At 65.2% G+C, this 111,879-nt stretch carries 106 protein-coding genes, 2 tRNA genes, 1 other RNA gene and 6 pseudogenes (1 of these 115 running past the window's edge); 55 read left to right on the top strand and 60 right to left on the bottom strand.

What is annotated here, in order from left to right:
* On the bottom strand, positions 1-751 hold the 5' portion of the coding sequence (locus RX327_RS06100; protein WP_317249765.1) for a LysR family transcriptional regulator. 167 nt of this gene lie to the left of the window's left edge; only the first 751 of its 918 coding nucleotides appear in the window; it begins with the start codon at positions 749-751; its stop codon lies off the left edge, out of view.
* A gap of 278 nt (positions 752-1,029) precedes the next feature.
* Here RX327_RS06100 and RX327_RS06095 point away from each other — a divergent pair, with 278 nt between their 5' ends.
* The 3 genes from RX327_RS06095 to RX327_RS06085 all read left to right on the top strand — a co-directional run bounded on the left by RX327_RS06095 (position 1,030) and on the right by RX327_RS06085 (position 4,442).
* Entirely contained in the window at positions 1,030-2,343 is a 1,314-nt protein-coding gene (locus RX327_RS06095; protein ID WP_317249764.1) for an MFS transporter, read from the top strand.
* A 17-nt stretch (positions 2,344-2,360) separates the two neighbouring features.
* Positions 2,361-3,434 carry a tartrate dehydrogenase gene (locus RX327_RS06090; protein ID WP_317249763.1) on the top strand — a complete coding sequence of 358 codons (1,074 nt, stop codon included), beginning with the start codon at positions 2,361-2,363 and terminating at the stop codon, positions 3,432-3,434.
* A 249-nt stretch (positions 3,435-3,683) separates the two neighbouring features.
* A complete protein-coding gene (locus RX327_RS06085; protein WP_244482184.1) occupies positions 3,684-4,442 on the top strand; it encodes a haloacid dehalogenase type II in 759 nt (252 codons plus the stop codon).
* Positions 4,443-4,476: 34 nt separating this feature from the next.
* On the opposite strand, the gene RX327_RS06080 is transcribed toward RX327_RS06085, so the two are convergent.
* From RX327_RS06080 to RX327_RS06045, 8 genes are all read right to left on the bottom strand, one after another.
* Complete coding sequence (locus tag RX327_RS06080; RefSeq protein ID WP_050385229.1) at positions 4,477-5,241, bottom strand: serine O-acetyltransferase; 765 nt, start codon at positions 5,239-5,241, stop codon at positions 4,477-4,479.
* A gap of 153 nt (positions 5,242-5,394) precedes the next feature.
* Entirely contained in the window at positions 5,395-5,877 is a 483-nt protein-coding gene (locus RX327_RS06075; protein ID WP_317249762.1) for a DUF2852 domain-containing protein, read from the bottom strand.
* A 132-nt stretch (positions 5,878-6,009) separates the two neighbouring features.
* On the bottom strand, positions 6,010-6,723 hold the full coding sequence (locus RX327_RS06070; protein WP_317249761.1) for a TetR/AcrR family transcriptional regulator: 714 nt from the start codon (positions 6,721-6,723) through the stop codon (positions 6,010-6,012).
* A gap of 278 nt (positions 6,724-7,001) precedes the next feature.
* Positions 7,002-7,367, bottom strand: a complete 366-nt coding sequence (locus tag RX327_RS06065) for a YciI family protein (protein WP_050385231.1) — start codon at positions 7,365-7,367, stop codon at positions 7,002-7,004.
* 87 nt (positions 7,368-7,454) lie between these two features.
* Positions 7,455-7,880, bottom strand: a complete 426-nt coding sequence (locus RX327_RS06060) for a YciI family protein (protein ID WP_317249760.1) — start codon at positions 7,878-7,880, stop codon at positions 7,455-7,457.
* A gap of 218 nt (positions 7,881-8,098) precedes the next feature.
* Positions 8,099-8,515: a YciI family protein gene (locus RX327_RS06055; RefSeq protein ID WP_317249759.1), complete on the bottom strand. Its 417-nt coding sequence runs from the start codon at positions 8,513-8,515 to the stop codon at positions 8,099-8,101.
* Between the two features lie 134 nt (positions 8,516-8,649).
* Complete coding sequence (locus RX327_RS06050; RefSeq protein ID WP_050385233.1) at positions 8,650-9,021, bottom strand: nuclear transport factor 2 family protein; 372 nt, start codon at positions 9,019-9,021, stop codon at positions 8,650-8,652.
* Positions 9,022-9,165: 144 nt separating this feature from the next.
* Positions 9,166-9,819, bottom strand: coding sequence for a glutathione S-transferase family protein (locus tag RX327_RS06045; RefSeq protein ID WP_050385234.1), 654 nt, complete (start codon positions 9,817-9,819; stop codon positions 9,166-9,168).
* Positions 9,820-10,339: 520 nt separating this feature from the next.
* On the opposite strand from RX327_RS06045, the gene RX327_RS06040 reads away from it, so the two are divergent.
* Together RX327_RS06040 and RX327_RS06035 are read left to right on the top strand one after the other, a co-directional pair.
* On the top strand, positions 10,340-12,010 hold the full coding sequence (locus tag RX327_RS06040; RefSeq protein WP_317249758.1) for a PAS domain-containing methyl-accepting chemotaxis protein: 1,671 nt from the start codon (positions 10,340-10,342) through the stop codon (positions 12,008-12,010).
* Positions 12,011-12,326: 316 nt separating this feature from the next.
* On the top strand, positions 12,327-13,115 hold the full coding sequence (locus tag RX327_RS06035; protein WP_317249757.1) for an SDR family oxidoreductase: 789 nt from the start codon (positions 12,327-12,329) through the stop codon (positions 13,113-13,115).
* A gap of 234 nt (positions 13,116-13,349) precedes the next feature.
* Here the strand turns inward: RX327_RS06035 and RX327_RS06030 are convergent, their stop codons facing one another.
* Both RX327_RS06030 and cobS read right to left on the bottom strand, forming a co-directional pair.
* On the bottom strand, positions 13,350-13,916 hold the full coding sequence (locus RX327_RS06030; RefSeq protein ID WP_050385235.1) for a histidine phosphatase family protein: 567 nt from the start codon (positions 13,914-13,916) through the stop codon (positions 13,350-13,352).
* 70 nt (positions 13,917-13,986) lie between these two features.
* The gene (gene cobS / locus RX327_RS06025) at positions 13,987-14,739 is read right to left on the bottom strand and encodes an adenosylcobinamide-GDP ribazoletransferase (RefSeq protein WP_050385236.1); all 753 of its coding nucleotides are present in this window, start codon (positions 14,737-14,739) and stop codon (positions 13,987-13,989) included.
* Positions 14,740-14,917: 178 nt separating this feature from the next.
* On the opposite strand from cobS, the gene cobT reads away from it, so the two are divergent.
* From cobT to RX327_RS06010, 3 genes are all read left to right on the top strand, one after another.
* Entirely contained in the window at positions 14,918-15,931 is a 1,014-nt protein-coding gene (cobT, locus tag RX327_RS06020) for a nicotinate-nucleotide--dimethylbenzimidazole phosphoribosyltransferase (protein ID WP_050385237.1), read from the top strand.
* 231 nt (positions 15,932-16,162) lie between these two features.
* Entirely contained in the window at positions 16,163-16,393 is a 231-nt protein-coding gene (locus RX327_RS06015; protein WP_410712141.1) for a hypothetical protein, read from the top strand.
* A 114-nt stretch (positions 16,394-16,507) separates the two neighbouring features.
* Positions 16,508-16,930, top strand: coding sequence for a hypothetical protein (locus tag RX327_RS06010; RefSeq protein ID WP_050385238.1), 423 nt, complete (start codon positions 16,508-16,510; stop codon positions 16,928-16,930).
* Positions 16,931-17,131: 201 nt separating this feature from the next.
* Here the strand turns inward: RX327_RS06010 and RX327_RS06005 are convergent, their stop codons facing one another.
* From RX327_RS06005 to RX327_RS05980, 6 genes are all read right to left on the bottom strand, one after another.
* Entirely contained in the window at positions 17,132-17,542 is a 411-nt protein-coding gene (locus tag RX327_RS06005; protein WP_317249756.1) for a VOC family protein, read from the bottom strand.
* A 118-nt stretch (positions 17,543-17,660) separates the two neighbouring features.
* Complete coding sequence (locus tag RX327_RS06000) at positions 17,661-18,197, bottom strand: SRPBCC family protein (RefSeq protein ID WP_050385239.1); 537 nt, start codon at positions 18,195-18,197, stop codon at positions 17,661-17,663.
* Between the two features lie 33 nt (positions 18,198-18,230).
* Positions 18,231-18,641, bottom strand: a complete 411-nt coding sequence (locus tag RX327_RS05995) for a DoxX family protein (RefSeq protein ID WP_050385240.1) — start codon at positions 18,639-18,641, stop codon at positions 18,231-18,233.
* Positions 18,642-18,833: 192 nt separating this feature from the next.
* Positions 18,834-20,351 (bottom strand): arylsulfatase B, encoded by a 1,518-nt coding sequence (locus RX327_RS05990; RefSeq protein WP_050385241.1) that lies wholly within the window; start codon positions 20,349-20,351, stop codon positions 18,834-18,836.
* A gap of 199 nt (positions 20,352-20,550) precedes the next feature.
* Entirely contained in the window at positions 20,551-21,831 is a 1,281-nt protein-coding gene (locus RX327_RS05985; protein WP_317249755.1) for an RNA polymerase sigma factor, read from the bottom strand.
* The gene (locus RX327_RS05980) at positions 21,828-22,196 is read right to left on the bottom strand and encodes a YciI family protein (RefSeq protein ID WP_317249754.1); all 369 of its coding nucleotides are present in this window, start codon (positions 22,194-22,196) and stop codon (positions 21,828-21,830) included. Before RX327_RS05980 ends, RX327_RS05985 begins: the two co-directional genes overlap by 4 nt.
* 530 nt (positions 22,197-22,726) lie before the next feature.
* Between RX327_RS05980 and RX327_RS05975 the strand changes: the two genes are divergently transcribed.
* Complete coding sequence (locus RX327_RS05975; protein ID WP_317249753.1) at positions 22,727-23,692, top strand: glyoxylate/hydroxypyruvate reductase A; 966 nt, start codon at positions 22,727-22,729, stop codon at positions 23,690-23,692.
* Positions 23,693-23,896: 204 nt separating this feature from the next.
* Here the strand turns inward: RX327_RS05975 and RX327_RS05970 are convergent, their stop codons facing one another.
* Entirely contained in the window at positions 23,897-24,550 is a 654-nt protein-coding gene (locus RX327_RS05970; protein WP_050385242.1) for a dihydrofolate reductase family protein, read from the bottom strand.
* 89 nt (positions 24,551-24,639) lie between these two features.
* Positions 24,640-25,299 (bottom strand): TetR/AcrR family transcriptional regulator, encoded by a 660-nt coding sequence (locus tag RX327_RS05965; RefSeq protein ID WP_317249752.1) that lies wholly within the window; start codon positions 25,297-25,299, stop codon positions 24,640-24,642.
* A gap of 93 nt (positions 25,300-25,392) precedes the next feature.
* Here RX327_RS05965 and RX327_RS05960 point away from each other — a divergent pair, with 93 nt between their 5' ends.
* Complete coding sequence (locus RX327_RS05960) at positions 25,393-26,037, top strand: glutathione binding-like protein (protein WP_317249751.1); 645 nt, start codon at positions 25,393-25,395, stop codon at positions 26,035-26,037.
* Positions 26,038-26,124: 87 nt separating this feature from the next.
* Here RX327_RS05960 and RX327_RS05955 read toward each other — a convergent pair whose 3' ends face one another.
* From RX327_RS05955 to RX327_RS05920, 8 genes and pseudogenes are all read right to left on the bottom strand, one after another.
* Positions 26,125-26,409 (bottom strand): hypothetical protein, encoded by a 285-nt coding sequence (locus RX327_RS05955; protein ID WP_152977666.1) that lies wholly within the window; start codon positions 26,407-26,409, stop codon positions 26,125-26,127.
* Between the two features lie 392 nt (positions 26,410-26,801).
* The gene (locus RX327_RS05950) at positions 26,802-27,269 is read right to left on the bottom strand and encodes a nuclear transport factor 2 family protein (RefSeq protein ID WP_317249750.1); all 468 of its coding nucleotides are present in this window, start codon (positions 27,267-27,269) and stop codon (positions 26,802-26,804) included.
* Positions 27,270-27,450: 181 nt separating this feature from the next.
* The gene (gene ybgC / locus RX327_RS05945; protein ID WP_317249749.1) at positions 27,451-27,900 is read right to left on the bottom strand and encodes a tol-pal system-associated acyl-CoA thioesterase; all 450 of its coding nucleotides are present in this window, start codon (positions 27,898-27,900) and stop codon (positions 27,451-27,453) included.
* Between the two features lie 74 nt (positions 27,901-27,974).
* Positions 27,975-28,892 carry a metallophosphoesterase gene (locus tag RX327_RS05940; protein WP_317249748.1) on the bottom strand — a complete coding sequence of 306 codons (918 nt, stop codon included), beginning with the start codon at positions 28,890-28,892 and terminating at the stop codon, positions 27,975-27,977.
* Positions 28,893-29,121: 229 nt separating this feature from the next.
* Entirely contained in the window at positions 29,122-30,171 is a 1,050-nt protein-coding gene (gene ruvB / locus RX327_RS05935; RefSeq protein ID WP_317249747.1) for a Holliday junction branch migration DNA helicase RuvB, read from the bottom strand.
* Entirely contained in the window at positions 30,168-30,785 is a 618-nt protein-coding gene (gene ruvA, locus RX327_RS05930; protein WP_237863022.1) for a Holliday junction branch migration protein RuvA, read from the bottom strand. Before ruvA ends, ruvB begins: the two co-directional genes overlap by 4 nt.
* Positions 30,782-31,309 (bottom strand): crossover junction endodeoxyribonuclease RuvC, encoded by a 528-nt coding sequence (gene ruvC, locus RX327_RS05925; RefSeq protein WP_317249745.1) that lies wholly within the window; start codon positions 31,307-31,309, stop codon positions 30,782-30,784. The genes ruvA and ruvC overlap by 4 nt, the downstream gene beginning before the upstream one ends.
* A 214-nt stretch (positions 31,310-31,523) precedes the next feature.
* A pseudogene (locus tag RX327_RS05920) lies at positions 31,524-32,266 on the bottom strand (YebC/PmpR family DNA-binding transcriptional regulator).
* A 213-nt stretch (positions 32,267-32,479) separates the two neighbouring features.
* Between RX327_RS05920 and RX327_RS05915 the strand changes: the two are divergent.
* Both RX327_RS05915 and RX327_RS05910 read left to right on the top strand, forming a co-directional pair.
* A complete protein-coding gene (locus RX327_RS05915) occupies positions 32,480-34,246 on the top strand; it encodes a methyl-accepting chemotaxis protein (protein WP_317249744.1) in 1,767 nt (588 codons plus the stop codon).
* Positions 34,247-34,443: 197 nt separating this feature from the next.
* Entirely contained in the window at positions 34,444-35,868 is a 1,425-nt protein-coding gene (locus tag RX327_RS05910; protein ID WP_317249743.1) for a methyl-accepting chemotaxis protein, read from the top strand.
* 50 nt (positions 35,869-35,918) lie between these two features.
* Here RX327_RS05910 and RX327_RS05905 read toward each other — a convergent pair whose 3' ends face one another.
* The 5 genes from RX327_RS05905 to RX327_RS05885 form a co-directional block, all read right to left on the bottom strand.
* Positions 35,919-36,743 carry a TIGR00282 family metallophosphoesterase gene (locus RX327_RS05905; RefSeq protein WP_317249742.1) on the bottom strand — a complete coding sequence of 275 codons (825 nt, stop codon included), beginning with the start codon at positions 36,741-36,743 and terminating at the stop codon, positions 35,919-35,921.
* A gap of 2 nt (positions 36,744-36,745) precedes the next feature.
* Positions 36,746-37,324 (bottom strand): 5-formyltetrahydrofolate cyclo-ligase, encoded by a 579-nt coding sequence (locus RX327_RS05900; protein WP_317249741.1) that lies wholly within the window; start codon positions 37,322-37,324, stop codon positions 36,746-36,748.
* Positions 37,325-37,492: 168 nt separating this feature from the next.
* Positions 37,493-37,653, bottom strand: a non-coding RNA gene (gene ssrS, locus RX327_RS05895) — 6S RNA.
* Positions 37,654-37,920: 267 nt separating this feature from the next.
* Entirely contained in the window at positions 37,921-38,304 is a 384-nt protein-coding gene (locus tag RX327_RS05890; RefSeq protein ID WP_317249740.1) for a cell division protein ZapA, read from the bottom strand.
* Positions 38,301-38,621, bottom strand: a complete 321-nt coding sequence (locus RX327_RS05885; protein ID WP_018269681.1) for a DUF4164 domain-containing protein — start codon at positions 38,619-38,621, stop codon at positions 38,301-38,303. The genes RX327_RS05890 and RX327_RS05885 overlap by 4 nt, the downstream gene beginning before the upstream one ends.
* Before the next feature lie 335 nt (positions 38,622-38,956).
* Here RX327_RS05885 and tkt point away from each other — a divergent pair, with 335 nt between their 5' ends.
* The 8 genes from tkt (at position 38,957) to RX327_RS05845 (ending at position 48,577) form a co-directional block, all read left to right on the top strand.
* Positions 38,957-40,939: a transketolase gene (tkt, locus tag RX327_RS05880; RefSeq protein WP_317249739.1), complete on the top strand. Its 1,983-nt coding sequence runs from the start codon at positions 38,957-38,959 to the stop codon at positions 40,937-40,939.
* 160 nt (positions 40,940-41,099) lie between these two features.
* A complete protein-coding gene (gene gap / locus RX327_RS05875) occupies positions 41,100-42,107 on the top strand; it encodes a type I glyceraldehyde-3-phosphate dehydrogenase (protein ID WP_317249738.1) in 1,008 nt (335 codons plus the stop codon).
* A gap of 143 nt (positions 42,108-42,250) precedes the next feature.
* The gene (locus RX327_RS05870; protein WP_317249737.1) at positions 42,251-43,447 is read left to right on the top strand and encodes a phosphoglycerate kinase; all 1,197 of its coding nucleotides are present in this window, start codon (positions 42,251-42,253) and stop codon (positions 43,445-43,447) included.
* A 42-nt stretch (positions 43,448-43,489) separates the two neighbouring features.
* A complete protein-coding gene (gene fba / locus RX327_RS05865; RefSeq protein WP_317249735.1) occupies positions 43,490-44,557 on the top strand; it encodes a class II fructose-bisphosphate aldolase in 1,068 nt (355 codons plus the stop codon).
* Positions 44,558-44,747: 190 nt separating this feature from the next.
* Positions 44,748-45,773, top strand: a complete 1,026-nt coding sequence (locus tag RX327_RS05860) for a class I fructose-bisphosphate aldolase (protein WP_317249734.1) — start codon at positions 44,748-44,750, stop codon at positions 45,771-45,773.
* Positions 45,774-46,475 (top strand): thiamine phosphate synthase, encoded by a 702-nt coding sequence (locus RX327_RS05855; RefSeq protein ID WP_317249733.1) that lies wholly within the window; start codon positions 45,774-45,776, stop codon positions 46,473-46,475. It begins immediately after the preceding gene.
* Positions 46,472-47,554, top strand: a complete 1,083-nt coding sequence (locus RX327_RS05850) for an HcpA family protein (protein WP_317249732.1) — start codon at positions 46,472-46,474, stop codon at positions 47,552-47,554. Before RX327_RS05855 ends, RX327_RS05850 begins: the two co-directional genes overlap by 4 nt.
* A 228-nt stretch (positions 47,555-47,782) precedes the next feature.
* The gene (locus RX327_RS05845) at positions 47,783-48,577 is read left to right on the top strand and encodes an inositol monophosphatase family protein (protein WP_317249731.1); all 795 of its coding nucleotides are present in this window, start codon (positions 47,783-47,785) and stop codon (positions 48,575-48,577) included.
* A gap of 14 nt (positions 48,578-48,591) precedes the next feature.
* Here the strand turns inward: RX327_RS05845 and RX327_RS05840 are convergent, their stop codons facing one another.
* From RX327_RS05840 to RX327_RS05830, 3 genes are all read right to left on the bottom strand, one after another.
* Positions 48,592-49,743 carry an AAA family ATPase gene (locus RX327_RS05840; protein ID WP_050385259.1) on the bottom strand — a complete coding sequence of 384 codons (1,152 nt, stop codon included), beginning with the start codon at positions 49,741-49,743 and terminating at the stop codon, positions 48,592-48,594.
* Positions 49,744-49,850: 107 nt separating this feature from the next.
* Positions 49,851-53,006 (bottom strand): multidrug efflux RND transporter permease subunit, encoded by a 3,156-nt coding sequence (locus RX327_RS05835; protein WP_317249730.1) that lies wholly within the window; start codon positions 53,004-53,006, stop codon positions 49,851-49,853.
* 6 nt (positions 53,007-53,012) lie between these two features.
* Positions 53,013-54,215 (bottom strand): efflux RND transporter periplasmic adaptor subunit, encoded by a 1,203-nt coding sequence (locus RX327_RS05830; RefSeq protein WP_317249729.1) that lies wholly within the window; start codon positions 54,213-54,215, stop codon positions 53,013-53,015.
* Between the two features lie 544 nt (positions 54,216-54,759).
* Here RX327_RS05830 and RX327_RS05825 point away from each other — a divergent pair.
* The 5 genes and pseudogenes from RX327_RS05825 to RX327_RS05805 all read left to right on the top strand — a co-directional run bounded on the left by RX327_RS05825 (position 54,760) and on the right by RX327_RS05805 (position 59,648).
* Positions 54,760-55,746 carry a flagellar motor protein MotA gene (locus tag RX327_RS05825; protein ID WP_317249728.1) on the top strand — a complete coding sequence of 329 codons (987 nt, stop codon included), beginning with the start codon at positions 54,760-54,762 and terminating at the stop codon, positions 55,744-55,746.
* A gap of 27 nt (positions 55,747-55,773) precedes the next feature.
* Positions 55,774-56,802 carry a peptidoglycan -binding protein gene (locus RX327_RS05820; protein WP_317249727.1) on the top strand — a complete coding sequence of 343 codons (1,029 nt, stop codon included), beginning with the start codon at positions 55,774-55,776 and terminating at the stop codon, positions 56,800-56,802.
* A 467-nt stretch (positions 56,803-57,269) separates the two neighbouring features.
* Positions 57,270-58,130, top strand: a pseudogene (locus RX327_RS05815) (IS30 family transposase); the annotation flags it as partial.
* A 190-nt stretch (positions 58,131-58,320) separates the two neighbouring features.
* Positions 58,321-59,127, top strand: a pseudogene (locus RX327_RS05810) (LysR family transcriptional regulator); the annotation flags it as partial.
* 245 nt (positions 59,128-59,372) lie between these two features.
* Positions 59,373-59,648 carry a hypothetical protein gene (locus RX327_RS05805; RefSeq protein ID WP_028333521.1) on the top strand — a complete coding sequence of 92 codons (276 nt, stop codon included), beginning with the start codon at positions 59,373-59,375 and terminating at the stop codon, positions 59,646-59,648.
* Positions 59,649-59,762: 114 nt separating this feature from the next.
* Here RX327_RS05805 and RX327_RS05800 read toward each other — a convergent pair whose 3' ends face one another.
* Positions 59,763-60,083: a PilZ domain-containing protein gene (locus tag RX327_RS05800; RefSeq protein ID WP_050385612.1), complete on the bottom strand. Its 321-nt coding sequence runs from the start codon at positions 60,081-60,083 to the stop codon at positions 59,763-59,765.
* A gap of 321 nt (positions 60,084-60,404) precedes the next feature.
* Here RX327_RS05800 and RX327_RS05795 point away from each other — a divergent pair, with 321 nt between their 5' ends.
* From RX327_RS05795 to RX327_RS05785, 3 genes are all read left to right on the top strand, one after another.
* Entirely contained in the window at positions 60,405-61,922 is a 1,518-nt protein-coding gene (locus RX327_RS05795) for an AMP-binding protein (protein WP_317249726.1), read from the top strand.
* A 145-nt stretch (positions 61,923-62,067) separates the two neighbouring features.
* Positions 62,068-63,039 (top strand): S1C family serine protease, encoded by a 972-nt coding sequence (locus tag RX327_RS05790; protein WP_317249725.1) that lies wholly within the window; start codon positions 62,068-62,070, stop codon positions 63,037-63,039.
* A gap of 19 nt (positions 63,040-63,058) precedes the next feature.
* A complete protein-coding gene (locus RX327_RS05785) occupies positions 63,059-64,141 on the top strand; it encodes a phospholipase (protein WP_317249724.1) in 1,083 nt (360 codons plus the stop codon).
* Between the two features lie 117 nt (positions 64,142-64,258).
* Here the strand turns inward: RX327_RS05785 and RX327_RS05780 are convergent, their stop codons facing one another.
* Both RX327_RS05780 and RX327_RS05775 read right to left on the bottom strand, forming a co-directional pair.
* Entirely contained in the window at positions 64,259-65,158 is a 900-nt protein-coding gene (locus RX327_RS05780; RefSeq protein WP_050385616.1) for an SDR family oxidoreductase, read from the bottom strand.
* A gap of 57 nt (positions 65,159-65,215) precedes the next feature.
* A complete protein-coding gene (locus RX327_RS05775; protein WP_317249723.1) occupies positions 65,216-65,956 on the bottom strand; it encodes an SDR family oxidoreductase in 741 nt (246 codons plus the stop codon).
* A 122-nt stretch (positions 65,957-66,078) separates the two neighbouring features.
* Between RX327_RS05775 and RX327_RS05770 the strand changes: the two genes are divergently transcribed.
* Together RX327_RS05770 and RX327_RS05765 are read left to right on the top strand one after the other, a co-directional pair.
* A complete protein-coding gene (locus tag RX327_RS05770) occupies positions 66,079-66,966 on the top strand; it encodes a LysR family transcriptional regulator (protein ID WP_317249722.1) in 888 nt (295 codons plus the stop codon).
* 63 nt (positions 66,967-67,029) lie between these two features.
* The gene (locus RX327_RS05765) at positions 67,030-67,236 is read left to right on the top strand and encodes a hypothetical protein (protein ID WP_016841536.1); all 207 of its coding nucleotides are present in this window, start codon (positions 67,030-67,032) and stop codon (positions 67,234-67,236) included.
* Between the two features lie 192 nt (positions 67,237-67,428).
* On the opposite strand, the gene RX327_RS05760 is transcribed toward RX327_RS05765, so the two are convergent.
* The 6 genes from RX327_RS05760 to RX327_RS05735 form a co-directional block, all read right to left on the bottom strand.
* Positions 67,429-68,106, bottom strand: coding sequence for a DsbA family protein (locus tag RX327_RS05760; RefSeq protein WP_317249721.1), 678 nt, complete (start codon positions 68,104-68,106; stop codon positions 67,429-67,431).
* Positions 68,107-68,142: 36 nt separating this feature from the next.
* On the bottom strand, positions 68,143-68,880 hold the full coding sequence (locus RX327_RS05755; RefSeq protein WP_317249720.1) for a sulfite exporter TauE/SafE family protein: 738 nt from the start codon (positions 68,878-68,880) through the stop codon (positions 68,143-68,145).
* 136 nt (positions 68,881-69,016) lie between these two features.
* Complete coding sequence (locus tag RX327_RS05750; protein ID WP_317249719.1) at positions 69,017-69,739, bottom strand: LrgB family protein; 723 nt, start codon at positions 69,737-69,739, stop codon at positions 69,017-69,019.
* Positions 69,736-70,122: a CidA/LrgA family protein gene (locus RX327_RS05745; RefSeq protein WP_050385620.1), complete on the bottom strand. Its 387-nt coding sequence runs from the start codon at positions 70,120-70,122 to the stop codon at positions 69,736-69,738. The genes RX327_RS05750 and RX327_RS05745 overlap by 4 nt, the downstream gene beginning before the upstream one ends.
* A 481-nt stretch (positions 70,123-70,603) precedes the next feature.
* On the bottom strand, positions 70,604-71,083 hold the full coding sequence (locus RX327_RS05740) for a PaaI family thioesterase (protein ID WP_317249718.1): 480 nt from the start codon (positions 71,081-71,083) through the stop codon (positions 70,604-70,606).
* A 5-nt stretch (positions 71,084-71,088) separates the two neighbouring features.
* Positions 71,089-71,523, bottom strand: coding sequence for an acyl-CoA thioesterase (locus tag RX327_RS05735; RefSeq protein WP_317249717.1), 435 nt, complete (start codon positions 71,521-71,523; stop codon positions 71,089-71,091).
* Positions 71,524-71,704: 181 nt separating this feature from the next.
* On the opposite strand from RX327_RS05735, the gene RX327_RS05730 reads away from it, so the two are divergent.
* Positions 71,705-72,259: a TetR/AcrR family transcriptional regulator gene (locus RX327_RS05730; protein WP_317249716.1), complete on the top strand. Its 555-nt coding sequence runs from the start codon at positions 71,705-71,707 to the stop codon at positions 72,257-72,259.
* Positions 72,260-72,342: 83 nt separating this feature from the next.
* On the opposite strand, the gene RX327_RS05725 is transcribed toward RX327_RS05730, so the two are convergent.
* Entirely contained in the window at positions 72,343-72,828 is a 486-nt protein-coding gene (locus RX327_RS05725) for a hypothetical protein (RefSeq protein ID WP_317249715.1), read from the bottom strand.
* A gap of 207 nt (positions 72,829-73,035) precedes the next feature.
* On the opposite strand from RX327_RS05725, the gene RX327_RS05720 reads away from it, so the two are divergent.
* Positions 73,036-73,317: a PsiF family protein gene (locus tag RX327_RS05720; protein WP_028333536.1), complete on the top strand. Its 282-nt coding sequence runs from the start codon at positions 73,036-73,038 to the stop codon at positions 73,315-73,317.
* 326 nt (positions 73,318-73,643) lie between these two features.
* The gene (locus RX327_RS05715; RefSeq protein WP_410712140.1) at positions 73,644-74,729 is read left to right on the top strand and encodes an AbrB family transcriptional regulator; all 1,086 of its coding nucleotides are present in this window, start codon (positions 73,644-73,646) and stop codon (positions 74,727-74,729) included.
* Positions 74,730-74,868: 139 nt separating this feature from the next.
* Here the strand turns inward: RX327_RS05715 and RX327_RS05710 are convergent, their stop codons facing one another.
* The 3 genes from RX327_RS05710 to RX327_RS05700 form a co-directional block, all read right to left on the bottom strand.
* Positions 74,869-75,438 carry a disulfide bond formation protein B gene (locus RX327_RS05710; RefSeq protein WP_317249714.1) on the bottom strand — a complete coding sequence of 190 codons (570 nt, stop codon included), beginning with the start codon at positions 75,436-75,438 and terminating at the stop codon, positions 74,869-74,871.
* Positions 75,439-75,551: 113 nt separating this feature from the next.
* Positions 75,552-75,995, bottom strand: a complete 444-nt coding sequence (locus RX327_RS05705) for an imm11 family protein (protein WP_028333539.1) — start codon at positions 75,993-75,995, stop codon at positions 75,552-75,554.
* Complete coding sequence (locus RX327_RS05700) at positions 75,953-76,225, bottom strand: hypothetical protein (protein ID WP_050385622.1); 273 nt, start codon at positions 76,223-76,225, stop codon at positions 75,953-75,955. The genes RX327_RS05705 and RX327_RS05700 overlap by 43 nt, the downstream gene beginning before the upstream one ends.
* A gap of 327 nt (positions 76,226-76,552) precedes the next feature.
* On the opposite strand from RX327_RS05700, the gene RX327_RS05695 reads away from it, so the two are divergent.
* From RX327_RS05695 to RX327_RS05685, 3 genes are all read left to right on the top strand, one after another.
* Positions 76,553-76,637: transfer RNA gene (locus RX327_RS05695), tRNA-Leu, on the top strand.
* 211 nt (positions 76,638-76,848) lie between these two features.
* Entirely contained in the window at positions 76,849-77,916 is a 1,068-nt protein-coding gene (locus RX327_RS05690) for a tyrosine-type recombinase/integrase (RefSeq protein WP_317249713.1), read from the top strand.
* Between the two features lie 152 nt (positions 77,917-78,068).
* Complete coding sequence (locus RX327_RS05685) at positions 78,069-78,248, top strand: hypothetical protein (protein WP_028333541.1); 180 nt, start codon at positions 78,069-78,071, stop codon at positions 78,246-78,248.
* A 4-nt stretch (positions 78,249-78,252) separates the two neighbouring features.
* Here the strand turns inward: RX327_RS05685 and RX327_RS05680 are convergent, their stop codons facing one another.
* From RX327_RS05680 to RX327_RS05670, 3 genes are all read right to left on the bottom strand, one after another.
* A complete protein-coding gene (locus RX327_RS05680; protein ID WP_050385623.1) occupies positions 78,253-79,563 on the bottom strand; it encodes an HlyD family type I secretion periplasmic adaptor subunit in 1,311 nt (436 codons plus the stop codon).
* Positions 79,560-81,476, bottom strand: a complete 1,917-nt coding sequence (locus RX327_RS05675) for a type I secretion system permease/ATPase (protein ID WP_152977719.1) — start codon at positions 81,474-81,476, stop codon at positions 79,560-79,562. Before RX327_RS05675 ends, RX327_RS05680 begins: the two co-directional genes overlap by 4 nt.
* A gap of 111 nt (positions 81,477-81,587) precedes the next feature.
* Positions 81,588-84,596: a DUF5801 repeats-in-toxin domain-containing protein gene (locus RX327_RS05670; protein ID WP_317249712.1), complete on the bottom strand. Its 3,009-nt coding sequence runs from the start codon at positions 84,594-84,596 to the stop codon at positions 81,588-81,590.
* 665 nt (positions 84,597-85,261) lie between these two features.
* Between RX327_RS05670 and RX327_RS39205 the strand changes: the two are divergent.
* Together RX327_RS39205 and RX327_RS05655 are read left to right on the top strand one after the other, a co-directional pair.
* Positions 85,262-85,715, top strand: a pseudogene (locus RX327_RS39205) (IS110 family transposase); the annotation flags it as partial.
* Between the two features lie 24 nt (positions 85,716-85,739).
* Positions 85,740-86,231, top strand: coding sequence for a transposase (locus RX327_RS05655; RefSeq protein WP_317249709.1), 492 nt, complete (start codon positions 85,740-85,742; stop codon positions 86,229-86,231).
* A gap of 54 nt (positions 86,232-86,285) precedes the next feature.
* On the opposite strand, the pseudogene RX327_RS05650 reads toward RX327_RS05655, so the two are convergent.
* Together RX327_RS05650 and RX327_RS05645 are read right to left on the bottom strand one after the other, a co-directional pair.
* Positions 86,286-86,339, bottom strand: a pseudogene (locus RX327_RS05650) (hypothetical protein); the annotation flags it as partial.
* Between the two features lie 519 nt (positions 86,340-86,858).
* Positions 86,859-86,935 (bottom strand) — tRNA-Met (locus RX327_RS05645).
* Between the two features lie 317 nt (positions 86,936-87,252).
* Between RX327_RS05645 and RX327_RS05640 the strand changes: the two genes are divergently transcribed.
* Both RX327_RS05640 and RX327_RS05635 read left to right on the top strand, forming a co-directional pair.
* Entirely contained in the window at positions 87,253-88,686 is a 1,434-nt protein-coding gene (locus RX327_RS05640) for a coniferyl aldehyde dehydrogenase (RefSeq protein ID WP_317249708.1), read from the top strand.
* Between the two features lie 96 nt (positions 88,687-88,782).
* Positions 88,783-90,387: a GMC family oxidoreductase gene (locus RX327_RS05635; protein ID WP_317249707.1), complete on the top strand. Its 1,605-nt coding sequence runs from the start codon at positions 88,783-88,785 to the stop codon at positions 90,385-90,387.
* 319 nt (positions 90,388-90,706) lie between these two features.
* On the opposite strand, the gene RX327_RS05630 is transcribed toward RX327_RS05635, so the two are convergent.
* Entirely contained in the window at positions 90,707-91,468 is a 762-nt protein-coding gene (locus RX327_RS05630) for an SDR family NAD(P)-dependent oxidoreductase (protein WP_317249706.1), read from the bottom strand.
* Positions 91,469-91,577: 109 nt separating this feature from the next.
* Here RX327_RS05630 and RX327_RS05625 point away from each other — a divergent pair, with 109 nt between their 5' ends.
* The 3 genes from RX327_RS05625 (at position 91,578) to RX327_RS05615 (ending at position 94,181) form a co-directional block, all read left to right on the top strand.
* Positions 91,578-92,093, top strand: coding sequence for a CvpA family protein (locus tag RX327_RS05625; protein ID WP_317249705.1), 516 nt, complete (start codon positions 91,578-91,580; stop codon positions 92,091-92,093).
* A 149-nt stretch (positions 92,094-92,242) separates the two neighbouring features.
* Positions 92,243-93,025 carry an SDR family oxidoreductase gene (locus RX327_RS05620; protein WP_317249704.1) on the top strand — a complete coding sequence of 261 codons (783 nt, stop codon included), beginning with the start codon at positions 92,243-92,245 and terminating at the stop codon, positions 93,023-93,025.
* Positions 93,026-93,191: 166 nt separating this feature from the next.
* Positions 93,192-94,181, top strand: a complete 990-nt coding sequence (locus tag RX327_RS05615; RefSeq protein WP_050385631.1) for an NADPH:quinone reductase — start codon at positions 93,192-93,194, stop codon at positions 94,179-94,181.
* A 238-nt stretch (positions 94,182-94,419) separates the two neighbouring features.
* On the opposite strand, the gene RX327_RS05610 is transcribed toward RX327_RS05615, so the two are convergent.
* Positions 94,420-94,833: a DUF3775 domain-containing protein gene (locus RX327_RS05610; RefSeq protein WP_317249703.1), complete on the bottom strand. Its 414-nt coding sequence runs from the start codon at positions 94,831-94,833 to the stop codon at positions 94,420-94,422.
* Positions 94,834-94,951: 118 nt separating this feature from the next.
* On the opposite strand from RX327_RS05610, the gene RX327_RS05605 reads away from it, so the two are divergent.
* From RX327_RS05605 to RX327_RS05585, 5 genes are all read left to right on the top strand, one after another.
* Positions 94,952-95,800 (top strand): MBL fold metallo-hydrolase, encoded by an 849-nt coding sequence (locus RX327_RS05605; protein WP_317249702.1) that lies wholly within the window; start codon positions 94,952-94,954, stop codon positions 95,798-95,800.
* Between the two features lie 140 nt (positions 95,801-95,940).
* Positions 95,941-96,783, top strand: coding sequence for a fumarylacetoacetate hydrolase family protein (locus tag RX327_RS05600; RefSeq protein ID WP_317249701.1), 843 nt, complete (start codon positions 95,941-95,943; stop codon positions 96,781-96,783).
* A gap of 142 nt (positions 96,784-96,925) precedes the next feature.
* Positions 96,926-97,540, top strand: a complete 615-nt coding sequence (locus RX327_RS05595; protein ID WP_317249700.1) for a glutathione S-transferase family protein — start codon at positions 96,926-96,928, stop codon at positions 97,538-97,540.
* A 21-nt stretch (positions 97,541-97,561) separates the two neighbouring features.
* Entirely contained in the window at positions 97,562-98,752 is a 1,191-nt protein-coding gene (locus tag RX327_RS05590) for a serine hydrolase domain-containing protein (RefSeq protein WP_050385634.1), read from the top strand.
* Between the two features lie 72 nt (positions 98,753-98,824).
* The gene (locus RX327_RS05585) at positions 98,825-99,694 is read left to right on the top strand and encodes an MBL fold metallo-hydrolase (RefSeq protein ID WP_317249699.1); all 870 of its coding nucleotides are present in this window, start codon (positions 98,825-98,827) and stop codon (positions 99,692-99,694) included.
* A gap of 209 nt (positions 99,695-99,903) precedes the next feature.
* Here RX327_RS05585 and RX327_RS05580 read toward each other — a convergent pair whose 3' ends face one another.
* Positions 99,904-100,446, bottom strand: a complete 543-nt coding sequence (locus tag RX327_RS05580) for a methylated-DNA--[protein]-cysteine S-methyltransferase (RefSeq protein ID WP_317249698.1) — start codon at positions 100,444-100,446, stop codon at positions 99,904-99,906.
* Positions 100,447-100,590: 144 nt separating this feature from the next.
* On the opposite strand from RX327_RS05580, the gene RX327_RS05575 reads away from it, so the two are divergent.
* Entirely contained in the window at positions 100,591-101,400 is an 810-nt protein-coding gene (locus RX327_RS05575) for an alpha/beta fold hydrolase (RefSeq protein WP_050385637.1), read from the top strand.
* 47 nt (positions 101,401-101,447) lie between these two features.
* Here the strand turns inward: RX327_RS05575 and RX327_RS05570 are convergent, their stop codons facing one another.
* The gene (locus RX327_RS05570) at positions 101,448-101,903 is read right to left on the bottom strand and encodes a carboxymuconolactone decarboxylase family protein (protein ID WP_050385679.1); all 456 of its coding nucleotides are present in this window, start codon (positions 101,901-101,903) and stop codon (positions 101,448-101,450) included.
* Positions 101,904-102,013: 110 nt separating this feature from the next.
* On the opposite strand from RX327_RS05570, the gene RX327_RS05565 reads away from it, so the two are divergent.
* From RX327_RS05565 to RX327_RS05545, 5 genes are all read left to right on the top strand, one after another.
* Positions 102,014-102,880, top strand: coding sequence for a sigma-70 family RNA polymerase sigma factor (locus RX327_RS05565; RefSeq protein WP_050385638.1), 867 nt, complete (start codon positions 102,014-102,016; stop codon positions 102,878-102,880).
* A gap of 64 nt (positions 102,881-102,944) precedes the next feature.
* On the top strand, positions 102,945-104,195 hold the full coding sequence (locus RX327_RS05560; protein ID WP_050385639.1) for a M20/M25/M40 family metallo-hydrolase: 1,251 nt from the start codon (positions 102,945-102,947) through the stop codon (positions 104,193-104,195).
* A gap of 244 nt (positions 104,196-104,439) precedes the next feature.
* Positions 104,440-105,114 carry a GntR family transcriptional regulator gene (locus RX327_RS05555; protein WP_317249697.1) on the top strand — a complete coding sequence of 225 codons (675 nt, stop codon included), beginning with the start codon at positions 104,440-104,442 and terminating at the stop codon, positions 105,112-105,114.
* Between the two features lie 132 nt (positions 105,115-105,246).
* Positions 105,247-106,047: a phytanoyl-CoA dioxygenase family protein gene (locus tag RX327_RS05550; protein WP_317249696.1), complete on the top strand. Its 801-nt coding sequence runs from the start codon at positions 105,247-105,249 to the stop codon at positions 106,045-106,047.
* A gap of 130 nt (positions 106,048-106,177) precedes the next feature.
* Positions 106,178-107,485 carry an NAD(P)H-dependent oxidoreductase gene (locus RX327_RS05545; protein WP_317249695.1) on the top strand — a complete coding sequence of 436 codons (1,308 nt, stop codon included), beginning with the start codon at positions 106,178-106,180 and terminating at the stop codon, positions 107,483-107,485.
* Positions 107,486-107,717: 232 nt separating this feature from the next.
* Here the strand turns inward: RX327_RS05545 and RX327_RS05540 are convergent, their stop codons facing one another.
* Entirely contained in the window at positions 107,718-108,803 is a 1,086-nt protein-coding gene (locus RX327_RS05540) for an NAD-dependent epimerase/dehydratase family protein (protein WP_050385642.1), read from the bottom strand.
* Positions 108,804-109,111: 308 nt separating this feature from the next.
* Between RX327_RS05540 and RX327_RS05535 the strand changes: the two are divergent.
* Positions 109,112-110,200, top strand: a pseudogene (locus RX327_RS05535) (TRAP transporter substrate-binding protein).
* Between the two features lie 263 nt (positions 110,201-110,463).
* Here RX327_RS05535 and RX327_RS05530 read toward each other — a convergent pair.
* Positions 110,464-111,093 carry a hypothetical protein gene (locus RX327_RS05530; RefSeq protein ID WP_317249694.1) on the bottom strand — a complete coding sequence of 210 codons (630 nt, stop codon included), beginning with the start codon at positions 111,091-111,093 and terminating at the stop codon, positions 110,464-110,466.
* A gap of 214 nt (positions 111,094-111,307) precedes the next feature.
* Positions 111,308-111,877, bottom strand: a complete 570-nt coding sequence (locus tag RX327_RS05525; RefSeq protein ID WP_050385645.1) for a hypothetical protein — start codon at positions 111,875-111,877, stop codon at positions 111,308-111,310.
* Positions 111,878-111,879: the final 2 nt, after the last annotated feature.

The following is a 111,879-nucleotide window of genomic DNA, read 5'->3' as shown; positions in this document are numbered from 1 at the left end:
TCCGCGCGGTCCAGCGCGGCACGATGGCAACGCCAAGCCGCGCTGCGACCATGTTGACGATGGTCTGCTTCTCGTCGGCGATCTCCTGGATGCGCGGCGTCAGCCCGGCCTCGTCGAACAGTTTTGTCGTCAGATCGTGGCTGTGCGGCCGCGAGCGGCGCTCCGGCACGATCAGGGGCTGATCCGCGATGTCGGGCAGCACGATCTGCTTGCGCCGCGCCAGCGCATGCTTGTGCGACAGCGCCACCACGGCGGTCTCCTGCAGCAGCGGGACAAACTCGATGCGGCGGTCGGGCCGCTCCGGCGGGCGCACGAAGGCGAGGTCGAGCGCGCCCGACAATAGCTTCGGCAGCAGCCGGATGGTCTTCTCCTCGAGCAGCTGCACCGCGACGTCGGGATGGGCGGCGCGGACGTCGCGCAGCAGCGGCGGCAGCAGGCCGGCCGCCGCGCTGTCGATCGCGCCGATCCGGAAGCGCCGCGCCTGTGGCTTGCGCAGCCGGCGGCGAAAGCCGTTCTCGATCGCCTCGGCGCGGCCGAGCAGCGCGCGGCCCTCGCGCAGCAGCACGGAGCCGTCCTCGGTCAACAACACCGCGCGCGTGGTGCGCGCGAACAGCCGGACCCCGAGATCCTCCTCCAGCAGCTTGATGTGGCGGCCGAGCGCCGACGGCATCATCTGCAGGCGCTGCGCCGCGCGGCCGAAATGCAGTTCCTCGGCAGCCGCGACGAAGCAGCGAAGCTGGTGCAGTTCCAAGACGTAGGGGTTCCTTTCACCCGCCGTCATTGCGAGGAGCGAAGCGACGAAGCAATCCAGCGTTCCACATACGCGGTTGCAATGGATCGCTTCGCGGAGCCTGTCATCCGGCGGCGCTTCGCGCCGACCGGGTGGCTCGCAATGACGGCGCCGGGATTATATCATTTTTTTGTATAAACCGGCGCGGATTGAAGCGAAAGGGCGCGACCTTCTAGGCTTCCCGATGGCGCGCGACAGGCGCCGTCCCAACAAACAAGACGAACCCGGGGAAGAAGCCCATGGAAAGCCAGCTTGGCGCGCGCGTATTGCGCAAGATCTCACTGCGCATCGTGCCGTTCATCATGCTGCTGTACTTCGTGGCGTTCATCGACCGCGTCAATATCGGCTTCGCCTCGCTGACCATGAACAAGGACATCGGCCTGTCGCCGACCGTCTATGGCTTCGGCGCCGGTATCTTCTTCTGGGGCTACTTCCTGTTCGAAGTGCCCTCCAACATCATCCTGCACAAGATCGGCGCGCGGATCTGGATCGCGCGGGTGATGATCACCTGGGGCCTGGTCTCGGCGGCGATGGCGCTGGTGCAGGGCGTGACGAGCTTCTACGTCCTGCGCTTCCTGCTCGGCGTCGCCGAGGCCGGCTTCTTCCCCGGCATCATCCTCTATCTCACCTACTGGTATCCGGCGCGGCAGCGCGCCGCCGTCACCGCGCTGTTCATGGCCGCGGCGCCGCTCTCGACCGTGCTCGGCTCGCCGCTCTCGGGTGCGCTGCTGGAGATGGACGGAATGCTCGGCTTCAAGGGCTGGCAATGGCTGTTCGTGCTGGAGGCCGTGCCCGCTGTGCTGCTCGGCTTCGTCGTGCTGGGCTTCCTGACCGACCGGCCGGAGCAGGCCGGATGGCTTGCCGACGACGAGCGCGCCTGGCTGGTCAAGACCATGAAGGCCGAGAACGACGGCAAGGCCACGACCGCAAGCCACAGCATCTGGCGCGGCCTCGCCGACCCGCGGGTGCTGGCGCTGGCGCTGGTCTATTTCGGCACCTCGGCCGGGCTCTACACACTTGGGGTGTGGGCGCCGCAGATCATCAAGGCGTTCGGCCTGTCGTCGATCCAGGTCGGCTTCCTCAACGCGGTACCGGCGACCATTGCCGTCATCGCGATGGTGCTATGGGCGCGGCATTCCGACCGCACCGGCGAGCGCACCTGGCACGTGGTGCTGGCCTGCCTGATGGCCGCGGCGGGACTTGCGCTTGCCGGGCTGTGGACCGGCCTTGCCGCCGTGATCGCGGCGCTGACGCTGGTCAATATCGGTATCTCCTCGTCGAAGCCGCCGCTTTGGAGCATGCCGACACTGTTCCTGGCCGGTCCGGCCGCGGCGAGCGGCATCGCAACCATCAACTCCATCGGCAATCTCGGCGGCTTCGTCGGTCCGGCCATGATCGGATGGATCAAGGACCTCACCGGCAGCTTCGAGGGCGGGCTCTATTTCGTCGCCGGCCTCCTGGTGCTCTCGGCCGCGCTCACGCTGCTGCTGTCGCGTGCGCAGAGCGCGCCCGCGCAATCCGAACCGCAACCCAATCCCGTGCGAACTCACTAATGATCCGGAGACAACCCATGCGCACCCATTCGATCGCAGCCATCCCCGCCGACGGCATCGGGCCGGAGGTGATCTCGGCCGGTGTCCGCGTGCTGGAGGCTCTGGCAAAGCGCAGCGGCGATCTCGCCTTCAACGTCACGACGTTCGACTGGGGCTCGGACTATTACAAGAAGCACGGCGTGATGATGCCGGCCGACGGCCTCACCGAGCTGAAGAAGTTCGATGCGATCTATTTCGGCGCGGTCGGCGCCCCTGACGTGCCCGACCACATCACGCTGTGGGGCCTGCGGCTGCCGATCTGCCAGGGCTTCGACCAATACGCCAATGTGCGGCCGACAAAAATCCTGCCGGGCGTGGCCTCGCCGCTGCGCAATGTCGGCGTCGGCGATCTCGACTGGGTGATCGTGCGCGAGAACTCGGAAGGCGAATATGCCGGCATGGGCGGCCGCGCCCACAGGGGCCTGCCGGAGGAGGTCGGCACGGAAGTGGCGGTCTTCACCCGCGTCGGCGTGACGCGGATCATGCGCTACGCGTTCCAGCTCGCGCAGTCGCGTCCGCGCAAGCTGCTGACCGTCGTGACCAAGTCGAACGCGCAGCGCCATGGCATGGTGATGTGGGACGAGATCGCGGCCGAGGTTGCCGGTGAATTCCCCGACGTCAGCTGGGACAAGATGCTGGTCGACGCCATGACTGTGCGCATGACGCTGCATCCGAAGAGCCTCGACACCATCGTGGCGACCAATCTCCACGCCGACATCCTCTCCGATCTCGCCGGTGCGCTGGCCGGAAGCCTCGGCGTCGCGCCGACCGGCAACATCGATCCTCAGCGCCGCTTCCCCTCGATGTTCGAGCCGATCCACGGCTCGGCCTTCGACATCACCGGCAAGGGCATCGCCAACCCGGTCGCGACGTTCTGGACCGGCGCGCAGATGCTCGAGCATCTCGGCGAGAAGGATGCCGCCTCGAGGCTGATGGCGGCCGTCGAACGCGTCTGCGCGGCCGGCGTGCTGACGCCGGATGTCGGCGGCAAGGCCACCACCAAGGAAGTGACCGATGCCGTGATCGACGCGATCAATGGATCGAATGTGTAGGGTGCGTTAGCTTTCCGCGAACTCCGTCCGCCTCTCCCGCTTGCGGCGGATGGGGGCTCTCTCCACAGCGTGACTCGCGGAGAGAGCCCCACCCCAACCCTCCCCCGCACGCGAGAGAGGAAGCCTGAGCAGAGTGCTCACCTCACGAAGGACCTGGTGCACCTGCTTCCGATACCCGCAACCGGGGAATAAACCGTGCTACCCGATCTGACCAGACGAAGCTTCGTGACCGCTGGAGGAATGTCGATCATGGCCGCGATGACGGGGATACAGCCGGCAGGCGCCGCGACATGGCGCAATGAGATCCGCGCCATCACGTTCGACGTCCAGGGGACCTGCGTCGACTTCTATCAGCCGATCCTGCGTGCGGGGCAGGCCGTCAACGCCGCGAAGGGGCTCGCGCTCGACTGGGCCAAGCTCTCGAGCGAATGGCGCGATCTTTATCGTGCCGCGCTCGACGAAGTGATCGGGGGCAAGCGCCCGTGGATTCGGGTCGACCGCATCTATCGCGAGGCGCTGGATGTGCTGCTGGATCGCCACGGTCTCTCGGAGGCCTTGTCGAGGGACGAGCGCGACGAATTGAACACGGTGTGGACCAAGCTCGACGCATGGCCCGACAGCGTCGAAGGACTTGGGCGTCTGCGCGGTCGGTTCGTGACCTCGACATTGTCGAATGCCGGCATGGCCGCGGTGGTGGCGGTGGTCAAGCACGCCAAATTGCCCTTCGACGCCGTGCTGACCGCAGAGCTTGCACGCAGCTACAAGCCGTCACCCGCGGTGTATCAACTCGCCGTCGACTACCTCGGCTATCCCGCCGACAAGATCCTGATGGTCGCCTGCCACAAATACGACCTGAAGGCGGCCCGCGCCTTTGGCATGCGCACGGCGTTCATCGCCCGTCCGCTCGAGTTCGGGCCGGCGGCGAAACTCGACGTGGCGCCGGAATCCTGGATCGACCTCCACGCGGACAGTTTTACGCAACTCGCCGATATGCTCGTGCCGGCGTAGCGACGCAAGGGGCGACCCGGTCGGTGTGCTCACCTCACGAAAGCGTGCCCGCCTCCGCGCAATTGGTCAGCCGCGCAGGCACGCCGACGGCGGTGCAGCCGGCGGGCACATCCGTCGTCACCAGCGCGCCGGCGCCGATCCTGGCGAAATCGCCGATCGAGAGATGTCCGATCACGGTGGCGCCGGCGCTGAGCAGCACGCCGCGGCCGATCTTTGGCGCGCGGCGCGGATCATCCTGATGCCGCGCGATGGTGACGTTCTGCAAAATCGTGACCTCGTCGCCGACCGAGGCCAGCGCGCCAATGATGATGCCGGTGCCGTGATCGAGGAAAACCGCGGTTCCGATCCGGGCCGACGGGTGAATGCTGATCTGCAACTGGTCTGCCGCCGCGCTTTGCATCATCAGCGCAAGGTCGGGGCGGTCCTCGCGCCATAGCCAATTCGACACCCGCCAGGCCTGCAGCGCGACAAAGCCCTTGAAGTTGAGCAGCGGCGGCAGGAAGCCCGTGATCGCGGGATCACGGCGAACGATGGCCGTGAGGTCGGTGGCCGCGGCATCGACCAGCACGGGCTCGGCCGCATAGGCTTCGCGGGCGATCCGCGCGAACTGCGCGCGATCCTCTTCCGCGCGGCTGATATGCCGACCGATCAAAAAAGCGAGCACACCGCCGAGGTCGCCCTGATCTAGGATGAAGGCGGCCGACGCCTCGAGGAACGGATCGGCCGCGATCGCCGCCTCCGCCTCGCGCCGGATCGCAAGCCAGAGCTCGCCGGCCGTCACTGTCGCTGATCCCGCCATGGTCTTCACCTCATCGTCCGGATCCCAAACGATAGAGTGGGCGTCACCATCCCAAAATGCAAACCGCCCGCTTGCTCATCGCAAACGGGCGGCTCAGGGCCATCAGGTTCTATGGGGGCACATCGCCTGAAGGCCAGCTATTGCCTCGCGCGATCAACCCTGCGGCGGCTGGTCGGTCGGCGGGGTCGGACGCGTCTTGTGCTGCGCCATGAACTGGTCGAACTCTTCCTTGTCCTTGGCGTGACGCAGACGGTCGAGGAAGTTCCTGAACTCGACCTGCTCTTCCTCAAGCCGGCGCAGCGTTTCAGAGCGGTACTCGTCGAAGGCACGGTTGCCGGAGGACGGCGGGCCGAAGCCAAAGCCGAAGCCACTGCGCTCCATGCGGCCGCGCATGCGGTCCATCTTGTACTGCATCCGCTCCATCTTGTTCTGCCAGCGATCCTGGCTGCTCCAGCACGACATTCTTCTGCTCCCGAGTGTGAAAAAGAGAAGGGCAAGTCCGATCGGCCACCAGATGATGAAGCCGAGGATGATCCCGGCGATCTTCAGGGGATGCCACGGCGTCGCGTAGAAGTAGGGACGGTAGGGCTCTTCGACAGGGCCGCGCCATCGATTGACATCAGCGGTGTAGGCCATTTCCCATCTCCATCACGGCACCTGCGCCGTTGTGAATGTAAATAACATTTACATAGGTAGCCGATCCCTTGGGAAAGTCAAGCAGCGCGGATGACGCACCCCTCGGATTATTTTTGGCTTGGCCGTTGAACCTTATTTCGGCTTCCCCCAGGGACCAGACCTTTCGCCGGCCGGCTTGTCGTCGGCGGCCGCGGTTCCAGGCCGGCGGTCGATCGGGAAGCCGAGCCCGCGCAGATAGATCAGCACCTCGGCCTCTAACAGCTCGTCCGGCGACATCGGCAATTTGCGACGCGCGGCATCGCCGCGGGAGAACAGCGAAGCGACGCCGTGCGACATCGACCAGATGTGCAGCGCCATCATCATCGCCGGCGGACGGGGCGTGCCGGGCGGCGTCAGCGCCGCGAGACGCTCGGCGGCGGCACGGATGACGCCGAATGCGCGTTCGCCCGCTGCCATCAACGCAGGATTGGCATCGACCGGCAGGCCCGATTCGAACATCGCGTTGTAGAAGGCCGGCTCCTCGCGGGCGAAGGCGAGATAGGCCCTGCCGACGCGCTCGAACGCCGTGACCGTGTCGGGGCGTCCGTCGTCCCAGGCCTGCGTCAGCAGCGATTCGAACTGCTCGAAGCCGCGCTGCGCGATGCTGGCGATCAGTTCGTCGCGGTCGCGGAAATGCCGATAGGGCGCCGCGGCGCTGACGCCGGCCATGCGCGCGGCATCGGCGAAGGTGAAGCCGGCCGCACCCTTCTCGGCGATCAGCCCGAGAGCGGCCTGCAACAAGGCTTCCTTCAGATTGCCGTGGTGATAGCCGCGCTCGGCGCGGCGCTGCTCCTTGCGCCAGCTCATGTGAACGACCTTTACATGAGCCGGGCGCGAAGGTCACTAGCGGGGCAGCGTCGCGTCAATCAAGATTAACGGACCGCTTCGGTGATTACCGACGCCGAGCATCGATGGCGGCCCGAGAGAAACTGCGCTCTCTCTCTCCCGCGCGTGGGGTCCGAGGTGAGTGAGGCTCGAGGTTGGGCTGGGGGCTCTCGCATCGTGGAAAGAGCCCCCCGCCGCGCTCTTCGAGCGCAGCGACCTCCCCCGCAAGCGGTAGAGGTTCAGGGAGCCTGCGGCCCGCCTTAGCGCCCCGGGATCGGCAGCACCGGCATGATCTCGACGGCTTCGCCGGGGAAGATCGAAAAATGCGGGTGGTTCTCGAACAGCTTTGCCGCTGCTTCATGCGAGGGCGCGCGCACCACGGTGAAGCCGGTCATCAGATTGGCGATGTCGGTGACGCCGCCCTGCCCGACCTTCTTGGTCTTGCCGAGCGGTCCGCCCATCTCGACGATCACGTCTTGGTGCTTCTCGACCCATGCGCCCCAGGCCGCCATGCCCTGCTGCTCCTTGGCGCGGCGTTCGGCCTCGGGCAGCGCGTTCCAGGCTTCCATCCGCGAGCCGGTCTTGCCGCCGCCGAGATAGACGGCGAGGAAGGTGTTGGTGCTCATGTTTCGTCTCCGTTGTGGTTGTTGCTGGTGGACGATGGTTCGGTGATGCGATGACGCTTTGAAGCGGCATCGCTTCTCGGTGAAGGTTCAGCGCAGCGCCTTGCCCCAGCCGCCCTGCGGATGCTCGAAGGTGGCGGCGGCCTGCTGCACCTCTTCGGAGAAATCGGCCACCTCCTGCACCTGCCGAATCTCGATGATTTCGTTGGCCGAGGCCGGGCACTTCTTCGCCCAGGCGATCGCCTCCTCGCGCGAGGCGACCTCGATCATCCAGTAGCCGCCCAGCACCTCCTTGGCTTCAGTGAAGGGGCCGTCGATCACGACCGGCACGCCGGTGTCGAACTTGACGCGCGCGCCGGCAGCCGGCGGATGCAGGCCGTCGAGCGTGATCAGCACGCCGGCATCCTTCAGCGCCTCGTTGTAGCGCATCATCGCCGCGACACGTTCGGGATCGAGTTGAACGTCCGGCGGTGCCGCCTCGTAGCCGAGCGGGATCATCAGCATCATGAATCGCATGGGTCGGATTTCCTTGCCTGTTGAATCACTCGCAATCTTCACCCTCGTCATGCCGGGAAGCCCCACGCCGAACTTGGGTTTACCCGAGTTCGGCCCTAGGTATTTGTCCAAGTCGGCAACAGCCGACCTGGTGCGCCGGCCCGGAATCCACGACTTGCGCCGGGGATCATGTATTCCGGGCGGATCGCCGGCGCGACATCGCGGAATGACGTCGGGTGTCATTTCCTGCCCACCTGCGCGCGCAGGCGCTCTCCCCGCTCGCGCAGCTCCGGCGTCAGCGCCTCGCCGAAATCCTCCGCGGCAAACACCTGGCGGATTTCGATCTCGGAGCCGCCGTCGAACGGCGCGCGCTTCATCCAGTCGATCGCTTCATCGAGCGACTTGGTCTCGATCAGCCAGAAGCCGGCGACCAGATCGCCGCTGAGGCCGAACGGGCCGCGCGACACCGTGCTCTGCCCACCGGCATATTTGACGCGGGCACCCTTGCTGGTCGGATGCAGGCCCTCGCCGGCTTCGATGACGCCGGCCTTGGCCATTTCCTCGTTGAACTTGCCCATCGCGGCCAGCATCTCCGTGGTCGGCATCTTGCCGGCCTCGGTATCCTGGCTTGCCTTGACGATCACCATGAAACGCATCGACCTGCTCCGTTGTCTTGTTCAGCTGCTTTGCCGGTATCTCCGGTGCTCGTCTCAAGGACGACGCGGGGCTTGCCACGCCGACAGGCCAAGCGAAATTATTTCAGAGGTCATTGCATCGCGCGCCACACCCCTTAGCGGTCCTGCCTGACAAGTTCGCCGTCCTGGTGCGACGGGCCGAAATAGACGTCGATGCGCGACACCTTGTCGCCGTCGAACACGAAGAACTCGGTGTTGCGAAAGCTCTTGCCGTCGCGGGCGACGCAGCGGTAGGTGACGAAGGCCTCGACGCCGTCGACCATGATGCGCTCGATCTCGTGGCGGCCGATCCAGCCGGAGTCGCGCCAGCACTCGGCGAAATAGGTCGGCTTGTCGATGTTCTCGCCATATGGCGTCGAGAAGCGGAAATCCTCAGCGAACGCCGCCTCGACTCTCGCGCGGTCATTAGAGAGGTAGGCGGCGAAGAGGGAGCGGATGATCTCCGCCCTGTTGCCAGCTGCAGCCATGTCGTCTCCCACAGGTATCGCCCGGGCCTCCGGAGCGACCAGCGCTCCGGAAACCCGGGCCTCAAGGAGATGACGAACAAGGCGGCGCGAAAGCGACATCCCGCCACGATTTATTTTTGGAACCGGATCGGAGGCCGGCTTGCGTCAGGCTTCCCGCGGGAACATGCCGAAATAGGGCTCGGCCTCCTTCAGGACGCGCGCGAAGGACGGCCGCGCCATCAGCCGCTCGAGATAGGCGGCCAGATGCCGATGGCCATCTCCGAACGGCTCGACCTTGTTGCCGTAGAACATCGTCGGCGCGGCCGCGCAATCGGCCAATGAGAAATGCCCGCCCATCATCCAGCCGCCATGATCGAGCTGCTGATCCAGGATCGCATAGGAGGTGCGGAGTTGCGCCCGCGCCTCGGCGACGCCATGCGGATCCTTGCTGTCCGCAGGCCGCAGCCGGTCGCCGACGACCTTCTGAATCGGCAGGTGGACATAGAGATCGAGGAAACGATCACGCAGCCGGGTCTGCAGCGCGAGGTCCGGATCCTCGGGGATCAGCCTGACGGCACCGGGATAATGCCGGTCGAGATATTCGATGACGATGCTCGATTCCGGCACCGTCTCGTCCCGCGTCTCGTCGCGGAGCACCGGAAAACGGCCGATCGGCGACAGCGCGAGCAGCGCCGCGCGCTCGGCGGGATCGCCGAGATTGACCATGTTCGGCGTGAAGGGCGTGCCGTTCTCATAGAGCGCAATCAGCGCCTTCCAGCAGAACGAGGACAGCGGGTGGTAATGCAGGGTAAGCGACATCGGAACTCCATCATGGAATGAGTGACCGGAGGACGAGGCCGGGACCGCCCTTCCGACATCCCGTGCGGCGATATTTTTTTCGTATGGAGATACTTTATTGGGTTCGGCGGGCGTGGAGACCCAAGCATCGAACGCGATCGCACATTCATCGAGGACGCGAATCAAGTCGCTGCATCGATCGGTGAAAAGCGGCCGGCGATATCAGGCTTCGTAATAGACCCATCATCATCGCTGAAGCAGACGCGCTTCATCACCCCGCATCAGACGAAAGTCATCATCGATTTTCGTCCGTATGATTACGGTGAACATCGCGTGCTGCTTGTGGATGATAACGTGCATTCTGAAAAAAACCTTTGCGAATTGAGACGGATGCATGTGTGGAACTTGGCGTTATGCAGTTCGTGCCAAGCGCGCGCGAGCAACAGGCTTTACGGATGCTAAACGGCTCGCTGCAACCTTTCCGTGAGTTGCCGCGATCCGCTTTCCCCATCCCTTTTATTTGAACCTTCACGGAGCCCTGATGTTCAGTTTCAGCAACAAGGCCAAGATCGAGAATGCGCTGGCGCAGACTGCCGCGATCGGCAAGTCGCAGGCGGTGATCGAGTTCAAGCTCGACGGCACCATCGTCGACGCCAACGAGAACTTCCTCAATGCGATGGGCTACACGCTCGACGAGATCAAGGGCAAGCACCACAGCATGTTCGTCGATCCGGCCACGCGCGACAGCCAGGACTATCGCGCGTTCTGGGCCGACCTGAACCGCGGCGAATTCCAGGCCGCGCAATACAAGCGCATCGCCAAGGGCGACCGCGAGATCTGGATCCAGGCCTCCTACAACCCGATCCTTGACAAGGGTGGCAAGCCGGTCGGCGTGATCAAGTTCGCCACCGACATCACCGCGCAGAAGATCCACAGCATGGAGGATGCCGGCAAGATCGCCGCGATCGGCCGGGCGCAGGCGGTGATCGAGTTCGACATGGACGGCACCATCGTCAAGGCCAACGAGAACTTCCTCGGCGCTATGGGCTATTCGCTCGCCGAGATCCAGGGCAAGCACCACAGCATGTTCGTGCCGCCCGCCGACCGCGACAGCGTGGCCTATCGCGATTTCTGGGCGCGGCTGAACCGGGGCGCGTTCGAGGCCGGCGAATTCAAGCGGCTCGGCAAGGGCGGCAAGGAAATCTGGATCCTCGCCACCTACAACCCGATCCTCGACGACCGCGGCAAGCCGTTCAAGGTCGTCAAGTTCGCCACCGACGTCACGCAGCAGAAGGTGAAAACCGCCGACAATGATGGCCAGATCGATGCGATCGACAAGGCCCAGGCCGTGATCGAGTTCAACATGGACGGCACGATCGTCACCGCCAATGCCAACTTCCTCGGCGCGCTCGGCTATTCGCTGGCCGAGATCAAGGGCAAGCATCACAGCATGTTCGTCGATCCCAGCGAGCGCGATGGCGCCGGCTATCGCGAGTTCTGGGCCGCGCTCAACCGCGGCGAATACCAGGCCGCCGAATACAAGCGCATCGGCAAGGGCGGCAAGGAGGTCTGGATCCAGGCCTCCTACAACCCGATCCTCGATCTCAACGGCAAGCCGTTCAAGGTGGTGAAATACGCCACCGACACCACCGCGCAGGCGATCGGCCGCAAGAAGGCCGACAGCGCGCGCGGCCTGATCGAGGCGGTCGCCGCCGGCAGCGAGGAGATGAGCGCCTCGATCCGCGAGATCTCGGAAACCATGACCAAGTCGAAGCAGAACGCCGCGGTCGCCACCGGCCGGGTGGAGGCTGCCGACGGGCAAGCGCAGAAGCTCAATGCCGCTGCGCAGGCGATGAGCGGCATCGTCGAGATGATCAACAACATCACCGGGCAGATCAACCTGCTCGCGCTCAACGCCACGATCGAGTCGGCGCGCGCCGGCGAAGCCGGCCGCGGCTTCGCGGTGGTCGCCTCCGAGGTGAAGAGCCTCGCCAACCAGGCCAAGCAGGCGACCGACAAGATCGCCTCGGAAATCGACGCGCTGAACTCGATCGCCGCCGAAGTGGTGAGCTCGCTGTCCGAGATCAAGGCGGCGATCGCCGGCGTCAACGAATACATCGCCTCGACCGCCGCCGCGGTCGAGGAGCAGAGCATCGTGACGCAGGACATGTCCACCAACATGCAGCGCGCCTCTGCCGAACTCGCAGCGTAAGCCACGGTGCGATCCTCGAAGGATGGGCGGCCCGGGCTGGGGGCCGTGCATCCTTCGAGACGCGCCTTCCTCCCGTGTTGAAAGAGTATAGAACGGCCGTCGCACCCATGTCATTGCGAGCCAACGGGTCGCGCGAAAGCGGCCCGATGACAGGCTCCGCGAAGCAATCCACCTCGCCACACGGGAAGAATGGATTGCTTCGTCGCTATCGCTCCTCGCAATGACGGCCGAGCCAGTTGAGCGCCTCTCAGGTTGACATCACCAGGTAAAGGTCGCAGACGGTCGGGATTTCCTGCCCGAACCGATGGACCATCCGATGAATTCCGCTTCCCTCAAAGTCGCACTCGTGACCGGCGCCGCGCGTGGCATCGGGCTTGCCGCGGCGAAACGCTTTCTCGCCGACGGCTGGCGCGTCGCGCTGCTCGACATCGAGGGTGAATTGCTGCGCGCGGCAGTCGCGGCGCTGAAGCAGCCCGACGACACGCTGGCGCTGACCTGCGACGTATCGGACACCGCTGGCGTGGCAGCCGCGATCTCTGCGATCACGGACCGGTTCGGCCGGCTCGACGCGCTGGTCAACAATGCCGGCATTGCTGTGTTCACGCCGGTGCTGGAGACCTCGGACGCCGACTGGAGCCGGATCATGGCGGTCAACCTCACCGGACCGTTCCTCTGCGCCAAGGCGGCGGTGCCCTTGATGCGCGACGGCAATGGCGGCGCCATCGTCAACATCACCTCGATCTCGGCGGTGCGCGCCTCGACGCTGCGCTCGGCCTACGGCACCAGCAAGGCGGGCCTTGCGCACCTCACCAAGCAGCTCGCGGTCGAGCTCGCCTCCCTCAATATTCGTGTCAACGCGGTCGCGCCGGGACCGGTCGACACCGCGATGGCAAAGCAGGTTCACACCAAGGAGATCCGCGCGGACTATCACGACGCCATTCCGCTGAACCGCTACGGCCTGGAAGAGGAGCTGGCGGAAGCGATCTTCTTCCTGTGCTCGGATCGCGCCAGCTACATCACCGGCCAGATCCTCGCCGTCGACGGCGGATTCGACGCCGCCGGCATCGGCCTGCCGACTCTGCGCGGCGCGCGGCGGAATGGGTAACGGTTGATCGGACGAACTAATGTCACCGCCGCGACGGGACTGCGCTCCCTCGCCCCGTTCTTACGGGGTCGAGACGAACGAAGCTCGCTCTTAGAGGGTCGGGGTGAGGGGCCCTCTCCCCGCGCTCAGTATCAGTTAGTCTCGCGGAGACTCCCCCTCACCCGGAACGCATCTGTCGATGCGTTCCGACCTCTCCCCGCATGCGGGGCGAGGTAAAGCAGAGTCACTGCGCTATCAGAGCTCGTTCACCGCGACCACGCGCCAGGCATTCGGCAGCCGGTCGATCCGCGTCAATGACAGCGGATCGATGACGAAGCGCAGCGCGAGCTCCGGCGCAAGCTCGAGCGCGATCGCAAGGATCGCGCGGATGGTGCCGGAATGCACGACCAGCACGACGTCGCCGGCCGGCAAGCGCGCGAGCCCTGCCCGTGCCCGCGCGATCTGATCGGCAAAGCTTTCGCCGCGCGGCGGCCGGTTGCTGCCCGGCGATTGCCAGAACGCGCGATAGGCCGCGCCGAGCTCGGCTTCGATCTCGCTGTGACGCCGGCCGGTCCAATCGCCAAAATCCTGCTCGCGAAAAGCGTCGTCCTCCGTTGCAGTCAGGCCGAGCTTTCCTGCGGTCTCGCGGGTGCGCCGCGCCGGACTGCAGACCGCGCGAGCGTGAGCCGGCAACCGCGCCTGCAACGACGCGAATGCCGCGGCATCGCTGAGGTCGGCGGGCGCATCCGGCGCGTGGATCACGCCGCGCGGACCGTCCACCGGCGCGTGACGGATCAGCCAGAGACGCGTTTCGCGATCCATGTTCCGCTCACACTTTCATTTCGACGCGTTTTCTTCACGCGAACCGGTCTCCACTTCGCTCGAACATGCTCTAACCTAGCCGCGCCGCGAGCAGCACCAGGATCGCGGTCTCCGCGACCTGCTCGACGCCGCCAAGCACATCGCCGGTCTGGCCGCCGATCTGCCGCTTTGCCACGAGCGCCATGACCAGCGCGCTCACAGCGGCCGCGATCGCCGCCAGCAGCGCGCTGCCGAACGGCAAGGCGAGGATTGCGATCAGCAGCGCGATGCCGGCCGCGACCACGGCAATTGTCCCATCAGGCCTTCCAGCATTGGCGGCGAGCCCGTCCTTGCGGGCGTAAGGCAGGCTGATCGCGATCCATGGCAGCACGCCGCGGCCCAGCGCGTGCGCCGCGATCAGGCTCTGCACCACGAGACCATTCGGAATTGCCGCGAGAGCCGCGAGCTTAGTGGCAAAGCTCACCACCAGCGCCAGCGCGCCGTAAGTGCCGAGCCGGCTGTCGCGCATGATCTCGAGCTTGGCCGCGACATCGCGGCCGCCGCCGAACCCGTCGGCGACATCGGCGAGCCCGTCCTCATGCAGCGCGCCGGTGAGCAGCGCACCGCCACCGAGCGCGAGCGCCGCGGCGGCGAGATCCGGCACACCGATCGCCCGCAGCAGCAGGCAAAACAGGCCGATCGCCGCCCCGATGGCGGCCCCGACCAGGGGAAACAGCCGCTGCGCCCGCGCAAAGCTCTCCGTCCGCGCGCCGTCTGGATGCGGCATCGGCAGGCGGGTCAGGAAGGCGGTCGCGGTCCGGAGATCGTCGAGCCATTGATTCATGGTGAAGGCCTGGAAATTGGGCTAAAGCGCGACGAGATCGGGCTCGATCTGATCGCGCTTCAGCTTCTTGTTAGGGCATGATCTCCGCGCAAATGCTACGCATTTGTCGCGAGGGAAAACCGCTTCACACGTTTCCGGATCATGCATTAGCTTGCGGCCCGCTCGACGAGGGAATCGCATGCAGTTCAGTACTCTAGACGACATCCGCGGCTTTTGTCGCGACCTGCCTCAGGGCGACGAGGCCAGTGCCGCGGCCGCCGCGCAGCGCCAGCAGAACCTGACCAAGCCGCCGGGAAGCCTCGGCCGCCTGGAGGAGGTTGCGATCTGGCTGGCGCGCTGGCAGCGATGTGAGATGCCCCGGCTCGACCACGTCACGATCGCCGTGTTCGCCGGCAATCACGGCATCGCCGAGCGCGGCGTTTCAGCCTATCCCTCCGAGGTCACCGCGCAGATGGTGGCGAACTTCGCCGCCGGCGGCGCAGCAATCAACCAGATCGCCAAGCTTGCCGGTGCGGAGCTGCGCGTCGAGCCGCTCGAGCTGGCGCGCCCGACCCGCGATTTCACGACCGGGCCGGCGATGGACGCCGCCGATTTCCTCGTCGCGCTTGATACCGGTTGGCGCACGGTGCCCGAGCAATGCGATTTGCTCGTGGTCGGCGAGATGGGCATCGCCAACACCACGGTCGCCGCGACGCTGTGCGCGGCATTGATGGGCGGGCGCGGCGTACGCTGGGCCGGCCGCGGCACCGGCGTCGACGATGCCGGGCTGATACGCAAGCGCACCACGATCGATGCGGCGCTCAAGCTGCATCGCGGCGTGATCGACGATCCGCTCGTCACCGCGATGTCGCTCGGCGGACGCGAGCTCGCGGCGATCGCGGGGGCTGTGCTGGCAGCGCGCGCACGCTGCATTCCGGTACTGCTCGACGGCTTCGTGGCGACAGCGGCGGTGCTGCCGCTGGCGCGGCTTGCGCCCGATAGCCTCGCGCATTGCCGCGCCGGGCATGTGTCGGCCGAGCTCGGCCACCGCGAATTGCTGCGCGAGCTCGAACTCGCCCCCTTGCTCGACCTTAACATGCGGCTCGGCGAAGGCTCCGGCGCGGGGGTTGCGATCCTGCTGTTGCGCGCGGCGCTCGCCTGTCATGGCGGCATGGCGACCTTTGCCGAGGCCGGCGTCTCCGGCGCGGGCTGAAGCCCTCGGGGTCGCCCGGCGGTTCCCTCAAAAAGCCGGTGCATACCGTCGGCACGAGCCGCAATCTTCGCGTGCGCAGCATGATCTTTGCGCTCTGGAGGTCTAACCTTGTCGGTGAAGCGCCGGCCGGCGCCTCAGCCGCGTTGCACCAGATACCGAGGAGAAATCACGTCATGTCGGGCGTCCTCATCAATCTGATCATTCAAGTCATCAGCGGAGCCGTTGGCGGCAATGTCGCTGCCGGAGCAGCCAAGCATCGATCTCGGCACGCTCGGAAACACCATCGCAGGCGCCATCGGTGGCGGCGCGGGCGGACAGCTTCTGGGCATGCTGATCCCGCTACTCGCCAATTCCGGCGCTGCGCCTGACATCGGCAGCATCATCGGTCAGGTCGCCGGCGGCGGCGTTGCCGGCGCAGTGCTCACTGCGATCGTTGGCGCGCTCAAGAATCGGGCGGCCTGAGCCACCTGCTGTCGCGACCGGGTCATCGGTCTTGACGATGCCCCATTCCGGCGCGAGCCTTGCGACTTCAGATGCGACAGCACCTCGGTCGCATCGTGGGCAGGGATTGCGCGCATGAAAATACTTGTCGCGGCGGTAGCTCTCTGCGCAACCGTCAGCTGCGCGCAGGCCGACGTTCGTATCCTCGCCAGCCCCGGCGGGCAGGTCGGCCCGTTCATCGAACTGTTCGACAAGGTGCGCGAATCGGGCGAACGCGTCGTGATCGACGGGCCCTGCCTGTCGGCCTGCACGCTGGTGCTCTCGATGGTGCCGAGCGACCGCATCTGCGTGACGCGGCGCGCCGTGCTCGGCTTTCACGCCGCCCGCTCGATCGACCGGCGCGGCCACACTTATGCCGAGCCGGAAGCGTCCGTGGCGGTGCTGCAAGCCTATCCGGCACCGGTGCGCGGCTGGATCGTCCGCCGCGGCGGCCTGACCTCGCGCCTGCTGCTGCTGCGCGGCCGCGAGCTCGCGGCGATCTATCCGCGGTGTAGGTAGCGGCGCCTTGACCAAACAACTGACGTAGTCCGACCCGTCATCCTGAGGTGCGAGCCCGCGGTGCACTTGCACCGCTGGGCGAGCCACGAAGGATGAACGGCCACAGCCGGGCCGTCGCCCTTCGAGGGCCGCTGAAGAAGCGGCCACCTCAGCGACAACGGCGGAGCCGTTGCGCGGGGATGACTGTCCAACTACCGCGGCCTACATCCCCTGCGGGCAGTTCACCATCCAGGGAATGCCGAACTTGTCGACGCACATGCCAAAGCCCTTGGCCCAGAACGTCTTGCTGAAGGGCATGGTGACCGAGCCGCCGTCGGCCAGCGCCTTGAAGCGGCGTTCCGCCTCCGCGGGATCCTCGACCTGCAACGCGACGTGGAAGCCCTGCGGCTTCTGGAAGTGGCCGGGCGGGGCGTCGGAGGCCATGATGATCTCGCCGTCGATCGTGAGGCGGGCGTGCATGATCTTGTCCTTCCAGCCGGGCGGCGTCTGCATCTCCGCACTGCCCTCGCCGTAGGGGAAGGTTTCCTCGATCCGGGCGCCGAGAACCTTCTCGTAGAATTTCAGCGCGGCGCCGCAATTGCCGTCGTAGGAGAGATAGGGGTTGACCTGCATCGCATGCTCCCTTGGGTCATTCGAGCCTCGTCCCGATCATATCGGAACGAGGGCTCCGGATTGTTATCTTGACGCGTTTTCCTGACACGAACCGGTAACCACCTCGTTCGAAAACGCGCTACTTTTCAGTCAGTTTCTTCAGATTGGCGAGACCGACCTCGAAATCCCTGCCGATCATGCGATCCAGGTTCATGAACACCTGCATCACCTTCGACATGAAGACGGCCGAACCATACATGGTCCATGTGACGGTGGTCGCATTTCCCTGCGGCAGCATTGTGAACTCGGCGGTGTTGTGGCCTTCGAACGGCTTGATGAAGTCGAGCTTGATGACGATCTTCGACGGCGCGGAGGATTGCAGGATCTCCATGCGGCCGGCGCCGACATTCTTGTTGCCGTTCCAGGCATAGGCCGCTCCCTGCCCGCGCCCGGCGCCGCCATAGATGCGCTTCATGGCCGGATCCCGGTTCTCGTAGGGCGACCAGAGCGTCCACTGATGGAGATCGTCGATCAACGGAAATATCCGCTCGGCCGGCGCGTTGACGCTGATCGCACGCGTGACGCGGAGCGTGCCCGGCTTGGTCGCCGCGAGGATGAGGATGACGGCGATCGCGACGCCGAGGACAATCGCGATGATGGCAACGATCTCCAACATGACAGTCTCCACAAGGATGAATTGAACAATAGTTCACCGGCGAAATGGAAGCATTGCGCGCAGATTGCCGTCGCGCAGATAGAGCCCGCCCCACAGCATCAGGCCGAGATAGAGCCCGAACAACGTGTGGGTGAACAGCGGGTTGCCGATCCGCACATGCGATGCGATCGCGCCGCCGAGATAGCCGGTGAGCAGGATGGCGCCGAGGATCGAGGTCGGCGGCACGGAGTAGAGCAGCGTGCAGACGATGGTGATGATGCCGAGGCTGCGCGCCAGCGCATCGCTCGCGCCGAAGCCCATCCTGTCCATGGTCTCGGTGACGACCGACAGCGGCACCAGCTTGACCGCGCCGTCGAACAGCAGGAACAGGACGACCACGCCGCTCATGACGCGGCCGGTGATGCGGGCGGGCTTTGAGACTTCGGTGTCGACGACCGTCGGCATGACAGGCTCCGTAACGCTTGGTGATGCTCTGCCATCAAGACGAACGGCGGAATGCGAGGCCGACAACCCCGGTGAAGATTTTTGGACGTCGTCGCGATGCACGGTCGAAGCTCCCGGTACGGGAGCTTGAATCACGGGCATCCGGCCAGATCCAATGAGGTTCGCCCCTTCAACGGGGCGGCCCCCGCGCCCTCAATCACCTTGCGTGAAGAAGGCATCCTCGCTGGGCAGCGACGGCGGTCCGTATGAAGCCCCCTTGACCGCCGCGAACGCATCGATAAGGAACAGGGACTTGGCGCTTTCCCTCGCGAGCTGCGTGATGCGGGACTGCAACTCCGCGACCTTCTGGGGATTGCTTTCGGCCAGATTGGTTTTTTCCGACGGGTCTTGCGGGATATTGTACAGCTCGATCGCCGAAGGAAGCGGCGTCCGCCAGATCAGCTTCCAGTCACCTGCGCGCACACCGCCGCGGAACGGCTCGATGTTGTACACCACCTCTTGCCGGGGCGAGGGGGCGCCTTTGCTGACGGTGGCCCAGACGTCCAGCCCATCGAGCGGCTTTCCCTTGCTTCCCTTGGCGAGGTCGGCGCCGGCGAGACCGGCGAGCGTCGGGAACATGTCGACGACGTGCATCATCTCCCTCACCTCGCCAGCTCTGATCTGCCCGGGCCAGTTCGCGAATGCGGCGACGCGCGTCCCGCCTTCGTACAACGCGCCCTTTCCGCCGCGGTAAGGACCGTTGTCGGCTGGCAGCTTCAGCTTCGACACGTCGGCATCCCCGGCAAGGAGCGCGGTCTGGTTGCCGCCGTTGTCGCTCATGAAGACGATCAAGGTGTTCTCGCGCATCCTCTTCCGTTCGAGCGCGGAGACCAGCTTGCCGATCTCGTCGTCCATGCACGTGATCATGGCGGCGTAGGTGCGCCTCGTTGGATCTTCGATATGCCGGTACCTGTCGATATATTCTTTGGGAGCCTGGTAAGGCGAGTGCGGAGCGGTAAAGGCCAAATAGAGAAACAACGGTGTCTTTGGATCATGGGCGTCGATTTGCGCGACTGCATCCGCACCCCACAATTGAGTGACGTAGCCCGGCTCATTCACCGGCTTGTCGTTGCGATACCAGTCGCGCACATTTGCCGATGAATGGGTGAAGTAATCGACCTCGCCCACCATCGATCCATAGTGGTAGTCGAACCCGCGTTGACGCGGCCAGAACTTGCGGTCGGCGTGCCCAAGGTGCCACTTTCCGACCATGGCCGTCCTGTAGCCTGCTTCCTTCAGCGCCTGCGGCAGCAGCCATTCATCTGTCGGCAATCCGTACTTGGCGGGCGTCGGAATGACCAGGGTTTGCAGGCCGTAGCGGCACGGATAACGGCCGGTCATCAATGCTGCCCGGGTGGGGGTGCACATCGGCTGGACGTAAAATTGCTCGAGCCGGGCCCCGTCCTGCGCAAGCTTGTCGATATTTGGGGTCTTGATGTCGGAGCCGTGAAATCCGACGTCCTTCCATCCGAGGTCGTCCGCGACGATGTAAACGATGTGCGGGCGCGGCGCGGTCGATTGCGCGGCGGCAGACCTGGGGTTCGCAGGCGCAATCGAGGCCAACGCAAGCATGGCCAGAACCGAGCTGCCGTTCAGCAGGAGATCGCGGCGATTCATTTGGCGATTGCCTTGCGCTGAATGCACCGATTCATCGAGCGGGCGATCAATCATTTCATTCTCCGAGCAATAGTTTTGTGTGCAATTCACGCAGGCTACTGCGGAGGCGCGCCGCAGGGAAGCAGACAATGGCGGCAGCCGGCGTCGTTTCGACGCCGGGCGGCAATCGGGGCTTCGAGGGAAGCGTCGCGTTCGAGGAGGAAGCGATACCGGCTCAGGGCCGCGCATGACGGCCGCGCGACGACTTGGACGATTATTTCCCCGCCTTCGCGCTGCGCGGCTGGCTGTCCCGGATCAGGCGATCGAGATGCATGCGGATGTGGGCGGCTTCGGCCGACGTGTTGGCGAGCGCGATGGCGCGGTCGAAGGCGACGCGGGCCTCGTCGTTGCGGCCGAGCTGCATCAGGAAGGCGCCGCGCACGCCGTAGAAATGGAAATAGTTGGCGAGCTTCGGCGCCAGCGGCTCGATCAGATCGAGCGCAGCCTGCGGCCCGCGCACCTTGGAGACCGCGACCGCGCGATTGAGCGTGATCACCGGCGACGGCTGCATGACCTCGAGCGCGCCGTACAGCAGATCGATCTGGGTCCAGTCGGTATCCTCGGGCTTTTCCGCGCGCGCATGCAGTGCGGCGATCGCGGCCTGGATCTGATAAGGACCGCTGCGGTGGTGACGCATCGCCTTGTCGATCAGCGCGAGACCCTCGGCGATCTGCTTCTGGTTCCACAGGCTGCGATCCTGGTCGTCGAGCAGGATCACCTCGCCGTCAGCATCGAAGCGCGCCTCGGCGCGGGCGTGCTGCAACAACAGCAGCGCCGTCAGGCCCATGATCTCCGGCTCGCTCTGAAACAGCCGCAGCAGCAGCCGCGCCAGCCGGATCGCCTCTTCGCAAAGCGGCTTCCTGATCTCCGCAGTGTCTCCACTCGCCGAATAGCCTTCGTTGAAGATCAGGTAGATCATGGCGGCGACGCCGGCGAGCCGCTCGGAACGCTCGACCGCGCCGGGCGCCTCGAAGGGCACGCCCGCGTCGGCGACCTTTGCCTTGGCCCGCGTGATGCGCTGCTCCATCGCGGCTTCCGAGACCAGGAAGGCGCGTGCGATCTGCTTCACGGTGAGGCCCGAGACGATGCGCAACGCCAACGCGATCTGCTGCGTCGCCGGCAGCTGGGGATGGCAGCAGATGAACATCAGCCGCAGGATGTCGTCGCGATAGTGCGAGCCGTCGAGCCGCTCGGCCACCGCCCCCTCGGCATCATCGAGATCGGAGATGGCCTGGTCGTCCTCCGGCAGCGGCTGCTGCTTGCGGGCGCGGCGCACCTCGTCGATCGCGACGTTGCGGCCGACCATGATCAGCCAGGCCGCCGGATCGCGCGGCGGCCCGTTCTGCGGCCAGGACTTGAGTGCGCGCAGGCAGGCGTTCTGGAAAGCCTCCTCTGCGGTGTCGAGATCGCGGAAATAGCGCAGCAGCGCGCCCACCGCCTGGGGTCGCGCCGAGGTCAGCGCAGTCTCGATCCAGGCGGTGTCGGTCTCGCTCAAGCCTTGGTACCTCCCTGATTGAAGTAGCCGACCGGGCGGATCTCATAGGTGCCGCCGGGATTGGCCTCGCCGAGGTCGCGCGCGATGTCGAGCACCTCGTCGAGATTCTTGCAGTCGACGATGTAGAAGCCGAGCAGCTGCTCCTTGGTCTCGGCATAGGGGCCGTCGAGCACCAGTGGCGGGTCCTCCTTGCGCAGGGTCGCCGCCGCGGTCGTCGGCAACAGCCGCGCCACCGGTCCGAGCCGGCCCTGCCTGGTGAGCTTCTCCTGCACCACGGCGAGCTTCTTCATCACGGCCTCGTCCTGCTCCTTGCTCCAGGAGCCGACCATGTCTTCGTCATGATAGCAGAGGATGGCGTACAGCATCGAAAAGGCATCTCCGTTCATTGCAAGAACGAACGATTATGCCCGCTGCCGACAGGGGGCGCGAAAGAAATTTAGGTTCCGGGTGCCGACGGTGGATTTTGATCGGGACTTCATGGCGAGCTTCGACGAACGGGACGTTTGTCGCGGCGACGATGAACGTGCGGTTACCAATAGACGCCGTAGCGGGCGGCGATCCGGCGTGCCTTGGCTTCATCGCTCTCTCGATGGCGGATGTGGCTCCTCCCCACCGAACGGGACGCCTGCCGCCGCGGAGACTCCACGGGTTGCGCCTGAGCCTGCGATGAGGCCGGTTGGGCCTCGTTCTGCGTTGGAGCAACGGCCGGTTGAGCCTGAGCCGGCGTGTCAGCGTTTGCGAGCACGGGCGTGGACCGTGGCGACGGCGGAGCGGATGAAAGCCGACACCAGGATCAGTTTGCGCATGGAAGTTCTCCCCTGTTGATGGCAGGAGATAAGGAAGCGGGTCGGACCCGTTATGTGACTTAAATCACATAGACGTTGGAGGTATCGGGATGGGTAAGGGCGCGCTCGCGCTGCTGATCAATGGCGGCTCGGAAAACTGGTCGTCGGAGCGCTGGAAGGCCCGGTTCGAAGCGGTCTGCGGGGACCGCCGCGTGGTGCTGCTGCCGGATGCCGGGCTCGACCCGGCGGAGGTGCACTATGCCGCGGTGTGGAAGCCGGTGCCGGGCGATCTCGGTGCGTTCCCCAATCTCCGCGCGATCTTCAACCTCGGCGCCGGCGTCGACGCGCTGATGGCCGACAACAGCCTGCCCGATGTGCCGCTGGTGCGCGTCGCCGTGCCCGATCTCACCAATCGCATGACCGAATATGTCGTGCTGCACGTGCTGATGCATCACCGCCAGGAGCTTTATTTGCGCGAGTCGCAACGGGTGAAGCGCTGGGCGCCGGACTACCAGTGGGCGGCGAGCGCGATCACCGTCGGCGTCATGGGGCTCGGCACGCTCGGCGCCGCCTCGGCGCAGGCGCTGCGCGCGCTCGGCTTTCGCGTCGTCGGCTGGAGCCGCAGCGAGAAGCGCATCGACGGCATCGCCTGCTATCACAGCGCGGACGGGCTCGACGCCTTCCTGCGCGCGACCGACATCCTGGTCTGCCTGCTGCCGCTGACGCCTGACACAAACGGCATCCTCAACCGCGACGTCTTCACAAAGCTCAACCGCAACAGCCCGCTCGGCGCGCCCGTGCTGATCAATGCCGGCCGCGGCGGCCTTCAGAACGAAGCCGATATCCTGGCCTGCCTCGACGACGGCACGCTGGGCGCCGCCTCGCTCGACGTCTTCGAGACCGAACCGCTGCCCGAGGCGAGTCCGTTCTGGAGCCACCCGAAGGTGGTGCTGACGCCGCACAACGCCGCCGACACCGACGCCGACGAGATCTCGAAATATGTCGCACAGCAGATCGCGCGCTTCGAGGCCGGCGGCGCGCTGGAGAACCTGGTCGACCGCAAGCGGGGGTATTGACACCTGCGTGTAGCCCGGATGCAGCGAAGCGAAATCCGGGGTTCTTTGCGCCGGACAAACCGCTCCCGGATTGCGCTGCGCTTCATCCGGGCTACGAAACCGGCGATGCGGAATCGCGCTTGAACGTCATTGCGAGGAGCGCAGCGACGAAGCAATCCATCCTACCGCGTATCGCTCGCAATGACGGACAAGATGCACGGCTGACTAAGACGCCTTGCGCGCGAAGGTAACGTGGGTCGCGTGCGGGCTCGCGACATGCGAGACGACGGCATAGCCGAGGGCAGGCAGATCAAGGCCCGCGAACAAACTCTCGCCGGCGCCGAGCACGACCGGCGGCAGCACCAGTTGCAGCTCGTCGAGCAGACGCGCCTGCAGGAATTGCCGCACCACCGAGACGCCGCCGCCGACGCGGATATCCTTGTCACCGGCAACGGCGCGCGCCCGCTCGAGCGCCGCGAGCATGCCGTCGGTCACGAAGTGAAACGTCGTGCCGCCTTCCATCGCGATGTCGGGCCGCGCGTGATGGGTCAGCACGAACACCGGCGTGTGGTACGGCGGATTGTCGCCCCACCAGCCCTTCCAGGCATGATCCGGCCACGGCCCGCGGATCGGGCCAAACATGTTGCGGCCCAGGATCCAGGCGCCGATCCCCTCCATCGACTTGCGCGCGATCTCGTCGTCGAGCCCGGTGGTGCCGCCGTCCTGGCCGGTCATCGCGCGAAAGGTTCGCGTCTCGAAGAACCAGGCGGCGGGCAGCGCCAGGCCGCCGACGCCGAATGGATGTTCGAGGCTCTGATTCAGCGCCGCGCCAAATCCGTCGATCGAGACCGTGAATACTGAAGTCCTGACTTTTCCCATGATGTTCCGCTTCCGTGAGTGGGAGACCTTACGGAAGACGGGCGGGAAAGCCAGCGCCCGACATTTGCTGCGCAAGAAAGTTGCGGCGGCTATTTCGCCCCGCACAGCACGTCGATCGCACCCTTCACGATCGCCTCGAGCTCCTTACGCGGCACCCGGGCGCGGGCGCGGATCGCGATGGTGTGGATGGTGGCGGAAGCCAGATGCGCCAGCGACGCCGGATCGGTCCCCTCAGGCAGTTCCCCGCGTTCCTTGGCGTGGCGGAAGCAGATGCCGAAAGCCTTGTCGAGCTCGGTGAGTCCGTCGAGCACCATGGCGCGGATCTCGGGATCGCTCACCGCCTCGGACGCCGCCGTCACCACCGTGAAGCAGCCGCGCGGGCCGGTCTCGCCGGAGAGATAGATGTTCAGCGCGATGCGATAGATGCGCTCGAGTCGCTCGCGCAGCGGCGCGTCGGCGCGGAAGATGTCGACCATCGCGGCGCGCGCGTCGTCGCGGTAGCGCTGGTAGCTCTTGATGTAGAGCTCACGCTTGTCGCCGAAGGCGCCGTAGAGGCTCGGGCGATTCATGCCGGTGGCCTCGCTGAGATCGTCGAGCGAGGTCGCCGCAAAGCCCTGCCTGCGGAACAGGTCGAGCGCCTTGCCGAGCGCGACATCGGGCTCGTAGGCGCGCGGACGGCCGCGGCGCTTGGGGGTGACCGGCGCCGCGATTTTGGCAACAGACGGCGGCTTGTTATTTTTTTGTACCATTTCGCATTTAATTCCTTGACGCCATCAATATTATCCAAGACAGTACAAAAATCAACAACGGCCGGACACCCGCGCCAGACACTGGAGGCACCCATGGATCTCTATTTCTCGCCGCTCGCCTGCTCGATGGCGACACGCATCGCGCTCTACGAAGCCGGCGAGCCGGCCAACTATCTCGAGGTCGACCCGAAGACCAAGGCGGTGCGCACCGACGGCTCCGACTTCAACAAGGTCAACCCGCTCGGCCTCGTGCCGACGCTGCGCACCGATGAGGGCGTGGTGCTGACCGAGAACGCCGCGATCCTGCAATATGTGGCCGACCGCTTTCCGCGCGCCGGCATCGGCTCGGCGTCGAACGCCGAGCGTTCAAGGCTGCATCAATGGCTCTGCTTCATCGGCACCGAGCTGCACAAGGGCCTGTTCCTTCCCCTGCTCGACCGCAAGGCGCCGCAGGAGGCCAAGACCTATGCCGTGGAGAAATACGTCTCACGGCTCGACTATCTCGACAACTATCTGAAGGGTCGCGATTTCCTGCTCGACCATTTCAGCGTGGCGGATGCCTATCTCGTCACGGTCATCAACTGGACCATGGCGACGCCGCCGATCGAGCTTGCGAAATGGCCGAACGTGAAGGCCTACTACGAACGCCTGCGCCAGCGCCCGTCGATCGCCAGGGCGATCGCGGAGGAGTTCGAGTTGTACAAGGCCGAGCTCGCGCGGAAGAAGGCCGCGGCGTAGGGCTCTCTCCGCTCCCTCTCCCCGTTTTTCACGGGGAGAGGGCTGGGGTGAGGGGATGCGTCCGCAAATGCGCCGTTTGGTGTTGCGTCAGCATCCTCGGCAAATTGAAAGCTTGCGAGTATCAAGCTCCCCACCGGTAGGCTTCCCTGCGCGATCGAGTGGCGTATCAGTAAAGACCGGCATGAACTTCTTCCACTGATGGTAGTATTCCGCCGGCAAGGTGTAAGGTTGGCAGTCAGCAATCGCTCTGAGCGCGCTCTGTTGATAGGCCCGAGCCGACTCTGATGTTGCTGAACTGTTCCCCGAAGACAGGATAGGTTGGCCATCCAGCTTGCCCTCTTGCGTCAGCTCGATCACGAACTCGGTCTTCATGCTCCCGGTGTCGTTTTCGACGCGTACGGGTTTCCGCCAACACCTCTCGACCTGATGCCTGAAGATCGGTCCCCATGTCTCGGGCCCGTGCATTTTACCTTTCGCTGCACTTGGCTGGATAGGAACGGCTATGAAGACGGTCGCGAGGAGGAAGCCTGCGAGCGCAACGGCGGCAGAACGTTTGATAGGCATGTAATGGAGTCCGGTAGACGCGGTGAGGTTGCAACGCGAACCAGAATAAACCGCCCCTCATCGAGACTTCGCAATCGTTTTCGATGAGCCGCCACAAACGCGCCGTAGCCCCGGTTGGAGCGCAGCGCAATCCGGGAACGGTATTACCGCAGGCGAGACTACCCCGGATTTCGCTTCGCTCCATCCGGGCTACGAGCCGATCAGAACGGCTCCGGCCCCAAGCCCGGCACGTCGGCCGGACGCGGACCCGGAGCCGGCCAGTGAAACCGGCGATCCTTCTCCGCGATCGCGATGTCGTTGATCGAGGCCTCGCGCCGCTTCATCAGGCCGTGCTCGTCGAACTCCCACTGCTCGTTGCCATAGGAGCGATACCACTGGCCGCCGGCATCGTGCCATTCGTACTGGAAGCGCACCGCGATACGGTTGCCGTCGAAGGCCCAGAGGTCCTTGATCAGCCGGTAGTCCAGCTCCTTCTCCCATTTGCGGGTGAGAAACGCGACGATGGCCTCGCGGCCCTGAAGGACTTCGGAACGATTGCGCCAGCGGCTGTCCTCGGTATAGGCGAGCGACACGCGGACCGGATCGCGTGAATTCCAGGCGTCCTCGGCCATGCGGGCCTTTTGCGCAGCGGTCTCGCGAGTGAAGGGTGGAAGCGGCGGGCGCGACATCGGCGATCCCTCGTTGTTCGAGACGCAAATCTAGCGCCGCGCCGCCGAGAGTCGATGGGGCGTTTCCTATCGGCCAATAGCTAGAGCCTATTCCGTTCCGATTATACCGGAACGGGCTCTAGCCTCTTATTTTGACGCGCTTTCTTCACGCGAACCGCTACCCACTTCGCTCGAAAACGCTCTAAGCCAGATCGGCCTTCATCAGCGCGCGAATAGCCTTCGGAATCGGCTGTGCCCGTCCCTGGCTGATGAAGGCAACGCGGACCTCGGCCTTCACCAGCACGTCGTGGCCGCGCCGCACCTCCTGCGCCAGCATGATGGACGCACCCTTCACCGCGACCGGCCAGGTCACGACGTCGAGCACGTCGTCCATTCGTGCGGGCTTGAGGAAGTCGAGCGTCATCGAGCGCACGACAAAGGCGAAGCCGCCAGTCTCTTCCTGCGCCTCCTCGAACAGCGCGTTCTGTTCGGCGCCCATCAGACGGAGATGATTGGTGCGGCCGCGCTCCATGAAGCGCAGGTAGTTGGCGTGGTAGACGATGCCGGAAAAATCGGTATCTTCGTAATAGACACGGACCTGCATATGGTGGCGGCCATCGCGGATCACGCCGTCGATATGGGGTAAGGTCAATTGCGGCCCCTCGATTGCCCTCGGAACGGGAACAACAATCGTGTTGCGCAAATTCCTCGATCACGCAAGCGCGCTCAGGACACCACCGGCCCCTTTGCGCCGAGCGTGACCTGCACGATCTCGGGCGGCACGCCGAGGCGGAGCGGCATGATGCTGCAACCGAGCCCACCGGAGATGATGACGTCGCATTTCAGCCTGACATGACCATAGGCGAGGCGGACGCCGTCCTGCGGCGGCACCGCGGGGGACCAGCCGAGCAGGCGGACCTGGCCGCCATGGGTGTGGCCGGACAGTTGCAGCGCGACACGCACCGGCACGCGCGGCGCGATGTTGGGCTCATGCGCGAGCAGGATGATGGGCGCATCGTCCGTGACCTTGGCGAGCGTCGCACTGAGATCGTCGGCGCCGATGCGCGTGACCTGGCGATAGGGGCGCGCCGGCAGGAACGCGAGTTGATCGCCGAGACCGGCGAGCCAGAACGGGCGGCCGTCCTTGGTGAGGCGCACGACGTCGTTCTCATAGACGGGGATCCCCGCTCCCTCCAGCGCGCGGCGCGCCAGCGGGATGCCGCGCCCCAAGCGCTGTACCGCCTTGTCTTCCCAGTAGTCGTGGTTGCCGAGCACGGCGTGCACGCCGAGCGGCGCCTTCAGGCCCTTCAGCACCGCGGCCCAGTCGGAGGCCGGAATGAAGCGGGTGACGTGGCGCAGCCCCGCGACATAGTCGCCGAGCAGCACGACGATGTCGGGGTTCAGGGCGTTCGTCCGCTCCACGATCTCTGCGATGCGATCGAGCGGCATCCAGGGATCGCAGGCATGGAGATCGGCGATGACGGCGATCTTCAACGGAAGATCCGCCGGCCATTGCCGCGGCGACAGATCGTAGCGCGTGAGCGCGAGGCGGACGACCGGCTCGCTCAAGCCATAGGCCGCGGTCGAAGCGGTGGCGGCGGTCAACCCGCCGAACCCGCGCAGAAAATGACGACGTGAAATCATGGACGTGTGATCGGTGATGCCTGGCGCTTGTCGAAAACACTTTGGGTTATCATAGGCCCTTTGATTGGAGCGAAATTGGGCCGCGTTTGTGCAGACGGCCTGTAGAGATGCCGTCAGCGGCCAAGGTTACCGGCAAGTGCGACGCGCTGCATCAACACGTCTCTTCACGACTTCGGGAGCGGAGGCCTTTGAGCATGAAGAACCGCTTCGCCCTTTTCCGGATCACGCGTCAGTCCTCGTCGCCGTTGCTGCCGAACAGGCCGAACTGAGACGGATCGCGGCTGGGCTCGGCGAGACCGAGATGGCGGAAGGCGTGCGAGGTGAGCAGCCGGCCGCGCGGAGTGCGCTGCAGATAGCCGCACTGGATCAGATAGGGCTCGATGATGTCCTCGATCGCATCGCGCGGCTCGGACAACGCTGCGGCCATGGTCTCGACACCGACCGGGCCGCCGCCATAGTTGAGCGCGATGGTCGTGAGATAGCGGCGGTCCATGGCGTCGAGCCCGGCGGCGTCGACCTCGAGCGCGCTCAGCGCGTGGTCGGCGATTTTGCGGTCGATCGTGGCGGCATCGGCCGCCGAGGCGAAATCGCGGACGCGCCGGAGCAAGCGGCCGGCGATGCGGGGCGTGCCACGAGCCCGGCGCGCGATCTCGTTGGCGCCGTCCGCGCTCATGCCGACGTTGAGCACGCGCGCGCCGCGGCTGACGATGCTCTCCAATTCCTCGATAGTGTAGAAATTCAGCCGCACCGGAATGCCGAAGCGATCGCGCAACGGATTGGTGAGCAACCCCGCACGCGTCGTCGCGCCGACCAGCGTGAATTTCGACAGCTCGATCTTCACCGAGCGCGCCGCCGGGCCCTCGCCGATGATGAGGTCGAGCTGAAAGTCCTCCATCGCAGGATAGAGCACCTCTTCCACCGCCGGACTGAGGCGATGGATCTCGTCGATGAAGAGCACGTCGCGCTCTTCGAGATTGGTGAGGAGCGCTGCGAGATCGCCGGCCTTGGCGATCACCGGCCCTGATGTGGCGCGGAAGCCGACGCCAAGTTCCTTCGCCACGATCTGCGCCAGCGTGGTCTTGCCGAGGCCGGGCGGCCCGACGAACAGCACGTGATCCAGCGCCTCGCCGCGCTTGCGCGCCGCCTCGATGAAGATCGACAGGTTCTTGCGCGCCTGCTGCTGGCCGACGAAATCGGACAGCGATTGCGGACGCAGCGCGGTATCGCCGACATCGTCGCTGCGGCGCTCGGGAGTGACCATGCGCGAGGGCGTGTTCACTTCGACAATTCCTTCAGGCCAAGACGAATGAGCTGCGCGGTCTCGGCATTCTCGCCTGCGCTACGCGAGGCCGAGGCAATCGCCGCGGCGGCCTGCGGCTGGCCATAGCCGAGATTGACCAGCGCGGAGATCGCATCCGCCACCGGGCGCGGCGCGCGCTGGTCGTCGACGGCGCCGGCGAGATGAACCACGGCCGGGTCGACATTGGCAAAGGCCGGCGCCTTGTCCTTCAACTCGGTGACGATGCGCTCGGCGACCTTGGGGCCGACGCCGGGCGTGCGTGCCACCGCGGCCTTGTCGCGCAGCGCAATGGCATTGGCGAGGTCGGCCGGCGCCAGCGTGCCGAGCACGGCGAGCGCGACCTTGGCGCCGACGCCCTGCACGGTCTGGAGCAGGCGAAACCATTCGCGCTCCTGGTCGGTGCGGAAGCCGAACAGCTTGATCTGATCCTCGCGGACATAGGTCTCGATCGACAGCACGGCGGCTTCGCCGGGCGAGGGCAGATGCTGCAGCGTGCGCGAGGAGCAGTGCACCTGATAACCGACGCCGCCGACGTCGAGGATGACGAAATCCTCGCCGTAGGAATCGATCAGGCCCTTGAGCTTGCCGATCATAGGTTCGCCACCTTCAGCCGCAGCGCCGTGCTCTGGCGGTGATGGGCGTGGGTGATGGCGATGGCGAGCGCGTCGGCGGCGTCGGCCGACGGCGGCTCGGCCTTGGGCAGCAAAATCTTCAGCATCATCGCGATCTGTTGCTTGTCGGCATGACCGGCGCCGACCACCGTCTTCTTGACCTGGTTCGGCGCATATTCGGCGACAGAGATGCCGAACATTGCGGGCGCGAGCATGGCGACGCCGCGGGCCTGGCCGAGTTTCAGCGTGGCAACGCCGTCCTTGTTGACGAAGGTCTGCTCGACCGCCGCTTCCATCGGCTGGTGGCTGGAGAGAACGGCCGCGAGCCCTTCATGGATCGCGAGCAGGCGGCTCGACAGCGGCAAATCGTCCGGCGGCTCCACCGAACCGCAGGCGATATAGGCGAGACGATTGCCTTCGGTCTCGATCACCCCCCAGCCGGTGCGGCGGAGACCCGGATCGATACCGATGATGCGGACGGGAGAGCGAATCGGCTGGGATGTCATGAGGTAGTGATACCGCCTGCACCGGGAGAACGAAACACAAACGGAGGCTCATCCCCGCCTCCGTCGCGGTCGGCTCGGCCCATCGCCCAGCCTCGGCTCGTCATCCCCCGCGAAGGCGGGGGATCCAGTACGCCGCGGCCTCGCGGATCAAATGAAGGTCTCTGGAATGCTGGATCGCCCGGTCGAGCCGGGCGATGACAGCGGAGCAAATGGATCAACCGCCCATCTTCGCGACCAGCGCGTCCGATATCTCGAAATTGGCGTAGACCTGCTGCACGTCGTCATGCTCGTTGAGCAGGTCCATCAGCTTGAGCAGCTTCTCGCCGGTCTCGTCATCGACAGTGACCGTGTTCTGCGGCTTCCAGATCAGCGCGGCCTTGCGCGGCTCGCCGAACTTGGCTTCCAGCGCCTTGGCGACGTCGCGGTAGCCTTCGAGGCGTAGATCTCATGACCGCCTTCGCCGGAGACGACGTCGTCGGCGCCGGCCTCGATCGCGGCATCGAGCACGGCGTCGTCGGAAGCGACGCTGCGGTCGTATTCGATGACACCCGTGCGGTCGAACATGAAGGACACCGAGCCGGTTTCGCCGAGATTGCCGCCGGATTTGGTGAAGAAGGAACGGATGTCGGAAGCGGCGCGGTTGCGGTTGTCGGTCAGCGCCTCGACGATGACGGCGACGCCGCCCGGGCCGTAGCCCTCGTAGCGGATCTCGTCATAGTTTTCGCCATCGCTGCCGAGCGCCTTCTTGATGGCGCGCTCGATGTTGTCCTTCGGCATATTCTCCTGGCGCGCGGCGATCACGGCGGCGCGCAGGCGCGGGTTCATGGCAGGGTCGGGCGTGCCGAGCTTGGCCGCGACGGTGATTTCCCGCGCCAGCTTGCCGAACAGTTTCGACTTCTGGGCATCCTGCCGCCCCTTGCGGTGCATGATGTTCTTGAATTGGGAATGTCCGGCCATGCGTGGTCTCTTCGGAGCTTAGGGTCTGAACAGGGATGGAAAACGCGGCCTTATAGGCCCCTCACGGTCAAAATCAAAGGATCGGCGGGGCCCTACGGCGGAGGAATACTACCGCAAGCCGGAATATGAGGCACTTGTTAACCATGACTTCACGCCCGGATGCGAGGATCGCCCCGTCCCGCCGCAACTTTCCACAGCCCCTAAAGAGCCCACATGGCGTTCGGTTTGTTTCGAAAGCAAGTGCCGGAGCCGGCTGCGCCGGCCGTCGCGCCGCAGGTTCCAACCGCGGCCGCCACCCCTCAGGTCTCGACCGAGACTGATTCGGCCAAGGATTCGTCCAAGGAAATCCTGGAATTGCTGGAACTCGAGCTCGGGGCGATGATCCGCCAGCTCGAGCGCGCCGCGAGCTCGGTCGCCGACGGCGCCGAGGCGACGGCAGCCAAGCTCGCCACCATTCGCGCCCGCACCGATGCGCTGACCGGCCGCAGCAGCGATGCGCAGAGCACCGCGACGACGTTCTCGCAAGCCGCCGACCGTTTCACCCACTCCGCCGAGGGCATCGGCGCGCAGGTGCGCAGCGCGAGCCAGCTCGCCGACGACGCCGCGGCCGCGGCGCGCGAGGCCACCGACAATGTCGATCGCCTGCGCGAGTCTTCGGCCGCGATCGGCAACGTCGTCAATCTGATCGCGCAGATCGCGCGGCAGACCACGCTGCTCGCGCTGAACTCGACGATCGAGGCGGCGCGCGCCGGTGCCGCCGGCAAGGGCTTTGCGGTGGTCGCAACTGAGGTCAAGGCGCTGGCAGTGCAGACCCAGAGCGCGACCGAGGAGATCACCCGCAAGATCGAGGCATTGCAGAAGGACGCCACCGGATCGGCGGACGCGGTCCACCGCATCTCCCAGGCGATCGAAAAGATCCGCCCGGTGTTCGAGAACGTCAACGGCGCGGTTGCCGAGCAGAATGAAATCACCGGTGAGATGGGCCAGAATGCCGCCTCCGCTTCGCACTTCATCGTCTCGGTCGGCACCAGCGCCGGCGAGATCGACTCGGCAACACGCGAAGCCGCCGCGCATGGCGACAATGTCGCCAAGGCCGGCAAGACGGTGACCGCATTCGCGCAGAAGCTGAAAGCGCGCTGCGCGGTGCTGTTGCGCCAGGACGAGCGCGGCGATCCGCGCAAGAACGAGCGCCTGCCCTGCAGCCTCAAGATCGAGATCACGACCGCGCGCGGCCTCGTCACCGCGCCGGTCTACGAGATCGCGATGGACGGCATTCTGATCGGCGGACCCGATGCCGGGAAGCTGCCGGTGCAGGAGACCCTGAACGGGACATTGCAGGAGGTCGGCGCGTGCCGGATCCGGATCGGCGAGCGCTCCAAGGCAGGCAGCCAGGCCCGCTTCGAGGCGGCAACCGCCGAGCTGCGCGAAAAAATCGAAGACCGGATGTGGGCGATCCACGAGGAGAACGCCGAACTCGTCACCCGCGCGATCGAAGCCGGCAGCGCGCTGAGCAAGATGTTCGAGAACGGGCTGGCAAGCGGCGCGATCGCGATATCTGACATGTTCGACACCGATTATGTCGAGATCGCAGGCACCAACCCGGTGCAGTACCGCACCAAAATGCTGGATTGGGCCGAGCGCACGCTGCCGGCGTTCCAGGAGGCATTCCTCGCCAGGGACAAGCGGATGGCGTTCTGTGTGATGATCGACCAGAACGGCTACCTGCCGGTCCATAATAAGCTCTACTCGCAGCCGCAGCGGCCGGGCGACGTGACATACAACACGGCCAACAGCCGCAACCGGCGGATGTTCAACGATCCGGCGGGGCTCGCTGCCGCGCGCAACCTGCGCTCGTACCTGGTCCAGAGCTATGCGCGCGACATGGGCAACGGCAACACCGTGATGATGCGCGAGATCGACGTCCCGATCCGCGTGCAGGGCCGGCACTGGGGCGGATTTCGCACTGCCTACAAGCTGTGAACGCTTCGTAGCCCGGATGCGGCGAAGTGTAATCCGGGATGCGTGTTTGCACGGACAGGAGCCCCGGATTTCGCTGCGCTGCATCCGGGCTACACAGTGCGCGCTCAGGCAAGACCGGCAGCGCGAATCACGCTTTAGGATCGAAATGGGGAATGCTGCGGCGGCCGACGGGCCGCTGTAACGGAGGAAGCGTCGACATGTCGGCCGCGCAGCTTGCAGTTCTGGATACGTCATCGGACCGAACGCTCGCCGAGCGGCTGATCGACCAGCTCGCCGACCGCATCGGCGGCCTCGGCGTGGAACTCGCCGACATCGCCGGCAACGTCCAGGAGGTCGCAAGCCGCGTCGCGAGCCAGTCGGAACGCTTCCACCACCTGCAGAAGACGGCCGAGACGATGGTCTCGGCCAACCACGACATCGCCAACGCATCGCAGGCCGTGCAGACGACCGCATCCGCCGCGGTCGGCCAGATCGCGGAGTCCCGCCATGTGGTCGAGACGGCGGTCAGCCATATCGCAGAGCTCGTCGCGGCGGTCGGACGGATCGAGGCGCGGCTCGCCGCGGTCGGCTCCGCGCTGAGCCAGGTTGCGAAGGTCTCCGGCTCGATCGAGGCGATCGCGAAGCAGACCAATCTGCTGGCGCTCAACGCCACCATCGAGGCGGCGCGCGCCGGCAATGCCGGCCGCGGCTTCGCGGTGGTCGCGAGCGAGGTCAAGAATCTCGCGGAAGCCACCCGCCAGGCCACGCACCAGATCTCCGACACCGTGCGCGATCTCGACGGCCAGATCGAAGGCCTGATCGGCGAGAGCAGCGACGCTTCGCAGCGCGCCAAGACCGCCGGCGAAGGCGCCCAGCAGATTTCGGGCATCATCATGCGCGTGCAGGAAGGCTTTTCATCCGTCGGCGCCGAGATCGGCAGCGTGGCGCGCGCCGCGACCTCCAATCTCGGCCATTGCGACAGCGTGATCGCGGAGCTGAACGAGCTGGCCAAGGGTGTCGACCTCTCCTCGCGCGACCTCAAGCATGCCGACAGCCGCGTCGCGAAACTGCTCGAGCTCTCCGAGAGCCTGATCGTGACCATCGCCGACAGCGGCGTGGAGACCAGTGATACGCCACTGATCCGCGTCGTGATCGACACCGCAAGGCGGATCTCCGAGCTGTTCGAGAATGCCGTCGCGCGCGGCGAGATCACGCTCGTGCAATTGATGGACGAGAATTATCGCAAGATCGCCGGCACCAATCCGAAGCAATACCTCACCGACTACGTCGAGTTCACCGATCGCGTGCTGCCCGCGATCCAGGACCCGATCCAGAAATCCGATCCCCGCATCGTGTTCTGCGTCGCCTGGGCGAGGGGCGGCTATCTGCCGACCCACAATCCGAACTACCGGCTGCCGCAGGGCAAGGACCCGGTCTGGAACAACGCCAATTGCCGCAACCGCCGCCTGTTCACCGACCGCACGGTGAAGAAGGTCGCAGGCAACACGAAGCCGTTCCTGCTGCAGACCTACCGCCGCGACATGGGCGGCGGGCAGTTCGTGCTGATGAAGGATCTGTCCTCGCCGATCGTGGTAAACGGCCGCCACTGGGGCGCATTCCGGATGGGTTTTAGGCAGAGTTGACGGCAGCTCCGTAGCCCGGATGGAGCGAAGCGTAATCCGGGCTACGAGGGCTACGTCCAAAACCCCGGCACCGCAGGCTCGAGCCGCCCGCCGGCGCGCACCGGCGCGACCTTCACCGCAAGCCCGGTCGCATCGTCGGTCTCGACCGCGATGCCGCTCAGCGTTGCCACACCGCCCGCCGGCTCGAAGCGACCGGAGGGAATGCCGGTGAGGAAGCGCTGCAGCGGTTCTTCCTTCTGCATGCCGATGATGGAGTCGTAATCGCCGGTCATGCCGGCGTCGGTCATGTAGGCGGTGCCGCCTGCGAGGATCTGGTGGTCGGCGGTCGGCACATGGGTGTGCGTGCCGACGACGAGGCTGGCGCGGCCGTCGCAGAAGAAGCCGATGCCCTGCTTCTCGCTGCTCGCCTCGCAATGGAAATCGACGACTATGGCGTCACAGCCCTCGCGCAGCGGACAGGCCTCGAGCTCGCGCTCGATGGCGCTGAACGGATCGTTCGAGGACGGCTCCATGAAGACGCGGCCGATCGCATTGAGGACCAGCGCGCGCTTGCCGCTCCTGGTATCGACCAGCGTGGCGCCGCGGCCGGGCGAATGTCGCGGGAAATTCAGCGGGCGGATCAGGCGCGGCGCGCGCTCGATGAAGACCAACGCCTCCTTCTGATTCCAGGCGTGGTTGCCGAGCGTCACCGCATCGGCGCCGGCCTCGAGGAATTCCTGGTAGATCGCTTCCGTGATGCCGAAGCCGCCGGCGGAATTCTCGCCGTTGACGACGACGAAATCGAGCGACCAGTCCTTGACCATGCCGGGAAGGTGGTCGGCGATGGCGGTGCGACCGGTCCTGCCGACGACGTCACCAACGAAGAGAATTCGCAAGGCTAGCTACTCCGGAAATCGAACGTCTTGCGCTCCGTTAGCACAAAATCGAGCGGGACGTCGTGCGACAGCGCCGGAATCGCCTTGGTTTCCTGTGCAGCAAAGGCAAGTCCGACCCCGATCACATGCTTGGCCTTGCGCAGATGCGCGAAGGTATAGTCGTAATAGCCGGCGCCGTAGCCGATGCGGTGACCGAGCTTGTCGAATGCCGCGAGCGGCACCAGCATCACGTCCGGATGCACCTCGGCGGCTGCCGGCGACGGCTCGGGAATGCCGAGCGGACCGAGCATCAGGCGGTCGTTCGGATGGAAGATGCGGAAGATCAGCGACTGGCCACGCGCGGTGACGCAAGGCAGCGCCAGCTTCGCGCCCTGCTCGGCGAGCTTCCGCATCAACGGCGCCGGATCGAGCTCGCTGCGGATCGGCGCATAGCCCGAGACGATCATGCCCCGCGCGATCTCGAACGGCGCGCCGCGCTTGGCGAGCGCTTCGGCAGCCGTCGCGCGCTGCTCGTCGCTCAGCGCATCGCGCTTGGCGAGGGCAAGTGCCCGGAGCTCGGCCTTCGATGGAGATGCGTGCATGATCCATCTTCCGCTGTCGTCGTCCGCGACAACGGACGATCCATCATTCCAGAGACGCTAGCTTTCGTTAAGGCCAGGCCGCGGCGCGCTGGACGCCCCGTATCGCGGGGCACAACACTAGACAATTCAACCGCCGCAGCGCGACGACAAGCCAACAGCAAAAAACAGTACGAAGCCGCGAACGCCGTTGAAGCACTCGATCCCGGAGTTCCCTACGAAAGTAGGTGGGCACCATATGTCCGGGCCCACGGGCCCGGCCAGGGACAGTTCCCTAAAGGATCGATAAGGCCCCGGGGATATATGGCTCCTGACGCACGTCGCAGCCTCGCGGGGGCTAATCTAGCCATCGTTGCCCCAATCCGCCAGCGGTAAGGAAGACGCAGCCGAGACTCATGCACTTCTTCCACCCTCCCTCCCTTGAAGGGGGAGGGAGGGTAAGCATGAAGCGTAGCGGAATGCGAACCGGGTGGGGTGATCTCTCAACGCGGGCACTGCACGCGCGGAAAAGACTGTCACCCCACCTCGCCGCTCATTTCATGAGCGTCGATCCTCCTCCTCCAGGGGAGGATAAGATCACCCGATGCCGGAAAATATAATCACCCGATCGCGATGCCGCCGCCGATGGTGCGGTTGAGCACCTGCGTGGTGCGCTCGATCCGCTCCGCGGCGGCGTTGAGCGCGTTGGAGACCGCGGTCTGGGTCGCGCGGGCGCGGTCGATGGCGGCGACGCGCGCATTGCGCAGCTGCTCGACCTCCTCCTCGAGGCTGCGGATGCGTGCGCTGGCGTCGATCAACTCGTCGCACACGGTGAGCGCCGCCATCACCGTGAGGCGCGCATCGCCGATCTCGCCGAATTTTCCGCGCAGCGACTGGATGCGTGTCTCCAGGCTCTCGGCGAGCTTGAGCAGCCGCACCTCCTGGCCCTCCTCGCAGGCCATGCGGTATTGCCGGCCGTTGATGGTGACGTTGATGTGGCTCATCTGCTGTCTCCGCCGTCGAGCACGGCGCGAATGCTGCCGATTGCCGCGTCGAGTTTTTCCGCGATCTCGCGATTGGCGCGCTCGAGCTTGCGCGTCTTCACCAGCGATCCGTCGAGCTCATCGGCGAGCCTGGAGCGATCGGCGCCGAGGGCCTGGATTCGGCTCGCCAATTCGTTCTCGTCGCGGTCGGCCTCGCGGCGGCGCTCCACCGAGCTCTCCAGCGCATCAAGCGCTGCCATCAGCCGCTTGGTCGCAGCATCGATATCGGCAAGCGGTGCCTCGGTATTGCCAGACCCGTTGGCGAGACGATCACTCATGACACGCGGCGTGGACCTTTCAAGTCGGTTGGCTTGGTGGCCTGCGGAAGACAGGCCTGCCGCACGGCAAAACTGGCGGTTCGGCAAGCGTTTACGGGACGAAATTTACGTGGCAAGCGAGCCCAGCGCAACGGCGGCGCAGAACTATGCACCGTTGAATGAAATAGGGCGATTTCGGGCCACTTTTCCCCGTTTTGAGGCGTTTCATCGCCTTGGACTTGCGGAATTGAGGTGCTAATCCACCCCCAACCCGTAAGGCCATCCACGCGCGTATCGCGGCTGCCCGCCCCGATCCGTCCAGCAATCAGCTCCTCATTTTAGGCGGACTTTTCATCATGACGCAGGTCGATCACACCCGTATGGCCAACGCGATCCGCGGCCTTTCGATGGACGCTGTCGAGAAGGCCAAATCGGGCCATCCCGGCCTGCCGATGGGTGCCGCCGACATCGCCACGGTGCTGTTCACGCAGTTCCTGAAATTCGACGCCGCAGCGCCCGCCTGGCCGGACCGCGACCGCTTCGTGCTCTCGGCCGGCCACGGCTCGATGCTGCTCTACTCGCTGCTGTACCTCACCGGCAATGCCGAGATGACGCTGGACCAGATCAAGCAGTTCCGCCAGGTCGATTCGCTCACCCCAGGGCACCCCGAGAATTTCCGCACCAAGGGCATCGAGACCACCACCGGCCCGCTCGGCCAGGGCATCTCGACCGCAGTCGGCATGGCGCTCGCCGAGAAGATGCTGGCCGCCGAGTTCGGCAAGAAGATCGTCGACCACCACACCTATGTGCTCGTCTCCGACGGCGATCTGATGGAAGGCGTGTCGCAGGAAGCGATCGCGATGGCCGGGCACTGGAAGCTCAACAAGCTGATCGTGCTGTACGACGACAACGGCATCTCGATCGACGGCCCGACCTCGATCTCCGATTCCGTCGACCAGGTGAAGCGGTTCAAGTCGGCGGGCTGGGCCGCCGAGAAGATCGACGGCCAGGATCAGGCCGCCATCGCCGCCGCCATCACCCGCGCGCAAAAATCGAACAAGCCGACGCTGATCGCCTGCCGCACCACCATCGGCTTCGGGGCGCCGCACAAGGCCGGCACCTCGAAGGTGCATGGCGAGGCGCTCGGCGCCGACGAGCTCAAGGCCGCCAAGGAAAATCTCGGCATCTCGCTCGAGCCGTTCTCGGTGCCCGACGACGTGCTGAAGGCGTGGCGCGCGGCCGGCAGCCGCGGCGCCGCGGAGCACAAGGCCTGGGACGAGCAGTTCGCGCAGCTCGGCAGCCGCAAGCGCGCCGAGTTCGAGCGCCGCCTGCGCCATGAGCGGCCGCAGTCGCTCGCCAAGGGGCTGCGCGCCTTCAAGAAGGGGCTCTTGGAAAATCCGCTTAACGTCGCGACGCGCAAATCGTCGGAGGCTGCGATCGAGGTGATCGCCGCCGCGATGCCAATGGAATTCCTGGCCGGCTCCGCCGATCTCACCGGCTCCAACAACAACAAGGCGAAGTCGGCGACCGCGTTCTCGGCCAAGACGCCGAAGGGCCGCTTCATCCATTACGGCATCCGCGAGCACGGCATGTGCGCCGCGATGAACGGCATCTTCCTGCATGGCGGCTTCGCGCCGAACGGCGCGACCTTCCTGGTGTTCACCGATTACGCACGTCCCGCGATGCGCCTTGCCGCGCTGATGGGCACCGGCGTCGTCTATGTGATGACGCACGACTCCATCGGCCTCGGCGAGGACGGCCCGACGCACCAGCCGGTCGAGCATCTCGCCGCGCTTCGCGCCATTCCCAACATGCGCGTGTTCCGCCCCTGCGATTCCATCGAGGTCGCAGAATGCTGGGAGCTCGCGCTCAACCGTATCGACGGTCCGACCGTGCTGGCGCTGACACGGCAGAACCTGCCGCAGCTGCGGACCACCGCACCGAACGACAATCCCTGCGCAGCCGGCGCCTATGAGCTGGTCGCGGCCCAGGGTGACGCAAAAGTGTCATTGTTCGCGTCGGGTTCCGAGGTCCAGATCGCGGTCGAGGCGCAGAAGCAGCTCGCCGGACGCGGCATCGCGACGCGGGTGGTCTCGGTCCCGTCGCTGGAATTGCTGCTGGCACAGCCCGCCGAGCGGCAAAATGCCATTATCGGCAACGCCCCGGTCAAGATCGCGATCGAGGCCGCGGTGCGCTGGGGCTGGGATGCCGTGATCGGCCATGACGGCGAATTCATCGGCATGCACGGATTTGGCGCCAGCGCGCCGGCGAAGGACCTTTTCCGGCATTTCGGCATTACTGCTGAAGCCGTCGTTAACGCTGCCACCAAGCGCGTCTGACGCTGGCCTGACACCCGTCGGCCAAGGTTGAGCTTGTCGCAAAAAAGGATTACCTAAGCTCCATCTTTTCCGTACGCGCCCGGCCGAACCGGGCGTTCCGCCGTAAAAACCTCGTGGGAGCACTCCCGCGGGGCTGACGACAGCATTAGAGGAGACGAACATGGCAGTCCGCGTCGGAATCAACGGTTTTGGCCGCATCGGCCGCAACGTCCTGCGGGCTATCGCCGAGTCAGGCCGCAAGGACATCGAGGTCGTGGGCATCAACGATCTCGGCCCGGTCGAGACCAACGCCCATCTGCTCCGTTTCGACAGCGTCCATGGCCGCTTCCCCGGCACTGTCACCGTCGATGGCGACTCCATCAGCTTCGGCAACGGCAAGATCAAGGTGACCGCCGAGCGCGATCCCTCGAAGCTGCCCTGGAAGGATCTCGGCGTCGACATCGCGCTGGAATGCACCGGCATCTTCACCTCGAAGGACAAGGCCTCCGCCCATCTGACCGCCGGCGCCAAGCGCGTGCTGGTCTCCGCGCCCGCCGACGGCGCCGATGCCACCATCGTCTACGGCGTCAACCACGACACCCTGACCAAGGATCATCTGGTCGTCTCGAACGGCTCCTGCACCACCAATTGCCTCGCGCCGGTCGCCAAGGTGCTGAACGATCTCGTCGGCATCGAGACCGGCTTCATGACCACGATCCACGCCTATACCGGCGACCAGCCGACGCTGGACACGCTGCACAAGGATCTCTACCGCGGCCGCGCCGCTGCGATGTCGATGATCCCGACCTCGACCGGTGCTGCGAAAGCGATCGGTCTCGTGCTGCCCGAGCTGAAGGGCAAGCTCGACGGCGTCGCGATCCGCGTGCCGACCCCGAACGTCTCGGTGGTCGACCTCAAGATCGTCGCCAAGCGCGCCACCGACGCCAAGGAGATCAACGCGGCGATGAAGCGCGCCAGCGAGCAGCAGCTCAAGGGCATCCTCGGCTACACCAGTGCGCCGAACGTCTCGATCGACTTCAACCACGATCCGCACTCCTCGACCTTCCATGAGGACCAGACCAAGGTGCAGAACGGCACGCTGGTGCGCGTGATGTCCTGGTACGACAACGAGTGGGGCTTCTCGAACCGCATGGCGGACACCGCCGTCGCGATCGGCAAGCTGGTTTAAGTTCGACTGTTCGTGATGCCCGGCTCACCGCCGGGCATCTGCGTGTTTGCCCCCTGCGTTCGCGACCTCAACGGCCGCGACATCGGCAAGCGAAAGCGACGCCGTCCGTCGGACGGCGGTGTCCGGCCGCACAGGAAACGCTCATGACAAAATCGTTCCGCACCCTCGACGACGTGGACGTGAAGGGCAAGCGCGTGCTGCTGCGCGTCGACCTCAACGTGCCCATGGAGAACGGGCGCGTCACCGACTCGACCCGGCTCGAGCGCGTGGCGCCGACCATCACCGAGCTCGCCGACAAGGGCGGCAAGGTCATCCTGCTCGCGCATTTCGGCCGGCCGAAGGGGCGCGATGCCAAGGAGTCGCTCAAGCCCGTCGCCGAAGCGCTGTCGAAGGTGGTGAAGAAGCCGGTCGCCTTCGCCGACGACTGCATCGGCGAACCCGCGGCCAAGGCCGTGGCGGCGCTCAAGGACGGCGACATCCTCTGTCTCGAAAACACCCGCTTCCACAAGGAAGAGGAAAAGAACGATCCCGCCTTCGTCGCGGAGCTCGCCAAGCTCGGCGACATCTGGGTCAACGACGCCTTCTCGGCGGCGCACCGCGCCCATGCCTCGACCGAAGGCCTCGGCCACAAGCTGCCGGCCTATGCCGGCCGCACCATGCAGGCCGAGCTCGATGCGCTGGAGAAGGCGCTGGGGTCCCCGACCAAGCCGGTGATCGCGATCATCGGCGGCGCCAAGGTCTCGACCAAGATCGACCTGCTCGAAAATCTCGTGACCAAGGTCGACGCACTCGTGATCGGCGGCGGCATGGCAAACACCTTCCTGCACGCCCAGGGCGTCGCGATCGGCAAGTCGCTGGCCGAGAAGGACCTCGCGCCGACCGCGCTGCGCATCATGGAGAAGGCGGACGCCGCCAACTGCGCCATCATCCTCCCCGTGGATGCGACCGTCGCCTATCATTTCGCGGCCAACGCGCCGTCGCATGCCTATGGGCTCGATGCGATCCCGGCCGACGGCATGATCCTCGACGTCGGCCCGCAATCGGTCGCGCGCGTCCACGCGGCGATCGACGATGCGGCAACCCTGGTCTGGAACGGACCGCTGGGCGCCTTCGAGATGCAGCCGTTCGACCGCGGCACGGTGGTATCGGCCAAACATGCCGCCGAACGCACCAAGACGAAGAAGCTGATCTCGGTCGCCGGCGGCGGCGATACCGTCGCGGCGCTGAACCAGGCGGGCGTGGGCGGCGATTTTTCCTACGTGTCGACCGCCGGTGGCGCGTTCCTCGAATGGATGGAAGGCAAGCCGCTGCCCGGCGTCGAAGTCTTGAAAAAAGGTTGATTTAGGTCACATCCGCGAACTTGCACTACAGGGAGAAATGGAATGGCTCGGATCACGTTACGTCAACTGCTCGACCACGCGGCGGAGAACGATTACGGCGTACCGGCCTTCAACATCAACAACATGGAGCAGGCGCTGGCGATCATGGACGCGGCCAACCAGGTCGACGCGCCCGTCATCATCCAGGCCTCGCGCGGTGCCCGCTCCTACGCCAACGACGTCATGCTCAAGCACATGATGGACGCGGTGACCGAGATCTATCCGCACATTCCGGTCTGCGTGCATCTCGACCACGGCAACGAGCCGGCGACCTGCATGACCGCGATCCAGGCCGGCTTCACCTCGGTCATGATGGACGGCTCGCTCAAGGCCGACGGCAAGACCCCCGGCGACTGGGGCTACAATGTCGGCGTCACCAAGACCGTGACCGACATGGCCCATCTCGGCGGCATCTCGGTCGAAGGCGAGCTCGGGGTGCTCGGCTCGCTCGAAACCGGCATGGGCGACAAGGAAGACGGCCACGGCGCCGAAGGCAAGCTCAGCCACGACCAGCTCCTGACCAATCCGGACGAGGCCGTGAAGTTCGTCAAGGAGACCAAGGTCGACGCGCTCGCGATCGCGATGGGGACTTCTCACGGTGCCTACAAATTTACCCGCAAGCCCGATGGCGACATCCTCGCCATGAACGTGATCGAGGAGATCCACCGCAAGCTGCCGAACACCCATCTCGTCATGCACGGCTCCTCGTCGGTGCCGCAGGATCTCCAGGACATCATCAACGCCTATGGCGGCAAGATGAAGCCGACCTGGGGCGTGCCTGTCAGCGAGATCCAGCGCGGCATCAAGAACGGCGTGCGCAAGATCAACATCGACACCGACAACCGCATGGCGATGACCGGCCAGATCCGCAAGGTGCTCAAGGACAATCCGGAAGAGTTCGATCCGCGCAAATATTTGAAGCCGGCGATGGAAGCGATGACCAAGCTGTGCAAGCAGCGCCTTCAGGAGTTCAATACCGCCGGCCAGGCCTCCAAGGTCAAGAAGGTGCTGACCACCGCCGAGATGGCCAAGCGCTACGCCAAGGGCGAGCTCGACCCCAAGGTGGCCTGACAAGGTTGCCTGACAACATATCGCCTGAAACATTACGGCGGGACACCGGCTCCGGCGCAGTCGGAAACGGTGTCCCGAGGGCTTGATCGCCGGCTGCGACAAACACCGGCCGCGACGAACGTTTTCTAGGCATTTGCCCGAGAACCGCCTATTTTGGTTTGCAAAGGCAATGGCTCTGGAGGACGCCCCGATGAACCTCTCCGACCTGAACAAAATCGCGCTTGCCATGGTCACCCCAGGCAAGGGCATCCTTGCCGCCGACGAATCCTCCGGCACCATCAAGAAGCGCTTCGACGCCATCGGCGTGGAATCGACGGAAGAGAACCGCCGCGACTATCGCGAGATGCTGTTTCGCGCCAAGGACGCCATGAGCCAGTACATCTCCGGGGTGATCCTCTATGACGAGACGATCTGGCAGGACGCCAAGGACGGCACGCCGCTGGTCAAGCTGATCGAGCAGAGCGGCGCCATCCCGGGGATCAAGGTCGACGAGGGCACGCAAGCCCTGCCGATGTGCCCGGGCGAGCTCGTCACGGTCGGGCTCGACAGGCTCGCCGAGCGGCTGAAGAAATATTACGAGCGCGGCGCGCGCTTTGCCAAATGGCGCGCGGTGATCGACATCGGCAGCGGCATCCCCTCGATGACCGCGATCAGCGTCAACGCCCACGCGCTGGCGCGCTATGCCGCGCTGTGCCAGGCCGCGCAGATCGTGCCGATCGTCGAGCCGGAAGTGCTGATGGACGGCGATCACGACATCGACCGGTGCTATGAGGTGACGCAACGCGTCCTCAACAAGACGTTCCAGGAGTTGCGCGTGCAGCGCGTCGCGCTCGAAGGCATGGTGCTGAAGCCGAACATGGCAATCTCGGGCAAGAAGTGTCCGAAGCAGGCCTCCGTCGAGGAGGTCGCGGAGAAGACGATCCGGCTGCTCAAGGCCTGCGTGCCCGCAGCCGTGCCCGGCATCGCCTTCCTCTCCGGCGGCCAGAGCGACGAGGAAGCAACCGCCCACCTCGACGCCATGAACAAGATCGGCAATTTGCCCTGGAAACTGACCTTCTCCTACGGCCGCGCGCTCCAGGCCGCGCCGCAGAAGGCCTGGTCCGGCAAGGCCGGGAACGTCGCGGCCGGACAGCGCGCCTTCAGCCATCGCGCGCGGATGAACGGGCTCGCGAGCACCGGCGATTGGGAAGCCGGCCTCGAGAAACAGGCGGCGTAGTTGGCGACCAAGCCCGTTCCGCCGCGGCCAGCGCCGCGCCTCTATCTGGCAACGCCGGTGGTCGATGAGCCCGCTCAGCTTGCGGCCGAGCTCACCGAGCTGCTTGCCGCGGCCGATGTCGCGGCCGTGCTGGTGCGGCTGCGCGAGAGCGATCCGCGCAGCATGATCTCCACCATCAAGGCGCTGGCGCCTGCGATCCAGAACGCCAGCGCGGCGCTGCTGATCGACGGTCACCCCGATGTCGTGGCCCGCGCCGGCGCCGACGGCGCGCACCTCACCGGCCTTGCCGCGCTGGAAGAGGCGGCGCCCTCGCTCAAGCCCGATCGCATCGCCGGCGTCGGCGGGCTTGCCACGCGCCACGATTCCATGAGCGCGGGCGAGATGGGCGCCGACTACGTGCTGTTCGGCGAGCCCGACGAGAAAGGCCAGCGCCCGTCATCCCAGGCCATCGCCGAACGGCTGGACTGGTGGGCCGAGCTGTTCGAGCCGCCCTGCGTCGGCTTTGCCACCTCGCGCGAGGAAGCCGAGGCGTTCGCGGCGGCCGGCGCCGATTTCGTGCTGGTCGGAGAGTTCATCTGGTCCGATCCGCGCGGCGCCAAGGCGGCGCTTGTCGAGATCGGCGACGCGATTGCGCGAGCGCATGCCGGGCACATTCGGCAGGGCCAAGGCCGACGGAAAGGCCGAGGGATGACGCCGGAATGAAATGCCTGCGTCCGATAGGTGTTGCGCTCGGCTGCACGATGCTGGCGAGCGGCGCGATGGCGCAGCTCTCGATCACGCCGCCGGCACAGACGCCGCCCGCGAAGAAGGAGGCTCCGAAGCCGAAGGTGCATTCGCCGGTCGCGAAGAAGCCGACGCCCAAGCCCGCCGCCTCCGCGACGCCGAAGCCTGCCGCATCTCCGACTCCCTCGCCGACCCCGACCCAGGCCGTCGACGATCCCAATGTCGACCTCGTCTACGGCGCCTATCAGCGCGGCATGTACAAGACCGCGTTCGACCTCGCGACCGTGCGCGCGCAGAACAACAACGATGCCAAGGCCATGACGATGCTGGGCGAGCTCTATGCCAATGGGCTCGGCGTCAAGCGCGACTACGCCAAGGCGGCCGAATGGTACAAGCGCGCCGCCGATTCCGGCGATCGCGAGGCGATGTTCGCGCTCGCCATGCTGCGCATGTCGGGCCGCGGCGGCCCGGTCGACAAGGGCGAGGCGGTCAAGCTGATGGCCTCCGCCGCCAAGCTCGGCGAGCCCAAGGCCGCCTATAACCTCGCCTTGCTCTATCTCGACGGCCAGACCCTGCCGCAGGACGTCAAGCGCTCGGCGGAGCTGCTGCGCCAGGCCGCCGATGCAGGCCTGCCCGAGGCGCAATACGCGCTCGCGACCTTCTACAAGGAAGGCACCGGTGTGCCGAAGGACCCGGAACGCGCGGTGCGGCTGCTCCAGGCCGCCTCGCTCGCCGACAACGTCGATGCCGAGGTCGAATATGCGATCGCGATGTTCAACGGCACCGGCACGCCGAAGAACCAGCCGGCGGCCGTCGCGTTGCTCCGCAAGGCGTCCCGCCAGGGCAGCGCGATCGCGCAGAACCGGCTCGCCCATGTGCTGGCGACCGGCGTCGGCGCCCCGGTGGACAAGGTCGAGGCGCTGAAATGGCACACGGTCGCCAAGACCGCCGGCAAGGGCGACCCCGATCTCGACGACATCCTGGCCGATATGAGCCCGGAAGACCGCGCCAAGGGCGAAGCAGCCGCGCGAAAATGGATCGGAAACAACGTCAAATGACGCCTTGACGGCGCCACTTCCAGAGGGCACCCAGTCCGAAACTAAGGGCGCCACAGGCCGTTTCCCGTCATCCTGAGGTGCGAGCGGAGCGAGCCTCGAAGGATCGACGGCCCCGGACCGGGCCGTCGATCCTTCGAGGCGCGCGTTCCGCGCTCCTCAGGATGACGGGCAGGGTCTTGCTACGCTGCCCGATCGATTTCCAACGCTCGAAAGCCACCAGCTTCCATCATGCTCTATTCCGCTGTTATCAACGTCATGGTCAAGGCCGCGCGCCGCGCCGGCCGCAGCCTCAAGCGCGATCTCGGCGAGATCGAGCATCTCCAGGTCTCGCTGAAGGGGCCGGCGAATTTCGTCTCGCTCGCCGACAAGCGCGCCGAGGAGATCCTCTATCAGGACCTCGCCAAGGCAAGGCCCGGCTACGGCTTCATCGGCGAAGAGGGCGGCACCCGCGAAGGCACCGACAAGAGCCACACCTGGATCGTCGATCCGCTCGACGGCACCACCAATTTCCTGCACGGCATCCCGCAATTCGCGATCTCGATCGGCCTCGCGCGTGAGGGCACGATCATCGCCGGCGTGATCTACAACCCCGCCAATGACGAGCTCTACATCGCCGAGCGCGGCAAGGGCGCCTTCCTCAACGACCAGCGCCTGCGCGTGGCCGGCCGCCGCCAGCTCAACGAATGCGTTGTGGCCTGCGGCCTGCCCCATATCGGCCGCGGCGACCACGAGGAATTCCGCCGCGAGATGACCGCGATCCAGACCAAGGTCGCGGGCCTGCGCCGCTTCGGCGCCGCTTCGCTCGACCTCGCCTTCGTCGCCGCCGGCCGCCTCGACGGCTATTGGGAGCGCAACCTGCAATCCTGGGACATCGCCGCCGGCCAGCTGATGGTCCGCGAAGCCGGCGGCACCGTCTCGGGCATCCAGGGCAATGACGACCCGCTGCAGACCGGCCACGTGGTCTGCGGCAACGAGTTCGTGCACGGCGAGCTGATCAAGATCCTGAAGCCGCTCGGGCAGTAGCGCGACGGCGCGATCTATTCGTCGTCATCATCGTCATCGTCATCGTCATCCTGGTCGTCTTCCCGGTCACGAAATTCACCGCCAGCGGTCAGGCCCTCGATGGTGGTGGCGCCCTTCGCCTTGATCACCCGGCGGAGCGGCACCGAGCTCTCGCTGCGCAGTGCCTCCATCAGTTGTTCCGAATGGGTGACGATCCAGATGTCGGCGCGGCGCGACGCCTTGGCGATCAACCTCGCCAATGGCGCCAACAGCGATGGATGCAGGCTGGTCTCGGGCTCGTTCAGCGCGATGAACGGCGGCAGGCGATAGCCCATGAACACGGCGAGCAGGCAGATATATTTCAGCGTGCCGTCGGATAGTTCGTGCGCCTTGAACGGGCGCGGCATGTCCGCCTGCCGCAACTCGAATTCGCAGCGCCCGTTTGCTTCCCATGCCCGGAGCTCGGCACCGGGGAATGCATCCTCGATCGCATCCTGCAGGTCGGCCGCATCCTCCCTGATCGCGTAGAGCGTTGCCAAAACGGCAGCCAGGTCGCTGCCATCGGCGCTCAGCGACGGCGTCGTGATCGCGAGGCAGGGCTTGCGGATCGGCGACGCCGGATCGGTGCGGAAATCGTGATAGAAGCGCCAGCTCTGCAAGGCGTTCCTGATCAAGCCGACTTCGGGACATGTCTGGCCGTCGAGGAAATCGGCGAGCGCGGTTTCCGATGGCAACACCGCATTCTTGTGCTCGCTCCAGGCGCCGCTCTCGCCGCGGACGCTGACATGTGAATTCGTCCGCTCCATCATCAGGACTTTCCGCTTGCCATGGAACGCCTCGATGCGTTCGGACTTGATCATCGGCTCGCCGGGAAATGCCGCCTCGACCGGGCCCGGATGTCCGAGTTCGATCGCGTATTTGATGTTGTCGAATCTGGCCGCCAATCGCAGCCGCCCGTCCTCGCCGCGCTGGCGCATGCCTGACCAGCAGACCGAGTTCAATCCGCCCTCGTCGGCGATCGTGCGCGTGATCCGGCCGGTCGCCGCGTCGCGCAGCAGCGACAGCGACTTGTAGAGATTGGATTTGCCGACGCCGTTCTCGCCGACGAAGACCGACAGCGGTTGAATGGCCATCGAGAGCCGCCGGATCGAGCGATAGTTCGAGATCGCAATATCGCTCGGCCGCATCGCATGCTCTCAATCTCCGGGTTGCCTGACCGCTCCCCGTTCAATCCAGAGCTGCAATCTGGATTGACTATGCTGGAAAAGCAAGCCGGAGGCGCCGCCGACGGACATCAGTGGCCTCCCCTTGCCGGCGCAGGCGGGCCGTAGACTTCGGCATTCTCCGCGGCCTGCTCCCGGTCCCCGCCCAGCACGCGCTGCACCGAGACGAAGAACACCGGCACCATCAGGAGCGCCAGGATCACCACCGCGATCATGCCGCCCATCACGATGCTGCCCAGCGCCTGCTGGCTGGCGCCGCCGGCGCCATGCGCGATCGCCATCGGCAGCACGCCGCAGATGAAGGCGAGGCCGGTCATCAGGATCGGGCGGAAGCGCAGGCGGCAGGCCTCAATGGTGGCTTCCACCAGCGGCTTGCCTTCCTTCCGCAGATCCTTCGCGAACTCGATGATCAGGATCGCGTCCTTCGCGGCGAGGCCGATGATGGTGATCAGGCCGACGGTGAAGTAGACGTCGTTGGGCAGGCCGCGCAGCATGGCTGCGGCGACGGCGCCGACGATGCCGAGCGGCACGGTCAGCAGCACTGCGAGCGGAATGGTCCAGCTCTCGTACAGCGCGGCCAGACACAGGAACACCACGAATACCGAGAGCGCCAGCAGGAACGGCGCCTGCGAGCCCGACAGTTTTTCCTGGAGCGATTGTCCGGTCCATTCATAGCCGAAGCCGCGCGGCAATCTGTCGGCAAGCCGCTCCATCTCGGCGATCGCATCGCCCGAGGTGAAGCCGGGTTTCGCTTCGCCGGAGATGCGCACCGCCGGATAATAGTTGAAGCCGGCGATCTGCGTCGGACCGCGTGCCCATTCCACCGTGGTAAAGGACGAGAACGGCACCAGCTGGCCGCGGCTGTTCTTGACGTTGTAGTTGAGGATGTCCTCGGTCCGCATGCGGTCGCGGGCGTCGGCCTGCACCACGACGCGCTGCATGCGGCCGCGGTTCGGGAAGTCGTTGATGTAGTTCGAGCCGAGATTGGTCGAGATCGTGTTGTTGATGTCCTCGAAGGTGACGCCGAAGGCGCCGGCCTTCTCGCGGTCGATCACGAGATTGACCACGCCCGCCTCGGGCAGGCCTTCGATATACACCTTCTGAAGCACTGCGCTGGCATTGGCCTCCGCGATCAGGCGATCGGATGCGGCGATCAGCGCCGAATAACCCTTCTGGCCGCGGTCCTGAAGGCGGAACGAGAAACCGGAGGAGTTGCCGAGGTTGTCGATCGGCGGCGGCTGCAGCGCCGCGATCTTGGCATCGCGGATCGATGAGAGGTCGCGGTTGATGTCGTTGACGATCGCCGCGGCGGAATCCTTGGGCCCGCGCTCCGACCAGTCCTTCAAGGTGATGAAGGCCTGCGCGGTGTTCATGCCCTGGCCGGAGAAGCTGAAGCCCGTGAGGAAGGTGACATTCTCGATGCCGGCGCGGTCCTTGAGATATTTTTCGACCTTCTCGATCACGGCCTCGGTGCGGGCGTAGGACGAATCCGACGGCGTCTGCACGTCGGTGGTGACGAAGCCCTGGTCGTCGACGGGCAGGAAGCCGCCGGGCAGGCGCACGAAGCCGTAGGCGACGCCGAGGAACAGCACGAGGTAGATCAGCATCAGGCGGCCAGTGCGCTTCAGCGAACCCTGCACGGTGCGGGTATAGCCCGCGCGGCTGGTGTCGAGCACGCGGTTGAACCAGCCGAACACGCCCTTGCTGGCATGGCCGTGGCCCTTCTTGACCGGCTTGAGCAGGGTCGCACACAGCGCCGGCGTCAATGACAGCGCGAGGAAGGCGGAGAAGCCGATCGCGGCGACCATGGTGACGGAGAACTGGCGGTAGATGATGCCGACCGAGCCCGGGAAGAACGCCATCGGCACGAACACTGCCATCAGCACCAGGGTGATGCCGATGATGGCGCCGGTGATCTGCGACATCGCCTTGCGCGTCGCCTCCTTCGGCGGCAGGCCTTCCTCGGCCATGATGCGCTCGACGTTCTCGACCACGACGATGGCGTCGTCGACGAGGATGCCGACCGCGAGCACCATGCCGAACATCGAGAGCATGTTGATGGAGTAGCCGGCGAGCAGCAGCGTGGAACAGGCGCCCAAGAGCGCCACCGGCACCACGATGGTCGGAATGATGGTGTAGCGGATGTTCTGCAGGAACAGGAACATCACGACGAACACCAGCACCACGGCTTCCACCAGGGTCGTCAGCACCTTCTTGATCGAGGCCTCGACCACGGGCGTGATGTTGTAGGGGATCTCGTAGGTGATGTTGGCCGGGAAGAAGCGCGACAGCTCCTTCATCTTCGCTTCGACCGCGCTCGCGGTCGCCAGCGCATTGCCGGTCGGCGACATCAGCACCGACAGACCCGCGGTCGGCTTGCCGTTGAGGCGCGTGTTGAACTGGTAGCTGAGCCCGCCGACCTCGACGCGCGCGACATCGCGCAGGCGCACGGTCGAGCCGTCGGCATTGGCGCGCAGGATGATGGCGCCGAATTCGTCCGGCGAGGAGAGCTGACCCTTGACCAGCACCAGCGCGGAAATCTTCTGCGTATCGGTGCTCGGCTCGGCGCCGATGCTGCCGGACGCCACCTGCGCGTTCTGCGCGGCGATGGCCTTGTTGACGTCGTCGGCGGTCAGTCCGTAGCCGACGAGCTTAGCCGGATCGACCCAGACGCGAAGCGAGCGCTCGGTCGAGTACAGCGTGGCGCGACCGACGCCGGGGATGCGGCGGACCTCGCCCAGCACGTTGCGGATCATGAAGTCGCCGAGCCCGACCTCGTCGAGGCTGCCGTCGGTCGAGCTCAGCGTGATGATCTGGAGCACCGCGCTGGAGGCTTCCTCGATCAGGATGCCCTGCTGCATCACCGCACGCGGCAGACGCGCCTCGACGCGCTTGATGCGGTTCTGCACCTCCACCGAGGCGTCGTTGGTATCGGTGCCCGGCTGGAAATTGGCGATGATCTCGACCTGGCCGAGCGAGTCGCTGGTCGATTCGAAGTTGAGGATGCCGGAGGCGCCGTTGAGCTCTTCCTCGATCAGCCGCGTGACGCTGTTGTAGAGATTTTCCGGCGAGGCTCCGGGATAGCTGGTCGAGATCGAGATCGACGGCGGCGCGATGATCGGATATTGCGCGATCGGCAGCAGCGGCACCGCAATCGCGCCGATCAGGCAGATGAATAGCGCAACCACCCAGGCGAAGATCGGCCTGTCGATGAAGAAGCTCGGCATGTCGGATCACCGCACCGCGTGCGCGGTCTGGTGCGAATCCGTCGGTGCTGCAGCTGCGTCGACCTCGCGCCAGGCTTGCGGCCGGACCTTGTCGCCGGCCGCGAACTTCTGGAAGCCTTCGACCACGACCTTGTCACCGGCCTTCAGACCCTCCGTGACGAACCAGAGTCCGTCCTGCACCGAGCCCGTGCGCACCGACTGTACCGCGACGTGGTTGTCGTCCTTGACGACGAACACCTCGCTGCCGCCGCCGCCATTGCGCTGGACGGCCTGCTGCGGCACCGCAATCGCGTCGGAATCGAGACCCTGGTCGATGCGGACCCGGACATACATGCCCGGCAGCAGTTCGCGCTTCGGGTTGGGGAACTCGCCGCGCAACGTCACCTGCCCGGTGTGGGCGTCGACCTTGGCATCGGAGAACAACAGCTTGCCCGGCAGCGGGTAGATCGAGCCGTCGTCGAGCACGAGGCGCACCTTCATCGCGTCGGGCGCGATGCGATCGAGGTCGCCGGTCTCGAAGGCACGGCGGAGCTGATTGAGCTCGGTCACCGACTGGGTGAAATCGGCATAGATCGGATCGAGCTGCTGGATGGTGGCGAGATTGGTCTCGTTCTGCACGGCGAGCGCGCCCTCACTGACCAGCGCCGCACCGATGGTGCCGTCGATCGGCGCACGAATGGTTGCGTAATCCAGGTTGAGCTTGGCGCGGGCAACATCGGCCTCGCGGCCCTGAACGTCGGCTTCGGCTCCCTTCAGCGTCGCGATCGCCTTTTCATTCTCGGCTTCCGGCGCGGCGCGCTGGCTGGTCAGGGTGGCGATACGGCGAGCTTGCAGCGCGGCCTGCTCGAGCACGGCCTTGGCGCGCGCCAGCGCCGCCTCGGTCGACTGCAATTCGACCTCGAACGGGCGCGGATCGATGCGGTAGAGCGGATCGCCCGCCTTCACCTCGCTGCCCTGGCGGAACAGACGCTCGACCACGTTGCCGGAGACCCGGGGCCGCACGTCGGAGACACGCGTCGGTGCGATGCGGCCCGGCAGTTCGCGCACCACGGCGCGCGGCTGCGGCCTCACGGTGACGACACTGACGTCCGGCTCGGGTGCTTGTACGGCGGCGGTTGCGGTGTTCGGCTCGTCGCAGCCAGCAAGCATTGGCGCGAGGGCAGCCAGCATCAATGCAATGCATGCCGATTGCGCGCGAAGTCCAGACATTGAGATGATCGCCCCTGATAGGTTTGAAGAAACGAACAGCGATGTCACTGCGACACCGCTCGTTTTGCTGCGTGGAAAATAAAACCCGTTTGCTGCGACGCAAAGCGTTTGTCGGGCGGCTCATTGTCACACAAACCTATCACCCTGATTTTTCGGCATGTTTTATCGACTCACTGCATTGTGAGCAGGTTCCATCGCAAGCTGTGGGAATGCATTAAGGACTGCGTGCACGGGAATCCGGCCATTTTACCCTGCGCGGAATGCCGCACCTCGCGACACCGAGACAATCGGACCGAATCACCCTGCGTCGCGCTCGTCCCACCCAAGGATGCGTGCAAACCGACCTCATCTCGCGATCTGCGGGTGGGGTATGCAGCTCTGTGGATGGTGATGCGCCGACCGGTCGGAAAGCCGTGCAAAGCGGCAACGGCCCACGAGATTCCAACCCAAGGTCCTGTTTGCTGCCCCTGGAATCGGCTTTCCTCACTCCGCCGCTGTGCCATATTGCTCGCAGATGCGGCCTTCGCGAACGGATGACCCGGCAATGCCTCCTTCCCGCTCCGACATGGAGATCGAATTGAGCAAACTGTCCTCGCCCAGCGTCTTCCTGGTGCGGATGCTGGTCTTCCTGGTGCTGTGCACGCTGGTTGGCGTGGTGCTCTACAAGCAGATCATCCAGGCTTTCTTCGCCAATCCCGGGCTCAATGCCCTGATCGGGGCGGTGCTGTTCATCGGCATCGTGCTGGCCTTCCGCCAGGTCATCCGGCTCTATCCTGAGGTCTCCTGGGTCAACAATTTCCGCATCGCCGACCCCGGCCTGGCGCCGGCCCGGCACCCGAAGCTGCTGGCGCCGATGGCGGCGATCCTCGGCGGCGAGCGCTCCGGGCGGATGACCATCACCCAGACCACGATGCGGCATTTGCTCGATTCCATCGCGACTCGCCTCGACGAGGCCCGCGACATCTCGCGCTACATGACCGGCCTCCTTGTCTTCCTCGGCCTGCTCGGCACCTTCTGGGGCCTGATCGAGACGGTCGGCTCGGTCGGCAAGGTGATCGACGGGCTCAAGGTCGGCGGCGACGCCGGCTCGCTGTTCGACACGCTCAAGGAGGGCCTCGCCGCCCCGCTCGGCGGCATGGGGATCTCGTTCTCCAGCTCGCTGTTCGGCCTCGCCGGCTCCCTGATCCTCGGCTTCCTCGACCTGCAATCGAGCCAGGCGCAGAACCGCTTCTACACGGACCTCGAAGACTGGCTCGCCACCACCGTGCGCGGCATTTCCGGCGATGAAGCCGGCGTCTCCGGCGACATGCAGGGCGCGATCGACCGGCTCCGCACCGCGCTGGAGGAAGGCAGCGCCAGCCGCGGCACAACGGCGGCGATGGCGAGCCTTGCCGAGGCGATCCAGGCGCTGGTCTCGCACATGCGCACCGAGCAGCAGATGATCCGCGAATGGGCCGACGGCCAGGGCGAGCAGAACCGCGAGATCCAGCGGCTGCTCGAACGCCTCGCCCGCCAACCCGAGAAGAGCTAGCCGGGGAGCAAGCCCAAGGAGAGACCCATGGCCCTCGCCCGCTCCCGCCGCAGCGAAGGCGCCTTCAACTACTGGCCCGGCTTCGTCGACGCGCTGTCGACGCTGGTGCTGTCGATCGTGTTCCTGCTGTCGGTGTTTCTGGTCGTACAGTTCTTCCTGTCGCAGGAGGTCACCGGCAAGGACAAGGCGCTGGAGCAGCTCAACGCCAAGATCGCCCAGCTCAACGAGCTCCTGTCGCTGGAAAAGCTCGGCAAGCTCAGCCTCGACGACCAGGTCTCGCAGCTGCGCGCCGGGCTCGCTTCCGCGGAAGGCGAGCGCGACCGCATCAAGGGGCTCTATGAGGGACTCGCGAGTTCCGGCAGCGACGCGCAGGGCCGCGCCAACGAACTCGGCAAGGCGCTGGACTCGGAGAAGGCTGTCTCGGCGCGGGCCCTGGCGCAGATCGAGGTGCTGAACCAGCAGATCAGCGCGCTGCGCCGGCAATTGGCCGCCCTGGAAGAGGCGCTGGATGCCAGCGAGAAGCGCGACAAGGAATCGCAAAATCGAATTGCCGATCTCGGTCAGCGCCTCAATGTCGCCCTGGCGCAGCGCGTGCAGGAATTGTCGCGCTACCGCTCCGAATTCTTCGGCCGCCTGCGCGCCATCCTCGGCAACCGGCCCGACATCCGCATCGTCGGCGACCGCTTCGTGTTCCAGTCCGAAGTGTTCTTCGATACCGGCCAGGCGACGCTGCTGCCCGAGGGCCGCGCCGAGCTCGACACGCTGGCGACTGCGCTGATCGAGCTCGACAAGAAGATCCCGACCGAGATCCCCTGGGTGCTGCGCGTCGACGGCCATACCGATGTGCGTCCGGTCAACGGCCCGAACTTCAAGTCGAACTGGGACCTGTCCGCGGCCCGCTCGATCTCGGTGGTGCAATATCTGATCTCGCTCGGCGTGCCCGCCCAGCGCCTCGTCGCGGCCGGCTTCGGCGAATTCCAGCCGCTCGATCCCGCCAACACCGAGGAGGCCTACAAGCGCAACCGCCGCATCGAGCTGAAGCTGACGGAAAAATGACCCGCATGTCGGCGTGGAACGCGACGCTCCGTCATGGCCAGGCTTATCCCGGCGAGACGACAGGCTGAAGTCGCGCCGCACATACCGCCGTCGTCCCGGCGCAGGCCGGGACCGATACGCCGCGGCGGGTGTTGTAGGTGGGACTCGTCGTTGCAACCGCACTTGACAATTCGCATCGGTGGTTATGGGTCCCGGCCTGCGCCGGGACGACGATGAGGATGGTTCTCGATTCATCGTCTCACACCACGCGGTGTCATCACCCGCGCATGCGGAGGCGGCGAGCCGAGCGATTACAGTGCGGATGCCACACACACGATCGTCGTTCTGGCGAAAGCCGGGACCCATAGCCACCGCAATTGATTGGGAACGGGATCGCGGCCTCAGCGTCGCGCAACAATTGAGATTTGGGGTAATGGGTCCCCTGAGTTCGCAAACGAAGTGCAACACTTCCTTGAGGAGGTGTTGCCATGGGGCGGACTTACAAGCAGCTCTCTCTGGACGACCGATGCGAGATTGCCTGCCTATCGGCCAATGGCAGCTCGGTCCGGCAAATCGCGGCAGCTCTGGATCGCTCGCCATCAACGGTCTCTCGGGAACTGAGGCGCAATCGGGGGAGCCAGGTCGGCTACAAGCCAAACTATGCCCAGCACCAGATGCGAGCGCGGCGCTGGACGGGCGGACGCCTCGAACGGGAGCCCGGCCTGCGCCGCGCGGTGTTGGAACGCCTTCGCCGGGGCTGGTCGCCCGAGCAGGTCGCCGGCCGGCTGGCCCGCGAGTCCGGGCGCAAGGTGATCTCGCACGAGACCATCTACCGCTTCATCTATGCCCAACTCAGGCGCACCACGGATTTCAACTGGCGGCGCTATCTGCCGCGCGCCAAGAGCAAGCGCGGCCGCCGCGGCAAGAGGGGCGGCAGCCCCGCAAGCTTCATCGAAGGCCGTGTTTCCTTGGCAAATCGGCCGATCGAAGTGGCCGACCGCAGCGTGCCCGGACACTGGGAGGCCGACCTGATGATGTTCTCGAAATACGGTCAGGCCGTGCTGACCGTGCACGAGCGCACCTCGCGTCTGCTGCTCGGCATCCGCCTTGCCAGCAAGGTCGCGCGCGGTGTCGCCCGCCATCTCGTGGGCTTCTTCGCGACCCTGCCACAGGAGCTGCGCCAGACCGTGACCTTCGACAACGGCACCGAGTTCGCCGGTCACCTGGCGCTGCACCGCCTCTCGATCGAGACCTTCTTCTGCGATCCCCACGCCCCCTGGCAGAAGGGCGGCATCGAGAACGCTATCGGCAGGATGCGCCGCTTTATTCCCCGCAAGACCGATCTCGTAACCCTCTCGACCGCCAGATTCCGCCAGTTCATCGCCGCCTACAACAACACCCCGCGCAAATGCCTTGACTACCGCACGCCTGCCGAGGCCTTTGCTCAAGTGTTGCACTTCGAATGTGAATCTACCTCCTGGCTTTCGCCAGGACGACGGCGAGTGTGTTGCATAGCCTACATCCACATCGTCGTCCCGGGTGTCGCAATCGGCGCTCAGCCACACCATGCGCGCGCTGGAGGAACGGCTCGGCGTACGGCTTTTGACCCGCACCACGCGCAGCGTCGCGCCGACCGCCGCCGGCGAACGGCTGCTGCAAGGCATCGGCCCGCGCTTCGAGGAGATCGAAGCCGAGCTGTCAGCGCTGAGCGCGCTGCGCGAGAAGCCCGCCGGCACCATCCGCATCAACGCCGGCGAGCACGCCGCCGAGACCATCCTGTGGCCGGCGCTGGCGGAGTTTTTGCCGCGCTATCCCGACATCAAGGTGGACTTGACCGTCGATAACGGTCTCGCGAACATCGTCGCGGAGCGATTTGACGCCGGCGTTCGCCTCGGCGAGCAGTTCGCGAAAGACATGATCGCGGTGCGGATCGGGCCGGATTTCCGCATGGTCGTGGTCGGTGCTCCCTCCTATTTCAAGCGGCGGGAGCGCCCGAGACGACCGCAGGACCTGACCCAGCATGCCTGCATCAACATCCGCCTGCCGACCCATGGCGGCATCTATGCCTGGGAGTTCGAGCGGCGCGGCCGCCCGCTCAAGGTCCGCGTCGACGGGCAATTGGTGTTCAACAGCACCCCATTACGCATCAAGGCAGCGCTGGCCGGGCTGGGACTCGCCTATATCGCCGAGGATCAGGTGCGCGCGCAACTCGCCAAGGGACAGTTGATCCAGGTGCTCGACGACTGGTGCACGCCGTTTCCGGGCTATCACCTCTATTATCCGAGCCGCCGGCAATCCTCGCCGGCGTTTGCATTGCTGGTCGACGCGTTGCGCTACCGCGGCTGATCGCAAGCGGCGGTGTACCGGGTGAGGCCGAAAGCGGCCTCGCGCAAGGCTATCGCAGCGCGGCTCCGTGATCATCGTCGCGGTTGACCACACGGATATTTGCTTCGTCCTGGCGAGGCGTCCGGGAACGCATCAAATGCGGCGGACGTTATGCTGGTATCGCAATCTCGCGGGCTTGGCGGATCTCGTGTCCGTCGCGGCTGTGCCTCTCGCCGCAGCCTCACCGCGCCATCTCGGACCAGCGCATGTTCAAGACCAAATTTGCCATCGTCGTCGCCGCCGGCCTCGTCCTCGCACCGGCCCAGCTTCTCGCGCAGAACACCGGCGGCACCCCGCTGCCGCCCAGGCCGGGCGACCGCGCCGCGCCGTCGAACGGCGTCGGCGGCACCGCGCTCCCGACCCAGTCCGGCCAGCGCGTCGCACCGTCTTCCGGCACCGGCGGCGGCAGCGCCGCACCCGCGCTACCGGGAGGTCCGACGGGCACCACCGGCAATGCCGACAACAACCCGCAGCGGCGATGACGTGAACCACGCTTGCGTGGGAAATTCCGACGTGAGCAATTGAACGCGCGGCCGAAGCGATCGGCGATGGCCTACGCCGAACGTCCATTCGCACATCGATTGATGAATTCTGCGCTAGGTCGCGCCGGCCGGCTCTGCGGCCGGTTCAACCGGCTCGGCTTCGGCCGTCACGAATTTGAGTCCGTAGGTCTTGCCGCGACGCCAGACCACCTCGCAAGGATAGCGCTTGGCGTGATCGGCGAGCAGCGTCAGCGCGAGGTGGTCCTTCACCTCGAACTCGACCTCGGTGGTGATCTTGGCGCCGCCCGGCGAGATGTCGACCACGGCGCATTCGCTCTCGGTCGCGCCGTCATCGACCGTGATCCAGGCCGCACGATTGTTGAGCTGGCGCCGCGGCTCGCGACTGACCTTGATCCGTGCTCCACTGCTCGCCATCGTCGCCGTCCTTGAAGCCATTGGTCATTGAAAGACATTGCAGACCGCGCGCGTCGATCGACGCGCGCGGCACAGAACCGCAACGGCCACAATGCCGGCCCCCCGTAAAGCCCGGCTTAGCGCGATCGCTTGAACTTTACCGGAATCTTGACGGGGCTTTTAGCGAACAGGGATTCTGCAATTCCACCAGCGGGATACCGGCCGCCTCGGCAGCCATCGGCTTGACACGGAGACCGCACTGTTGGTGAAGTGGCGGCCGTGGCCTTGGCCACATCCCTGCAACAAGAGCGCTTCAAGCCGCCTTTTCGACGGAAACGACCCATGCTGATCCCCCTCGCCGACGTGCCGCGCTGGTATGCCGAACGCAAGCCCGCTGACGCGATCGCCATCAGTCATGGCGCGGATGCGCTGACCTGGCTCGAGCTCGAGCGCCGCGCCAATGCACGGGCGCGCGCCTTCGCGGCCAGGGGCGTCAAGCCCGGCGATTTCGTGGCGATCGGCTTGCCGAACGGCAACACGTTCTTCGAGACCTCCTTTGCGGTATGGAAGTGCGGGGCGACGCCGACCTCGCTGTCATGGCGGCTGCCGCGCGGCGAAGCCGCCGCGGTGCTCGACATTCTGAAGCCGGCGCTTGTGGTCGGCGGCGAGGCCGACTGGAATGCGCCGAATTCGCTGCCGGTGAATTTCGTGCCGGATGGATTCTCCGAGGCGCCGCTCGATGCCCCGGTCGCGCGCTACTGGAAGGCGATGACGAGCGGCGGCTCGACCGGGCGGCCGAAGGTGATCCTCGATCACAACCCCGCGGTGATCGAAACCACGGCCGAGGCGACGCTCGGTATTGCGCGCGACACCTCGCTGCTCAATCCAGGGCCGCTGTATCACAATGCGCCATTCATCCTCTCGCACTTTGCGCTGTTCGGGGGCGGAAGGGTCACCGGCATGGTGAAGTTCGATGCCGAGGAGACGCTGCGCCAGATCGAACGCGAGCGCGTGCAATGGGTCAATTTCGTGCCGACCATGATGCACCGGATCTGGGCGCTGCCGGAGAACGTGCGCGACGCCTACGATGTGTCGAGCCTGCAGACGGTCTTCCACATGGCCGCGCCGATGCCGCCCTGGCTGAAGGAGAACTGGATCGCCTGGCTCGGGCCCGAGCGGATCTGGGAGCTCTATGGCGGCACCGAGCGCCAGGGCGCCTGCATCATCTCCGGCACGGAATGGCTGACGCACAAGGGCTCGGTCGGCAAGATCGGCGACATGGCGAAGCTTCGCATCATCGGCGAGGACGGCAACGACGTCGCGCCCGGCGAGACGGGCGAAATCTATTTCCTGCCCAATGATGGCGCCGGCTCGACCTATCACTATCTCGGCGCAACGCCGAAGCGGCTGCCGGACGGCTGGGAATCGCTCGGTGATATCGGCCGGCTGGATGCGGAAGGCTATCTCTATCTCGGCGACCGCCTCGCCGACATGGTCTTGCGCGGCGGCGCCAACATCTATCCGGCCGAGGTCGAGGCCGCGGTCTCTGCCTGCCCCGGGGTGCGCTCCTGCGTCGTGGTGGGCTTGCCCGATCCGGAATTGGGCCAGCGCGTGCATGCCATCATCGAGCTCGCCGACAGCGCCGATGCGCAAGCGATCGCCGACGGCATGGGCGATTTCCTGAAAGACCGGCTCAGCCGCTACAAGCACCCCGAAAGCTTCGAGTTCGTCGGCGCTCCGCCGCGCGATGATTCCGGTAAAGTCCGCCGCACGCTGTTGCGCGACGAGCGCGCGGCGTGGATGAAGGACAACCGCGCCTTCCGCATCATGCCGGCGCGTGCGGCGGCGAAAGCCGAATAGGTTCATTTCGTCTTGCGAGGGGCAGGTCTGCACGCCACATGAGCTGTGCAGGCGGCCCTGCAAGGTATATCATTCCATCTTCCCTGCCGGCAGAACCTCGGTCTACGTTGAGGTTCCAGCGCCCTGCACGCCAGGAGATCCTTTGATGCCCTCCGTGACCGAATGGAAAGTGCCCGCGGCCTTTCAGCCTCGTCCTGAAGATTACCGCTACGATCTCGATCGCGCGCTGATGAGTGTGGTCGGGCTGCATTCGATCATTCCGCCGGACGCCTTCAGCGCCGAGACGCTGGGCACCGAACGCGCCGGCAACGGCGTCGTGATCGACGACGGGCTGGTGCTCACGATAGGTTATCTCATCACTGAGGCAGAGACGGTCTGGCTGCACCGCGCCGACGGACGCGTGGTGGAGGGTCATGCGCTCGGCTTCGATTCCGAGACCGGGTTCGGGCTGGTGCAGGCGCTCGGCCAGCTCGACGTCGCGCCGCTGCCGCTCGGCTCGTCGGCGGCAACCCAGGTCGGCGACAATGTGGTGGTCGGCGGCGCCGGCGGGCGCACGCGTTCGGTCGCAAGCCAAATCGTGGCCAAGCAGGAGTTCGCCGGCTACTGGGAGTATCTGCTGGATGAGGCCATCTTCACCTGTCCCGCACATCCGAACTGGGGCGGCACCGGGCTGATCAACAATGCCGGCGAGCTGATCGGCATCGGCTCGCTGCAGCTCGAACGCGAGCGCTCGGGCCACGCCGAGCATGTCAACATGATCGTGCCGATCGATCTGCTCAATCCGGTGCTGGACGACCTGCGCAAGTTCGGCCGGGTCGACAAGCCGGCGCGGCCGTGGCTCGGCATGTACACGACCGAGATCGACAACCGCCTCGTGGTGGTCGGTGTCGCCAGCAAGGGACCCGCGGCGCGCGCCGAGCTGAAGACCGGCGACGTGATTCTCGCGGTCGACGGCGACAAGGTGACGAGCCAGACCGGCTTCTACCGCAAGTTCTGGTCGCTCGGCGCGGCCGGCGTGGACGTGCCGCTGACCGTCTATCACGAGGGCGTCACCTTCGACGTCACGCTGACCTCGATCGACCGCATGAAGCTGTTGAAGGCGCCGCGGCTGCATTAATACAGAAGAGGCAGCGGGGATGAGCGAGGCGGTGGTTGACGACATCGTGGCCGTGTTGCCGCCGCTGCTGCAGACGCTGGAATCGCTGTCCTTTGTCGCGCGCAACCTCAATCCGCCGGACTTCGATCGCGTGATGCAGATCGCGGGCGAGCCCGAAGAGGCCTTGCAGGCGGTGCGGCCGCGGCTTGCCGACTGGCCGGAGAAATTCGCGCACATCAAGACCGCGCTTGAAGCTGCGATCGAACCGGCGCTCGCCGGCTACGCAGGGCTGCGCGCCGTGCAGAACGGCGAAGGCGATCTGGTCAGCGTGTTCCGCGCGCTGCGCTATCTGCCGCGGGCGCAGGAGGCGCTGTATCCCTTGACCGAGCTGCCGCCGGTCAGCGGCTTCTTCATCGCGCCCGATCTGCGCGAGGACGCCGAGCTGCAGGCGAAGCTTGCGGCGAAACCCAACGTCGACACCGGCATCTTCCACGAGCGCAACGAGCCGGGCAGCCGCGGCGGCTTCTCGATGTACGTGCCGGAGTATTACACGCCGGATCGCGCCTGGCCGCTGGTGATGGCGCTGCATGGCGGCAGCGGCAACGGGCGCGGCTTTCTGTGGAGCTGGCTGCGCGACGCGCGCAGTCTCGGCGCGGTCCTGGTGGCGCCGACCGCGACCGGCCCGACCTGGGCTCTGATGGGCGACGATACCGACACGCCGAACCTCATGCGCATCCTCGAGACGGTGCGCGGCCGCTGGAGCATCGACGCCTCGCGCATGCTTCTGACCGGCATGAGCGACGGCGGCACCTTCTGCTACGTCACCGGGCTCGACGGCGCCTCGCCGTTCACTCATCTCGCGCCTGTTGCGGCGACCTTTCATCCGCTGATGGCGGAAATGGCGGACGCAGAGCGGCTGCGCGGCCTGCCGGTCTTCATCACTCACGGCAAGCTCGACTGGATGTTTCCGGTGCAGACCGCACGGCAGACGCAGGCGGCGCTCTCCACCGCCGGCGCCAATGTCACCTACCGCGAGATCGACGACCTCAGCCACACCTATCCGCGCGAGATCAATGCGGAGATTTTTCGGTGGTTGAACGGCGAGCGGGCCGACAGCGCCTGAGGGATCGTATCCCGTCATTGCGAGCGAAGCGAAGCAATCCATTGTCACCGAACACGCGGCGGAAGGATTGCTTCGTCGCTGTCGCTCCTCGCAATGACGTTGCGGGAGAGCGTCGGATTACCCGTTCACTCGCGGCTTGAGCAGGTCGGAGAAGCCGACCCGGTGCAGCATCTCGTTGCGGACGCGGTCGATCACGCCGAATGCGACTTCGGCGCCATCTTGCGTCGGATCGATGTGGACGCGGAACGGCCGCTTGCCGAACGGCGTGTCGACGACTTTGACGATCGCGTCCGCGACCAGCGAGGCGTCGGCATCCTCGGGCACGATCGCCGCGAACGCCTTCATGATCTCCTCGCCGAAGCCGGCATAGGGACCGGCCTCATATTCGGCGACGCGCGCTTCGTCCGCGGGACGGCCGGAATGCGCAAAGTGGTTGGTGCCGCCGGTGAAGGCGCCGGGCACGATGATCGAGGTCTCGATGCCCCAGCGCGTAAGCTCCCGGGCATAGATCACCGCCATCGCATCCATGCCGGCCTTGGCCGCGAAATACGGCGCGAGATAGGGCGGCGTGCCGCCGGCCGAAGAGCTGCTCGACACCCAGACCACGAGTCCCCTGCCCTGTTTGCGCAGTTGCGGCAGCGCCGCGCGATTGACGCGTTGGGTCGATAGCACGTTGACGTCGTAGAGCTCGGCAAGCTGCTCGGGCGTGAAGGCCTCCGCCGGGCCGAACACCATGTGGCCGGCATTGTGCATCACGACGTCGAGGCGGCCTTCCTCGGCGACGATCTGCGCAATCGCCGCATCGACCGACGCCTGCGAGCCGACATTGAGCTCGAGCGAGCGCAGGTCGACCTTGTTGTCGCGCGCGAACTCCTCGATATCGGCGACCGCGGCGGCATTGCGGCCGGTGGTGTGGCGCATCGAGGCGTAGACGATGTGGCCGGCCTTGGCGAGCGCGTTGGCGGTGAGGCGGCCGAAGCCGCTCGAAGCGCCGGTGATGACGATGACCTGTTTCATGACACATATCCTTTTGAAGTCGAGTTGAACGGGAGTTGGGTTGAAGGTGCGAGGGCGTCAGACCAGGCCGCCATTGACGCGCAGCGTCTGGCCGTTGATCCAGGAGCCGTCGGGGCCGGCGAGGAAGGCCACGGCATTGGCGATGTCATCGGGCGTGCCGAGCCGCTCCAGCGGCACCATCTTGGCGAAGCGGTCGATCAATTCGTCCGACTTGCCGTGCAGGAACAGGTCGGTCGCGGTCGGCCCGGGCGCGACCGCGTTCACCGTGATGCCGCGGCCGCGCAATTCCTTGGACAGGATCGCACTCAACAACTCGATCGCGGCCTTGGTCGCGACATAGATGCCGTAGGTCTCGAGCCTGGTGCCGACGACGCTGGTCGAGAAGTTGACGATGCGTCCGCCGTTGCGCAGCCGGCGCGCCGCCTCGCGCATGGTGTTGAAGCTGCCCTTCAGGTTGACCGCGACCTGCTGGTCGAACGCGGCGTCGTCGCTGTCGGCGATCTTGCCGAGCTTCATGATGCCGGCATTGTTGACCAGCACGTCGACGCCGCCGAACGCCGCCTCCGCCGCGTCGAACATGCCGCGCACCGCGTTGGCATCGCTGACATCGGCCTTCGCGGTCAGTGCCCGGCCGCCGGCGGCCTCGATCCTGTCGGCCACCGCCTGGGCCGGCTTGGCGTCGCCGGAGTAGTTGATGACGACGGTGAAGCCGTCCCTGGCGAGACGTTCGGCGACCGCCGCGCCGATCCCGCGCGAGGCGCCCGTCACCAGAGCTACCTTGTTGGTTTGGTTGGTCATTTTCAGTCTCCCATCAGATTGTGCGGCCGTGCCGCGTTCGATGGGAGGACACTATGCCTTGGCACTCACCGGATAATCATGCATCTTCCGGCATCACTATTCGTGGTATTCGGATAATGGCAATGGACCGCTTCGACGCGATGCGCGTGTTCTCCCGGGTGGTCGAGCGGCGCAGCTTTTCGCTCGCCGCCGACGATCTGGGGCTGCCGCGCTCGACGGTGACGGACGCGGTAAAGGGACTGGAGGCGCGGCTCGGCGTGCGGCTGCTCGAGCGCACCACGCGCACGGTGCGCCCGACGCTCGATGGCGAGGCGCACCACCGCCGCTGCCTGTCGCTGATCGCGGACCTCGAAGACGCCGAGGGCGCGTTCGGCGGCGCGCGGCCGAAGGGGCTACTGCGGCTCGAGGTGCAAGGCACGCTCGCGCGGCACTTCCTGCTGCCGAACCTGCCGGGCTTCCTCGCCGAATATCCCGACATCGAGATCAACATGAGCGAGAGCGACCGCTGGGTCGATCTGATCCGCGAAGGCGTCGACTGCGTGCTGCGCTTCGGCAAGCTGCCCGACAGCGACATGATCGCGCGGCAGGTCACGATGCTCGAGCGGTTGACCTGCGCGACGCCGGATTATCTTGCGCGCTTCGGCACGCCGGTCGATCCGTTCGCGCTCGATGGTCATCGCATGATCGGCATCCGCTCGCTGACGACCGGACGCCTGCGGCCGATGGAGTTCGTGATCGACGGCGCGCTGAAGCAGTTTCCGCTGCCGGCGCCGATGTCGGTGACCGGCCCCGAGAGTTATCTGGCGAGCGCCAAACTCGGCCTCGGCCTCGTGCAGGTGCCGCGCTTCCATGCCGAAACCGATCTGGCAAACGGAACGCTGGTCGCGGTGCTGCAGCAATGTCCGCCGCCCTCGGTGCCGGTAAACCTGCTCTATCCGCGCAACCGTCAGCTTTCGCCGCGCGTGCGCGTGTTCATCGACTACGTGATGCGGGCGTTCGCGCGCAGTTGATCGATCGCCGGAACCACAGCGAGCCCGGCGACGTTATGCTTCCGACACCGGAGGGATTAAGCGATGCGGACCTTTTTCGGCATGATTTTGGGCGCGCTGCTGCTGATATGTGGCGTTTATGTCTATGACTCGATGCGGACATCGAGCGTCGCGAATGGCGAGGTGGCGCAGGACACGCGCACCATCGTCAATTGGGACGTCGCAGCGCATGACTGGAACCTGCTGAAGACGCGCACCCGCGAGCAGTGGGACAAGATCGCGGCGAAGTAACGATTCCTTTCAAGCCGACACAATCATATCCGCAAAACCCGTCATGCCCGGCCTTGTGCCGGGCATCCACGTTCTTTGCCGCCTCGAGCAGAAAGACGTGGATGGCCGGGACAAGCCCGGCCATGACGAAAATCAACGAGACGAGCACTTCGCACGGACCCGTCAGCGCTCCTCAACAGAAGGCGCCAAAGGCTAATTCTGCTCGGTCTTGCGGCCCATCTTGGCCTTGCGGGCGTCGGCGATGACCTGCTCGAACTCGGCCATGCTGAGCACGCCGGGCACACGGTACTTGCCGACGATGAATGACGGCGTACCACTGAAACCGAAAGCTTCAGCCTGCTCGTTGTTGCGCGAAAGGATCGCGTCGATCGCCTTGGCGTTGGCGTCGTGATCCTTCTTCAGGCGGTCCATGTCTAGGCCGGCGCCCGAGAGCAACTCGGCGATGCGCGGCTCGGTGATGCGCGAATTGACCGAGATCATCGCCTCATGTGCGACGTCGAACTTGTTCTGGAATTTCGCCGCCAGCGCAGTCCGCGCCGCCGTGACCGACACCGGCCCGAGGATCGGCCAGTCCTTCATCACCAGCCGCACCTTGCCATCGTCCTGGACGACCTGGCGCAGCTCGGGTTCGAGCTTGCGGCAATACGGGCAATTGTAGTCGGACCATTCGACGATCGTGATGTCGCCCTTGGGGTTGCCGATCACCGGAATATCCGGATCGCGCAGCACCTGCTCCTCGGTCAGGACATTGTCATCCTCGGCGCGCGCGGCGCCCGTGGCCATGAGCGCAATGCCGGCACCGATCAGGCCGAGCGCGCCGCGGCGGGTGGCACCGGCGTTGATCACGGGCGATTTCGTCAGTTGGTTCATGGCTGGCTTTCGCAAGAGCTCTTCGCCCTTCTACGTTCAGGACACATTGATGTTACGCAGCAGCATATAGATCGCCACCACGATAATCACAGTCGCAAACACGATATTAAGCGCGCCGCGCCGTTCCGACAGGTGCCGGGCGCTGCGTGTGCCCAAAAGGCCGCCCGCGATGCCGCCGGCGACGAATAGCCCCGCCAAGCCCCACGACACCAGCCCGGACCACGCATAGCTCAGGGCCGTGGTCATGCCGAAGGCGGTGACGGCAACCAGCGAGGAACTCACCGCGTTCATGATCGGCATCCCGGTCGCCAGCATCAGCGCCGGGACGATCAGGAAGCCGCCGCCGATCCCGAAGAAACCGGACAAGGCTCCCGTGGCGAGCCCGAGGCCGATGATCGCGGGCATGTTGGACATCGAGATCTTGACGTCGGTCAGCCCGACCCGCGCGCGATTCTTCAGCATCAGGCCCGCGATGGCCAGCATCACCAGCGAGAACAGCGCGAGCAGCTTCTGCCCCTCCAGCATCTTGCCGAGGATAGAGCCGCCGAACGCGCCCAGCATGCCCGACAGCGCGAACACCAGCGCGCAGGACCAGATCACGGTGCCGCCGCGGGCGTGGTTGGAGAGATTGACCGCCGCGTTGGCGGCGACCGCGATCGCCGAGGTGCCGATCGCGACATGCGGCTCCGGCACGCCGACCACATAGACCATCAGCGGCACGGCAAGGATCGAGCCGCCGCCGCCGACCAGGCCCAGCGAAAAACCGACCAGCATGCCCGATGCCAGTCCAAGCACGCTTTGAGTTGCGGAGAAGACCAAGGGGGAACAGACTCGCGTTTGAGGCGGCGACCCTAGAAGGATTTGCTGCTCAACGCCATACCAATAGCACAAAACTGCCCTGCAGCCGGGATCAGCGCAGCAGATATGTCACTGCCAGCGGGACCAGGAACGAGGTCACCAAGGCGTTCAGACTCATGGCGATGCCGGAAAAGACACCGGCAATCTCGTCGACCTGGAACGCGCGCGCGGTGCCGATGCCGTGCGCGGCAAGGCCGGCGGCGAACCCGCGAGCCCGATAATCGGTGACGCCGGTGCGGTTCATCAGTGGCGTCACGATGATGGCGCCCATGATGCCGGTGAGGATGACCGCGACGGCCGCCAGCGAAGGATCGGCATGCAGGGATTCGGCGATACCCATGGCGACGCCGGCGGTGACTGATTTCGGCGCCAGCGACAGGATGACGTCGCGCGGCAGCCCGAACGCCTGCGCCAGCAGCACCACCGAGACGATCGCCGTCAGCGAGCCGATCGCGAGCGCAACCAGCATCGGTAGGATCGCCGCCGCGACCCGCCGGCGGTTCTCGTAGAGCGGTACCGCGAGCGCGACGGTTGCCGGCCCCAGCAGGAAGTGCACGAACTGCGCGCCGGCGAAATAAGTCGTGTAGGAGGTGCCGGTCAACAGCAGGAACGCGCCGATGATCCACATCGCGTGCAGCACGGGATTGGCCAGCGGATGCCGCCTTGTCTTCAACAACACCGCGTCGGCCACCGCATAGGTCAACAGCGTCACGGTGAGCCAGAGCAGCGGCGATTGCGAGAGATAGACCCACAGCGAGAACGGATTGTCGCTCACAGCCGCTCCTCCTCGCGCGAAAACAGGCTGCTCGCCGCAACGAAGGTTGCAACCGTCGCCAGCAGGGTGACGATGACCGAAACCCCGAGGATCACCAGGACCGCGATGCCGTGCTCGGCGAGCAGATCGAGCTTCTGCACCACGCCGACGCCGGCCGGAATGAACAGCAGCGAGAGATTGGCGAGCATGCCGCGGCTCGCGCTCTCGACACCGTCATCGCCAAGCGGCCCGCGCGCCAGCGCCGGAAAGCGGTCGCGCGCCAACAGCAGCAACAGCAGCAGCACGAGGCCAACCACCGGGCCCGGCACCGGTACCGCCAGCGCGCGCACGGCGACTTCGCCGACCAGCTGGCAGAGCAGGATCAGGCTGAGGCTGGCGATCATGGCGGGAAGCTCACGCGAGACATCCGCCTATCAGGTCGTTGTGGCGGGACCTTGTCAATGCGCGGATCTTGAATGCGTGCGCAGGTCTTGGGCGCCGCCGCTCTCAAATCCGCTACACCTTCTCAGACCGTCATCCCCGCTTGTCATCCCTGCGAAAGCAGGGATCCATAACCACCGCATTCGGTGATGACCGGGATCGTGGCCCCAGCAAGCGCAACAATTGAGATTCGGGGTAATGGGTCCTGGCCTTCGCCAGGACGACACGGGGTGTGTGGCGCGGCCTGCATCCACAATCGTCCCTGCGAAAGCAACACGCGCCTCGACCAGCCCCGTCATCCCCGCACAAAGGCTTCGCCTTTGTCGCTGGAGGTGCGCGCTCTTGCGCGCCGCGAAGGATGCACGGCCCAGATGTTTCCGCATGTTGTTTCCTGACGACCGAGAGTGGGGCCGTCGACCCTTCGAGACGCCGCTTCGCGGCTCCTCAGGGTGACGGAGATGAAGCTCCGCTCATCGCCGGCGACTCCCGCCTTTGCAGCGCCATCAGCGTGCCGCTCATGGTCGCGACCAACGTCTCGACGCCGTCCTGGATCGCATAGGCGCGGCCGTCGCAGACCGTTAGTGTGCGGCCGGGCTTGACCACGACGCCGCGGAACACGAACCGCTCGCCGCGGGCCGGCGCCAAGAGATTGGTCTTGAACTCGACGGTGAGGATGTCGGCTTCGCGCGGCATCAGGGTGAAGGCGGCGACGCCGCAGGCATTGTCCAGGCCTGCGGTGATCATACCGGCGTGCACGAAGCCGTTCTGCTGGCAGAACTCTGGCGCATAGGGCATCGCAAGATCGACCTCGCCGGGCTCCATGCGCGCGATCGAGATGCCAAGCGTCTGCATCGCGCGCTGGCGCGCGAACGTATCGGTCGCAACCGCACGGTAATCGGGATTCTTCGGCTCGAAACGGGGCATGGCGGTCACGCGATTGCGGGCTCTGAAGGCACGAGATGCGGCATCGCGGCGTAGCGGATCGCCGGTGCAAACGGCGCCGATCTGCGCGCCGCACGGTCGATATGCACGGCCGCGATCTCGCAGGTCGCGGCGATCTCGCCGGTCTCCGCATTGCGCATCTCGTGCAGGATACGGATCGACTTGTCGCGGAACTCGACCAGCCGGCTCTTGATCTCGACGATGTCGCCGGCCAGAAGCTCGCGCCGGTAGGCGATGTTCTGCTGCACGGCGGCCATGCCGCGGCCGGAGCTGCGCAGATAGCTCGGCGTCAGGCCCAGGCGGGCGAACAGATTCCAGTTGGCCTCGTCGAACTTGCCGACATACCACATGATGTTCATGTGCCCGACGTGATCGCATTGCCACGGATAGACCGTGCCGCGATAGGTCGCCTCGCCCTCCATCGGATTCCTCCTTCGATTTTTGATACGGTAGCGTATCAGGGACGAAGCAGGCTAGCAATACGGCACCGTATCAAAGCATGATCCGGAAAAGTGCGTAGCGGTTTTCCGAAAAGATCATGCACAGACAAGCGATTAATGCGCGATGACGATCCCATCGCGCATTATGATGCGCGGAGATCGCATGACTGAAAGCAAAGGCGATGTCTGGGTCGAGGCAGGCTTTGCCGAGCTCGCCCGCGGGGTCGAGGGCGTGCGGGTCGAGGTGGTCGCCAAGAATCTTGGCGTCACCAAGGGCGGCTTCTACCACCGCTTTGCCGACCGCGCCGCGCTGCTCGATGCCATGCTGACACGCTGGCGCGACGGCCGCATCGCATCGATCGAGAAGCACACCGCGCTCGACGGCGCCAGTGCGCGCGAGCGGCTGAAGGCGATCATCACGCTGTATTCGGAGCGCATGAACACCGAGGCAATGGCGATCGAGCTCGCGATCCGGCAATGGGCGCGCACCGATGAGGCCGCTGCCGCCGCCGCCGCGAGCGTCGATGCCGCGCGGCTGAAGAATGTCGCCCAGCTCTATCGCGCCACCGGGCTGCCGATTGAAGCGGCCGACGCGCAGGCCTTCCTGTTCTACTGCTTCATCTTCGGCCAGAGCCTGCTGTTCGTCGAGGGCGGTCCGCGCAAGCGGGCGCAATTGCTGGCGCAGTCGGCGGACAAGCTGCTGACGGAAAACCCGTAGGTAGAGAGCTGCAGCCAATAGAGCCGGTGCAAACGGAAAGCGGCCGGCTGACGCCGGCCGCTCGCCAAACTCGGTCGGCTCGCTCAGGCGCCCTTCAGCTTCTTGGTGCATTCGCTGTAATAGCCGCCGCCCTTCTGGATCCACTTCAAGCCGCCATTGCCGTTGGTGGTCTTGTTGGCATTGTACTGGTCGACGCAGGTGTGCATGCGTCCCTTGCCTTCGGACTCCTTGGCGTATTTGGGATCGATGGCGTTCGGAAATACGGCGGGTCCTGCCGGCGCCGCGGGTGCCGCGGCGGGCGCCTGCTTGGCTTCCTTCGGCGCGGCCGGAGCGGGCGCAGCGGCTGCCGGCGGCGGAGCGGCGGGCGCCGCGGCCGGTGTCGCATCGGCACCGCACTGGGCCTTGCGGAAGTCATTCCACTTCATGGTCCCGAGCGAGCCGTCCTTCTTGGCGGCCTGATATTTCGCGCTGCATTCCTGCGCGGTCAGTGCCTGCGCCGGCGCGCTCGCCGCAAAGGCTGCAAAGCCCGACACCGCAAGCACGCACAACAATCTGGTCTGAATGGTCATCCCTGGTCTCCCGTCATCCCTGGTTTCCCGTTGGTTTCCCGTTGGGGCATTGGCGTAAGACCATTATCCTAGCGCAACCCCGACTTGCGACAACGCGCCAGCGCGCCTGCGCTTTAAAATATTGTGGCGGCGGGACCGCTGCATGTTCATCCACGGTTCAGCATCGTCGCGCGACGTTTCGGCCCTCTTTCCCTCACGAGGTGCCCCATGAAGACGATTTCCATGCTCGCGTCCGCAACCGCCCTTGCCTCCCTGCTGCTGACGGGCGGAGCTTTCGCGCAAACGGCCGCGCCCGCCGCCAAGGACGCCGCTCCCAAGGCCGAGACCAAGGCGCCGGCCGAGAAGAAGCAGCGCACCGCGGAGTCGCTGGAATGCTCGAAGGAAGCCGACGCCAAGGGGCTGCACGGCAAGGAGCGCAAGAAATTCCGCTCCGAATGCAAGAAGGAGAAGTCGGGCGGCGCCGCCGCTGCGCCGGCGGCGACGAAGTAACGTCCGGACCGGTTTGATGCGATTCGCTCTCCCCATCGGGGAGGGCAATCGCACATGCGCTCGATCCCTCGACGACTCCGTGATGCCCGGCCTTGTGCCGGGCATCGACGTGTTGGCTTGCGCGTGGAAAAGGCGTTGATTGCCGGGACACCTCCGCGAAGACGCGCTTCGCGCTTCTGCCCGGACATGACGAGTTTGTGGCGATACTGATCGCAATCCCCGGCGCGTTTCGAAGGGTGAAAATCTGTGCGCCGGGCGAGCCGGGGCGCAATGCTGCAATCGCGAGATGCATTTGTCGCGTTCACGCGAATTTGCCATAAGGCGGCGTGACCCTGATCCGCGCTTCGATGGCAACGGCCATTCCCGACCGCAGCAAAGTCCTGAACGGGCTCGAGACCCTCGTCATCGGCACCGTCGGCGGCTTGCTGTTTCTGTGGGCAGAATTGCCGGGCGGCCTGATCTCGGGGGCGATGGTCGCGGTCGCGATCGCCGCATTGGCCGGACGGCCGCTCGCGGTGCCGGCGGTGCTGACGCAATCGGTGCTGCTGTTGCTCGGCATCTCCCTCGGCTCGCTGATGTCGCAGCAATTGCTGCAGCACATGAGCTCCTATCCCCTCACCATCGGGCTGCTCGCGCTCGCCACCTTCTGCTCGACGTTCGGCTCGAGCTATTACCTCCAGCGCATCCATGGCTGGGACCGCACCTCGGCTTTCCTGGCCGGCAGTCCCGGCGCGCTGTCGCAGATCACCATCCTTGCGGTCGAGCGCGGCGCCGACCTGCCGGGCATCGCGGTGGTACAGACCATGCGCGTCATCATCCTGACCGCCGCGCTGCCGATGGTGCTGGCGCTGACCGGGGTGACACATGCCGCGCCGCCGCCATTGCCGACCTCGATCGCCTCGCCGTTCGGCCTCGTCGCGCTTGTCGCCTTATCGATCGGCGTCTCGCTGCTGCTGCGCTGGATCAAATTCCCCGCGAGCTGGATGTTCGGCGCGATGATCGCCTCCAGCGTGCTGCACGGCGCCGGATGGGTCGAGGGCGGCCTGCCGGACTGGGTCCGCGGCGTGGCGCTGGTCGGTATCGGTGCACTGATCGGCAGCCGTTTCGCGCGGATGAAGACCTCGACGCTGCTCAGTCACGTCAATGCCGGGCTCGGCTCGTTTGCGATTGCCATCCTGATCTCGGCCGTGTTCGTCGCGGTGATCGGCTTCACCACCCATGTGCGGCTCGCCGACGTCGTCGTCGCCTTCGCGCCGGGTGCGATGGATGCGATGCTGGCGCTGGCCCTGACATTGCACATCGACCCGATCTTCGTCGGCGCCCATCATCTGTCGCGTTTCGTCTTCGTCACCATCTCGACGCCGGGCATCATCCATCTGTTCGGCCGGCCGCAGGACGACGTCGACGATTAGCTCGAAAGCGTAATAGGATGGGTAGAGCCAACGGGTCCGCGCAACGCGCGGCCCGATGATAAAATCAGCGAAACCCATCGCTTTCGTCGCGCCTAAAGAGAAATGGTGGGTTTCGCTTCGCTCTACCCACCCTACTGGCTCAGGCCTTCGCGGCTCGCATCACGCCCCAACCGGCGATCGCGGCCATCAGCACCGAGATCAGCACGTTGTAGCCGGCGAGCGACAGGCCGAGGAAGCGCCACTGCACCTCGTCGCAGCGCACCACCTTGACCGTGTCGAGCTTGTCCAGCAGCGAGCCGGCCTTGCCGAAATCCACCATCGGGCCGGTGCAATCGGTCGGCCCCGGCCAGAATCCCCATTCGACACCGGCGTGATAGGTACCGAGCCCGGCATTGGCGAGCGCGGCGAGGCCGAGGATCACGAGGCCCGCGAGCAGCACCGGACGCGGCGCGCCGCGGGCGGCCGCGAGCGCCACCACGGCACCGAGCGGAATCGCGAGATAATAGGCGTAGCGCTGCTCCAGGCAGAGCGGACAGGGCAGGATCTCCAGCACGAGCTGGAAGAACCAGGCGCCGGCCAGGGTCGCCGCCGCGATCACGGCAATCGCCAGCGCCGAGGTCAGCGCCGGATTGCCGGCGGAAGCATGCGACGGATGGGCGGCGGCAATAGTCACGTCGGTCCTCCTGCGAGCATCGTTCGGGAGGGTCATGGGCCCTGCTCCAAGGTCGTCGATTGCGGTCGTATCGCGTGAAAATACCGCTGTCGAGGCGCGGGACAATCACATCCGCGCGGGTTGACCGTGACGGCCGCCGTCCGCCGCGGTCAGATCGCGTTCAGTCGATGATGCGTGGGAACGCGCAGGCCCCACTGGGTCATCGCCGCCTGCAGCTCATCGGAAAAGAAAAGACTCGGATTGAGCAGCCTGCGTTCATGCCAGAGATGGGCGCCGGCGCTGACACGCTTCAAGACCGTCAGACTGCCATAGCCCTTTTTCGTGGGATTGTTTGCAAAATACGCCGTCGATCCCTCCGACACCTGATGGACGGCGCTTTGTTCCGGCACGAAGCTGTCGATGTAACGGCGGACGATGATGCCGTAATACGGAACGGGGTAGTCCTTGCCCTTCGGCGTGGTGATCCGTAACGGCCAGAACTGGTGCACGCCCGGCTCCAGCTTCTCAATGATGGCGTGCAAGGGTGCATCGACGGCACGGACGCCGTTGGTCAAATGCAGCAGCGATCCGAGCGATTTGCGTGACTCCTCCATCCTGAATTCCAACGGGCATTCGTGCGGCTCGAGCAGCCCCTGTCCTCCCTGAACTTGCGAGCCACCTCGCCGATGTAAGCGACATGCCAGTCGTTCAGCGCCGCCCTCTGCTCCGCAGACATCTGCTCGTCGAAATATTGCTTGAGGCCTTCCTCCCAGCCCACATAGTCGCCGTTCGGGAAGAAGTCGCCGAAGTGGCTGCGCTCGTACCATCCCCACACCATGTTCAAGTGCCCCTTGCTTCAAGTGCCCCGTGCGTCATCGAGATCGACGAACCGGACAATACCGTTACGCTCGCGCCTCCGTCTCGAAGTAGGTTGCCGCAGCCGCGGCCAGGCTCGGGGACGGTGGCAGCGGCGGCCGCTGCCGGGCAAACTCTTCCGTGACCGCCATACGGACGGGCGACGGCTTTGCGTCGTCCTTGGGGTCACACCCCCGGAAATTCCGCTGCCGGGGCGCGGGACATCCCGCCCGCGCGGGTTGACCGTGACGGGCCGCCCGCTATAGTCCGCCGCGCTTCGCGACCCCCGGCCTTCCCGGCCGGGACCATTGCGAATGCCCCTGTGGCGGAACTGGTAGACGCGCTCGACTCAAAATCGAGTTCCGCAAGGAGTGCTGGTTCGATTCCGGCCAGGGGCACCAACTAGGCTGTTCAGGCCCGTTCTAAAGCGTCCGCAACCGTCCGCGAAGTGCTCGCAAACCCTTGAAAAACAGGCTTTTCGGCGTACATCGGTGTTCATCACCGTTTGTTCTCGTCCGTCCGCAGCCGTCCGATTTGTTGGTATTTTTGTTGGTATCGGGAGAACAAACGTTCACGGCGACTTTCGCTATTCCCGGCGAAGGAATTGAGCAGATGGCCCGCAAGAACGGTGGCGCGCGCGCCAACCCCAAGCAGATCAGAACCGACGTCGACTGCCGCGCCGCGCGGCCCAGATTCGATAATGGCGAGTGGGGTCCCGCCAAGATTTCCGAAGTGACCGGCGGCGGTCTTTATCTCTTCGTCACGCCGGACAGGAGCAAGCCAGGCAACGCTGCCTCCAAGCTCTGGCGGATGAGCTACCGCTTTCACGGCCGCCAGAAAACCTACTCCATCGGCCCTTATGGCAACGGCACGGACGGCACGTTCTCGCTCGCGGACGCCCGCCGCGAGCGCGACAAGGCTAAGGGCCTGCTCAAGGAAGGCAAAGACCCGAGCATCGAGAAGCAACTCGACAAGCACAGGCACGCCGCCGCCCGGCCTTTCGAGGAATGGGCCGACGAGTGGCTCGCGAAGAAGAAGGTGGAGAAAGTCAAACGCGGCAGGATCGTCGCGGTGCGCGACCCCAAGACCATCGAGGTCCTTGAGCTGCGCGTCGGCTATGTCAAGTCCCGCTTCGGCAAGTTGAGCAGGCAGGACATCAAGCGTCCGGACGTGCTCGCTTTCATGCGTTCATACGAAGCCGAGGGAAAGCTGGAAACCCGCGACCGCGTCCGAAGCATCGGTGAGCAAATCTGCGACTATGCCGACGTCGAAGGCGATGGCTACAATCCATTCCGCAACTTGAATGGGCAGATGATTGCTAACATTTCGACGCCGCGTCCCGGCGTCACCGAACCACGTGACGTGACGCGCGTCTTCAGGCTCATCACCGCACCGTGGACAAGAGCCAGGTTCGGGGACGTTGTTGGCCTTGCCTTGCGCTTCGATGCGCTGACAATTCCTCGCCCGGGCATGGTCAATGAGATGGAATGGCGCGAGGTCGATTGGGATGCCGAACGCTGGACTATTCCAGCCACGAAGATGAAGACCGGCTGGGATCATGTCGTGCCTTTGTCGCGGCAGGCACTCGCAATCCTCCGCAGCGTTCAGAAGCTGACCGGCCATCGCCGATACGCGTTTTCATGCTCGAAGGATGCGCCGCTGTCGGACCGCTCGCGCTAATCGGCTCGCGCACGAAGCTGATGCAGCATTGGGCCGATCGGATCGACCAGTGGCTCGATCCCAAGAAGGTGATGCCGATCAAGGGTGGCGCGCAGCGGTGAGCCCGTCAAGAGGGACGGGTTGAAGTTCGGTCACTCAGCGCCGCTCGGATCGTGACTGATCACGAGTTCATAACCCGGCAGGGTCTGCCGGCTGACGACAAACTGTTTGAGCAGCGAGAGCAGCCATTCTTCGTCGGCGGCTGCTATTCATGGCGGCTGGATGGACCGTTCGTGGCGGAGACATTCCCGCAGTTCGCGCAGAAGCCGGTCGAGGCCAAGCACGCTTCGTGAGCCGCTAGCGCTCTCGCCAGGCGCGCATCAGCTGATCGGAGAACGGCTTGAAGAGGTAAGACATCACTGTGCGCTGCCCGGTCTGAATAAAAGCTTCGACCGGCATGCCAGCGATCAGCTTCACATTGCCGAGGCGGGCCATCTCCGCCTCCGTCACCGCAATGCGGGTGACATAGAAGCTGGCTCCGCTCTTTTGGTCGTTCGTGACATCAGCGGACACGTGATTCACTTCACCGTTGAGCTGGGGCGTTGTCCGTTGGTTGAAGGCGGTGAACCGCAGCAGCACCGGTTGGCCGACGGACACGCGATCGATCTCGTGTGGGGCGATGCGCACCTCGACGACGAGCAAGTCGTGAGCGGGGACGATCAGCATGATCGGCTCGCCGGCGGTAACGACGCCGCCTATCGTGTGCAGCGCGAGCTGCTGCACGGTGCCATCCTGCGGCGCGCGGATGTCGATGCGCTTGAGCTGATCCTCGGCGGCCACCCGCTTCTCGACCAGTTCCGAGGTCTTCGCGCGAATCTCGGCGAGATCCTTTCCCACCTCGGTGCGGAGATCCTGATCGATCTGCATGATTTGCAGCGCGGTCTCGGTGATCCGGCCCCTTGCTTCGGCGATCGAGGCGACCAGAGCGCCGCGTTCGCCGTGCAGGCGCACTGCATCGCGCTCAAGGGTGGTCACGCGCGTGATCTGGACCAGGTTCTTGCGCCACAGCTCGCGCACGCCAACAAGCTCTTGGTCGACAAACGTTGTCTCGCCGTCTTTCGCCTCGATCTGCTCTTCCAAGCCGCGGATCTGCTCTCGCAGCTGGCCGATACGCTCGTTGAGCTGTGCCTTCTTGCCTGCTCGGGCGGTACCGCGCAGTTCGAACAGCTTGTGCTCGCCGAGGAGCACCCGCGCTACGTCCGTGTCGGAGACACGCGCGATGAGGTCCGCGGGAAAATCGACGCGCTTCTGGTCGTCGCGCTCCGCCTCGAGCCGGGCCTGGCGTGCCGCCATCTCGTCGAGGCTCTTGAGAATGACCAGAAGGTTGGCCCGCGTCACCGTCTCGTCGAGCCGCAGCAGCACGTCTCCGGCCTTCACTCTGGAGCCCTCACGGACATTGAGCTCGCCCACCACGCCGCCGGTGGGGTGCTGTACCTTCTTGCTGTAGCTGTCCACCACCAGCGTGCCCGCGCCGATGACGGCGCCTGCGAGCTCCGTCGTGGCGGCCCAGCCGCCGACGGCGCCTGAGAGAATGATGACCCCCACGAGCCCAGCGCGAAGGTGCCGGCGAATCGAGGGCGGCACTACACTGACCGACTCGCGGTTCATGTGCTCGCTCCCTCGCTCACGACCTTGAGCGGCACCGATGCCGGCCGCGACTGCATCATCTTGGCCAGCAGCGCGTCCTTCGGCCCGTACGTCTGCACACGCCCCTGCGACATCACCATCAACTGGTCGACGCCGGCGAGCGCGCTGGTGCGGTGTGCAACGACGATGACAATGCCGCCGCGCGCGCGCACGCCCGTGATGGCTTGCGTCAGGGCCTGGTCGCCCTCCAGGTCCAGGTTCGAGTTGGGTTCATCGAGAACCACCAGGAACGGATCGCGGTACAGCGCACGGGCCAGCGCGATGCGCTGGCGCTGCCCAGCCGAGAGCGCCGCGCCGTCCTCGCCGATCTGCGTATCGTAGCCATCAGGCAGTTGCAGGATTGTTTCATGCACACCGGCCGCCATTGCGGCCGCGATCGTCGCTGGCCCGTCGGGCTCTGGATCGAAGCGGGCGATGTTCTGGGTTACCGTTCCGGCGAATAGCTCCACGTCCTGCGGCAGATAGCCGATATGTTGCCCGAGTGCCTCCGAGTTCCACTGATCGAGGGCGGCACCGTCGAGCCGCACCTTGCCACCCACCGACGTCCAGACGCCGACGAGGGCGCGCACCAGCGATGACTTGCCAGAGGCACTCGGGCCGACGATACCGAGCCCTTGCCCGGGCTTCAGCGTGAAGGAAACCTCGAGCACCACCGGGCGCTGATCGCCTGGCGGCGCCACGGAGACGGTCTCGACGGCGAGGCCTTTGCACGGCGGCGGCAACGGAGTCTTCTCCGACTCGTCCGGGAGCTGCGCCCAATATTGCCGCAGACGTTTCCAGCTCTGCCGGGCCGCGACCAGGCTTTTCCAGTGCGCGATGGCGAGCTCGACCGGAGCCAGTGCGCGCGACGTCAGGATGGCGCCGGCAATAATGATCCCGCCACTCGCCTCCTGTCGAATGACCAGATAGCCACCGACGCCGAGCACCGCCGATTGCAAGACCGTGCGCAGCACCTTGGAGACGGAGCCGAAGCCGCCAGCGATGTCGGCGGCGCGCCGCTGGCTGGCCATGTAGCCGTCGTTCGCCACCGCCCAGCGCGCGGCAAGGCGCCCCCGCATGCCCATCGCCTGCAATACCTCGGCATTGCGGCGGCTGGCCTCGGCCAGGGCATTGCGCTGCGCCACCCGCCCGGTGATGTCCTTGGTGTGCGCGCGCGTCAGCCGGTCGGTGACAAGCGTCAGCGAGACAAGCAGCAGCGCGCCGATCAGTGCCGTGTGCCCCAGCAACGGGTGGAACAGATAGCAGATCGTGAGATAGAACGGGATCCACGGCAGGTCGAACAGCGCGGTCGGGCCGAGCCCGGAGAGATAGCTGCGCACCTGGTCGAGATCGCGCATCGGCTGCAGCCCGTCGCCGCTGACGCGCCCCCGTAGCGGCCAGCGCGCGACGATGTCATAAGCGCGCTCCGAGAAAGCGCGATCGAGCCAGTCGCCGATCCGGACCAGGATGCGCCCGCGCACAATGTCAAGGAATGCCTGGAAGAGATAGAGGCCGCAGGCCAGGACGGCGAGGCCGACGAGCGTCGGCACGCTGTGGCTCGGCACTACGCGGTCGTAGACTTCCAGCATGAAGAACGAACTGGTGAGGTACAGCACGTTCAGCATGGCCGTGATCAGGCCGATGCCGATCAGCACGCCGCGGCAGGCGCGGAGCAGCGAGGGCAGATCGTGTGCGGGCGACGGCCCGTTGTGATCACCGGCAGGGCCGGGGCGCGCGCTCGCCCGCCGGCGCCGCGCCAAGCGGAACAGAAGGATCGCCGCCACGATAGGCAGCGCTGCGCGGAGCATGAAGTCGCGCGGCCCGTCGAAAGCCGGGCCGCGCCAGGCTTGCGCGTCGGCTGCGATTTGAGACCAGCACTCCGAGAGAATGTCCAACACGCGTATCGATTCCTAGAGGCTTTTCTTGGAGGCTTTCGAACTCGAGAGGCCTTAGCTCGGCGGCGCGGAGGCGCATCCATGTCGGATGCGTCTCCGCGCGCGACGGAACTAGGCCAACGGCCAGTGGCTCACGGTCGTCGAGTCCGGGTTGTCCACCAACACGTTGAAGGTGGCCTTGGCCGTATCGCCGTCAGCGTCGGTGTTGACGACCCGGAACTGGATGTCCTGATCGTTCACCGGTGCGGCCACCTGGGTCGTGAAGTTGATGATGCGGACACCCGCATTGGTATCGGCCGGGTCGAAGTAGAAGCGGATGTATCCGGTCGAGAACGATTCGCCGGCAGCATCGTGATTGGTGCCGGGGACGGCAGTGTTGCCTAAGTCCGCAAGGGTGACGTGGACGTTGCCTTGCTTGAGACTGCTGATGGTCGGGTTCTCGTAATCGATCAAATCGCCGGCGGAGTTGAACAGCCAATACTCCGCCTTGATGCTGCTGATGTTGCCGATCCCCGCCACGTCGAAGGCCAGGTTCTTGAGGTTCACGCCACTGCTTTCGCTGAAGAAGAAGCCTTCGTTCATGTTGATCTGCGACGCCTGCCCGTTCTTCACTCCGAATCCGATATTGTCGGGGTTGAGATCGTCGGCCGGGTTCGTGGGGCCGAGGTTGGCGTGATTCAAGTCACTTGTCGACTGATTGAGCCCCAGCGCGCCTGATGGGTTCGCGTAAAACGTCCCATCATTGAAGAACAGTCCGTTGAACAAGATGTTGTGGCCGCCGCTCGTGCTGACATTGAGCGTCTCGACCGGGCTTCCCGACTTGATGGCGCTGAAGTTCAGCGTCTCCGGCGGGTTGGCGAGCGTCTGCAGCACCGTGAAGGTGTAACCTGTGTCGGTTACGCTCAGTTGATAGACACCGTTGCCGCCGGAATCCTTGTAGGTCAGGATCGTATGATCGGCGTTGTATGATTGCGTGAGCCCGGTGATGGCAGCGCCGGCATCGATCGTGACCTTGGCTCCGTCGGCGCCATCGGGTGACGTGAACGAGTCCGATCCCGAGGAGCCGGCGGTGAACGCGACCGCCGGATGCTGGGCGTCCTGCCCGGAGAGGCTCTCCACCCCGCTGAGGCTTGGACCGTCGTCGAGCAACTTGAACAGGTTTCCGATGTTGGCCGCCGCGGCGGTGCTTGTGTCGCCGTCCTTGTCGGTGGCAGTGGCCGACAGCGTGATGAGGTCCGCGGTCATGGTGGCACTGGCTTCGGAGCTGTCGCCGACCGTCCCCTGAGTACTCGTGGTGTCGGCAGTCGCTTCGTGGACGGCCCGAAATTCGTGGAACGTCACAGTGCCCGTCGAATCGACATGAACGGTGAAAACGAGATCACCGCCCGTGCTCGTCTTGCCGAGTACGTCTCCCTTGAGGAAGTTGCTGCCGTCGGCACTTGCAACGCTGAGCAGAACGGCCTGCGACGACAGCGAATCGATCAGTCCGGAATCGACATTGGCGGACTTGACGCCGAGCGTGTAACCGCCGACGGCTCCAGCCGCGTCGGCGCCGTAATTGGGTGTGAACAGGCCGCTGAAGCTGCCAGACGTGGTGGTGTTCGCTGCATTTGGGGTGGAGCCGGCCGCGAGATAGCTCTCGTCGAGTTGCAACGCCGTGGCGGTGCCGTTCGCCAGGAGGGTCGGACCGTCGTCCTCGAACAACAGGTTGCCGCCGACGGCGGCATGCTCCGTCCCGCTGGTCGTGTTCGAGACGCTGAACGTGAAATTGCCGGCGTCGAAGCTGACATTGGATCCGCTGCCGCTGGTCGGCTGGGCGTTGCCGACCACAAAGCGGTCCATGTGGCTGGATTCAGCGACCTGGAAGTCGACGGTATAGTTCTTTTTCAGGCCATCGACGAAGTACGAACCGTCGCCCGCAGCAGTGATGGTGATGCCCGTCGTGACCAACTGTGTCTTCGCGAGGTCGGAATACACTTTGATCGTATTGCCGAGGATCGGGACCAGCGTCTGGTCGTTGCCGGTCAAGCCGTCGCTCCCGATGCTGGTGGTCGAGACAAGATTGCCGTTCTGAAGATTATTTGTTTCGTTGAAGGCATATATGTGCACTTTGACAATGGTGTTCGTGTTCCCGGGGTTCACCTGGGTCACCGAAAAGCTCGCCTCCGTCACCGACCCGACGTGCGAGGTGTAGCTGAGCTTCGTCAGATCGTGCACGTCTGGATTTGTCAGCGGGAAGTCGGGGTAGTTCACGTGGTTGACGACGTCGATGCGCACCGCCTCACCGGGATTGAGCGCTTGCGAATTATTGCCGAGGCCCTGTGTGCTGACGGTCACCTTCGAGCCCGGCGCCAGGCCGGTGATGAGCATATCGGGATCGCTGGTGTCTGTTCCTGCGGTCGCGGTCTGCTCGATGGCCGACCAGTCGTCCGATCCGGACGGCACGTGACTGAAATCGCCGAAGTTGACGGTCGTCGTCGTGGTGAAGGAGGCCTTCACATCGACGAGGCCGGAAAGGTCAAGCACGTCGGCATCGTCGATCCCGCTGGTGTTGGTATGTTTCAGGGCCTCGTACTGGATGGTCCAGATGTTGCCGCCGGACACCTTGCCGGAGGTGAGGGTCTCGTCGATCACGATTGCGAAAGCCACGGCACCTGTGGAACTGGCGGTCCACGTTTGGCCACCGTCTGACGTGGTGCCCTCACGCCCGAGTAGGATGTTGTTGTTGGAATCGGCGTAGAGGAAGATCTGCGCCCCATTGTGGGTGGCGAAAATCTGGGTGGCGGTGCCGTCGGCGATCGCGTTCCCTGAGGGGTCGGAGAACTGCAGGTCGGTAACGGTGGTTGTGTTGAGCTGGATGAAATCGGTGCTGGCGCTGCCGATCGTCCGCGCGGCAACTTGCGGAAACACCACGCTGGTGTCACCCAACTCTTCGCCGGTGGAGCCAGCCGTAATGCCCAGACTGGTCTTGAGCGCTGCGCTCATGTTCGAAAGCAGGTAAGACCAGGCGACTTCGTTGTCGGGTCCCGCCAGCACGCCAGTGTCATTATCGGTGCCGCTGGTCTGCAAGCTCGCGGCTTCGTCGATGATGAGATTGCCGTTGATGGTCAGCACTGCCATGATTTCCTCCTTGGGAAAGGCGGGTTCGCCTCGCACCTGCTCCAGTGCAAGCGGCAACCGCCCGGGCGCGCGATCGGCCCCTGGTTTCACGTCAAAAAAACGCGTGCGTGCACTCGCCGGCGACATTCCGTCGCCGGAGGAGACGTCAGTTTCTGGCAGTCCATTAGAATGGGGCGCAGCGGAAGCTTGTCGCTACTTCGCGTACGCCCATCCGACGCTGCCTGAATGATCAGTCGCGGAGAGAAGTACCTGCAATCGAATGATCAAATGTTTTTGCATGCTATTCTCCCTCGATCAGCCGCAAACTGCCGCGAACGCAAGTGGAGAAGCACCGTCCAACAAATTTCGAGGCCAAGCCTCCCAATGGAACTTTCTCAGTAAAGGAGTGAGAAAATTCAAGGTAAAGGGTGAAGAAGCAGTACCACCTATGAGGTAGGGCGCATCTATTTAGACACGACGACGACAATGTCGCCCTGCACGTGTGCACGGCGCGGGATGCTGCTAACAGCGCGCGGATAAGCCGGCGCGACCAATTATGCAAGAAGTGCTCTGGAAGCTGGGCCGGAACGTCAGCTTCTGATGCTGTGGACGGCTCCTCCACTGGCACGAGAGTGCCACGGTATGGGCGCCGTTTTTGAGGCTCCCACGATTCGGAGGAGCAGCCTATGCAGTCAATTTCGACGATCGGTCTGGATATTGCGAAGTCGGTCTTTCAAGTGCACGGCGTCGATGCAGCCGGGCAAGTGGTCATACGGCGTCAGCTCAAGCGCCGTTTCGTGCTGTCCTTCTTTGAGAAGTTGCCGCCGTGCCTGGTGGGGATCGAGGCTTGCGCATCATCCCATTATTGGTCCCGTGAGTTGCAGGCGTTGGGACATACGGTGCGATTGATGCCTCCGGCCTATGTGAAGCCGTACGTCAAGCGGTAAAAGAACGACAGCACCGACGCGGAGGCCATTTGTGAAGCGGTCACGAGACCCAACATGCGGTTCGTGCCGACCAAGACGGTCGAGCAACAGAGCTGTCTGATGCTTCATCGAGCGCGCCAACTCTTCATCCGCCAGCAGACTGCCGTCATCAGTTCAATCCGCGCCTATCTTGCCGAGTTCGGGATTGTCGCCCGGTCGGGCGCCGGGGCGTCGAGCAATGACTGGAAGTAGCGCCGATACAGCTGACCGCCGGCTCCCGGTGGTGGCCCGCGCGTGTCTTGAGGCTCTCGGCAGTCAGTTGCGGGCGCTGAAGGCCCAAATCCTGGAGTTCGACAGGCGCATTGTCGCCTGGCATCGATCGAGCGCGACGAGCAAACGGCTGGACGCGATCCCTGGTGTCGGTCCGGCGCTGGCAACGGCGCTGGTCGCGAGCGTTGCTGATGCCAAGGCGTTCCGATCAGGTCGGGACTTCTCGGCCTGGGTTGGCCTCGTGACGAACCCAGCCGCCGAATGGATCATTCAAGAAGTAACAGAGTTGCGCGTTGAGGATCAAGTTCAGCAGGGTATCGAGTTCGCGCTCTATCCGTTTGATCTCGGACCGAGCCGTCTCGATCGAGGCCGAGCCTTCCATCCGAAGACGATTCATCCCGCGTGTGAATTCGTCGCAGAATTCCCTGAACAGAGCCGGGTCCATCAGGTGGTAGCGTAGCGCGTTGAGCACGCGTGCCTCCAGCCGCTCGCGCTGGACACTCTTTCGATTTTCGCAGGTTCCCTTATTTCTCGCCGTCGAGCACCCAACTAGGTCGGCCGAGATCATGGCGTATCCGCCACCGCAGCATGCGCATTTTATCAAACCCGAGAACAGGTATTTTGGGCGGCGTCGGTCGCGGAAGCTATTTGGTACCTCAGTGCCATCGTTGTCGCGCTTTATCTTTGTGGCGGCCTGTCGTGCTTTTGCGGCGTTCCAGAGTTCATCATCCACGATGCGGTGGTGCCGCCGGTAAGATCAACACAAAAATGGTTCAGCTTGAGGGCCGCAAGGCTGAGCTCGAGCAAGCGCTAGTTGACGCGGAGGAGCCGCCACCCCTGCTGCACCCCGAAATGGCAACTTTCTATCGACAACAGGTAAGTGCTCTGCATGAGGCGCTGCGGGCTGATACTGAGGCGACCCGGCTGAAAGCTGGAGAGGTCCTGCGCTCTCTCGTGAAGGAGATCGTCCTCACACCCGGGGATGGGGAACTGAAGATCGACGTCCGAGGCGATCTGGCGGGAATCCTGGCGGTCGCCCTCAAAACGAAAACCCCAGCCACGAGGGCTGGGGTTTCGCAATTTGAGATGGTTGCGGGGATAGGATTTGAACCTATGACCTTCAGGTTATGAGCCTGACGAGCTACCGGGCTGCTCCACCCCGCGTTAAATCATTGCGTGCCTTTCAGAAAGGGTGCCTGAGCCGGCCGGCCAACGCTTTTCAACGGCGCCGATCGATCCGTCCGGGGGCTTCCTGAGAAGGCGACCCGGGCCGAAGCCATCGGGTGCGGGGCGTATGTATCAACGTGAGCCCGGTTTGGAAAGCCCCGGATGCGGGTTTTTGAGGATTTTGTGACGTCGAAATCGCCGGCTGTGCCGGCAGGATTTACCGCCGGGAACCGGGCCTTGCCAGACCGCGCGCAAAAGCGGAGCTTGGCGCGCAACAAATCCGCCAAGAAAACGTCGTCCGAGGGGGAAATGCCATGGACCGGCCATTGAAGAGCCCGGGGCTGCATGCGCTTGAGGAGGCCTTTTATCGCCAGTTCGAGCTGTCGCGCAGCGACCCGGCGCCGACATTGCAGGCACGGCTCGACCGGCTGCGCCGCCTGCGCGCCGCGCTGAACGAGAACGAGGCGCGATTCGAGGCGGCGATCTCGGCCGATTTCGGCCACCGCTCGGCGGTCGAGACCACCATCGCCGAGACCATGCTGCTGTTCTCGGAGATCCGGCATGCCACCAAGCACCTCAAGGCCTGGATGGCGCCGCAGAAGGTCCCGACCACGGTGCAGTTCGCGCCGGCCAAGAACCGGCTGATGCCGCAGCCGCTCGGCGTCGTCGGCATCATCGCGCCGTGGAATTATCCGCTTCAGCTCACGCTCGCGCCCGCGATCGGCGCGATCGCCGCCGGCAACCGGGTCATCATCAAGCCGAGCGAGCTGGTCCCGCACTTCTCGGCGCTGCTGAGGGAGACGGTCGCGCAGAGATTCGACGTCACCGAGCTCGCGGTCACGGATATCGACAACGAAATCGCAAAGGCGTTTGCCGCGCTGCCGTTCGATCATCTGATCTTCACCGGCTCGACCCGCGTTGGCCGGCTGGTGGCCGAAGCCTGTGGCCGCAATCTCACGCCTGTTACGCTCGAGCTCGGCGGCAAGTCGCCCGCGATCATCGACGCTTCCGCCGATCTCGACGAGGCGGCCGAGCGCATCGCCTACGGAAAACTGCTCAATGCCGGACAGACCTGCATCGCGCCGGACTATGTGCTGGTGCCGCAGGCCGCGGTGCAGGCCTTCGCGATGCGGCTGCAGGGTCACATGCAGCACATGTTCGGTACCGATCCCGATAACGCCGATTACACGTCGATCGTCTCGGATCGGCACTATGCGCGGCTCGAGCGGCTGGTCGTCGACGCCGCCGCGAAGGGCGCGACCATCATGCAGCCGGCAACGCCGAACGACCGCGAGTGGAAGGCGAGGCGCAAATTTCCGCCGACCGTCATCGTCGACGCGACGCCAGACATGACGGTGATGCAGGAGGAGATCTTCGGGCCGGTGCTGCCGGTGCTCGGCACTCGCGACCCGGCGGAGGCGATCGCTTTCGTCAACGCCCGCGACCGGCCGCTGGCGCTGTACTGGTTCGGCAGCGACCAGAGCGCGCGCGACGAGGTGCTGGCGCGCACCGTCTCCGGCGGCGTCACGATCAACGACTGCCTGTTCCACTTCACGCAGATCAACCAGCCGATGGGCGGCGTCGGCGCCTCCGGCACCGGCGCCTATCACGGCGAATGGGGCTTCAAGACGTTCAGCAAGCTGAAGCCGGTGTTCTATCGCTCCAGGTTCAATCGCCTCGCCGATCTCTATCCGCCCTATGGCGGCAAGATCGCGCGGCTGGAGAAGCTGATGCGGTTGTTGTCGTAGAAGTGCTGTCGTTCCGGGGCGCGAACCGAACCCGGAACCTCGAGATTCCGGGTTCGCGCTGCGCGCGCCCCGGAATGACGATAAGGGGGAACATGCGTGACTGACACATTCGATTTCGTCGTCGTGGGCGCGGGCTCGGGCGGCTGCACGGTCGCGGGGCGGCTATCCGAAGATGCGGCGACATCCGTCGCGCTGCTCGATGCCGGCGGGGCTTGCGACAACTGGGTCGTGACCACGCCGGGCGCGCTGGTGCTGATGGTCGCCGGCAACGTCAACAACTGGGCCTTCAACACCGTGCCGCAGAAGGGGCTGAACGGCCGCATCGGCTATCAGCCGCGCGGCAAGGGTCTCGGCGGCTCGTCGGCGATCAACGCCATGGTCTATATCCGCGGCCACCGCGCCGATTACGACCACTGGGCTTCGCTCGGCAACGCCGGCTGGTCGTACGCAGACGTGCTGCCCTATTTCAAGCGGTCGGAGAACAACGCCGATTTCGACGGCGAATATCACGGCAAGGACGGGCCGCTCTTCGTCAACAAATTGCGCTCCGGCAATCCGGTGCAGCAGATCTTCCTGCAGGCGGCGCGGGAGGGGCAATTCCGCATCCGCGAGGATTTCAACGCCGAAGACCATGAGGGCCTCGGCATCTACCAGGTGACGCAGAGGAACGGCGAGCGCTGGAGCGCGGCGCGCGCCTATGTCCATCCGCACATGGGCAAGCGCGCGAACCTGCGCGTCGTGACGCAGGCGCATGCCACGCGCATCCTGTTCGAGGGCCGGCGCGCGGTCGGCGTCGAGCACCGCCAGGGCAAGGACGTGAAACAGCTTCGCGCGCGACGCGAGGTGATCCTGGCCGCCGGCGCATTTCAGTCGCCGCAGCTCCTGATGCTGTCGGGCGTCGGCGATGCCGCCGCGCTGCGCGGGCACGGCATCGCAAGCGTGCATCATCTGCCCGGCGTCGGACAGAACCTGCAGGATCATCCCGACTTCATCTTCGGCTACATGTCCGACAGTCCCTATTTCTCCGGCATCTCGCTCAAGGGCATGCCGCGGCTGATCCGCGCCATCCTGCAATATCGCCGCGAGCGCCGCGGTCCCCTCACCTCCAATTTCGCCGAATGCGGCGGCTTCCTGAAGACGCGGCCCGATCTCGACATGCCCGACATCCAGCTGCATTTCGGCATGGCGATGGTCGACGACCACGGCCGCAAGCGCCATGGCGGCACCGGCTTCTCCTGCCATGTCTGCCTGCTTCGCCCGAAGAGCCGCGGCAGCGTTTCGCTCGCCAGCCTTGATGCGATGCAGGCCCCGCTGATCGATCCGAACTTCCTTGGGCACGAGGACGATCTCGAGACCATGGTCGCGGGCTTCAAGACCACGCGCCGCCTGATGGAGACGCCGGCGCTGCGCGCGCTGCAGCAGAAGGATGTCTTCACATCGAACGTGCGCAGCGACGACGACATCCGCGCCGTGCTGCGCGAACGCGTCGACACCGTCTATCACCCGGTCGGCACCTGCAAGATGGGGACGGACGGGATGGCCGTGGTCGATCCGGCGTTGAAGGTGCACGGGCTCGAAGCCCTGCGCGTCGTCGACGCCTCGATCATGCCGACGCTGATCGGCGGCAACACCAACGCGCCCACGATCATGATCGGGGAGAAGGCGGCGGAGATGATCCGGGCGGAGATGCGGGCGGGGTGACCAAATGCGTAGGGTGGGCATGGCGCAAGAGCACCTTTGCCCGCCCCGCGAAACCGCCGTCGCAGGGCGGCCCTGCCAAAATATCGAAAACAACCCCATGCAAAGGAGCCGCGGGCTCCCGGCTTCGACCCGGCGACTTGACTCGTCGGGCAAAATCAGCGGCATTATTCTATTATCCAGAAACAGCGGCCGACGGCCCCCGGGCTGTGCTCGTGGCTTGATGCGTTGGAATCGTAGCCCGGATGGAGCGAAACGTAATCCGGGACCTTCACGCATGCTCCCCGGATTCGCTGCGCTTCATCCGGGCTACAAAGCCAGACTAGTTCAGCAAGAACCCGCCATCCACCGTCACCACCGTCCCGGTCATGTAGCGCGAAGCGTTGGAGGCGAGCAGCATGATCGCGCCGTCGAGGTCGGACTCGGCGCCGACCCGGCGCTGTGGAATCCGTTTTGCGAGCCGCTCGCCTGATGGCGTCGACCAGAACGCATGGTTCATCTCGGTGTCGATGTAGCCCGGCGCGAGCGCGTTGATGCGGATGTTCTGCCCCGCCAGTTCCAGCGCCATCGCCCTGGTCGCCTGGATGATGCCGGCCTTGGAGATCGCGTAGGGCGAGACCGCCTTCAAGACGCCGGTGCCGAGCACGGAGGCGATGTTGACGATGTTGCCTTCCTGCTTGCGCGCGATCATGCGGCGCGCGACTTCCGTCGCGAGGAAATAGGCGCCCTTCAGGTTGGCGCCGATCACCGCATCCCAGTCCGCCTCGGTCTGCTCGGTCGCGAGCTTCTCGATGGCGATGCCGGCATTGTTGATCAGCACCGTGATCGGACCGAGCGCAGCCTCGGCGGCGTCGAGCGCTTTCGCGATGCCGGAAATATCCGCGACGTCCATCTGCACCGCAGCCGCGCGACCGCCCCTGGCCTTGATCTCCTCCTCGAGGCTTTTCAGCTTCGCGGTCTGGCGCGCGGCCAGCACCACCGCGGCGCCATGCGCCGCCAGCACGCGGGCGAATTGCCGCCCGAGTCCCTGCGAGGCGCCGGTGATGAGGATGATTTCTTTACTGACATCGAATAGGTCGGACATCGACAGGTTCCCGGATGAAGCGGACGAGTGATAGCGACAATTGTCCCTGATGTAAGCAGGCTTGATCAACCAGGGGACAGTAGGAGATTGGGGCAGGAATTCCTCATCCATGAACCTCTTCGACCTTGCCGTCATCCTCGGATTGGTGTTCGCGGTGGTGACCGGCTTCACGACCGGCCTGTTGCGCAGCGCGGTCACTATCCTGGCCTATCTCGTCGCCATGCCGCTTGCGGTCGCCGCGCTGGCGATGATCGGGCCCCACATCGCGACGCTGCCGTCGTCGCCGTTTCCGCCCAATGGCGTGCTGCTGTTCGGCCTCTTTCTCCTGATCGGCGTCATCCTCGGAAAGATGGCGCGGACGATGCTGGACGACACCATCGGCTCGGAGATCGGGATCGGCGACCGGCTCGGCGGCGCCGCGCTCGGCGCCATCAGGGTCGGCCTCGTCGCCACCACGCTGGTGCTGGTGTTCGACCAGATCGTGCCGCTGGCGAAGCAGCCGCAATTCCTCAACGGATCGCAATTGCGGCCGTTGTTCTCCGCGGCCGGACAGGCCGGATTCCGCTCGCTGCCGCCCGAAGCCACCATGGCGATCGAGCGGCTGCGGCGCGAGCAACGCATCTAGCCTCCTGCCTTGCCGCAAGGTGCTCACCCGCTTGTTCCTGCCCGGCATGCACTTAATGCATTGCACGTCCCTTATCGGCGCCGCCGAGCTTCGCTAGACTGGTGCCATCAAACCTTTACAAACCTATCCGACATCACAGGGAGTGAACCGTGGATCTTGGAATCAAAGGCCGCCGCGCAATCGTCTGCGCATCGAGCAAGGGACTGGGCCGCGCCTGCGCGATCGCGCTCGCCAATGAGGGTGTGCACGTCACGCTGACCGCGCGCGGCGCCGAAGCCCTGAAGAAAACCGCCGATGAGATCCGCAAGGCCTATCCCGACGTGACGGTCACCGAGATCGTCGGCGACATCACGACACCAGCGGGACGCGAGGCGGTGCTGAAGGCCTGTCCCGAGCCCGATATCCTGATCAACAATGCCGGCGGCCCGCCGCCCGGCGATTTCCGCAACTGGACCCGCGACGACTGGATCAAGGCGATCGACGCCAACATGCTGACCCCGATCGAGCTGATCAAGGCGACGGTGGACGGCATGATGGCGCGCAAGTTCGGCCGCATCGTCAACATCACCTCAGCCGCGGTGAAGGCGCCGATCGACATTCTCGGCCTCTCCAACGGCGCGCGCGCCGGCCTCACCGGCTTCATCGCCGGCCTGTCGCGCAAGACGGTGATCAACAACGTCACCATCAACGGTCTGTTGCCGGGCCCGTTCGAGACCGATCGGCTCACCAGCACCGCGAAGGGCGAAGCCGACAAGCGCGGCGTCACGCCGCAGCAGATCCTGGCCGAGCGCGCCAAGCTCAACCCCGCCGGCCGCTTCGGCCAGCCCGACGAGTTCGGCTATGCCTGCGCCTTCCTGTGCGGCGCCAAGGCCGGCTTCATCACCGGGCAGAACATCCTGCTGGATGGCGGCGCCTTCCCAGGTACGCTCTAGTGCCGCCGATTTGAAGCTCCTGCACTGTATGCGGCGAGACCGATTGGGAGCTTCAAATCGGTCAAGCGGCACTAGAGATTCATGAGTCTTCTAGCGCCCTCTTGCCTTCCGAAGTTCGCGCAAGAGGTCGCTGGACGAGTTCACGAACTTCGGAAAGGGGCGCTAGATGAAGGCGGTCTGGTACGAACGGACCGGCGCGGCGCCGACGGTGCTCACCGTCGGCGAGATGCCGACGCCCGAGGCCGGCCCAGGTGAAGTCCGGGTTCGCCTCGAGGCGTCCGGCGTCAACCCGGCCGATGTCGGCCGCCGCAGCGGCAACTATCGCGCGATGGAATTTCCGCGCGTGATCCCGAACAGCGACGGCGCCGGGATCATCGACCAGGTCGGCGAAGGCGTCACCCGCTTTGCGGTCGGTGATCGCGTCTGGCTGTTCAACGGCCAGCGCAATGGCCGCGCCTTCGGCACCGCGGCCGAATACATCACGCTGGCCGACTATCTGGTGACGCCGCTGCCGCAGGACGTGTCGTTCGCGGCCGGCGCGACGCTCGGCATCCCCTGCATGACGGCGTGGTGCGCGCTGTTTGCGGACGGCCCGATCTCGGGGCAGACGGTGCTGGTTACCGGCGGCGCCGGCGCGGTCGGTCACTACGCCGTGCAATTGGCGAAATGGGGCGGCGCGCGCGTGATTGCGACTGTCAGTTCGCAGGTCAAGGACGTCGAGGCGCGGCTCGCCGGCGCCGACACCGTCGTCAACTACCGGACCGAGGATGTTGTCTCGAAGGTGATGGCCTTCACCGAGAACCGCGGTGTCGACCGCGTGATCGACGTCGATTTCGGCGGCAATCTCGCGACCACGCTGAAGATCATGGCGATGAACTCGACGATCGCAGTCTACGCCACCAACGGCAACCGCACGCCGACGCTGCCGGTGCGCGAATTGATGGAGAAATGCATCACCGTGCGCTCGCTGGTGCTGTTCGCGCTGCCGCCGCCGCTGCTCGCGGCCGCGCAGGCCGACATCACCCAATGGCTGGCGTCGGGCACCCGCGTGCACAATATCGCCGGGCAATTCGCGCTCGCCGAGACCGCCGACGCCCATCTCGCCGTCGAGAAGGGCGACAAGATCGGCACCGTGATCGTCGACTGCGCGCGTTAAGCTTCTGCCTCTCCCCGCACGCGGTAGGGCAATCGCATATGGCCGTTTGAGGCAATCGGAGTTCCCACAAACTCGTCATGCCCGGGCTTGTCCCGGGCATCCACGTCTTCGTCTCCACGCAAAGAAAAGACGTAGATGGCCGGGACAAGCCCGGCCATGACGGCGCGGAAGAATCGGTTCATTCCAAATGCGATTGCCCTGCCGCACGCGGGCGAGGTCAGATGAACAATGCAGCTCCTCAGTGGATCGGCGTGATGCGCTCGTCGCTCGGCCCCAGGCCAAACTCGTCCAGTCCTTCGGCCAGGAGATCGCCGAGCATCGGTTCGCCCAACAGATAGTTGGCGACATGGCCGGTGCGTCCGCGCGCGGCCTCGCGGCGGAGATCGGCCCATTCCTCGATCGTGCCGTCGCCGCGGCCGAGCCGCATCAGGGCGATGAGGTCGACCTGCTCGTCCTCGCTGAGCGCGTCGATGAAGCCGGTGATCTCGCGCGCCACCGGATCCCTGCCGTTATCCTCCAGCACATCGATCATGTCGTCGTCGGCGCCGTTCGAGCCGGAGTCGGGATCGACGAGCCCCTCCTTGACGTCGAATTCACGCGCCTTCTCGATGATGAAGCCGACCTTTTCAGGGGAGATTGCGAGTTCCGGCATTGCACACTCCTTCGTCCAACGAGGCGGTAACGCAGGAGGCGCCGACTTGATCCATTGCGCCGGCGTGCGGAAACCCGCATGGTCCGGCAAGAGCAACAAGAAACAGAGGGCACGCCGCATGCACTGGACCGTAGGCAAGGTCAGGATCACCAAAGTCGTCGAGCTCGAGACCGTCGGCAGCACCCGCTTCATCCTGCCGCTGGCCGGCCGGGAGGAGATCCAGAGCCTGCCCTGGCTGATCCCGCATTTTGCCACTGAGGAAGGCCGGCTGAAAATGTCGATCCATTCGCTGGTGGTGGAGACGCCCGGCAGGCGCATCGTGGTCGATACCGGCCTCGGCAACGACAAGCAGGGCCGCAACGTCCCGACCTGGAACAACCGCAGCACGCCGTTCCTGGAGACCATGACGGCGGCCGGCTTTGCGCCCGACAGCATCGACACCGTGCTGTGCACGCATCTTCATGTCGATCACGTCGGCTGGAATACGAAACTGTCCGGCGGCAAATGGGTGCCGACCTTCCCGAAGGCGCGCTACGTTTTCGGCAGGACCGAATACGAATACTGGCGCGACCATAGCGACGATCCCGCGCATGCCGCCGTGTTCGGCGATTCCGTGCAGCCGATCGTCGATGCCGACAGGGCCGATCTGATCCCGAGCGACCACCGTCTGTGCGAGGAGATCAGCATGATCCCGACCCCGGGCCACAGTCCCGGCCATATGAGCATCCTCATCCAGTCGGACGGCGAACAGGCCCTGCTCACCGGCGACGTCGCCCATCACCCCTGCCAGATGGCCCATCTCGACTGGTCCTCGACCGCCGATTCCGACCGGGCGCAATCGGCGGCGACGCGGGCAGCGCTGTTCGGCCGCTTTGCCGACACGCCGACGCTGGTGATCGGCGGACATTTTTCGGCCGGGCATATCAGGCGGGACGGGGACGCGTTCAGGTTCGTCGCGCTGGGCTGATCGGACCGAAATGGCCTTGAAATAAGGCTTGGCAGCAATGCAGCGCGCTCATGGCGGTTGAATTTCCCGGCGCGCTGTTCCATGAAGCGTGTCGAGGTATACCAGTAACAATCCTCAGGACATCGTAGGGAGTGATCAACATGAAGCTTGTTCGTTACGGCGAGAAGGGTGCGGAAAAGCCCGGCCTGATCGACAAATCCGGCCAGCTGCGCGACCTGTCGGCGCATGTGAAGGACCTCACCGGCGAAGCCTATTCGCCCGAGTCCCTGAAGAAGCTGGCGGCGCTCGATCCCGCCTCGCTGCCCGCCGTTTCCGGCAAGCCGCGGTTCGGCGCGCCCGTCACCGGCATCTCCAAATTCGTCGCGATCGGCCTGAACTATTCCGACCACGCCAAGGAAACCGGCAATCCGATCCCGTCCGAGCCGATCATCTTCATGAAGGCCAACACCTCGCTGTCGGGCCCGAACGATCCGGTCGAGAAGCCGCGCGGCTCGACCAAGCTCGACTGGGAGGTCGAGATCGCCGCCATCATCGGCACCCGCGCAAAATACGTCTCGGAAGCCGACGCGCTGAACCATGTCGCCGGCTATTGCGTCTGCAACGACGTCTCTGAGCGCGCATTCCAGATCGAGCGCCTGGGCCAGTGGACCAAGGGCAAGTCGCACGACACGTTCGGCCCGCTCGGCCCGTGGCTCGCGACCAAGGACGAGATCAAGGACGTGCAGGACCTGTCGATGTGGCTCGACGTCAACGGCCAGCGCCGCCAGACCGGCTCGACCAAGACCATGATCTTCTCCATGGCCAAGTGCGTCTCCTACGTCTCGCAGTTCATGACGCTGCTGCCCGGCGACATCATCACGACAGGCACTCCGCCCGGCGTCGGCCTCGGCATGAAGCCGCCGACCTTCCTCAATGTCGGCGACGTCGTCACGCTCGGCATCGAAGGCCTCGGCGAGCAGCGCCAGGAGATCGTTGGGGCGTAAGCGCCCACGCTGTTCCTGAATTCGTCATGCCCGGGCTTGCCCCGGGCATCCACGTCTTAGGTCGTCCACAGAGGCAAAGACATGGATGGCCGGGTCAAGCCCGGCCATGACAGAGGAAAGAGCTTTCGCAAGGAATTCCCCAATGAAACTCACCTTCTCTCCCGCCTCCCCGTTCGCCCGCAAGGTGCGCATTGCGGCGATCGAGCTTGGCCTGATCGACAAGATCGAGTTCGTGCCTGCGGCCGTGACGCCGGGCACGGCCAACGAGGATTATTCGAAGATCACGCCGCTGAAGAAGCTGCCGGTGCTGATCACCAATGATGGCGACGTGATCCTGGATTCCTACGTCATCGTCGAATATCTCAACGAGATGGTCGGCGGCAGCCTGATCCCGGACTACGGTCCGCGGCGCTGGAAGGCCAAGACCAATCACTCGCTGATCAACGGCATGCTCGATTCCATGCTGCTGTGCCGCTACGAGAAGTTGGTGCGGCCGCAGGGCCTGCAATGGCAGGCCTGGTCGGACGACCACTGGAACCGGGCCTGGACCGGCATGGCGCGCTTCGAGAACCGGCCGGATGTTCTCGATGGCTCGTCGTTCGACATCTCGCAGATCGGCCTCGTATGCGTGCTCGGCTACGCCGACTTCCGCTTCGCCGATTGCGGCTGGCGCAAGGCCTATCCGAAGCTCGATGCGTTTCACCAGAAGATGATGGAGCGGCCCTCGGTCAAGATCTCGGTGCCGCCAGCGGCGTAACCACGGCAGGAGGGAAGCAAAATGCGCGATCGCTTCCCCCTCTTTCATATCTTCGGCGCGAGCCTTGTGCTCGCGTTGACCGTCCTGGGCACTGATGTGAGGGCCGACGGCATGGCGCTTGGACAGCAGAACCAGCCTTGTGGATCGCCGGCCGCGCTCGACGACGGCTGGACGATTGCCACGCCCGACAGCGTCGGCATGGACGGCGAACGGCTTTGCGGCATCGCCGCGCGGCTCGGCTTGCGCAGCAGCGAGGTGCATTCCGTTGTCGTGGCGCGCCACGGCAAGCTAGTGTTCGAGCGTTATTTTGCCGGCATCGACCAGCCATGGGGGCAGCCGGAGGGGCGCATCGAATTCACGCCGACGACCAAGCACGACATGCGTTCGGCGTCGAAAAGCGTGACGTCGCTGCTGGTCGGCATCGCGATCGACCGCAAGCTGATCGCGAATGCCAATGAGCCCGTGCTGAAGTTCTTCCCCGAACATCAGCCGGCAAAGTCAGCCGGATGGGACGCCATCACGCTGCGCCATCTCTTGACGATGTCGTCAGGCATCAAATGGGACGAGACGCTGCCCTGGAACGATCCTGCCAACGACGAGCCGCACCTTGCCTTCGATGCCGATCCGATCGGCTATGTCCTCGGCAAGCCGATCGCCGCGCCGCCGGACACGCTGTGGACCTATAATGGCGGCGGCACGGATCTGCTCGGCAACATCGTCGAGCAGGTCTACGGCAAGCCGCTTGAAGCGTTCGCACGCGAGGCGCTGTTCCAGCCGCTCGGCATCACCGATCTCGAGTGGAAGACCTACAAGAACGGCAAGATCGCGGCCGCTTCCGGGCTCAGGCTCCGGCCACGCGACGCCGCGAAAATCGGCCAGCTCGTGCTCGATCACGGTCAATGGAAAGGGCAGCAGATCATCTCGGCCGACTGGATCGCCCAATCGATCGCGCCGCGATTCCAGGCCGTCGGTTATTTCGGCGGCACGCTGTTCTACGGCTATCAATGGTGGATGGGACGATCCCTGGCCGAAGGCAAGGAGATAAAATGGATCGGCGCCTTCGGCTGGGGCGGCCAGCGCATCATCGTCATTCCCGATCTCGACCTAGTGATGATGACGACGGCAGCCCAGTACGGCCAGCCGAAGGAAGGCCTTGCGGCGATGGATATCCTCGCCAACATCATCATTCCCGCCGTGCGCGACGCGCACTAGAACGTTCCTACGCGTTTCTTCACGCGAACCGGACTCCACTTCGCTCGAAAACGCCAACGCCAAGGAATCACCATGAGCCTGAAGTTTACCGCCGGCGATCTCACCATTCATCGCATTGTCGAGCAGGAGACCACATTCCTGCCCGCGCACGACATGCTGCCCGGGCTGACGCCGGACGTGCTCGCCGAGAACCGCGGCTGGATGAAAGCGACGGGTGCGCTCGACGACAGCGACACCTTGATCCTGGCGTTCCAGTCCTACATCGTGAGGACGCCGCACCACACCATCCTGATCGACAGCTGCATCGGCAACGACAAGCCGCGGCCGCAGCGGCCGAAATGGAATATGAAGACCGATGACACCTATTTGCGCGCGCTGAACGCGGCCGGCTTCTCGGTGGACGACATCGACTTCGTGATGTGCACGCATCTGCATGTCGATCACGTCGGCTGGAACACGCGGCTGGATAACGGCCGCTGGGTTCCGACCTTCCCCAAAGCGCGTTACGTCTTCGCCAAGCAGGAGTTCGACCACTGGTCCGAGCAGAATGCGAAGGCGGAGATCCCGCCTTTCGCCGACAGCGTGCTGCCGGTGGTCGAAGCCAACAGGCACGAGCTCGTCGGCAATGACCATGAGATCGGCGACCATGTCCGCATCCTGCCGACGCCCGGTCACACGCCGGGCCACGTCGCCTTCACGATGGGCCGCGGCAAGGACGAGGCGGTGTTCTCCGGCGATCTCATGCACTCGCCGTTGCAGACGCTCTATCCGGAGCTGTCGATCAAGTTCGATGTCGATCCGGCCAAGGCAGCCACGACGCGCCGCAGCTTCCTGGAGCGCTATTGCGACACCGACACGCTGTGCTGCACGGCACATTTCCCCTCGCCGTCGGTCGGCAAGATCCGGCGCAAGGGCAACGGGTTTGTGTGCGAGACGGTGTGAGGTAAACTGAACTCGCGACAGACGCTCTCTGCCACCCTCCCCTGGAGGGGGAAGGTCGGCTCACAGCGAACGAAGTGAGATGTGAGGCGGGGCGGGGTGATCTCTCCATACGGGCATCACCCGATACGAGAGACCTTCACCCCACCTCGGTTCGCATTTCACGCGAACCGATCCTCCCCCTCCAGGGGAGGATAAGAGCGTGCCCCGCCCTAATCGAACAGGCTCGGCGTGTGGTTCACGATCGCGCCTTCGATCTCGAGCATCTTCAGCTTCGTCACCACGCCGCCGTTGGCCGAGAAGCCTCCGGGCTTGTTGCCGGCGGCGAGCACGCGATGGCAGGGCACGACAATGGGGCACGGATTGCGGCCAAGCGCCTGGCCGACGTCGCGCGACAGCTGGACGCCACCGAGCTGCCTGGCGATGTCGCCATAGGTGATGGTCTTGCCCGGCGGAATCGCGCGGGCGATCTCATAGACGCCGCGGTTGAACTCGGGCACGCCGTCGAGGTCGAGCGGGATGTCGGCAAGGTCGTTCGGCTTGCCGGCGAGGAGCTCGATCATACCGTCGATCGCGTGCTGCACCTCAGCCGGTGGGGCCGCCTCGGTGACCTCGCCGCTGCGCTGGAATATCCGCTTGCGGGTCTTCTCCTCAGTGCCCATCGGCAGCTGCACGCCAGTGACGCCGTGCTCGCCCCAGACGACGCCGCAGGCGCCGATCATGGTTTCGAAGATTGCAAAATGCTGGCCGGTCATGGCTCGCTCCAGATGTTCCCTTCAGCTCTCGCGTGAGCTTGCTGTTGATCCGGAATCTAGGCTTGGAGAATGTTGCTATCCACCCGAATTCCGTGGGAACTTCGGCCAAATCAACAACATCTCCTGCCTCTCCGCGAGCCCAAAATGCACAGCCTCCACGTCAACGGTTTCGACATGCCCTATCTCGATGTCGGAGCGGGCCCGCCGCTGGTCTGCGTGCACGGCTCGCTGTGCGACTTCCGGATCTGGTCGGCGGTGCTCGGCCCGCTGACCCGCCGGCACCGCGTGATCGCGGTCAGCCTGCGGCATTTCTTCCCGGCGCATTGGGACGGCGTCGGCGACACCTATTCGATCGCGCAGCACGTCGACGACGTGATCGCCTTTATCGAAAAATTCGACACCAGACCGGTCGACCTGATGGGGCATTCCCGCGGCGGCCATATCTGCTTCCGCGCCGCGCAGCGGCGGCCCGACCTGTTGCGCAAGCTGATCCTTGCCGAGCCGGGCGGCGAGCTTGACGAGACCCTCGATCCCGATTTCAAGCCGGGCCCCTCGCCGCTGGCGGCACGCTTCGCGGCATGCGCGGCGGAAATCGCCAAGGGCGATATCGACGGCGGCTTGCAGATCTTCATGGACGCGCTCGAAGGCCCCGGCGCGTGGAAGCGGATTCCGGCAACCTCCAAGCAGCTGTTGCGCGACAATGCGACCACGCTGATCGGCCAGACCCGCGACCAGCGCCCGCCATTCTCGAAGGCGGACGCGGAAGCGATCAAGACACCGACGCTGTTCGTCGGCGGCGCCAACACCAAGGGCGTGCTGCCGAAGGTGCTGCACGCGCTCGCCGCAAACGTGAAGGGCGCGCGCACCGAGATGATCCCGGGCACCACGCATCCGATGTTCGAGCAAGCCCCGCAGCGCTACTGCGAGGTCGTGCTGGAGTTTCTGGCGCGCTAGCGGTGCCGTTTCTTCACCTCGCCCCGCTTGCGGGGAGAGGGAGAAGGTCACACCTTCCAGGCGCCGACCGGCTGGCGCACCGCGACGTTCAGCCGGTTCCAGACGTTGATCGCCGCGATGCCGAGCACCAGCGACGCGAGCTGCTGTTCGTCAAAGTGCTTGGCAGCCTCGTCCCACACCGCGTCCGTCACCGGATCCTCGCGGTCGCTGAGCCGGGTCACCGCTTCGGTCAGCGCCAGCGCGGCGCGCTCGGCCTCGCTGAAATACGGCGCGTCGCGCCAGGCGCCGACCGCGAACAGCCGCTCGTCGGTCTCGCCGGCGCGCCGGGCGAGCTTCGGGTGCATGTCGACGCAGACGCTGCAGCCGTTGATCTGGCTGGCGCGCAGATGCACCAGTTCCAGCAGCTTTTCCGGCAATGCCTGTTTGGTGCTCTCGCTCAGCGCCTGCAGCGCCTTCATGGCCTCGGGAACAACCATCACCGGGTGGTTCATGCGGGCTTTCATCATGTCGCTCTCCTGATTTGCCTTTTGACGGCGCCGCGCCGATCTGTTGTCACATCGGCACAGTTTCGTTCGTCATGGCCATGACGGAGCGGACAAAGGGAATGTGACCGATGGACGAGAAGCAATTTCTGGCCGAGCAGTTCGAGGCCAACCGGCCGCGCTTGCGGGCCGTGGCCTATCGCATGCTGGGCTCGACCGCCGAAGTCGACGATGCCGTGCAGGAAACCTGGCTGCGGCTCGGCCGCACCGACGCTGCTGCGGTCGACAATCTCGGCGGCTGGCTGACCACGGTGGTCGCGCGCATCTGTCTCGACATGCTGCGCTCGCGCAAATCGCGCCGCGAGGAGCCGATCGGCCCGCATGTGCCGGAGCCGATCGCGGACAATCCGTCCGAGCGCGAGACCGATATGGCCGATTCCGTCGGCGCCGCGCTGCTCGTGGTGCTGGAAACGCTGGCGCCGGCCGAGCGGCTGGCTTTCGTGCTGCACGACATGTTCGCGGTGCCGTTCGAGGAGATCGCGCCGATCGTCGGCCGTACGCCGGCCGCCGCGCGGCAGCTCGCCAGCCGTGCCAGGCGTCGCGTGCAGGGCACGCCGCCCGCACCGGATGCCGATCTCAGCCGGCAGCGCGGCATCGTCGAGGCCTTCCTCGCCGCATCCCGCAACGGCGATTTCGAAGGGCTGCTGGCGGTGCTGGCGCCCGACGTCGTGGTGCGCGCCGATCAGGCTGCGCAGCGGCTAGGCTCGCTGCCGGTCATCCGCGGCGCCGCAGCGGTTGCCGAAAGCTTCAAGGGGCGCGCGCAGGCGGCGAAAGCCGCGCTGGTCGACGGCGGGATCGGCGTTGCCGTCACCTTCGGCGGCGCGCTGCGCATCGTGCTGCGGGTCACGATCTCAGGCGACCGGATCGCGGCGATCGACGCGACCGCCGACGCCTCGCAGATCGAGACCTTCGATGTCGAGGTGCTTGAGCGCGGCTGACGCGGCTGGAGACAGACAAATCGCGATGCTAGTGTCTCCCTGCATATGTGCAGGGAGGACAATCATGAAACTATCCATCAAATTGCTCGCGTCGGCCGGCCTGCTCGCCCTCGCCTCCTCCTCCGCCCTTGCCGCCGCAGACGAAAAACTGCGTACGGCCGCCGAGCAGGCCCAGCCGGCGGTGATCGAGAGCCTGCACGACATGGTGCTGATCGAGTCGGGCTCCAGCGATGTCGAAGGCCTGAAGAAGATGGCCGACTACACCGAAGCGCGGCTGAAGGCGCTCGGCGCCAAGACCGAACGCCGCAAGACCACGAGGGGCGCCGGCGCCGACATGGTGATCGGCACCTTTGAGGGCAGCGGCAGCAAGAAGCTGATGCTGATCGCGCATATGGACACGGTCTACGAGCACGGCATCCTCGACACCCAGCCCTACAAGGTCGACGGCAACAGGATCTATGGACCCGGCATTGCCGACGACAAGGGCGGCATCGCCGTCATCCTGCATGCGCTCAAGATCCTGAACGATGCGGGCTGGCGCGACTACGCCAAGCTCACGGTATCGCTCAATCCGGATGAGGAGGTCGGCTCGATCGGCTCCGGCGAGATCATCGCCGAGCTCGCCGACCAGCACGATGTGGTGCTGTCCTGCGAGCCGACGGTGGCGCCGCCGGTCGCGAAAAATGAAAGCCTGCTGCTCGGCGCCAGCGGCACCGCCACCGGCACGATCGATGTGAAGGGCAAGGCCTCGCATGCCGGCGCCGCGCCGCAGCTCGGCCGCAACGCGCTGATCGAGCTCGCGCATCAATTGCTGCAGACCCAGGACGTCGCGAAATCGATTCCGGGCACGCAGCTGAACTGGACCATCGCAAAGGCCGGCACCGTGCGCAACCAGATCCCCGATCACGCCACCGCCGGCGCCGACATCCGCCTCACCATTCCCGACGGCGTGCAAAAGCTGCAGGCGGCGCTCGACGAGAAGGTGAAGAACAGACTGATCGCGGACACCGAAGTGACCGTGAAGGTCGTCGCCGGCCGTCCGCCCTTCGTGGCTGATGATCGCGGCCGCGCACTCGCCAGGCAGGGACAGGCGATCTACACCGAACTCGGGCGCACGCTCGACATCGCGGAAATGACCGGCGGCGCGACCGATGCCGGCTACGCCGCGCGCAGCGGCAAGGCCGTCGTGGTCGAAAGCTTCGGCCTCGCCGGCTGGGGCTATCACGCGCGCGACGAATACATCGACACCAATTCGATCGTGCCGCGGCTCTATCTGATGACGCGGACGCTGATGGAGCTGGGCAAGGCGAAGTAGCATTTCCGCAAACCCGTCATGCCCGGGCTTGTCCCGGGCATCCACGCCTCTGGTCCATATCAAGAAAGAGGCGGACGGCCGACCGTGACGGACATTGGACGGCTGCCGCAGCGCGGCCCGGTCAAAACCGGCCCATTCTCAATCGCTTAGCGCTGTCGCAACTTCGAGCCTTGACCGCTCCTGCAACCCGCAGTAGCTTCATTTTTCGAACACGGAATTCCGTATTCCAAGCTGGACGGTCTGTATGATCCCGTTGGACCCGCTTCCAAACCTCATCGACCAGGTTTACGGGCGATTGCTCGAAGCGATCATCGACCGCACGCTGCTGCCTGGCCAGCGCATCACCCAGAACGAACTTGCCGATCGGCTCGGCGTCTCGCGCCAGCCGATTTCGCACGCCCTGCATCTGTTGCATCGCCAGGGCCTTGTCGCGGAGAGCGGCAGACGCGGCTTCGAGGTGACGCAGCTCGATCCGCAGCGCATCCGCGAACTCTATGAAGTCCGCGGCGCCATCGATGCGCTGGCGGCGCGGCTTGCCGCTGCGCGTGTCAAGGAGGATGCCGCGGCACGCACGCAGCTCGAAGCCGCGCTCGAAGCCGGACGCGCGATCGATGACGGCACGCCGCTGGCGCGCCTGATCGCGCTCGATGTCGACTTCCACCGCGCGATCTATCAGCTCGCCGGCAATCCCGTGATCGAGGAAACGATCGCACCGCAATGGCCGCATATGCGGCGCTCGATGGCGACGGTGCTGTCCGAGCTCGATTATCGCGACAGCGCCTGGGCCGAACACGAGACCATCGCCGCGCATGTTTTTTCCGGCAATGCCGCAGCGGCAGAAGCCGCCGCGCTGGCGCATGCGCAGACGGCGGGACGGATGACCGAGGAGAAGCTGAGGGCGATCGACGTGGCGGCGTGAGCAAAACAAGGCCGTCATGCCCGGGCTTGTCCCGGGCATCCACGTCTTGCTTCGCCGCTTGAAAAAAATGGATGGCCGGGTCAAGCCCGGCATGACGACTAGGAAAAGAAACAATCAAAGGAGGAAAGCACCATGAAACTGACCCAAGAGCAGGTCGAGTTCTTCCACCGCGAGGGCTGGCTGTTTTTGCCCGAGTTGTTCAGCCAGGAGGAGGTCGATCTGCTCGCGCGCGAGGCGGTCGGCATCTACGACGCCAACCGGCCGGAGGTCTGGCGCGAGAAGAGCGGCGCGCCGCGCACGGCCTTTGCCGCACACCTCTACAACGAGGCCTTCGGACTCCTCGGCGCGCATCCGCGCATGATCGAGCCGGTCGAGCAGGTGTTCGGCGAGCCAGTCTACATGCACCAGTTCAAGATCAACGCGAAATCAGCCTTCACGGGCGACGTCTGGCAGTGGCACCAGGATTATGGCACCTGGAAGCGCGACGACGGCATGCCGGAGCCGCGTGCGATGAACATCGCGATCTTCCTCGACGAGGTGATGCCGATCAACGGCCCCCTGATGCTGGTGCCGCGCAGCCAGAACGCCGGCGACCTGAAGGCCTCGCATGACCTCGCCACCACCTCCTATCCGCTGTGGACGCTGGACGAGGACACCGTGACGCGCCTCGTCAAGCAGGGCGGCATAGTCGCACCGACCGGCAAGCCCGGCGGCATGCTGATGTTCCACGGCAATCTCGTGCATGGATCTGCCGGCAACATCACGCCCTACCCGCGCAAGATCGTGTACCTGACGCTGAACGCGGTCTCGAACTACATCCGCACACCGACCCGGCCGGACTACATCGCGCACCGCGACTTCACGCCGATCAAGACGGTGGACGACGACGCACTGCTGCGGCTCGCCCGTGCACCGCGGCAGGCGGCGGAGTAAGAATCGGCCGTCATTCCGCGGCGGCGCGTTAGCGTCAAACCACAGATGCGCGATCGCGCATCGGGGAATCTCGAGGTTCCGGGTTCGCGTTTCACGCGCCCCGGAACGACCCTTTTGTTTGGAAAGCATCATGAACCTGCATCACCTCCTCAAAACCCGCGCCGCCGCCGGCAAGCCGGTCCGAGTCGCGCTGATCGGCGCGGGCAAATTCGGCTCGATGTTCCTGGCGCAGGTGCCGCACACGCCTGGGCTGGAGGTGCCCATCATCGTCGACATCGACCGCGACCGCGCGCGTGAGGCCTGCCGCACAGTCGGCTGGGACGACGCGCGGATCAGCGCCACCACCTTCACCGACGACGGTGCACGTGCGATCGCCGGCGGCGCATTCGATGTCGTGGTGGAGGCGACCGGCAATCCTGCGGTCGGCATCAAGCATGCGCGCGCGGCGATCGCGGCCGGCAAGCATATCGTGATGGTGAATGTCGAGGCCGATGTTCTGGCAGGCCCCCTGCTCGCCGAGGAAGCGCGCAAGGCCGGCGTGGTCTATTCGCTCGCCTATGGCGACCAGCCGGCGCTGACCGCGGAGATGGTGGATTGGGCGCGGGCCACCGGCTTCCGCGTCGTCGCTGCCGGCAAAGGCACGAAATATCTGCCGGCCTATCACGACGTGACGCCCGACGGCGTCTGGCAGCATTACGGCCTGACTGCGGGCGAGGCGCAATCGGCCGGCATGAATCCGCAGATGTTCAATTCCTTTCTCGACGGCACCAAATCGGCGATCGAGATGGCCGCGATTGCGAACGCCTGCGGCCTCGACGTGCCTGCGGACGGCCTGCTGTTTCCGCCCTGCGGCGTCGACGACCTGCCGCACATCATGCGGCCGCGCTCGCGCGGCGGCGTGCTGGAGCGGTCCGGCGTCGTCGAGGTCGTCTCCTCGCTCGAGCGCGACGGCCGGCCGGTGTTTCGCGATCTGCGCTGGGGCGTCTATGTCGTGCTGGAGGCGCCGAACGATTATGCCGCCGACTGCTTCAGGCAATATGGCCTGAAGACCGACGCCAGCGGACGCTTCGCCGCGATGTACAAGCCCTATCATCTGATCGGGCTCGAGCTGAACATCTCGGTGCTGTCGGCCGCGCTGCGGGGCGAACCGACCGGGCAGGCCATCGGCTTCCGTGGCGACGTCGCAGCGGTGGCCAAGCGCAATCTGCGCGCCGGCGAGATGCTCGATGGCGAGGGTGGCTATACGGTGTGGGGCAAGCTGGTACCGGCCGCCGCCAGCCTCGCCGCCGGCGCATTGCCGATCGGGCTCGCGCATCGGGTGAAGCTGAAGAACGACGTCGCCCATGGCGCAGTGGTGCGCTGGAGCGACGTCGAGGTCGACGAGAGCAACGATACGATCAAGACGCGCAAGGCGATGGAAGTAGCGTTCTCGCGGTAACGTCTTCGGTCGCTCCGCTCGCCGAAAGAGAGAGTGTGCCCTTCACCTCTCCCCGCTTGCGGGGAGAGGTCGGATCGCCCCGGCGATGCGGAGCATCGTCCGGCGCGATCCGGGTGAGGGGCAAGGCACTGCGCTCGACAAACAGCGAAGCGCTCGCCGGATGGATGCCCCACACCCCAGCCCTCTCCCCGTAAGAACGGGGCGAGGGAGAAGATGGAGCGCGGCTCAATAACTACGGCAGCAGCCGGCTCGCCTTCGCCAGCTTGAACCATTTGCGGAACATGGCTTCCGTATCCATCATCTCGGTGAAGCCGGCCTGGTTGATCTTCACCGTCGAGACGATCGACGGCGGACCGGGTTCAGTCTGCCCGTAGCGCATGCTGTAATCGGCATATTGGAAGGACAGGCCGACGAACTCCTCCAAGCCGGGCGCGATCAGGTCGTGCTTCCTGCGCAATTCGTCCCACGGCGCAATCCATTTCGGATACTCCTGCGCCAGCGACAGCGGCACGTGCCGGCCCGGCGTCATCTCGAGCGCATCCGAGACCGCCGGCCAGATATTTTCCCAGGTGAAGACGTCGCCATTGGTGACGTTGAACGCTTCGTTGCGCGCAGCCTCGGCGTCGCCCGACCAGGCGATCGCGCGTGCCAAGAGATCGACATCGACCGCCTGCGCGACGCGCGGCGCGCCGCCCGGATAATCCAGCGGCCTTCCCTGCGCGCGCAGCACCGCCGCATAGACGCCGAGCGGCGGGATCAGGTCCATCGCGCCGCCCATGGCTTCGCCGATGATCAAGACCGGGCGCAAGATGCTCCAGTGCCAGCCCTTGCCCCGCTGCAGCTCGCGCAGGAAATTCTCCTGCGCCCAATAGAAATTCGGCTGCTCGTACATTTCGGACCGGCCCTCGCGCGCCGGCACCGTGAGCGGCCGGACATGCACGCCATAGGCCTTGGTGCCCTGCAGCAGCGCGACATGCTTGAGATCAGGCGCGACGGGTTCGAGCACGCCCATCAGATTGCGCAGCATCCGGTCGTTGGTTTCGATCTGCCCGGCATCGCGCCAGCCATCGACCAGGCTGGACGCCTCATAGAGCGCGGCGTAGATCAGGTGCGTTGCGCCGCCGAGCTCGGCTGCGGCGCGACGGCAATCCTCCGCGCTGGTGAGATCGATTCGCACATGCCGCGCGCCGTAGAGATCGCGCGGCTTGCGGCGCGACAGCGCAATGCGCTCGCAATCGTCGGATGCGCCGAAGTGTCGCAAGGCAGCGTTGCCCACGAGGCCGGTCGCGCCGGCAACCACGATTTTCTTGTTGGCCATGTCCTTGAACTCCCATCAACCCACCCGCCCTGCGTAGCAGATCGCGGCAGGGCCGGCAGCCATCGCCGCGGGTATCGGATGAGACCGACAGCGCCGATTGTCCTTCGCACCTGCAACGAAGGCAGGCGCTTGATTTCCTCCGGCAAACGATCATCCTGACCGGCGGAACCGGAAACTCGGATTTCCACAACAAGAGCCCGTCGAGGGCCACCGGACACATTCATCACAGAACGTCGATCGATCGGCGAAGAAAGACGACACCAAGATCGTTCCCCTTGTCGAGGTATCGGCACACAGGAGGGATACGCATGAAGCGTCGTGAATTCTTGAAGGCAGGCGGCGTCGGGCTGGCTGCGACGGCGGTCGCCGCGCCCGCGGTCGCGCAGTCGATGCCTGAGGTGAAATGGCGGCTGGCGGCGAGCTGGCCGAAGTCGCTCGACACGCTCTATGGCGGCTGCGAATATTTCTGCAAGCGCGTCGCCGAGATCACCGACAACCGCTTTCAGATCCAGCCCTTTGCCGCCGGTGAGATCGTGCCGGGCCTGCAAGTGCTCGACGCGGTCTCGAACGGCACCGTCGAGATGGGCAACACTGCGCTCTATTATTATTGGGGCAAGAACCCCGCGTTCACCTTCGGCACGTCGCTGCCGTTCGGTCTCAACACGCGCCAGCACATCTCCTGGCTGTAATGGGGCGGCGGCACCGACCTGCTCAACAATCTGCTCGCAGAATACAACTGCATCGGCATTCCGACCGGCTCGACCGGCGCCCAGATGGGCGGCTGGTTCCGGAAGGAGATCAAGTCGATGGCGGATCTCAAGGGCCTGAAATTCCGCGTCGGCGGCTTCGCCGGCACCATCGTCTCGAAGCTCGGTGGCGTGCCGCAGCAGATCGCGGCGGGCGACATCTATCCGGCGCTGGAGAAGGGGACGATCGACGCGGCGGAGTGGGTCGGGCCCTATGACGACGAGAAGCTCGGCTTCGTGAAGGTGGCGAAGTACTATTACTATCCGGGCTGGTGGGAAGGCACCGGACAAGGCCACAACATCATGAATCTGGAGAAATGGAACGCGCTGCCGAAGCACTATCAGGCGGCGATCCAGGCCGCCTCCGAAGACACCTTCACCTGGGTGACCGGTAAATATGACGCGGTCAACCCGCCGGCGCTGAAACGCCTGATCGTGGCCGGCGCGCAGTTGCGCCCGTTCCCGCAGGAGGTGCTCGAAGCCTGCTACGGTGCAGCCAACGAGATCTACGCCGATCTCGCCAAGAGCAACCCGCATTTCGGCAAGATGTATGCGAGCCTCACCGCCTTCCGCAGCGAGTCGCTCGCCTGGATGCAGGTGGCCGAGCTCAGCTTCGACACCTTCATGATGCGGATGCGGACGCGCACGTAACTCCACCACTTCTCCCCGCCTGCGGGGAGAAGTCCGATTGCATCGAAGATGCAATCCGGATGAGGGGGAGTCGCCGCGAAAGACTTCTTACCGCGTTTGCGGCACGAGCCCCTCACCCCAACCCTCTCCCCGCAAGCGGGGAGAGGGAGAAAAGACAAAAGCCCCGGAGAATTTCTCCGGGGCTCATTGTTTGATTCGGCTGACGGCTCAGGGCATGATCCGGAAAGGTGCGAAGCGGTTTTCCGGCGAGATCATGCGACGCATTAATTGTCGTCGCTGCCGCCGAACTCTTCCATCAGCTTGTCGTAGTACTTGCCGACGAGATCGATGTTGCCCTTGTTCTCGATTGGCGGGGCCGGCGTCTTCAGCGCCTCGTTGAGCTCGTCGAGGGCTTCCTTCTTGTCTTTGGCCGGCATCTTCTTGTCGGCCTGGATCTCCGCGATCTGCGCCTTGAGCACGGCCTCGGGACCGACATACTTCTTGGTCTGCGGGTCGAAGCCGCCAAGCACCAGCGAGATGTTGTCGACGACGCTGTTGAATTCGTCATAGCTGGCGAAGCCGTTCTTCTTGGCGATGCCCTCGAGCTGGGCGACGATCTTCGGATCCGGCTTGGCGTCCTGGGAAAGCTTCGCGGTGATCGGGTCCATTTCCTTGGAGGCAGCGAGCACGCCGTCGAGCTGCTTGTCGGTCAGCGCGATCTGCTTCACCGGCGGAGCCTGGTCCTGTGCCGGAGCCTGCGCGGGTGGCGCGGCTTGCGCGGGCTGCTTGGCCGGCGGCGCCATCTGCTGCTGCTTGGCCTGCGCGAATGCGCCGCTGTTCGACGCCGCGGTCATTGCGATCGCGAGACACGCGACGCTCAATGCAGCAGTTACGGGACGGACGATCTCACGCATGGAAGTCTCCTTGTTGGGGCAGGTTTTGCCGAGCTTCTTGGGTGGCAGAGGTACGGAAATCGAAATGAACGGCCCATGAACTTTGGTCGTAGACGATGAAGGTCAATCGTGGCCGAATCATCACAAAGCGTTCAAGGAGTGTTGATCGCAATGCCCAGCCAGCAGTCGAGCAGCCCGATGGGATGACGGTCGGCGTGGCCGAGGTCTATGCCGCTCAAGAGTTCGTCTTCAGCTTGAATGACTCGAAGAACCTGTCTTTGTTTGCAATGACCAGGTCCCGATGGGCATTGGGAAACTCGATCGTCAATGTGTAGCGCGTGCCTTTCGCATCGATGCAGCGCATGTACATGGTCTTGCCGCCATCGCTCACCGTCAGGGTCAGAATCTCGGCATCGCCGCTTGTCTTGCGGCCGACGTCGGAAACCTTGTTCGCCGGATTTGCGGCCAGCGCTTTCGGGATTGAAGCAAGATCCGGCGGCGGCTTGTTGCCGGGCGGCAGCTCGACCGCGACAAACTTGATTCCTTCGGAGCTTTTGCCGCCGACCACATGCGTGGTGTCACCGCTCTCGGCGTCGCGCGTAGTGAAATCATTGAACGGAATCGGCAGCAGCACCGAGAAGGAGCCCTTGCTCGATACGGCAAGGTGCCATCCCAACCCGTCATCGGCAGAGACCCCGGCGCGGTGCGTTTCCAGCTTCGGCTCCGCCGGGGCAAGTGCAGGCCGGGCAAGAACGGATGCCGCGATCGCGACATGGATCAGCAAATACCGGATCGCAGGGCGCATGG

The sequence above is a fragment of the Bradyrhizobium sp. BEA-2-5 genome (assembly GCF_032918025.1).
Taxonomy (GTDB): Bacteria; Pseudomonadota; Alphaproteobacteria; order Rhizobiales; family Xanthobacteraceae; genus Bradyrhizobium; species Bradyrhizobium pachyrhizi.
This window is presented reverse-complemented; position numbering and strand designations above follow the sequence as displayed.

Bases quoted from the DNA above. Each gene is read 5' to 3' on its own strand.
- RX327_RS06095 (WP_317249764.1), top strand. From the start codon at position 1,030: ATGGAAAGCCAGCTTGGCGCGCGCGTATTGCGCAAGATCTCACTGCGC.
- RX327_RS06090 (WP_317249763.1), top strand. From the start codon at position 2,361: ATGCGCACCCATTCGATCGCAGCCATCCCCGCCGACGGCATCGGGCCG.
- RX327_RS06085 (WP_244482184.1), top strand. From the start codon at position 3,684: ATGGCCGCGATGACGGGGATACAGCCGGCAGGCGCCGCGACATGGCGC.
- RX327_RS06080 (WP_050385229.1), bottom strand. From the start codon at position 5,241: ATGGCGGGATCAGCGACAGTGACGGCCGGCGAGCTCTGGCTTGCGATC.
- RX327_RS06075 (WP_317249762.1), bottom strand. From the start codon at position 5,877: ATGGCCTACACCGCTGATGTCAATCGATGGCGCGGCCCTGTCGAAGAG.
- RX327_RS06070 (WP_317249761.1), bottom strand. From the start codon at position 6,723: ATGAGCTGGCGCAAGGAGCAGCGCCGCGCCGAGCGCGGCTATCACCAC.
- RX327_RS06065 (WP_050385231.1), bottom strand. From the start codon at position 7,367: ATGAGCACCAACACCTTCCTCGCCGTCTATCTCGGCGGCGGCAAGACC.
- RX327_RS06060 (WP_317249760.1), bottom strand. From the start codon at position 7,880: ATGCGATTCATGATGCTGATGATCCCGCTCGGCTACGAGGCGGCACCG.
- RX327_RS06055 (WP_317249759.1), bottom strand. From the start codon at position 8,515: ATGCGTTTCATGGTGATCGTCAAGGCAAGCCAGGATACCGAGGCCGGC.
- RX327_RS06050 (WP_050385233.1), bottom strand. From the start codon at position 9,021: ATGGCTGCAGCTGGCAACAGGGCGGAGATCATCCGCTCCCTCTTCGCC.
- RX327_RS06045 (WP_050385234.1), bottom strand. From the start codon at position 9,819: ATGTCGCTTACCCTGCATTACCACCCGCTGTCCTCGTTCTGCTGGAAG.
- RX327_RS06040 (WP_317249758.1), top strand. From the start codon at position 10,340: ATGTTCAGTTTCAGCAACAAGGCCAAGATCGAGAATGCGCTGGCGCAG.
- RX327_RS06035 (WP_317249757.1), top strand. From the start codon at position 12,327: ATGAATTCCGCTTCCCTCAAAGTCGCACTCGTGACCGGCGCCGCGCGT.
- RX327_RS06030 (WP_050385235.1), bottom strand. From the start codon at position 13,916: ATGGATCGCGAAACGCGTCTCTGGCTGATCCGTCACGCGCCGGTGGAC.
- cobS (WP_050385236.1), bottom strand. From the start codon at position 14,739: ATGAATCAATGGCTCGACGATCTCCGGACCGCGACCGCCTTCCTGACC.
- cobT (WP_050385237.1), top strand. From the start codon at position 14,918: ATGCAGTTCAGTACTCTAGACGACATCCGCGGCTTTTGTCGCGACCTG.
- RX327_RS06015 (WP_410712141.1), top strand. From the start codon at position 16,163: ATGTCGCTGCCGGAGCAGCCAAGCATCGATCTCGGCACGCTCGGAAAC.
- RX327_RS06010 (WP_050385238.1), top strand. From the start codon at position 16,508: ATGAAAATACTTGTCGCGGCGGTAGCTCTCTGCGCAACCGTCAGCTGC.
- RX327_RS06005 (WP_317249756.1), bottom strand. From the start codon at position 17,542: ATGCAGGTCAACCCCTATCTCTCCTACGACGGCAATTGCGGCGCCGCG.
- RX327_RS06000 (WP_050385239.1), bottom strand. From the start codon at position 18,197: ATGTTGGAGATCGTTGCCATCATCGCGATTGTCCTCGGCGTCGCGATC.
- RX327_RS05995 (WP_050385240.1), bottom strand. From the start codon at position 18,641: ATGCCGACGGTCGTCGACACCGAAGTCTCAAAGCCCGCCCGCATCACC.
- RX327_RS05990 (WP_050385241.1), bottom strand. From the start codon at position 20,351: ATGATTGATCGCCCGCTCGATGAATCGGTGCATTCAGCGCAAGGCAAT.
- RX327_RS05980 (WP_317249754.1), bottom strand. From the start codon at position 22,196: ATGCTGTACGCCATCCTCTGCTATCATGACGAAGACATGGTCGGCTCC.
- RX327_RS05975 (WP_317249753.1), top strand. From the start codon at position 22,727: ATGGGTAAGGGCGCGCTCGCGCTGCTGATCAATGGCGGCTCGGAAAAC.
- RX327_RS05970 (WP_050385242.1), bottom strand. From the start codon at position 24,550: ATGGGAAAAGTCAGGACTTCAGTATTCACGGTCTCGATCGACGGATTT.
- RX327_RS05965 (WP_317249752.1), bottom strand. From the start codon at position 25,299: ATGGTACAAAAAAATAACAAGCCGCCGTCTGTTGCCAAAATCGCGGCG.
- RX327_RS05960 (WP_317249751.1), top strand. From the start codon at position 25,393: ATGGATCTCTATTTCTCGCCGCTCGCCTGCTCGATGGCGACACGCATC.
- RX327_RS05955 (WP_152977666.1), bottom strand. From the start codon at position 26,409: ATGAAGACCGAGTTCGTGATCGAGCTGACGCAAGAGGGCAAGCTGGAT.
- RX327_RS05950 (WP_317249750.1), bottom strand. From the start codon at position 27,269: ATGTCGCGCCCGCCGCTTCCACCCTTCACTCGCGAGACCGCTGCGCAA.
- RX327_RS05940 (WP_317249748.1), bottom strand. From the start codon at position 28,892: ATGATTTCACGTCGTCATTTTCTGCGCGGGTTCGGCGGGTTGACCGCC.
- ruvA (WP_237863022.1), bottom strand. From the start codon at position 30,785: ATGATCGGCAAGCTCAAGGGCCTGATCGATTCCTACGGCGAGGATTTC.
- ruvC (WP_317249745.1), bottom strand. From the start codon at position 31,309: ATGACATCCCAGCCGATTCGCTCTCCCGTCCGCATCATCGGTATCGAT.
- RX327_RS05915 (WP_317249744.1), top strand. From the start codon at position 32,480: ATGGCGTTCGGTTTGTTTCGAAAGCAAGTGCCGGAGCCGGCTGCGCCG.
- RX327_RS05910 (WP_317249743.1), top strand. From the start codon at position 34,444: ATGTCGGCCGCGCAGCTTGCAGTTCTGGATACGTCATCGGACCGAACG.
- RX327_RS05900 (WP_317249741.1), bottom strand. From the start codon at position 37,324: ATGCACGCATCTCCATCGAAGGCCGAGCTCCGGGCACTTGCCCTCGCC.
- RX327_RS05890 (WP_317249740.1), bottom strand. From the start codon at position 38,304: ATGAGCCACATCAACGTCACCATCAACGGCCGGCAATACCGCATGGCC.
- RX327_RS05885 (WP_018269681.1), bottom strand. From the start codon at position 38,621: ATGAGTGATCGTCTCGCCAACGGGTCTGGCAATACCGAGGCACCGCTT.
- tkt (WP_317249739.1), top strand. From the start codon at position 38,957: ATGACGCAGGTCGATCACACCCGTATGGCCAACGCGATCCGCGGCCTT.
- gap (WP_317249738.1), top strand. From the start codon at position 41,100: ATGGCAGTCCGCGTCGGAATCAACGGTTTTGGCCGCATCGGCCGCAAC.
- RX327_RS05870 (WP_317249737.1), top strand. From the start codon at position 42,251: ATGACAAAATCGTTCCGCACCCTCGACGACGTGGACGTGAAGGGCAAG.
- fba (WP_317249735.1), top strand. From the start codon at position 43,490: ATGGCTCGGATCACGTTACGTCAACTGCTCGACCACGCGGCGGAGAAC.
- RX327_RS05860 (WP_317249734.1), top strand. From the start codon at position 44,748: ATGAACCTCTCCGACCTGAACAAAATCGCGCTTGCCATGGTCACCCCA.
- RX327_RS05850 (WP_317249732.1), top strand. From the start codon at position 46,472: ATGAAATGCCTGCGTCCGATAGGTGTTGCGCTCGGCTGCACGATGCTG.
- RX327_RS05845 (WP_317249731.1), top strand. From the start codon at position 47,783: ATGCTCTATTCCGCTGTTATCAACGTCATGGTCAAGGCCGCGCGCCGC.
- RX327_RS05840 (WP_050385259.1), bottom strand. From the start codon at position 49,743: ATGCGGCCGAGCGATATTGCGATCTCGAACTATCGCTCGATCCGGCGG.
- RX327_RS05835 (WP_317249730.1), bottom strand. From the start codon at position 53,006: ATGCCGAGCTTCTTCATCGACAGGCCGATCTTCGCCTGGGTGGTTGCG.
- RX327_RS05830 (WP_317249729.1), bottom strand. From the start codon at position 54,215: ATGTCTGGACTTCGCGCGCAATCGGCATGCATTGCATTGATGCTGGCT.
- RX327_RS05825 (WP_317249728.1), top strand. From the start codon at position 54,760: ATGCCTCCTTCCCGCTCCGACATGGAGATCGAATTGAGCAAACTGTCC.
- RX327_RS05820 (WP_317249727.1), top strand. From the start codon at position 55,774: ATGGCCCTCGCCCGCTCCCGCCGCAGCGAAGGCGCCTTCAACTACTGG.
- RX327_RS05805 (WP_028333521.1), top strand. From the start codon at position 59,373: ATGTTCAAGACCAAATTTGCCATCGTCGTCGCCGCCGGCCTCGTCCTC.
- RX327_RS05800 (WP_050385612.1), bottom strand. From the start codon at position 60,083: ATGGCGAGCAGTGGAGCACGGATCAAGGTCAGTCGCGAGCCGCGGCGC.
- RX327_RS05795 (WP_317249726.1), top strand. From the start codon at position 60,405: ATGCTGATCCCCCTCGCCGACGTGCCGCGCTGGTATGCCGAACGCAAG.
- RX327_RS05790 (WP_317249725.1), top strand. From the start codon at position 62,068: ATGCCCTCCGTGACCGAATGGAAAGTGCCCGCGGCCTTTCAGCCTCGT.
- RX327_RS05785 (WP_317249724.1), top strand. From the start codon at position 63,059: ATGAGCGAGGCGGTGGTTGACGACATCGTGGCCGTGTTGCCGCCGCTG.
- RX327_RS05780 (WP_050385616.1), bottom strand. From the start codon at position 65,158: ATGAAACAGGTCATCGTCATCACCGGCGCTTCGAGCGGCTTCGGCCGC.
- RX327_RS05775 (WP_317249723.1), bottom strand. From the start codon at position 65,956: ATGACCAACCAAACCAACAAGGTAGCTCTGGTGACGGGCGCCTCGCGC.
- RX327_RS05770 (WP_317249722.1), top strand. From the start codon at position 66,079: ATGGACCGCTTCGACGCGATGCGCGTGTTCTCCCGGGTGGTCGAGCGG.
- RX327_RS05765 (WP_016841536.1), top strand. From the start codon at position 67,030: ATGCGGACCTTTTTCGGCATGATTTTGGGCGCGCTGCTGCTGATATGT.
- RX327_RS05760 (WP_317249721.1), bottom strand. From the start codon at position 68,106: ATGAACCAACTGACGAAATCGCCCGTGATCAACGCCGGTGCCACCCGC.
- RX327_RS05755 (WP_317249720.1), bottom strand. From the start codon at position 68,880: ATGCTGGTCGGTTTTTCGCTGGGCCTGGTCGGCGGCGGCGGCTCGATC.
- RX327_RS05745 (WP_050385620.1), bottom strand. From the start codon at position 70,122: ATGATCGCCAGCCTCAGCCTGATCCTGCTCTGCCAGCTGGTCGGCGAA.
- RX327_RS05740 (WP_317249718.1), bottom strand. From the start codon at position 71,083: ATGCCCCGTTTCGAGCCGAAGAATCCCGATTACCGTGCGGTTGCGACC.
- RX327_RS05735 (WP_317249717.1), bottom strand. From the start codon at position 71,523: ATGGAGGGCGAGGCGACCTATCGCGGCACGGTCTATCCGTGGCAATGC.
- RX327_RS05730 (WP_317249716.1), top strand. From the start codon at position 71,705: ATGACTGAAAGCAAAGGCGATGTCTGGGTCGAGGCAGGCTTTGCCGAG.
- RX327_RS05725 (WP_317249715.1), bottom strand. From the start codon at position 72,828: ATGACCATTCAGACCAGATTGTTGTGCGTGCTTGCGGTGTCGGGCTTT.
- RX327_RS05720 (WP_028333536.1), top strand. From the start codon at position 73,036: ATGAAGACGATTTCCATGCTCGCGTCCGCAACCGCCCTTGCCTCCCTG.
- RX327_RS05710 (WP_317249714.1), bottom strand. From the start codon at position 75,438: ATGACCCTCCCGAACGATGCTCGCAGGAGGACCGACGTGACTATTGCC.
- RX327_RS05705 (WP_028333539.1), bottom strand. From the start codon at position 75,995: ATGGAGGAGTCACGCAAATCGCTCGGATCGCTGCTGCATTTGACCAAC.
- RX327_RS05690 (WP_317249713.1), top strand. From the start codon at position 76,849: ATGGCCCGCAAGAACGGTGGCGCGCGCGCCAACCCCAAGCAGATCAGA.
- RX327_RS05680 (WP_050385623.1), bottom strand. From the start codon at position 79,563: ATGAACCGCGAGTCGGTCAGTGTAGTGCCGCCCTCGATTCGCCGGCAC.
- RX327_RS05670 (WP_317249712.1), bottom strand. From the start codon at position 84,596: ATGGCAGTGCTGACCATCAACGGCAATCTCATCATCGACGAAGCCGCG.
- RX327_RS05655 (WP_317249709.1), top strand. From the start codon at position 85,740: ATGACTGGAAGTAGCGCCGATACAGCTGACCGCCGGCTCCCGGTGGTG.
- RX327_RS05640 (WP_317249708.1), top strand. From the start codon at position 87,253: ATGGACCGGCCATTGAAGAGCCCGGGGCTGCATGCGCTTGAGGAGGCC.
- RX327_RS05630 (WP_317249706.1), bottom strand. From the start codon at position 91,468: ATGTCCGACCTATTCGATGTCAGTAAAGAAATCATCCTCATCACCGGC.
- RX327_RS05625 (WP_317249705.1), top strand. From the start codon at position 91,578: ATGAACCTCTTCGACCTTGCCGTCATCCTCGGATTGGTGTTCGCGGTG.
- RX327_RS05615 (WP_050385631.1), top strand. From the start codon at position 93,192: ATGAAGGCGGTCTGGTACGAACGGACCGGCGCGGCGCCGACGGTGCTC.
- RX327_RS05610 (WP_317249703.1), bottom strand. From the start codon at position 94,833: ATGCCGGAACTCGCAATCTCCCCTGAAAAGGTCGGCTTCATCATCGAG.
- RX327_RS05605 (WP_317249702.1), top strand. From the start codon at position 94,952: ATGCACTGGACCGTAGGCAAGGTCAGGATCACCAAAGTCGTCGAGCTC.
- RX327_RS05600 (WP_317249701.1), top strand. From the start codon at position 95,941: ATGAAGCTTGTTCGTTACGGCGAGAAGGGTGCGGAAAAGCCCGGCCTG.
- RX327_RS05595 (WP_317249700.1), top strand. From the start codon at position 96,926: ATGAAACTCACCTTCTCTCCCGCCTCCCCGTTCGCCCGCAAGGTGCGC.
- RX327_RS05590 (WP_050385634.1), top strand. From the start codon at position 97,562: ATGCGCGATCGCTTCCCCCTCTTTCATATCTTCGGCGCGAGCCTTGTG.
- RX327_RS05585 (WP_317249699.1), top strand. From the start codon at position 98,825: ATGAGCCTGAAGTTTACCGCCGGCGATCTCACCATTCATCGCATTGTC.
- RX327_RS05580 (WP_317249698.1), bottom strand. From the start codon at position 100,446: ATGACCGGCCAGCATTTTGCAATCTTCGAAACCATGATCGGCGCCTGC.
- RX327_RS05575 (WP_050385637.1), top strand. From the start codon at position 100,591: ATGCACAGCCTCCACGTCAACGGTTTCGACATGCCCTATCTCGATGTC.
- RX327_RS05570 (WP_050385679.1), bottom strand. From the start codon at position 101,903: ATGAAAGCCCGCATGAACCACCCGGTGATGGTTGTTCCCGAGGCCATG.
- RX327_RS05565 (WP_050385638.1), top strand. From the start codon at position 102,014: ATGGACGAGAAGCAATTTCTGGCCGAGCAGTTCGAGGCCAACCGGCCG.
- RX327_RS05560 (WP_050385639.1), top strand. From the start codon at position 102,945: ATGAAACTATCCATCAAATTGCTCGCGTCGGCCGGCCTGCTCGCCCTC.
- RX327_RS05555 (WP_317249697.1), top strand. From the start codon at position 104,440: ATGATCCCGTTGGACCCGCTTCCAAACCTCATCGACCAGGTTTACGGG.
- RX327_RS05550 (WP_317249696.1), top strand. From the start codon at position 105,247: ATGAAACTGACCCAAGAGCAGGTCGAGTTCTTCCACCGCGAGGGCTGG.
- RX327_RS05545 (WP_317249695.1), top strand. From the start codon at position 106,178: ATGAACCTGCATCACCTCCTCAAAACCCGCGCCGCCGCCGGCAAGCCG.
- RX327_RS05540 (WP_050385642.1), bottom strand. From the start codon at position 108,803: ATGGCCAACAAGAAAATCGTGGTTGCCGGCGCGACCGGCCTCGTGGGC.
- RX327_RS05530 (WP_317249694.1), bottom strand. From the start codon at position 111,093: ATGCGTGAGATCGTCCGTCCCGTAACTGCTGCATTGAGCGTCGCGTGT.
- RX327_RS05525 (WP_050385645.1), bottom strand. From the start codon at position 111,877: ATGCGCCCTGCGATCCGGTATTTGCTGATCCATGTCGCGATCGCGGCA.